Consider the following 113442-nt stretch of genomic DNA (forward strand, 5'->3'; position numbering starts at 1 on the left):
GGCCCGAGCCGACGAGACCCGTGACGCCCACGATCTCGCCCGGACGGACGGCGATCGAGACGCCGTGCAGCCGTTCGGGGACCGTCAGGCCATCGATCGCGAGGACCGGTTCGGCGACGGCGTCGGCGACGATCCGTTCCCGGTCGCCGAACTCCTCGACGCTCCGCCCCACCATGAGCTGGACGATGGCGTCGAGGGTCGCGTCGGGATCGGCGAGGTCGAGGGCACCGACGCGTTCACCGTTCCGGAGGACCACGACGCGGGACGCGATGTCGCGCACCTCCTGCAGGTAGTGGGAGATGTAGATGACGGCGACGCCCTGGCTCTGCAGGGTCCGGACGATGCGGAACAGCCGCTCCACGTCGCCGGCGGCGAGCGGTGCGGTGGGTTCGTCGAGCACGAGGACCCGTGGTCGCGTGATCGTCGCGATCGCGAGCTGCAGGAGTTGCTGCTCGGCGACGCTCAGCTCGTCGACGAGGGTCTTGCCCGGCACGTCCAGCCCGACGAGGTCGAGCAGCTCCCGCTCGGCGCGCCGGTCGAGCTGCCGGCCGGTGAGGAACGCGGAGCGCGAGCCGAGGAACAGCTGCTCCGCGACCGTGAGGCGACCGGCCAGGTGGCGGTCCTGGTGGATGACGCGGACACCGAGGCGTTCGGCGTCGCCCGGGTTGCGGATGACGACCGGTTCACCGTCGATCTCGATGGTGCCCTCGCTCGCCGTGTAGAGGCCGGTGAGGATCTTGATGAGCGTCGACTTGCCCGCGCCGTTCTCGCCCACGAGCGCGACGACCTTGCCGGGGTGCACCTCGAGGTCGACGTCGTCCAGCACCCGGACGCCGCCGAAGTCCTTCGCGATGCCACGCATACTCACGGCGGGAGCCGAGGCTTCGGTCGTGGCTGCACCGGGCCGACCGCCCAGCGAGCGCTGGGCGGTCGACTCGTCGATCGAGGTGTCGTGCGTCATTCCAGGCCGAGTCGCTTGCGCTCGTCGGCGACGTTCGCCTTGTCGATGAACACGGCGTCGAGGTAGGTGCTCAGCGGCACCTCGTCCTGCTTGCCGCCGAGGTACAGGGCGACGTTGTTCGCGCTCGTCGTCCCGAACAGGGTCGGCTGCTGCGCGACCGTGAACTGGTACACCGAGTTGGGGTCCTGGATGAGGTCGAGCGCTCCGGGCTCGGCGTCGACGCCGTAGACCTTGATCTCGTCGCGGCCCGCCGCGTCGATGGCCTGGGAGGCACCGATCGCCGGGAGGTCCCAGCACGACCACACGGCCGAGATCTCGCCCTTGGGGTAGCGGGTGAGCGCATCGTTCGTCTTCTGCTTGGCGTCCTCGATGGTGCCCTCGTAGATGTCCTGCAGCTCGGGCTCGATGACCTCGATGTTCGGGTAGTTCTTCAGCACGAGCTTGAACTCGTCGTAGCGGATCTGGCAGGGGGTGACGTCGTAGAAGCCGTTGAAGACGAGCACCTTGCCCTTCCCGCCGATGTCCTCGGCGAGGGTGCGGGCGAGGGTGGAGCCGATCTGCCAGTTGTCGGAACCGATGTTGTTCACCGAGTTCTCGCTGGCGTGGTCGATCGTGAAGACCGGGATGTCGGCGTCCTTCGCCTGCTGCAGCGCCGGGGCGAGCGTGGTCGCGTCGCCGAGGATGACGACGATCGCGTCAACCTTCTGTGAGACGAGGTTCTCGACGTTGGCCAGGTGCTTGTCGTCCTGTGCGTCGGCCTGGGTGGCGACGACCTTGGCGCCGAGCTCCTCCAGGCGGTCCTGCACACCCTGGTAGGTGAGGCGGCCGAAGTCGCGGACGACGTCCTTGGCGGCGACGCCGACGGTCTTGCCCTTGAGCGAGGGGACGTCCACGTCTGAGGCGGCCGAGCTGGCAGCGGCGCCGCTCGTCGACTCGCTGGACGAGGACTGCTTGAGCGAACAACCGGTGGCCAGGCCGGCCACGACGGCCAGGGTGACAAGAGACAGCGCGAGGCGCGATCGACGACGCATGGGGACTCCAGATGACGGTGGGGTGCGGGACGGTGCAGGGGGTGGTGGAGCGTGCCGGCGTCCGCTGTCGGTGCGGTCGGGGCGCACCGGGACGTCGGGTTGCAGCAACAGTAGGGAGTGATCGGACGGGCCGCGAGAGGGCGCTCAACCTGACGTAACACAAGGTGCCCGGTGTCGCCGGTGCGTGGAGCCTGGTCGGGGTGCGGCCCGTGGAAACGTCGGATGTATCATGGCGCGAGGCGGTGTTCCACGTGACCGTCTCGCTCGAGCAGGGGGTCGCATGGCAGTCACGGACGAGGCGATCGCGCGGATCCAGGCGATGATCGTCGCCGGCGACCTCACACCCGGCCAGCGCCTCCCTCCGGAGAAGGAGCTCAGCGAGACCCTGGGGCTCTCCCGCAGTTCCCTCCGCGAGGCGGTGAAGGCGCTGGAGCTCATCCGCGTGCTCGACGTCCGTCGCGGCGACGGCACCTACGTCACGACGCTGGAGCCGAGCCTGCTGCACGAGGCGATGTCGTTCGTCATCGACATGCACGCCGACGCCTCCCTCATCGAGATGTTCGAGGTGCGCCGCATCCTCGAACCCTCCGCGTCGGTGATGGCGATCCAGCACCTCGACGACGAGCGGATCGCCGAGCTGCGCAGCATGGTCGATGAGGTCGACGAGTCCACGACGGTCGAGGACCTCGTCGCGCACGACCTGCAGTTCCACGCCCGCGTGATCGAGCTGAGTGGTAACGCCTACCTCGCGAGTCTGCTCGCCGCGCTCGGCAGCAAGACGGTCCGGGCCCGCATCTGGCGCGGGCTCACCGAGGAGAAGGCCGTCGCCCGCACCCTGCAGGAGCACCACGCGATCGTCGACGCCCTCGAGAAGCGCGACACCGAACTCACCCGCGCGCTGGTCACGGTCCATGTCTCCGGTGTCGAAAGCTGGCTCCGCCGTTCGATGTAACCCCTCCCCCTGCCCGCGAACTGTCACTTGCTGCTAGTCCTGGCCGCTCCAACTAGCCGTTGGTGACAGTTCGCGGGCAGGTAGCGTGAGGGGATGGACGGCACGATCGACACCCGAGCGCTCATCGACCCCATCGACCGTGACGCCATGGCGAAAGCGCCCTCGTACCATCGCGCGCCGTCCGCCCGGCTGTTCATCGGCCTGATCGCGGGGATCGTCGTGGTCGCCGTCGGCGGGTTCGTCCTGTTGGGAACGCTGCCCACGCCCTCACGAGGCGGCTCCGGCCCGACGCCGCTGCTCGGGATCGGACTCCTCGCGGCCGCCGCCGTCGCGGTGGTCGCGGTCCTCTCCTGGCGGACGAGGCGCATCAAGCGCTTCCGCCTCTCCCAGTTCGCCGCGGCCAACGGGATGACCTACACCGCAGACCTCAGCTACCCTCCGTTCCCCGGCATGATCTTCGGGATCGGATCGTCGCGGCAGTCGACCGACGTGCTGCGGGCGAACCGTCCCCGCCCCGTGGAGTTCGGCAACTACCGGTACACGGTCCGTCACGGGAAGCGTTCGACGACGCACCACTGGGGGTATGTCGCGGTGAAGCTCGACGTCCCCCTGCCGAACATCGTGCTCGACGCGATCGGCAACAACGGGTTCGGCTCGAACCTCCCAGCGGCGTTCCAGCGGGCCCAGCGACTGTCCCTGGAAGGCGACTTCGACCGGCACTTCACGCTCTACTGCCCCGACGGCTACGAACGCGACGCCCTGTACCTGTTCACGCCGGACATCATGGCGCGGTTCATCGACCACGCCGCCGAGCTCGACGTCGAGATCATCGACGACTGGCTGTTCCTCTACACGAAACGGGAGGTATCGACCCTCGATCCCGACACCTGGGCCTGGCTGTTCAGCGTCATCGACGCCCTGATGACGAAGTTGGACCAGTGGGCTCGGTGGCGGGACGACCGCTTGCAGCCGCAGACGTCCGGAGCTCCGGAGCACCCGCTGGCACCCGGCGCTCAGACCGCCTCCCCCGCGGTCGGACTGCTCACCCCGCCGCCGGGTGTCGCTCCGTCCGGCCGCAGGTTGCGCCGATCCGGGACGTGGATCCCCGTCGCATTCGTCGTCGGAACACTGATCGTCTGGATCGTCACACGCATGAACTGACCCTCCCCTGCCCGCGAACTGTCACTTGCTGCCAGTCCGGGCCGCCCCAACTAGCGGTTGGTGACAGTTCGCGGGCAGGGGTGGGTGTTGGGAACGTCTGGTGATCGGGAGACGAGGACGGAACAGGCCGGTTGATGGGATGGCCAGGTGACCGACACCGGTCGCCCGTCAGAAAGGACCACCCATGCGCCGCCCCACAGCCATCGGCTTCGCCGTCCCCGTCCTCGCCCTCATGCTGGGGCTCACCGCCTGCTCCGGATCCGCGGAAGCACCGTCGGGTGGTGGATCGCCGTCGACCGCCGACTCCTACGCCGAGGCGTTCGACGACTACACCATCTCCCTCGCCGGCTGCCTGCGCGACCAGGGGTTCGATGTCCCGGACCCGGAACCCGGCACCGCGATCACCATCGACGGTGGCGAGGCGATGAACACGGCCTACGACGCCTGCGCCGAGGAACTCGGCCCACCGCCCGCGAACCCCGATCAGCCCAGCAAGGCCGAGATCTCCGACGAGCTCCGGCTCCGCGCCCAATGCCTGCGCGACCAGGGGTTCGACGTCCCGGACCCGGATGCGAACGGGGTGTGGGACCTGCCGGAGGACCTGTTCGATGAGGCCAGGGCTTGCGCCGTGCAGTGACCTCCGCACCAGACGGAACGGCCGACCGATCCTGTGATCGGTCGGCCGTTCCGGCGTTCCGTGTCCTGTCGTTCCGCGGTCAGACTCCGGCCGGGTCGGGGTCGTGAGCCGGCAACAGCACCGTCACTTCGAGTCCACCCGCCGGCAGCGGGGCGAGCCGCAGCGACCCGCCGTGCAGCTCCACGATGCGGGCCCCCAGGGTCAGCCCGAGACCGTTCCCCCGATCAGGACCGGCAGCCCGCGCCATCCGGGCGTCCCGCCGGTCGAACGGCTCCACGAACCGCGCCACCTCAGCCTCGTCGAGCAGCGGCCCCGAGTTGCTGACCACGACGACGGCGCGTCCCGGCGTCTGCGGGTCGGGTCCGACCCACACCGAGACCCAACCGTCCGCGCCGCTGTTGTAGCGCACGGCGTTCGACAGCAGGTTCGTCAACAGTTGCTGGAGGAGCACGCGGTTGCCGCGCACGGATGCGCTCCGGAGCGTCGACGAGATCGTGACCCCGGCGTCCGCGGCCTCCGGCGAGATGAGCTGCGACGCGTCGCGAGCCACCGCCGCCAGGTCGACGGGCGAGGTCACGAGCGGGCGGCGATCGAGCTGGTTCAGCTGCAGGAGCGCCTCGACGATCGCGATCCCCCGCTCGTTCGTCTCGTGCAGCCGTCGCAACGCGCGGTCGACGTCGCGGCCCTCCGGGTCGGCCTGGGCGACCTCGATGAGCATCTTCATCGTCGCGAGCGGTGTCCGCAGTTCGTGCGAGGCGTTGGCCGCGAACCGCTTCTGCGTCAGGAACGACTGCTCGAGGCGTGCCAGCATGTCGTCGAAGCGGTCGGCGAGCTCGCGGAACTCGTCGCGGCGACCGGTCATCGCGATGCGGTGGTCGAGCGAGCCCTCCGCCGCCGCGCGCACGGCCGCGTTGAGGTCCCGCAGCGGCCGCAGGACCCGTCCGGCGACGATCCAGCCGACGCCGGTCCCGATCACGGCCATACCGATGAGTGCGAGCATCGAGTAGTTGATGAGCGAATCGCGGATCTCGCCGCGGGTGATGGCGGAGATCTGTCGACTGTCGGCGGCGGGCGCGAGCGGATAGCTGGGGAACCGCCAGATGATGACGTTGATGACGATGAGCGCGATCAGGCCCGTCACGACGGTGAAGGCCGCGTAGGTCGCGGTGAGTTTGACGCGGGCGGTCATCCACGTCGGCCGGGCGTCGTCACCGTCGGCCGGAGCGGCGGTCATGCGCCCACCTCGTCGTCCTCGTCGTCGGCGTCCGCGCCGCTCGTCTCAGCGGGAGCCTCACCTGGCGGCAGGACCCGGTAGCCGACGGCCGGCACGGTGTGGATGATCCACGGCTCGCCGAGCACCTTCCGGAGTGTGGACATCGTCACCCGCACGGCGTTCGTGAACGGGTCGGCGTGCTCGTCCCAGGCGCGCTCGAGGAGCTCTTCGGCACTCACGACGCCACCCTTGGCCGCGAGCAGGATCTCCAGCACCGCGAACTGCTTCTTCGCCAGACGCACGTACCGGCCGTTGCGGTACACCTCGCGGCGGAACGGGTCGAGCCGCACACCGGCGTACTCGAGGACGGGTGGGAGCGACGCTTTGGGTCGACGCGCCAGTGAACGGAGCCGGAGGACGAGCTCGCGCAGCTCGAACGGCTTGGTCAGGTAGTCGTCGGCGCCGATCTCGAAGCCGCTCTCCTTGTCGTCGAGGTCGGCGGCCGCGGTGAGCATGAGCACCCGGCAGGGCAGTTCCTGGGCGATGATCCAGCGACAGACGTCGTCGCCGTGCGTGCCAGGGAGGTCGCGGTCGAGCACCACGACGTCGTAGGCGTTGACGGCGAGCCGCTCGAGCGCGGTGTCGCCGTCGAACACGAGGTCGGCGGCGAGCCCCTCGTGCTGCAGGCCCTCGAGGATGCTCTCGGCGAGGTACTGCTCGTCCTCGGCGATCAGGACACGCATGGGACCTCCGGTGTTCGGGACGGACGACGCGTCGATGGCGTCGCTCCAGCGCCCGCGATGGGCGTCGTGTCGATCGTAGGCGGCGCGGTGTTTCGGAACCGTCTGGTGATCGTCCGACGCCCGCGCAACCGTCGCCGAGCTGGACTGGGGCCTGGTCGTCGCGTGCCGAACACCGACGACCGACCGAGGAGGAACCATGCAGCACGGCATCCAGCACCAGCACCACCGGCTACCAGGCCGACGGAGCACGGTCGCCCGCAAAGGCTCCAACCGAGCCGTCGTCATCCTCGCCGCCACGGCCGTCGCCCTCACCGCCGCGATCGCCCTGGTCGCGTGCACGGGCGTCGCGCCGACCATCACCCGCGGGATCACCGCACTGGCCGAGCGACCGTCCGGAGACGGGAGTGCCGGAACCACGACCACGACGGATGGCGCGTTCGGATCCGACGACGGCGTGTTGGAGGAGAACCGGTACTCGGCCTACGACACCGATCTCCCGGCCATCGCGAACCTCGATGCGGACCTTCTGGAGGCCGTCCAGCAGGCGACCGACGCAGCGGCGGAAGACGACATCGCGCTGTACGTGAGCTCCGGCTGGCGGAGCACGGCGTACCAGCAGCACCTGCTCGACGAGGCGATCCTCCAGTACGGCAGCGAGGCGGCCGCCCGGCGGTACGTGGCCACGCCCGACGGGTCCTCGCACACGCGCGGGGCGGCAGTCGACATCGGTGCGACGGACGCCGACTACTGGCTCATCGAGCACGGCGCCGACTACGGCCTCTGCCAGACCTACGCGAACGAGATCTGGCACTTCGAGTTGGCCACCGTCCCCGGCGGCGAGTGCCCGGAGCTTCTCCCCGACGCCGGATGAGGTCGGTGCCGCGACCAGCTGCTCCCACCGGGCGTCCCGGTCCTATCCGGCGACCGGTGCCAGCCGACTGACGAACTCGTCCACGCGCAGGCGGATGTCCCGGAACGCTTCGTCGAACGCCTCGTCGGTCGCAGGCGCGGCAGGGTCGGGGATCGACCAGTGCAGGTCATCCAGCCCGCCGAGCTCCTCGTGCGCCCGGTTGCACACGGTGATGACGAAGTCGCCGTGCCGGAGGACCTCCGCCGTCGCGCGTGGAACGCTCGGGCGGATCCGGACGCCATGGCGTGCCGCCGCCCGGACGGCGCCCGGGTTGACCTCGCTCGCCGGCCGGCTGCCCGCGGATGCGACGGGGACATCGCTGCGGTCCTGCCAGAGCGCCTCCGCCATCTGCGACCGCGCCGAGTTCGCCGTGCAGACGAAGACGACCCGCGCCGGGGCGCTGATCGGTTCGGGCGCGAGGCGGTCGAACGCCCCCGGGACGAGCCGCACGTAGTTGCGGCGTCCATCGGACTCGGATCGCGACCGCGAGAGGATCCCCGCTCGCTGGAGGACGCTCAGGTGATGGGAGACGAGGTTCGACCCCATCCCGAGGGCGAGCTGGATCTCGGTCGGTGAGAGGTCACCGAGCGCCAGAAGGTCCACGATGCGCAGCCGCGCCGGTTCCGCGAGCGCGGCGAACTTGGACGCCCTTACCGCCAGCGACTCCACCGACACAACCCCCGTTGACTCAACCGTGATTGACTCAATAATAGGCTGAGTCGTCCGTGAACACCCCTTGAGCGATCCGCTCGAACTCACGGTCGTCGAGAAGAGGAGCTACTCATGGGTCTCGGAACCGGAATCGCCCTGATCGTCATCGGCGCCATCCTCGCCTTCGCCGTGAACGTCGACGTCCCCGCTGTGGACCTCACGCTCATCGGGTACATCCTCATGGCCGCCGGCGCCGTGGTGTTCCTCATCTCGCTCGTCCTCGTGCTCCGCCGCCGACAGGTCTCCTCGACCACGCGCTCCGCAGTGGACCCCGGTAGCGGCGAACGCGTCACCCGCCGCAGCACGACCGACAACGACGGCCCCGTCCTCTGACGACCGGACCGGCCACACCACCCATGACCGAACCCGCTACCGCGCCGTCCCAGAGCGGCGAACTGCTGGACGGTCGGTATCGACTCGAGCGACCGATCGGTGCCGGCGGGATGGCGACCGTCCATCTGGCGACCGACGAGGTGCTCGGGCGCAAGGTGGCGGTCAAGCTGTTCCGCCCGGGAACGACCGATGCGACCGACGGTGCCAGGACCGCCTCGGAGACGCGTCTGCTCGCGTCGTTGAACCACCCGGCCCTCGTCACCCTGTTCGACGCCAGGGTCGTGGCCGGTGACGGCTCCTACCTCGTCATGGAGCACGTCGACGGCCCGACGCTGTCCCAACGCATCGCTCGGTCGCCGCTTCCGTCGTCCGAGGTCGCCGCGATGGCCGTCGACCTCGCGGAGGCGCTCCACACGGTGCACGCGGCGCGGGTCGTCCATCGAGACATCAAGCCGTCCAACGTGCTGCTGCGACCGACGATCCTGCCCCACCAGGAGTACCGCGCGAAGCTCGCCGACTTCGGCATCGCCTACCTCATCGACAGCACCCGCATGACCGCGCCGGGCTCACTGATGGGCACGGTCGCCTACCTCAGTCCTGAGCTCGTCCGTGGTGCGGATCCGGCCCCTCCGGCCGACGTGTACGCCCTCGGACTCGTCCTCCTCGAAGCCCTGACCGGTCGCCGCGCCTACCCGCAGACCACCACGCACGAGTCGCTCATGGCGCGCCTGAACGCGTCGCCGACGATCCCCGGCGAGCTCGGCTACCAGTGGAAGTCACTGCTCACCTCGATGACCGCCGCCGATCCGGCGCAGCGCCCCACCGCCCTCGACGTCGCGACGACCGTCCGCGCGATGGACCCCGTGCTCGACCCGGCGGATGCGACCGTGGCGACCTCGGCACCTGCGATGACGACGACCGCCGACCCGGCACCGACGGCCGCGACCGAGCCGCTCGTCTCGACGACGCCGTTCGCGCCGATGACAGGCGCGCGCGCCGAGACCGGCCCGACCGCGGTGCTCGACGGCACTCGCCGCTCGGAGCGACGTCTCGACGGTGGTGCACGGCGACAGGTCGCAGCGCACCAGCCGCGGCGCCTTCGACGCTGGCTGATCCTCGCAGCCGTGCTGCTGGTGATCGCGGTCGCTGTCGTCTGGTTCATCGTGTCCCAGGCACAGCCGCCTGCCCCGACGCTGCCCACCCTGCCCGAACCGTTGTCGACGCATCTGGACGAACTCCTGCGGAAGGTGACGCCATGAGGAACTCCTGGAACCGAGGGCTCCGGCTGTTCGCAGCACCGTTGGTCGTCGTCGCCCTCCTGAGTGGCTGCGCCGGACCGGCTGCAGACCTCGACGCGAACACCGGCCGCGACCTGCAGAGTCGTGTACTCGTGGTCGCGAACGCAGCCGCCGACGGCGACACTGCGGGCGCGCTCGCGGCTCTCGACGCGCTCGAGGCGCAGATGGCCGCTGCTGAGGCGGCTGGGACCGTTTCGGCGACCCGAGCCGCGGACATCCGTGCGGCGATCGCGCTCGTCCGCGCCGACCTCTCCCCCGCGGTCGAGACCCCGACGCCGACCCCGGAACCCAGTTCGGTCGCGCCGGCCGAACCCGCTGCACCGGTCGAAGACGACGGAGACGGGGACGATTCCGGGAACAACGGGAACAACGGCAACAACGGCAAGAACAAGGACAAGAAGGACAAATGAAGCGACGAGGAAGCACCGACTCCGCCCCCGACGACGGATCGTTCGAGCCCGGGGACGAAGAGACGGCGAAGCGAACCCGTACGGCGGAGGACGGGGTCTCGACCGTCCAGCACAGCATCATCGTCGACCTCCCCATCGCCGCCGTCTACAAGCAGTGGGTCGACTTCGAGTCGTACCCGGAGTTCTTGCCGGCCGTACGCGAGGTGAAGCTGACCGGCGAGGTCTACAGTCGCTGGACCGTCGCGATCAGCAAGCTCTCGCGGCAGTTCCTCGTCGAGATCCTGGAGCAGCTCCCCGAGGAGCGTCTGGTCTGGCGCACCATCGAGGGCGACGTCTGGTTCAGTGGCGACGCCACCTTCGACGCGATCGACAAGCAGCAGACCCGCGTGGACGTCACTGTGCACTGGAAGCCGGTGTCCGCGGTGGAGCGGACCGCTGCGGCGCTCGGGCTCGCCGGACGGGTCGTCCGTGGGGCGCTCGAGGCGTTCAAGACCTACATCGAGTCGACCGGCGGCCCCTCGGGTCACTCCCGCATCAAGGTCGTCTCGCCGAAGGGCTGAGTCCGCCCGACAGCACGACGCCGGCCGCGAGACCTCTGTCTCGCGGCCGGCGTCATGCCGTCTTGCCCGTTACCGCTCGCGCTCCTCGGGTGTCGCGGTCGACGATGCCGCACTGTCGGCGTTGTTCGCCTGACCCGTCTCAGTGCTGCTGTTCACGGAGGTGAGAACCTTGCCGCGCGCTGCGGCCTCGAGCGACTCCGCCTCGTCCCCACCGACCGCCTCGCCGCGGGCGACGAGCCCGGCGACGTCGGACAGCGGGATCTGCTTGAGGAACAACGACAGCAGGAAGGCCGCGCCGATGAACGGCAGCAGGTACCAGAACACCGGGGCGAGAGCGTCGGCATAGGCGGTCACGACACCGTCGCGAATGCCCGGCGGAAGCTGGCTGAGCGTCTGCGGGTCGATCGTCGCCGCCGCATTGGAAGCGTCCCCCGCGCTGGCACCCGAACTCGCGAACACGTCCTTCAGGTTGGCCGTGAGGCGCGTGGTGAAGATCGTGCCGAACACGGCGACACCGAGCGACGCACCGACCTCGCGGAAGTAGTTGTTCGTGCTGGTCGCGGTTCCGACCATCGACGCGTCCACCGAGTTCTGGGCGACGAGCACGACGACCTGCATGATCAGGCCGAGACCGGCGCCGAAGAAGAACAGGAAGACGCAGATCAGCCAGATCGGGGTGTCCGCCGTGAGCGTCGTGAACGCGACCATCGAGGCGGCGGTGACGAGCGTGCCGATGACCGGGAACATCCGGTAGCGACCGGTCCTGGTGATCAGGTTCCCCGAGACGATCGAGGTACCGATGAGGCCGACCATCATCGGGATCATGAGGAGACCCGATGCGGCTGCCGAGGTGCCGGACGACATCTGGAGGAACGTCGGCACGAAGCCGATCGCCGAGAACATGCCGAGCCCGAGGGTGAGGCCGATCGCGGTCGCGTTGATGAACGTCCGGTTCTTGAAGAGCGACAGCGGGATGATCGGGTCCTTGGCGCGCGCCTCGGTGATGACGAAGAGCAGCGCGGCGAGCAGCATGCCGATGCCGAACATCCAGGTCTCGATGGCACCCCAACCGTGCGCAGCGTCGCCACCGAAGTCGGTGAAGAAGATGAGGCAGGTGGTGAACGCCGAGAGGAAGATCACGCCGAGGAGGTCGATCGGCGCGGTCGCCTTCTTGTTCGGCAGCTTCAGCGTGAAGAACGCGATCGCGAAGGCGGCGATGCCGACCGGGATGTTGATGTAGAACGCCCACTGCCAGGTGAGGTGGTCGACGAAGAAGCCACCGAGGAGCGGGCCACCGACGGCGGAGAGACCGAAGACGGCGCCGAGCGGGCCGAGGTACTTGCCGCGCTCGGAGGCGGGCACGATGTCGGCGATGATCGCCTGCGACAGGATCATGAGGCCACCGCCACCGAGGCCCTGGACGGCTCGCCAGACGATGAGCTGCGTGAAGTCACCCGCGAACGCACAGCCGACGGAGGCGATCGTGAACAGGGCGATCGCGACGAGGAAGAGGCGACGACGACCGAGGACGTCACCGAACTTGCCGTAGACCGGCATGACGATCGTGGTCGCCAGGAGGTAGGCGGTGGTGAGCCAGACCTGGTGGTCGACGCCGCCCAGCTGTCCGACGATCGTCGGCATGGCGGTGGAGACGATCGTCTGGTCGAGGCTGGAGAGCAGCATGCCCGCGATGAGGGCGGCGAAGATGATCCAGATGCGGCGCTTGGTGAGCAGCATCGGGCCCTCGGTGGGTGCGGCGGTGGCGGCGGTCACTGGAGGTCCTTTCGGGGAGTGGGGTTCGTGTGGGGATGCTGAGGCGCGGCGGCGGTGGGTCCGGCGTCGGCGGATTCGGGGTCGTCGGGCTCGAGGATGGTGCGATACGTCGCGAGGCAGTCGCGGATGGAGCCGACGATGTCGAACTCCCCGCCCTGGCCGATGTCGGCGACGCCGCTGCCGAAGACGCGCGCCATCGTCGTCTTGATCGCCATCCCGAAGAGGTCGGCGCAGGCGCGGGCACGCGGGTCGTCTGCCGGGACGCCTTCCCGCACGGCGATGAGCTCGACGAGCAGTTGCTCGCGCTCACGGTTGAGGCCCATGAACCGGACCAGCAACTTCGGTTCGCGCTCGAGGGCGGCGTGGAAGTCGACGTGCTCGGCGAGACCGAACCCGGACCGCTCCGCGTGGCCGGCCGCGATGAGCATGAAGTCGTCGAGCACGGCGCGCCACCCCCGCGAGCCGAGGGCGAGGAACTCGGTGGCGAACCGCTCGGTCTCCTCGGTCTCGTCGATGCCGAGGACGGCGTCCTCCTTGCTCGGGAAGTAGTTGAAGAAGGTGCGACGCGAGACACCGACCTCCTCGCAGAGTTCCTCGATCGTGAAGCCGTTGAGCCCCTGTGCGGCCGTGAGCCGACGTGACACGGTCGTCAGGCGCGCGGCGGTGGCGGCCATCCGGTCGGACAGTCGATTCGTCGAAGTTGCACTCTGCATCACGAAGTGCAGTATTGCACTCTCCGAGCCGGGGTGCAACTTACGGCACGAGCCACCCAGTCGGGCCTCACTAGAGTGAACGCATGGACCCTCGTCAGGCACGAACCCGCAGTGCCCTTCGCGACGCGATCCACACCCTCGCGGCGGCGAAGCGCATCGATCAGGTGACCGTTGCGGAGGTGTCCCGGGTGGCGGGGATCACCCGCGACACCTTCTACCGTCACGCCGCGACGCCCGTCCACCTGCTCGCCGACGTGCTCGGTGAGGAACTGGACGAGACACTCCAGGCGCACGCCGATCTGCCGGCGCACAGCGACTCGACGCTGAGCGTCTTCGACGAGTCCGAGCGCGACCTCCTGCGTCACGTCGCCGAGCACGCGACGATCTACCGCAACGCCATGCACCCCCGGCTCATCGGACCCCTGCGTGACGCGCTCACCGAGCGGATCGAGCAGGCGCTCGCGCACCACCTCGACCGGCACCCGCACATCGCCCCACCTCGCGAGGACGGCATCACGCCCGAGCGACACGTGCGGATGCTCGTGGCCTACGCCGGCGCCGGCACCGTCGCGGCGATCGAGGAGTGGCTCCGGTCTGGCGACCTCGACGACATCGACGCGGCGGCCCGCACCGTCATCGCGGCCTCCCCCGCCTGGTGGCTCGGCCGCGCCTGACCTCGGCGCCTGGGCCTGGGCCTGACGCCAGCGCGGGGCGCTGACGCGAGCGCGGGTCCCTCACGTGAGCGCGCCCCTCCGGAGACCCGCGCTCACCTACCCTGGGGTGCGCTCACGCCAGCGCACCGCGCTGGCACAACGGCCTCATGCGCGACATATGTCGGTGTAGGCATATCTGCACTGTGGATAACCCGGGCGACCTCTTCGACCGCCCGTAGCGTCGAAGGATGTCAACGATCTCCTCATCTCGAACCTTCTCCACAGTCGCACTAGCGGTGGGACTCCTCGCGCTCACCGCATGCACGGAAGTCGAACCGGCTCCCCCTCCGAGCAGCACTCCGCCGGTCTTCGAGAACGAGGAACAGGCCCTGGCTGCGGTGACGGAGACGGTCGGTTCCTTTGTCACCGTCGTGAACACAATTGGCGCCGAAGGCGGACAAAACCCAGAACGGCTCGACCACCTTCTCGCGCCCGATCTGAAGGAAGCAGAGACCGCAGGATTCGTAGACATGGCCGCGAAGGGCTGGAGAACCACAGGCGAAGCCACCCTTCGGCGCGTCGAGCTCGCTCAGTGGTGGCCTCGGCCCGACGCTGTCGGTGTGATCGCGGTTGCTCAAGCGTGCATCGACTACACCGGCGTCGATGTTCTGGACTCCGGCGGAACCTCAGTCGTCAATCCAGAGCGAGATCAACTCCGCTCAACAGAGCTTCAGCTCACCGCAGCGGACGGGGACGTGCTGATTTCCACGAAGAAGCCTGTCCCGGAAAGCGAGATCTGCTCATGACCAGAAGGCTCGCTACGGTACTCGCACTGATCGCCGTTGTATCACTCACTGCTCCGGTCACGTCGGCGTCTGCAAACAGCTGCACTGAGGTGGACTACATGAATGGCGCTTGTATCGGCAACGGCTCGGTCGACATCGGGGGCACGATCGAGCAACCCGGATCGGGCACCGGCGGTGGGTCCGGTGGCGGAACGGGCGGAGGCGGTGGTGGCGGCGGCTCGGCCGAGCTTCCTCCCGGCGTGACCGACGGGCCCAACGGTGAACGGACCGTCTGCAGCCTCATGCGGCCGGACGAGTGTTACACCTTCACCCCCGGCGACCTCGGCACCGACCTCGAAGCAGCACCGGCGGCCCCCGTCACGATCCGCGACGTCACAAGCTTCGCCCCCGCCGCACCCACCGTCACCACCGAACCCACCGCCTGGGGCGTCCGCGGGCTTCACACCAACGTCATCGCCGGTGCTTCCGGCCACACCCGCACCGGCACCCCCTTGGGCCAGGTCGCGGAGGTGAACTTCATCCCCGTCGGATTCACCTTCGACTACAGCGACGGCGACACGACCACCACCCGAACCGGCGGATCCACGTGGGCGTCGCTCGGACTCGGGGAGTTCTCCAAGACCCCGACCAGCCACCGCTACACGACGGTCGGGACCAAGGCCATCACCGTCGAGGTCGAGTACGCCGCCGAGTACCGCATCGGCGACAGCGGCTGGCTTCCCGTCGTCGGAACCCTCTCGATCCCGACCGAAGAACCCCACACGGTCCAGATCGTCCGCAACTCGACCGTGGGCGTCGACAAACCCTGCCGCCCCGGCATACCAGCCATCGGCTGCTGAACCCGCGACCGAAACCGTGCTCGAGGTCGGTCCCGATCAGATGAGCCCCTCGCGACCGCCCGACACCCAGTTCGGGTCGGCGGCCCGCGGACCGCTCACCTGGTCGGCGTAGGTGTCGATCTCGGCTCGGATCTCATCCGTCAGCTCAACCTGGAACGCCTCGAGGTTCGCGTGCAGGTGCGCGACGCTCCGGGTGCCGGGGATCGAGACGACCCGTGCGCCGAGCTGTTGTCCTCGGTCGTGCACCCAGGCGAGCGCGAGCGCCTCCGCGGTCGTCCCGATGCGGTGAGCGAGGGTGCGGAAGCGGGCCGCCAGTTCGAGGTTCGCCGCGAGGTGCTCGGGCTGGAAGCGCGGGAAGTTCGCTCGCGTCCCCCCGAGCGGCACCGTCTCGGCCGTGAAGTCCTCGGTGAACAGTCCGCGCGACAGCGGCGAGAACGCGACGACCGTCACGCCGAGCTCCGCCGCCGTCGGGACGACGTAGCTCTCGATGTCGCGGCTCACGATGCTCCACTCGGACTGGATCGCGGCGATCGGGTGCACGCCGTGCGCGCGGCGGAGTTCGTCGCCCGTCGCCTCGGACAGACCGATGCGGAGGACCTTGCCCGCGGTGACCAGTTCCGCGAGCGCCCCCACCGTCTCCTCGATCGGGATGTCGGGGTCGACGCGGTGCTGGTAGTAGAGGTCGAGGTGGTCGGTGCCGAGGCGGGTGAGCGTCCCGTCGATCTGCTCGTGGAGGTGGGCGCGGTCGCCACGGATCCCTCGTTTGCCGATGCCGCCGCCGGTGACGATGCCCACCTTGGACGCCAAGAAGACGTCGTCGCGGCGCCCGGTCAGGTACCGGCCGAGGAGTTCCTCGCTCCGACCGTCGCCGTAGACGTTCGCGGTGTCGATGAGGTTCACCCCACTCGCCTGGGTGGCGTCGAGGATCGTGGTCACATCGGCGTCGGCGATCGCCCCATAGGTGCCGGCGATGGACATCGCGCCGTACCCGATGGCGCCGACCTGCGCGGCGGTGTCGCCGACCCCGATCGTGGTCGAGGGCAGCGCGGTCGTGGTCGGCTCCGTGGCCAGGGGTGCTTCGCTCATGGATTCACCGTACGGCGTCAGGACAGGTTGGACGTCCGGTTCGTCACGCGGTGCAACGTCAGACGCGCGAGCCGGCGCGGGCGGCGAGTGCCTGCAAGAGCGCGGCGGGTTCCTCGGGGTCGTCGACCGTGATCGCGAACTGCTTGCCCGAGGTGCTCGTGACGACGAGTCCGGGGCCGGAGCGCAGCACGACGGCCGAGCGGCCGGGCATGATCCGGTAGCCCCAGCCGCCCCAGTCCATCGGGCGGATGTCGGTGGCCTCGACGACGTCGACCTGGTCGAGGGGGATGCGCTTCATCGGGATGCCGAAGAGCGATACGACGCGGAGGCCGCGCCAGTCGACGCTCACGCGGAGCCGGATGAACGAGGCGCAGAGGAGGGTCGCGAGGGCGAGGAGCGACAGACCGAACATCGCGACGCCCGACTCGCCGCCCAGCAGGATCGGCGTGTAGGCGACGGCGCCGATCGCGACGAGGGCGAGGGTGAGCCAGAGGAACAGCAGGGCCGTGACGCTCCGGCTCCAGGCACCGACCTCGGTCTCGCCGAGGTCCATCGGCGCCGGTCGTGCAGCTGCACCGGCGAGCAGCGGCTGAGCCGGCAGGATCACGGCGGGGATCACGCCCCAGAGCGAACACGCGGCGAGCGGGACGATCCACCAACCGAGGACGGCACCGTCGACCGATCCCGCCTGCACCGTGAGCCAGGTGGGGATGATCCACACGGACGCGGCCGACCCGGCGGCGATGCCGATGAAGAGGATGATCATGCGCTTGGTGCGCATGTCCGGCTTCGGCAGGGCGAGCAGGATGATGGCTGCGATCGCGGCGACGGACGCGATGATCAGCGTCACGAGGAAGACGCCCGCGGCGGGCAGGGAGTCGTCCGGTGCCGCGGTGCCCGACCAGTGCGAGGCGACGTCGACGGGGATCGCATCGCCCCAGACGAGCCGGGTGAGTGCGATCGCGATCGCCGGGACGGCCATGGCGAGGCCGGCGAGCAGGATCCGTCCGCGCGCAGGTGCTGCCGGTGGCGGCGTGGTGGTGGTGTCGTGCATGTGCTCCCCCTGAGCTGCTGAGGTGGTCTGATCGTCGGCGTCGACCGACGTGGTCGCGAGGTGGGCGCCGGAGCCCGTCAGGTGCGTTCGATCATCCGGCTGAGGTCCGTCGGCGAGATCCCGAACTTGCGCGCCTCGGTGACGAGCTGGGCGACGAGTTCGTTGACCCGGACGAGGCCCGGTGCTGCATCCTCGTTCACCCACGCACCGCGGCCCTGTCGCATCCCGATGAGTCCGTCGTCGCGGAGCTCTCCGTAGGCGCGGAGGACCGTGTGCATGTTGATCTGCAGTGCGCGGGCGAGGTCGCGGGCAGGCGGGAGGCGCTCCCCCGGCGCCAGCGCGCCCGTCGCGATGCCGGAGCGCACCTGCACCGCGATCTGCTCGGCGAGCGAGACCGCGGAGGTGGGATCGACGCGGAACAACATGTTTGCAATGGTACTAGAACAATGCCGCCCGTGCCCACGACATCTGTGGGGTTGAGGTCCGGCGCGGTGCGCTGACGCGAGTGTGCGCCACTCGGCGCGGGCGCACCCCACAACCGCGAGCGCGCCCCTCCAGAGACCAGCGCTCACGTCGGAGGCTCGCGCTCACGTCAGCGCACCGCGCTGGCCCAAGCCGCAGCAGAGGAAGGAGGACCGGTCAGAGCTCGACGACGTGCACGGCGATGTCCGCGGCCGCGAGGCGCTCGAGCTCGTCGGGGTCGGCGGAGGAGTCGGTCACGAGGTCGTGGATCTGCCCCAACTCGGCCATGCGCGCGAGCGTGACCCGCCCGACCTTCGAGCCGTCGGCGACCACGATCACCCGCTGCGCGTGCCGCACCATCGCCAGGTTCGTCCGCGCTTCCCGCTCGTCGTGCGTCGTCGCACCGCCCTGCGCACTGATGCCGTCGGTCCCGAGGATCGCGGTACCCACGTTGATCGCACTGAAGGTGTTCTCGGCGAGCGCCCCCACCGCCTCGAAGGACGAGGAGCGCACCAGGCCTCCCGTCATGATCACCTGCAGGTTCGGCCGGGAGGCGATCTCAGTCGCCGTGGTGAGCGAGTTCGTCACGATCGTCAGTTCCGCCCGGTTACTCAACTCCTTGGCGACCGCCGCCGTGGTGGTGCCACCGCTCAGGGCGATCGCGTACGGTCCCGCGGGGATCATCTCCGCCGCGCGTAAGGCGATCCGACGCTTGGCCTCACGGAACTGCGTGTCGCGGAACCGCACGGGCACTTCGTCGCGCGACTCCACCGCCCGAGCGCCACCGTGCGTCCGGAGGACGAGGCCCAGGTCGTCGAGGTCGGCGAGGTCACGACGGATCGTCGGGGCCGAGACGTCGAGCCGGGCCGTGAGGTCGTCGATCGAGACGACGGCGTCCTCCGCCGCGAGGAGCGCGAGGATGGCGCGCATCCGCTGACTGCGTTTCCCGGACGGAGCGTGTCGCGAGAGCTCGGCTGCGGTCGGTCCTCCCACGGCGAACCCTTCCCCGTCGCCGACGGCTCTGCTCAGCGAAAGTGATCATTTCAATCGATTTCCGATCAAGTTCTTGCTCGGTTCGATCACTGTAGTCGATGATCACTCCATGACACGAGTGACTTTCATCGGGGCGGGCAGCGTCGTCTTCACCCGCCAACTCATCGCCGACCTCCTCCGCTACCGCGACCTCGCCGGCCTCGAGATCGTCCTGCACGACATCGACCCCGAACGCCTCTCGGTGGCCGAGGGCACCGCCCGCCACGTCGACGAGCGCCTCGACGGCCGGGCGACGATCTCGGCGGAGTCCGACCGTCGTCGCGCCCTCGCCGGCGCGGACTTCGTGATCAACATGGTCCAGGTCGGCGGCATCCGCGCGACCGTCTCCGACCTCGAGATCCCAGCGGCCCGCGGTCTCCTGCAGACCATCGGCGACACCACTGGCGTCGGCGGCGTCTTCCGCGCTCTGCGCACCTTCCCGTTGCTCTCGGCGCTGACCGCCGACATGCGGGAGATCTGCCCCGACGCCCACCTCCTGAACTACACCAACCCGATGGCGATGAACATCTGGTGGGCGTCGGTCGTCGCCCCCGACATCAGCGCGATCGGCCTCTGCCACAGCGTGTTCTGGACGGTGAACGACCTCTGCGAGCTCGTCGGTGTGCCGATCGAGGGCACGAGCTACCGCGCAGCCGGCGTCAACCACCAGTCGTGGTTGCTCGAGTGGAGCCACGAGGGCCGCGACCTCTACCCGGCCCTGCGCGACCGCATCCGCGAGGACCCGGAGCTCAGCCGCCGCGTTCGCGTCGAGATGTTCCGCCGCATCGGCTACTACCCGACCGAGACGAGTGAGCACTCCTCCGAGTACCTGTCGTGGTTCCTCCGCTCCCCCGAGCAGGTCGAGCGTTTCCGCCTCCAGCCACTCGAGTACCTCGGCATCAGCGAGGAGAACGTCGCGGAGTTCGAGGCGACGAAGGCCGCCCTCGCGGCCGGGACCCCCCTGACGCTCGAGGACGAGGCGAGCGAGTACGCGCCGCAGCTCATCCACTCGCTCGTGACCGACACCCCGCGACTCATCCACGGGAACGTCGTCAACCGCGGCCTCATCGACAACCTGCCGCAGGGCGCCGTCGTCGAGGTCCCCGTCCAGGTCGACCGGAACGGCATCGCCCCGCAGCCCATGGGCGCCCTGCCTGTGCAGTGTGCCGCGCTCAACCGTCCGTACGTCTCCGTCGCGGAGCTCACGATCGAGGCGGCCCGCACCGGCAACCCGACGCTCATCCGGCAGGCGGTCCTCATGGACCCGAACGCCTCGTCCACCCTCACGCCCGAGCAGATCTGGGAGCTGTGCAACGACCTCGTCGCCGCGCACGGCGAGCTGCTGCCGGAGCCGCTGCGGGAGATCATCCCCGCCGACCGCATCTGACCGACCCGAAGCACCGCCGAACCGAATCCTTCCCGAACGATCGACACAGGAGACGACCACCGATGTTCCCACCCCGTTCCACGATCCACGCTTCCACCTCCCCGCACGCCCGCCGCGCACGTCGCCTCATCACCGCGACCGCCGTCCTCGCCGTCGGAGCGCTCGCGCTCTCCGGGTGCGCCGGCGGATCCTCCGGTGCCACGACGCTCGACAAGGACGCGAAGGTGAAACTCACCTTCTGGACCGGGCAGGCCGACGCCGCCCAACAGATCCTCACCGGTCTCGTCGACGACTTCGAGAAGCTGCACCCCAACGTGACCATCGACGTGTCCTCTGGCGCGCCATCCACGGAGGACCTCCTGCAGAAGCTCTCCGCGAGCTTCGCGGGCGGCAACTATCCCGACGTCTCGTACGCCTTCGGATCCTGGGCAAGCCGACTCGAGGCGTCCGGCCGTACCCTCGACATCACCGACCAGGTGGCCGAGCCAGACGTGAAGTGGGACGAGTTCTCCGAGGCGGCCCGCAAGACGGTGCAGCCGACCGGTGAGAAGACGATCGGCTTCCCCGCCGTGGTCGACAACATCTCCCTCCTCTACAACACGACCGTGTTCGATGCGGCCGGCGTCGACTACCCCACGGCCGACTGGACCTGGGACGACTTCCGCGAGGCGTCGAAGCAGCTCACCGACCCGGCGACGAACACCTACGGCTACGCCTACTCGGTGTCGGGCAGCGAGGAGACGACCTGGCAGTTCTGGCCGCACCTCTGGCAGAACGGTGGATCGATCATCTCCGACGACGCCAAGACGGCCGAGTTCGCCTCGGATGCGGGCGTCGACGCACTGACCTTCCTCCGCGACATGGCGGTCGAGGACAAGAGCGTCTACCTCGACCAGACCGACACGAAGTTCGGCGACCTCTTCGCCAGCGACCGCATCGGCATGATCACCTCCGGTCCGTGGCAGCTGTCGACGCTGCAGACGAAGGGCACGAAGTACGGCGTCACCGTCCTCCCCGGCACCGACGGCGACCACCAGACCGTCTCCGGCCCCGACGTCTGGGCGCTGTTCGACCACAAAGATAAGAACCGCGAGTACTGGGCGTACGAGTTCACGAAGTGGCTCACGGACTCGGAGCAGGACCTCAAGTGGAACGTCGCCTACGGCAACCTCCCGCTGCGCTCGAGCGAGATCGACACCCCCGAGTTCCAGGCGCAGGTGGCTCAGCTGCCCGGCCTCGACGTGATGGCCGAGAACGGCGTCAACGCCAAGCAGGCCCGTCCGACGGTGCCCGGCTACGTCGGCCTCTCGGAGGCCATCGGCAAGGCGATCTCCTCGGTGCTGCAGGGCCAGGGCGATCCGAAGCAAGCGCTCGAGGACGCCGCGAAGACCGCCGACGACGCTCTGGCGGAGGACTGATGTCCACGGTCGCCGGACGCGACACACGTCCATCGACGGAGCCGAAGCCGGAGCGTGCCGAGCGCGCTCCGGCCCGGCCCCGCCGTTCCGGACGACGGTTCCGCGACAGTCTCACCGGCTGGGGCTTCGTCGCCCCGGCGATGCTCATCGTGCTGGGCCTGTCGATCTTCCCCGCGATCTGGGCGTTCTTCCTGTCGCTCCAGAAGTGGGACGGGTTCAGCGAGCCGGAGCAGGTCGGGCTGGAGAACTACGCCAGCATGATCGGCAACGACGAGCTGCAGGCGGCCGTCGTCCACACGGTCGTCTACACACTGCTGTTCGTCCCGGCGTCACTCGGACTCGGACTCTTCCTCGCCGTCGCGCTCAACCGCCGGATCCGCTTCATCGGCGTCTACCGCACGGCGATCTTCGTCCCCTTCGTCGCCTCCGCAGCCGCGACCGGCATCCTCACGACCTACCTCTTCAACCCGCAGTTCGGGCTCCTCAACACCGTGTTCCGGTTCCTCGGACTCCCGGCGCAGGGCTGGCTCGAAGACCAGGGGCAGGCGATGGTCGTCATCACGATCATGTCGCTCTGGGGGCAGGCAGCCTTCACGACCGTCATCTACCTGGCGGCCCTGCAGGACATCCCCGCCGAACTGCTCGAGGCGGCACGGATCGACGGCGCGAACGCCTGGCAGTCGTTCTGGCGCATCACCTTCCCGCAGCTCGGGCCGGTCACCGTGTTCGTCGCCATCTGGCAGTTCATCCAGGCGATCCAGCTGTTCGACCTCGTGTACACGACCACCAGAGGCGGCCCGCTCGGCGCCACCCAGACGATCGTGTTCTACCTCTGGGACGCGGCGTTCAAGCAGTTGCAGTTCGGGTACGGCTCCGCGGTCGCCTACGGGCTGTTCGTGGTGACACTCATCGCCACGATCGGTGTCGTCCTGTACTCCCGCCGTTCCAACGTGGAGGCATTCTGATGACCGTCCTGACCACCCCACCACGCGGCGACGCCGCCACCGGCAAGCCGTCCGTGACCGCTCCACCCGCCGAACGACGCACGCGTCGGCGGTTCAGCCCCTGGCACCTCGTGCTCGCCCCGATCGCGATCATCTTCGCGATCCCGTTCGTGCAGATGTTCATCACCTCGGTGACGCCGGAGTCGGAGATCAACACCTATCCGCCCCGCATCCTCCCCTCGCACATCACCTTCGACGGGTTCGCGAAGCTCTTCTCCGAGTCGAACATCCTGCTCTGGCTCGGCAACACGGTCATCGTGTCGACGGTCGCGGTCCTGTCCCATCTCGTGCTCTGCTCGCTCGCCGGCTACGGGTTCGCGCGGTTGAAGTTCCGCGGGAAGACGATGGGCTTCCTCATGATCGTCGCGACGATCATGATCCCGACGCAGCTGCTCATGATCCCGACCTACATCCTGTTCTCTCGGATCGGGCTCATCGACAGCCTCGGGGCGGCGATCGTGCCGTGGCTGGCGTCCGCGTTCGGCATCTTCCTCATGCGGCAGTTCTTCCTGTCACTCCCGGCGGAGCTCGAGGAGGCCGCACTCATCGACGGCTGCACCCGCCTGCAGGTGTTCTTCCGGGTGATCCTGCCGCTCGCGAAGCCCGCGCTGGCGACACTCGCGATCTTCACCCTGCTGGGCTCGTGGAACGACCTCGTCTGGCCGCTCATCGCGATCAACAACGACCAGGCCTTCACCCTGCAGCTCGGCATCACGAACTTCCAGGGCGCGCGCCGCACCGACTGGGCGCTCCTCATGGCCGGCAACGTCGTCGCCACGCTCCCGCTGATCGTGTTCTTCCTCTTCGCCCAGAAGCAGTTCGTGGCGACCATGACCTTCTCAGGCCTCAAGGGGTAGGCACCGATCCCGGCGTGGCAGGATCACGTCCATCGCCGCGCGCGCGTCACACGCTCGACCAACATCGATACCTCGCAACTCCCCCTCATCACCTCGACCCACCCCAGGAGCAACCCGTGTCCATCACCACCATCGTCGGTTCGGAAGCCACCGTCCGCGAGATCACCCAGCAGCCCGACGTCTGGCTCGAGGCGTCGACGGGGATCGCCGCCCGCCGCGAGGAGATCGCCGCGTTCCTCGCACCGCTCCTGGCACGACCCGAGCTGCGTGTCGTCCTGACCGGGGCGGGGACCTCGGCCTTCATCGGCGAGATCGCGGCACCGGCCCTGACCCGGACGCTCCGTCGCCGGATCGACGCCGTCGCGACCACCGACATCGTCTCCAACCCGCGGGAGTCGTTCGCCGAGGACGTCCCGCTGCTCCTCGTGTCATTCGCCCGCTCCGGCAACAGCCCGGAGAGCGTGGCCGCGACGGAACTCGCCGACCAGTCGCTCGCCGAGGTGCACCACCTGGTGATCACGTGCGACGAGACCGGCGAGCTGTACCGACGCCACCATGACCGCGCCTCGTCGCTCACCGTCCTCATGCCGCTGCGGTCGAACGACGAGGGCTTCGCGATGACGTCGAGCTTCAGCTCGATGCTGCTCTCGGTCCTCCTCATCCTCGGCGGCACTGACGACGCCGCGGTGCAGGCGCTCGCGGCCGGAGCCACGACGATCCTCGACCAGCGCGAGGTGGACATCCGCGCACTGGCCAACGAGGGGTGCGAACGCGTCGTCTACATCGGCAGCGGCCCGCTCACCGGTCTGGCCCGCGAGTCGGCGCTCAAGCTGCTCGAACTGACCGCCGGACGGATCGTCACCTACTACGACTCGGCGCTCGGATTCCGTCACGGACCGAAGGCGGTCGTCGACGAAAGCACGCTCGTCGTCGTCTACCTGTCGTCCGACCGGTACACGCGGCGGTACGACCTCGACATCGTCACCGAACTGCGCGCGACGCTGTCGCCGGAGCGCGTGATCGCGATCTCCTCGGAGCCGGTCGCCGACGCCACGGCGTACGACTGGGTGCTGCCCGAGCTCGCCGGCCTCGACGACGCGCAGCTCGCGATCGGCTACGTGCTCGTCGCGCAGCTGCTCGGCCTGTCGTACTCGCTCCAGCTCGGTGCGACCCCGGACAACCCGTTCCCCAGCGGCACAGTGAACCGCGTCGTGCAGGGCGTCCGGATCCACGAGTTCGACGGCGTCGACGCTCGGAGTGTCGCCGCTCAGCTGCAGGAGCAGTAGTCGTGGCGCGGTACCTCGGCGTCGACGGTGGCGGGTCGAAGACGGCCTTCGTGTTGCTCGACGACGCCGGACGGGTGCTCGCGGAAGCGAGGACGGCGAGCTGCTACTACTTCGACGAGGGGATCGAGCTGGTCGGTCGCATCCTCACCGAGGGCGTCTCGGAGGTGTGCCGGCAGGCGGGTGTCACGACCGCCGACATCGATCAGGCCTTCTTCGGTCTGCCCGGGTACGGCGAGGTGAGTTCCGACATCGCCCACCTCGATGCGCTACCGCGCGACGTGCTCGGTCATGACCGGTTCTCCTGCGACAACGACATGGTGTGTGGGTGGGCCGGATCGCTCGGCGCCGCCGACGGCATCAACGTCATCAGCGGAACGGGCTCCATGACGTACGGCGAGCGCCGTGGCCGCGGGCACCGGGTCGGCGGGTGGAGCGAACTGTTCGGCGACGAAGGGTCGGCGTACTGGATCGCCGCCCGAGGCTTGAACGCCTTCACGCGGATGAGCGATGGTCGCCTGCCGCGCGGTCCTCTCGTCGACCTCGTGCGGGCGAGGGTCGGGATCACGAGCGACCTCGATGTGATCGACGTCGTCATGAACCGCTGGAAGGGTCAGCGTGGCCGGATCGCGGATCTCGCGAAGACGGTCGTCGCTGCTGCCCAGCAGGGCGACGAGGTCGCGGGGCGGATCCTGGCCGACGCGAGCGGGGAGCTGGCGGAGATCGTCGAGGCGACCCGCGTGGAGCTCGGTTTCAGCGGCGACGAGGTCGTTCCGGTGTCGTACTCGGGCGGGGTGTTCTCCGCTGAGCCGGTGCGGTCGGGTTTCGAGCAGGCCATCGCGGCGCTGCCCGCCCGGTACGAACTCCGGACCCCGCTCTTGGGTCCGGCGATCGGCGCCGCGCTGCACGCCGCGAAGCGCGCCGGGTCACCGCTCTCGCCCCAGGCGCTCGAGGTGCTGCGCTCCCGGTAGCCCGCTCCTCCGCCCGCCGTCGCCTTGGGCCGGCGCGGTGCGCTGACGCGACCGCGGGCCTGACGCGTGAGCGCGTGTCTCCGGAGGGTCGCGCTCACGCGCGCGGGGCGCGGTCACGCCGGTTGCGCAGCGGGCAGGCCGGTTGCGCAGCGGTCACGCCGGGTACACCACCCTCGCGTCAGCGCACCGCGCCGGCAGCTTCCCGGAGTAGGGCACTTGACCCTCACGCCGCGTGAGGCTTTAGCGTCATCACCATGACGATCACGATCCTCGACACCGCCAGCGGCATGCGTGCCGTCCTCGACGCGCCGGAAGCCGAACGACCCGCGCGACTCCGCGCCATGCTCGAGCCCGTCGCCGACATGTACCGGTACTTCCCGGGCGAGGTCGACCTGCTCGCCATGCACTCGATGGGCTCGGGGTTCCCGATCGATCGGAGCCGGGATCGGGTCGTCGACGCCCTCGACCGACTCGTCGCGGCGGACGCGTGGGGACGGATCTCACGGGCGCTCCACGCGGCGGTCGCCACCCAGCTCGACGCGGTACCGGCGCTTGTCGTGCCCGACATCACCGTCCTGCTCATCCTCGGCGACCCCGACGACACCTACTTCATGGAGTCGATCCGCGGGTTCATCGGCAACGGCAGCGCGACCGGGTTCATCTCGCTCATCCTCTGGCCGACGGAGGAGAACCTCGCGCGCCTCGAGGCGGCCGCCGTCCACGAGCTCAATCACAACCTGCGATACGCGCCGGGTGGGGTGGTGTGGGATCCGGCGACCGTCGTGGTCGGTGAGCAGGTGGTGTCGGAAGGGCTCGCGGACGCGTTCGCCCGGCAGCTGCACGGACCGTCCGGCTACACGCCGATCGGTGTCGCGCATCTCGACGACGACGCGGTGTTCGACCGGGTCGTCGAGGGTCTGGACGTCGGCGGGATGCAGCACTTCGTCTCGTGGGTGCACGGTGACGAAGCCGCGCTGCGATACGGGGGCGAGCCGGTCGGTCTGCCGATGGGTGCCGGGTATGCAGCGGGCAACCGTCTCGTCGACGCCTACCTGTCGGCGACGGGGACGACCGCCGCCGAGGCGCTGCACGTTCCGAGCGCGACGATCATCGAGGTGGCACTCCGCGAGCTGGGCTGAGGCGGCTCCCCCTCACTCCCAGACGGCGGTGTCGGGGTCCACGCCGTGGCTGCGCGCGTTCGCGTCGATGACCAGTGAGAGCCACGCAGCGAGGCCGGGTTCGATCCGGTCGTAGGTGTCGGCCATGCCGGGCTCCGTGAGGGCGAGGCGACCGATGATCACGTGCATGGACGGCGTGCAGTGGAAGTACTCGCTGAGGGCGGCGCGATGCCGTTCGGCGAGGGCGTTCGCCGTCTCGCTTCCGGCGACGACGCCGGCCCGCTTGGCCTCGGCGAGTTCGTCGACGAGGTCGCGCATCGGCCCGACCAGCGCCCGCCAGTCGTCCGGCGTGCGGGTCGCGGACCGTTCCGCGTACTCGGCCCATTGCGCGGAGTCGCCCCAGCGGGCGCGGGCCGTCTCGGCCATCGTGGGGTTCCAGTCGTCGCCGAACACCGCCTGGCGCTGCTCCTCGGGGACGAGCACGCCGACCTCGTCGGCTTCGAGCAGGCGGTCGACGGATCGGGCGACGGCTTCGAGTCGTTTGATGGTGTCGTCGAGTTCGTGCCGACGCTGCGTGAGCTCCGCCCGTCGTTCGGCGGCCGGCGCGGTGAGCAGGGTGGGGATGCGAGCGAGCGGGACCCCGAGGTCACGCAGGAGGACGACCCGGCGGAGGCGGGCGATGTCGACGGGCAGGTACGAGCGGTAGCCGCTGTTCGTCCTCCCCGAGGGTGTCGCGACGCCGATCTCGTCCCAGTGGTGCAGCGTCCGCACACTGACCCCGATCTCGGCGGCCGCCCGACCGACGGTCACGCCACCCTCGGCCCTCCTGCGCTCGTCCATCCACCCAGCATCGCACCCGGCCTCGACCTGCGTCCTCTGCCGGCTGCCAGCGCGGTGCGCTGACGCGAGTGCTCCCGACCCAGCGTGGGCGCACCCCTCCGGAGACCCGCGCCCACGCGCCAGACCCGCGGTCAGCCCCAGCGCACCGCGCTGGCAACACGCCACCGCACACGCGGCGGGGCGACAGGTGACGCGAACGGCCCCGGGAGCAGTGTGCTCCCGGGGCCGTCGGACCTTCAGTCGGTCATGCCGCCCGACGACGCGCACGCATCGCGACGAGGACTCCACCGAGGAGGACCAGCAGGACCCCCGCACCGATCGTGCCGAACGGCAGCTCGGCACCGGTGGTCGCGAGCGCCCCACCCGACGCCGAACCGTCGACGCTCGTCCCGTCGGCCGCGACGATCCGCACCTCGGTCCAACCGATGAGCGAGCCGTCCGCCGCGTAGACCGCGACGCGGTGGTCGCCCAGCGTCGCGTCGGCCGGGATGGTCGCCAGCAGGTCACCAGCGGCGTTCGTCGTGCCGGCGGCGATGCGCGCGGGCGTCGAGTACAGCCACACCTCGACGGCCGTCGCGGCGAATCGGTCCTCGAGGCCGACCGTCACAGTCTCCCCCCGACGGACCGTGTCGGCGAGCGTGATCGCACCGCGGTTGCCCTCGGTGAGGCTCGTCCCGGGCAGTGGCGTGACGCCACCGGTCGGCGGGGTCACGGGCGGCGTGGTCGTGCCGGGCAGCGACCCGAGACGCAGGGCCTCGGAAGCGTAGCCGTCGGCGAACCAGTACACGGGACGCTTGCCGTCGACCGACAGCGAGGCCGGCGCGGTCGCGAAGCCCTCGTTGTTGAGGTTGGGCAGGCCCGCCGGACGCTCGACCTGAGCGATCCCCGGCTGCTCGGTTCCGTTCAACGTGATCTGCGCACCGGTACCCGCGCAGCCGTCGTCGCACACGGCCCACAGCACGCCGAGCGTCGTGTCGTAGTCGAGCGCCATGACCGCCGGGAGGCCCGGGTCGATCGTCGAGATCAGCGTGGCCGAGCCGTCGGCGTTCAGTGCGAACGCGTACACGTCGCCGGTGTCCTCGACGCCGACGAAGAACAGTCCGTCACCGTGGCCCGCGTAGTCCGCCGGGTCGTACGTCGCCTTCGTGTTGTCGTCGAAAAGCTTGCCGGCGAGGTCGCCGTCGGCCACCCACTCGACGGCCTCGACACCGAGGTTCGCGCCGACCGTCGGCAGCAGGGCCGTGAGGTCCCACTCCTGGGAGGCGACGACGTCGGGGCCGGGCGCGTTCGGGTCGACCTTGAGCACGGCGTTGAGCGTCGTGCCCTTCACGCTGTTGTCGCGCTCGACACCGACGTAGACGGAACCTGCGCCGTCGACGGTGATGCCCTCGGTGTCGGGGCCGGCTGCGGAGGGGTTCGACGCGTCCTTCTGGAAGCGGGCGCGCTTGCCGTTCTCCCAACCGTCGACGAACGAGACCGAACCGTCTGCGGCGATCGCGAGCTTCCAGAACGAGCCGGTGCCGTTGTCGACGGCCCAGAGGAACGCGCCGTCGGCGGTGACCTGAGTGTCGAGGCCTGAGCTGTCCTCGAGGAACATCGGCGTGGTGTCGAGCACCGTCACGTCGGGCGAACCGGGCCACGGACCGACCGGGATCTCACCGGCGCAGACGTTGGCCGTGCCCTTGGTGGCCTCGGCCGTCGCAGCGAAGGCGCCGGTCGCGTCGGGGCAGCGTCCCCAGGTGTTCGCCGGGTGTCCCTCGCCCCAGGTGGTCGAGTCGAGCAGTGCGTCGCCCTCGAAGAGGCGGACCGTGTCGCCGCCGCCGAGCCCGAAGCCGAGGGCTGCGCGCTCGATGACGAGGTAGCCGCCGGCCGCGATGCTCGTGCCCGTGGGGATGGCGTAGGCGTGGGTGTCGTCGTCGTCCTTCACGACGATGCCGGAGACGTCGAGCGCGGCGGTCGTCGGGTTGACGAGCTCGATCCAGTCGTCGGGCGAACCGCCGTCGGACTCGACCTCGTTGATGCGCACCGGGTTGCCGCAGGCGTTGCGCAGGCCCTTGGTGGAGACGGCGGTGTCGACGAACTCGCCCGTGCCGTCGGGGCAGCGCGCGAAGACGCCGTCCGCGTGGGCCGCGTAGGTGTACTCGGCGACCGTCGCGCCGGCGGCGTTCCGCACGGTGGTGGTGTCGCCGTTGCCGAGCCCGAACGCGAAGTTCACATTCTGGTCGAAGACGAAGTAGGCGCCGGGCTCGAGGATCGTCCCCGCGGGCAGCGGGGTCGTGTCAGCGGCGTGGCCCACCGGGTCGTTGTCCATGAGCGTCCAGCCGGAGATGTCCAGCGCGGTCGCCTCGAGGTTGACGATCTCGACCCAGTCGGTCGTGTCCTTGTCCGACTCGACCTCGTTGATCGCGACGTTCGGGAGGACGCAGTCGTTCGCTGCGCCCTTCGTGATGTTCGCGAGGACGAACGCGCCTTCGCCGTCAGGGCAGCGGGCGAGCGTGGCCGCGAGGGAATCGCCGCCGATCATCGCGTGGCCGCTCCAGGTGCCCGAGCGGTCGATGAGCGTGCCGGTCGCGTCGAAGAGCCGGATCTCGTCGGCGCTGCCGATGCCGATCGGATCGCGGAAGGCCGCTTCCACCCCGCCGACGATGCCGACGGTCGACTCCTCGACGACGAGGAACTCGCCCGCCGCGATGGAGGTGCCGGGAAGGAACTGCCAGCGGTGGTCGTCCGAGTTGTCGCGGATCTCGTAGCCGGAGATGTCGAGCGCCTCGGTGCCGGGGTTGAAGAACTCGACCCAGTCGGCGGGCTGCGAGTCGATCTCGTTGATGCGGATCTCGCCGGGCAAGTCGGGCACCTCGGGGGCTGTGAAGACGTTCGCGGCGCCCTTCGTCGACTCGGTGGTCTCGGCCCAGCCGGCGCGGTCGGCGGTGACGCCGTAGGTGTTCGCGGCGTGACCGGTCCACGAGTACTCGTCGGCGAGCGCCGCGGTCGGGTCGAACAGGCGGACCGAGTCCTCCTTGCCGAGGCCGAAACCGAGCTGATCCTCCTCGACGACGAGGAACGCGCCTGGCTCGACGACGGTGCCGGCGGGGAACGCGTAGTTGCTGTCGTCCTTGTTGTCCTTCACGACCCAGCCGTCGAGCGTGACGGCGGTCGTTGCGGTGTTGGTGAACTCGATCCAGTCGCCGGGGACTCCACCGGAGGACTCGACCTCGTTGATCTGGAGCCCCGGCGCTGGGGCGGCGATGGCGGCGGCGGGCGTCGCGATGAGGGCGGTTGCACCGATGGCGCACACGGCGGTCATCGTCAACACGCGGTTGAGGCGGGGCATGGGTCTCCAGGGCACGAAGGGACGGGGATCTGCACCCATCCCATCGGCATGGGGTTGCCGGGCGGAGGAGCGGCGGTGACCGGGAGGTGAACGGCGGGTGGCTTCCCAGGCTGGGTGTGGGTTCGCGCTCGGGCACGTGCCGCTGGGTGGGGCACGTGCCCGCACTCGGGGCACGCCGTGATCGGCGTGCCGCGCGCGATACGCAGTGCCCTGTGCCACCCACAGGATGACGCCCACCCACGAGTGATCACGCCCGTTCACGGCCACTCGCCACATACAATGTGGACGACCGAATTGGGGAGAAAATGGCACGACGGCGTGGGTTCTTGGCGGAGATGCAGCACCAGACGAGGCTCGCGGAGCAGCGACAACGCAACGCAGTCCGACAACACAACGCGTACGTCCGCCAGGTGGAACAAGCGCAACGCGCGGCCGAACGAGCGCAGCTCGCCGCAGCTCGTGCGTCAGAGGCCGATCGCAAGCGCCTGGAGAAGGAAGCGGCAGCCGCGCACGTCGCCGCGATGCAGGCCGAGGTGGATCAACGGAATGCTGATCTGCGCGATCAGTACGCAGAGATCGACGGGCTGCTCAGCGCCACACTGGATGTCGATGATTTCGTCGATCTGGAGGCCTTACGCGTCCGAGTTGAACACCCACCGTTCCCTCGAGTCGATCTGCGAGTCCCCACTGCCGCTCCCACCCCGATCCCCGATCCCCCGCTGCCGGTCAAGTACGCCGCCCAGGAGCCGACCGGGATGTTCGGCAAGAAGCGCAAGCTCGCTGAGGCACAAGCCGCTGTGGAAGCACGCTATGCAGCCGACTATTACGCCTGGCAGGCGGCGGTCGCTGCACTTCCGCAACAGCGTGCGGCACAACAGGCGGCATACGAGTCTGCGGAGCAGAAACGTCGTGGACGGCTCGCATTCGAAGAATCCAAGTACACGCAGGAGTGTGAAGCACGCGAGACTGCCGCAGCCCAGCGGAATGCCGAGCTGGACCAGCTCATCACCGGTCTCGGCTACGGCACAGTAGAAGCCGTCCAGGAGTATGTCGGCATCGTCATGGCGAACTCGGTCTACCCGGAATGGTTCACGGTCGACACCAACGCGACGTTCGAACCATCGACAGCCGAACTCAGTCTTCGGGTGACCATCCCTGGGCCGGACCAGATCCCGACGACCAAGGGCTATCGGTACGTCAAGGCGTCAGATGAGATCACTGCGTCGCCGCTGGCGGCGAAGGATGTGAAGGATCGATACGCGGCAATCGTTCACAACGTCGCACTGCGGAGCGTCCACGAAGTCTTCGAAGCCGATCGGCGCGCCCTCATTCACAATGTGTCGCTCGAGTTGGGCACCGAGACGATCAACCCGGCGACCGGGCGCGAGACCTACGTGCAGTTCCTCGCCCTGGCCGTCTCTCGCGACGAGTTCCTGAAGCTGGATCTTGCCGCGGTCGTTCCGTCCGCAACCCTGGAGCACCTTCGCGCAGTCGTGTCGAAGAACCCGCACGGGCTCGTCGCGGTCGACGGCAGCGGGGTTCGCCGAGCATGACGGACAACGGATCGATGATCTTCAACCCGCCGCCGGGATGGCCGAAGCCTCCCACCGGGTGGAAGCCACCCGCGAGTTGGACGCCAGATCCGAGCTGGCCACCTGCCCCATCCGGTTGGGCACTGTGGATCGATCCGAACGAAGGACGCGAAGCCGAAGCACCAGCCGCGGCGGCGCCGACGACCGTCAACACACCGCAGACGCCGGACACCGTGACGGATGCAGGAACCTCCGCGCGCATTCAGGAACTCGAGCGTGAGAACACAGCCCTGCGCCAGAAGTTGGCCATCGGGCATACCGACGACCTTGTGGAACTCGACGACGCACGAGTCTTGCAGTCGGTGGGCATCTACCGTTTCCACCATCCCCTCGAAACCGCTGCCGCTTACCAATTGCGGCTCCAAGCGATCGAGGCTCGCATCGCCTCGCTCGTTCGGGACGACCGCGCGATCGAGAAGTCCGAACTCTTCACGTTCAACAACTCCCTTGCTCAGGGCAAGCGCATGACATCGGACCTCGCCAAGCTCATGTTGCGTGCCTACAACTCCGAAGCCGACAACGCACTCCGGACACTTCGTGCGGGAAACGTCGTGACCGCGAAGAAGCGTCTCGAGTCGTCTCGCACGGCGATCGCGAAGCTTGGCGCGCTGATGGAGATGCGGATCAGCGACGAGTTCCATCGACTTCGAGAGAAAGAGATCGAGCTGACCGCTGATTGGCTCATGAAGAAGCAGGTCGAGCGAGAGGAAGCCAAGGAGGAGCGGGCACGGATCAAGGAAGAGCAACGTGTTCAGAAAGAACTCGACGATGAGCGAGCGCGTCTGGACAAAGAGCGCGCTCACCTGGTCAACACGCTCGCTGCCCTCCAGAACCAAGGGCAAACCGATGAGGACCTCCTCCGTCGTTTGGGGGCTATCGACGAGGCGATCGCTGATAACGACTTCCGGGCCGCGAACATCCGTGCCGGCTACATCTACGTCATCTCAAACGAGGGAGCGTTCGGTCCTGATGTCGTGAAGATCGGCCTCACTCGTCGACTGACGCCGACCGACAGAATCTCCGAGCTCAGTGGAGCTTCGGTGCCGTTCAGGTTCGACACCCACACCCTGTTCTTCTCCGAGGATGCAGTCACCCTGGAGAACGAGCTGCACAAGCATTTTGCGGACCGGGCTCTGAATCAGGCCAATCCTCGGAAGGAGTTCTTCTTCGCCAGCCCCGCAGAGGTGCGGGACGTTCTCCTGCAGAAGGTCGGCAACATCCTCGAGTTCTCCGACAGTGCCGAAGCGACGGAGTATCGGCAGTCCCTCGGCCGTTGGCCACAGAGAGCCCAATCCCGGAACGAGATCATCGGCGGCTGAAGCCAGCTGAACGTCGACCATCAGAAATCCGAAGAGGGCTCGCGCGGTCTCCGCTTGCGTTGTCACGACCAGGACTACGCTCACCCCATGACCGACGATGCGACCACCGACACCGCTCCGCGCGCAGACCTCACCGGCTGGGTGCGGACCCCGTTCACCGGCGGCGGCGTTACGCACGACCGCTTCGAAAAAGGGTCCGGGCCGGGCGTCGTCCTCATCCCCGAGCTGCCCGGACTCACGCCCGAGGTCCTCGGGCTCGCGGAGCACCTCGTCGCGGAGGGCTTCACCGTCGCGATCCCGTCACCGTTCGGGACGCCCGGACACGAGGGGACCCTCGGCTACACGCTCGCGAGCGTCAGCAAGGTCTGCGTCTCCGCCGAGTTCAAGGCGTTCGCGACCGGCGCCCACCGACCGGTCGCCGACCACGTCCGGGCACTGGCCGCCGACCTCGCGGCCCGCACGCCGGGTCCTGGCGTCGGAGTCATCGGCATGTGCTTCACCGGCGGATTCGCGCTCGCGGCGGCCGTCGACGAGCACGTCCTCGCCTCCGTCATGAGCCAGCCGTCGACACCGTTCCCTGTCAGCCGGGCCCGCCGCATCGATCCCGGGATGTCCGCCGCCGAGTTCGATGCCGTCGCAGCCCGTGCGGCTCAGGGCTCGGTCTGCGCACTCGGCCTCCGCTTCAGCGAGGATCGGGCCGTCCCGCGGGAGCGCTTCGCCACCATCGCCGCAAAGCTCGGCGACGCGTTCGAAGTCATCGAACTCGACTCCTCCCCCGGCAACGCAGCCGGCTTCGCGAAGACCGCCCACTCGGTCCTCACCGGCGAGGTCCGCGAGCGCGACGGCCACCCGGCGTTCGAGGCCCGGAAGCGCGTGGTCGCCTTCCTCCGCGAACGACTCGCGACACCGTCCGCGTCGGCCTGACCTTCCCAGCCGGCCGTCACGCTGCGATCATCGACTCCATGACCTCGACGCGACACGACCGCGCGACACCGAACCTGCCGTCTCGCAACTTCGACGCGACGGAGACGTTCTACTCGGCGTTCGGGTTCGAGCGCACGTTCCGAGACGAGGGCTGGTTGATCCTCGTCCGCGGTGGTCTACAGCTCGAGTTCTTCCCCGCACCCGACCTCGACCCGGCATCGAGTAACTTCATGTGCTGCCTGCGTGTGGCCGACGTCGACGAACTCTACGACGCCATCCGACGTTCAGGAGTCCCCGAGGCGACCGTCGGCGCGCCTCGCCTGCATCCGGTCCGGATGCAGGATTGGGGACTCCGGGCCGGATTCCTCATCGACCCGGACGGCACGCAACTCACCCTCATCGAGCAACGCGACTGATCCGCGACGGCGCGGCATCCGCGGGTCGCTGCTCGGAACCGCCTAGAAGAAGGTGATCCCGTGCGGCGCGCGCGGCGTCTGGAGCATCGATCGAAGCAGGAGCGGCGCAGCAGGGTCGGCCGCCTGCAGCACACCGGCTGCGGCGAGCGACACCGGCGAGACCGCGCCGAGCAGGAGCGAACCGAGGTCGGCGACGTCGAGCGCGAGGTCGGCGCCGGCAGCGTCGGTCTCGTCGCTCAGCTTCGTAGCCGTGCCGTGACCACCGGTCACCTCGAGGCGGAACGTGCCCGCCGCGTAGCCGAGCGCGTCGGTCACGGCGATCGTCAACGAGCCGTCGACCGCGAACGGACGCGACGCGAGGACGGCCGGGAGGTCGAGGACGCGCAGCCACACGTGGTCCTCTTCGTGCTCGATGTCGTAGGCGCGATTGTCGCCGAGGGCCGAGACGATCGGGTCGTCGAGGCGGGCGCGGTTGTACTTCACGACGTCGTTGAGGTCGATGGAGAGCAGGAACTCCCACAGCGACAGGTAAGCCGCGTCGGTCGCGTAGACGAGGTCGATGATCTCGATGCCGGTCTGTCCGCCGGGCTGTTCGACCATGCGCCACGTGACGTAGCCGTCGACCTCCTCGCCGTCGGCGGGACGGTGCACGGCGGCGCGGGTGTCCTTCGCCGGTTCGCCGTCGCGACCCAGCGTGCCGAGGACCAGCGGCCACGATCCGGTGTTGCGGACCATGGACCCGATCGAGCGCTCGTCGAAGCGGTCGAACACCTGACGTGCGACGCCGTCGACCAGGTACTCGGGCGTGACGACGGACACGATGCCGCTCGTCGGCGCGAGGAACGGCAGTGCCTTCGCGCGCTTCACGACGACGTTGCGCTCACGGATCGCGGAGCCGAATCCGAACCGACGGTAGATCGTGCCCTCGCTGGCGGTGAGGGCCGCGATCGCATAGCCGTCGGCGACGCCGCGCTCGAGAGCCTGCGTCATCATGCGGCGCAGGATGCCGCGGCGTCGTTCGGTCGGGCGGACCGTGACGTCGGAGATCGCCTGCGTGTTGATGCTGGTGCCGTCGCCCCAGCTGAGCGCCTTCGGGAACCAGGAGAAGGTGCCCGCGGGCCAGGTCTCGTCGACCGAACCGGGCTGCGGCTTGCGGACGTAGGCGCCGAGCAGCACCGCTTCGTCGGCGATGAGTTCGTTCACCTTGCGCTTGCGCGCCTCCGGCTTGGGGGTGGACTCGTGGAAGCCGAATCCGATGGCGTCGAGGGCCGCGAGGCTCTCCGGGGTCGGTTCACCGTCGGCCCCGTTCGCGAACGGGAACTCACGGAGCTCGTAACGGGCGTCGAAATCTTTGCTGTTGGCCACGACTCCAGCCTAACGACCCGGCCTGACACGCCCCCGGGAAGCGCGATGGGATCGTGACGTCACGGCAGGGTGATCGACACCTCGACCGTGTACTCGTCGGCGGTCTGGCCGAGCACCCGCTGCCGCAGCTCCGTGGTCGGCATCGTGATGCCGCGCTCCGCGATCGCGTCGAACAGGGCGACCACCGCGGGGTGGGTCGATCCCTCGGGGAGCTCGACGCCCGGTTCGGATCGCCAGACCGCGGCGAGCTCGGTCCGCTCGGGCAGCACGTCGACCGTGGTCTCGTCACCACCCCACGTCGGTTCGAGCTGCGACGAGGTCGGCCAGCAGCAGACGATCTCGACCGCCCCCTGCTCGCCCGGTCGGAGCGCGGTCCAGAACGTGCCCGTCGGGCCGACCCCGGCCTCCTGCAGGGCGACGTAGAGCTGCGAGAACTGCTCGTTCGCGTCGTCGTCCGTCACGGCGTCCTCGTCGCCGCGCGGCACGGTGAGCACCCGTCCGACATAGGGCTGGGGTGGGAGCGCGCGTTCGACGATCTCGACCGGTGCCGCGAGCGACGCGACGACCGAGCGGGCCTGCGCGAACGCGCGGTCCTCCTGCTCGCGCTGCTCCAGGACCAGGCGGTGGTGCACGTCGATCGCGGTCGACGGTTCGGCGCCGGCGACGGAGACGCCCACCGCGGCGAGGGGCACGCCGGCATCGCGGAGGGCCTTCACGATCACGCCCGAACGCACCTGCTCCTCGCCGTAGCGGCGGTAGCCGGAGTCGGGATCGACGTCGGCCGGAACCAGGACGCCCTTCTCGTCGTAGTGGCGGAGCGCCTTCACGCTCAACCCGGTCATGCCTGCGAACTCTCCGATGTGCAACATGCTTCAAGCATCACGCCTCCCCCTACGGGAGAGTCAAACCGCTGACATCGGCGTCCAAACCGCACCCCGAAGGTTCCTTAGTGAAGGATAAGCGCCTAAACTTCACTAACGGCTGTCGTAACTGCAACTTCGGCCGGGAAACAGGAGGGGACGATGACGACCGCTGTCACGTATGAACAGCGGCCCTGGCGGTCGCGTATCGCTCCCGACGCGTTGCCGAAGCGCGAGCGGCTGCTCCTCGCACAGCCATACGACGCCGCGGTCCCGCCGCCGATCGCGGACCTCGACATCCGCTTGTCGGATGGTCTCGTGGAGCTGCTGGGCGAAGCGCAGGAACGGATCATCCGTTTCGACAGCGAGGTCGGTCACGTCACCGCGCCCTTCTCGTCGATCCTGCTGCGGAGCGAATCGGCGTCGAGCTCGCAGATCGAGAACCTGACGAGCAGCGCGAAGGCGATCGCCGAGGCCGAGTTGGACGAGCGCGACACCGGGAACGCACCGCTCATCGTCGCCAATGTCCGAGCTCTCGAGGCAGCACTCGCGGCATCGGACGAGCTCTCCAACACGACGATCATCGCCATGCAGGAGCAGCTCCTCGGCACATCGGCACCGGAGATCACCGGCCGATATCGCGACGAGCAGGTCTGGATCGGGGGCGGCAATTTCGGTCCGCATGAAGCAGACTTCGTTCCGCCGCACCATGACCGTGTCGCAGCGGCGATGGACGACTTCATCGCCTACTCCCTCCGACCGGCACCGCTTCCGCTCGCTGCGATCGCCGTCGCTCACGCGCAATTCGAGACCATCCACCCGTTCCCTGACGGCAACGGGCGCACCGGTCGAGCGCTGGTGCAGGCCGCCCTCCGGCGAGTCGGACTGACCAGCGGGGTCACTGTGCCCATCTCAGCCGGCATCCTGCAGCAGCGCGACGACTACTTCGCTGCACTCACCAGCTATCGGCAGGGCGACGTCGAGCCGATCGTCCGCGTCTTCGCCGACGGTGCGTTCCTCGCGATCGCCAATGGACGGACGTTGGTGGAGGAGATCGAGACCATCCGGGCCGCATGGCAGCAGGCCTTGCGCGACATCCGCGCCGATTCGGCCGCGCATCGCATCACGGCACTGGCACTGGAACATCCGGTGATGAACAGTCGGCTCGTGCGCGAACATCTCGACGCCTCAGATCGCACGGTCTTCAACACCCTCAACACCCTCGTCGACCGTGGCATCCTCACGGTCGGCTCGTCGCGACAGCGGAACCGTCTCTGGACTGCGCCTCCCGTTCTGGCAGCGCTCGACGGGTTCGCTGCGCGCAGCATGCGGCGCGGCTGATGGCGCTCCCACGGAGCGCCTGCGGTTCCGGCGCATGACACCGGCGGACCTCGACGAGATGGCGAAGCTCCTCGGCGACCGCGCAGTCATGGAGTTCTATCCGGCGCCGAAGACCCGCAAGCAGGCCGCGGCGTGGATCACCTGGAACCAGGACAACTACACGTCCTACGGCCCCGGACTGTGGATCATCGAGACCCACGACGGCGACTTCGTCGGTGACTGCGGCCTGACCTGGCAGCGGGTCAACGGCGAGCTGAAGCTCGAGGTCGGGTACCACGTGAGCCTCGCCTGGCAGGGTCGAGGATTCGCGACCGAGGCCGCCGCCGCCAGTCGGGACTTCGCCCAGGAGCACACGGACTCATCAGAGCTCGTCGCGATCGTCCACCCCGAAAACCGTGCATCGTCGCGTGTGGCGGAGAAGATCGGCATGCAACGCGTGGACGACGACCTCGGGGCAGACGGGTCGGTGCGGCACGTGCTGAGCATGCGACTTCGATCGACGGCCGCCCTCAGCGACGCCGATCACCTCACTGAGTAACCGCCGCACCTACCCCCGCGCCGCCACGAACGCCGCGACGCAGTCCTCGATGTCCTGCTCGCTGTGGGCGGCACTGATCTGCACCCGGATGCGGGCCTCGCCGCGGGGCACCACCGGGAAGCTGAACGGAATCACGTAGATGCCCTGCTCGAGCATCCGCGCCGCTACCTGCACCGCCTGCTGCTCGTCGTCGAACATCACCGGGATGATCGGGTGCGAGCCTTCCAGCAGCCGGAAGCCCTCCTCGGTCATGCGGGCACGGAACAGGTCCGCCTTGCGGAAGAGTCCCTCGCGCAACTCGTCGCCCTCCGCCGCAAGCTCCACAGCCCGACGCGCTCCAGCGACCAGCGACGGCGCCAGGCTGTTCGAGAACAGGTACGGCCGGCCCGACTGCCGCAGCACGTCGACGATCTCCTGCTTCGCACTCACGTACCCGCCGGACGCACCACCGAGCGCCTTGCCGAGCGTGCCGGTGAGGATGTCGACGCGGTCCTGCACGCCGAACAACTCCGGCGTTCCGCGACCACCCGGGCCGACGAAGCCGACGGCGTGCGAGTCGTCGACGAGGACGAGCGCGCCGTAGCGGTCGGCGAGGTCGCAGATCTCGTCCAAGGGTGCGTAGAAGCCGTCCATCGAGAACACGCCATCGGTGACGATCACAGTGCGACGTGCGTCGGCCGCGTTCATGAGCTGCTGCTCGAGGTCGGCCATGTTGCGGTTGCGATAGCGCAGGCGGCGGGCCTTGCTCAGACGGATGCCGTCGATGAGCGACGCGTGGTTGAGCGCATCGGAGATGATCGCGTCGTGTTCACCGAACAGCGCCCCGAAGACGGCTCCGTTCGCGTCGAAGCAGGAGGAGAACAGGATGGTGTCCTCCGTGCCGAGGAACGCGCTCAACTCCTGCTCGAGGTCGCGGTGGATCCGCTGCGTGCCGCAGATGAAGCGGACACTCGCGAGCCCGTAGCCCCACTCGTCGAGCGCCAGCTTGGCGGCGTCGACGATCGAGGGCTCGTTGGCGAGGCCGAGGTAGTTGTTGGCGCAGAAGTTCCGCACCTCCCGACCGTCGATCGTCACGCGACTGCCCTGGCGGGACGTGATCGCGAACTCGCGCTTCGTGAGGTCGTCGGCCTCGATGCGGTCGAGCTGGTCGCGCAGCTGCGTCTTGATGGTGCCGTACATGTCGTCTCCTCGGGGTCGAGTGGGCGGTTGAGCTGAGTGTGGCGGCCGCTCAGGCGGCGGTCGCGGCGTGGGCGGCGACGGGTGCCTGTTCGTCGATGACGCCGGTGATGACGACGTCGCGGGTGTCGGTCCAGTCGATGAGCACCTTGCCGGCCGCTCCCCCGCGCGCGGTGTCGAACGCGTCCTGCCAGGAGGCGAGCGGGAAGCGGGCGGTCACCAGCGATTCGAGGGCGTTGCGGAGCTCGGGGCTGTGGTCGACCATCGCGCTCGCGTGGTGCCAGGTGTCGAACATCTCGCGCCCGTAGATGCCCTTGATGGTGATCATGCGGGTGATGACCTTGGTCCAATCGATCTCGATGTTGGTCGACGGGAGACCGAGGAGCGCGACCTTGCCGCCGGTGTTGAGGTTCTCGATGAGCTCACTCGCCGCTGCGGCCTGTCCGGACATCTCGAGGCCGATGTCGAAGCCCTCCAGCATGCCGAGCTCGGCCTGGGCGTCGGCGACCCGCTCCTTCGAGACGTCGACCACGCGGTCCGCCCCGACGGCGAGGGCCTTCTCGAGGCGGTCGGCGACGACGTCGGTCGCGACGATGTTGCGCGCCCCGGCGACCCGGCAGACGGCGATGGCCATGAGCCCGATGGGTCCGCAGCCGGTGATGAGGACGTCTTCGCCGAGGATCGGGAAGCTGAGGGCCGTGTGGACGGCGTTGCCGAGGGGATCGAAGAGGGCGCCGAGGTCGGGCGTGACCTGGTCGCCGTGGACCCACACGTTGGTGGCTGGCAGGACGACGTACTCGGCGAAGGCGCCGTCGAGGTTGACGCCGAGGCCGCGGGTGTGACGGCAGAGGTGGCGGCGGCCGGAGCGGCAGTTGCGGCACGTGCCACAGACGAGGTGGCCCTCGCCGGAGACCGCCGCGCCGACGGGTATCCCCTCGACGCGGCTGCCGACCTCGACGACCTCGCCGGAGAACTCATGGCCGGGCACGAGCGGGGCGTCGACCGCGCCGGCCGCCCACGGGTCCCACGACTCGATGTGGAGGTCGGTGCCGCAGATGCCGGTGCGATGGACGCGGATGAGGACGTCGTCGGATCCCATGGCCGGCATCGCGCGCTCGACGAGTTCGAAACCGGCGGTGTCGGGTCGTTTCCAGAGGGCGAGCAACGGCGTTCCTTCCTGCGGGAGCGGCGGCGGCCGGTGGTGCCGGCTGTCGCGGACGGGCGTCGTTGCGCTGTCCTGTTGACCAACGTAGTCAGATCGATCCGTCATGAATATTGAGGGTTTCCACGTGACCAGTTAGCTTGAGCTGATGAATCTCTCTCAGATGCGGATCATGCGCGAACTGGCCGAGCGCGGCACGATCGCAGCGGTCGCGCGACACCTGCATGTCACGGCGCCGGCGATCTCGCAGCAGCTGGCCGCTTTGCATCGCGAGCTGGGCGTCGCGTTGACGTATCGAGTGGGGCGCGAGATCCGCCTGACCGAGGCGGGCATGGCGCTGGCCGAGATGGCGGGGACGGTGCACACGCTGATCGACCGCGCGGCCGAGACGGTGCGCGAGTACGGCGGCGACACGGGTGCGCGGGTGCGGGTGGCGGCGTTCCAGAGTGCCGGGCAGGCGTTGCTGCCGGGGTTGCTGGAGGACGCTGAGGGTGGCCCGTCGCTGGTGTTCGGGGAGCACGATGTCGCGCAACCCGAGTTCGCCGAGCTCGTCGACCAGTACGACCTCGTCATCGCGCACCGGATGGACCATGACGAGCCGTGGCCGTCGGAACAGCTGTCGGTGACGACGCTGTTGAGCGAGCCGTTCGATGTGGCGATGTCGGTGGACCACCCGCTCGCTGGCCGGTCGTCGGTGTCGGCGGTCGAGCTCGCGGACGAGTCGTGGATCGCCGCTCATGCGGGCTTCGCGCCGGATGTCGCGCTCGGGGTGGTCGAGGCGACGGCGGGGGTGCGGTTCCATCGCGCGCATCGGGTGAACGACTACCACCTGGCCGCGTCGCTCATCGTGGGCGGGGAGCTGCTGGCGTTGTTCCCCCGGTACACGGCGCCGCGGGCCGACCCGCGGTTGGTGCTCGTGCCGCTCGAGGACGTGCGGATCGCCCGCAACATCGACGTGCTCGCGCGTCCGCACGCGCTCGCGCGGGTCGCGGTGGCGGGGACGCTGGAGCGACTGCAGGACGGAGCTGATGCGCTGCAGCGGGAGCGTCCGTCGGCGCCGGCCGGTCCCGGGCTGCATCACGTCGAGGTGTGGCTCGCGGACGTGGAAGCGGAGCGGGCGGGCTGGGCCTGGCTGCTGTCTGGTGTCGGGTTCTCCCAGGAGAGCGAATGGCCGGGCGGCGAGTCCTGGGAGGCCGGCGACACCTACGTCACGCTGACGGCGTCGCCGAACCTCAGTGCGGAGTCGCACGATCGGCGCCGTCCGGGCGTGAACCATCTCGCGTTCCGCGGCGGCACGCGGGAGGCTGTCGACGCGATCATGGCGGCGGGCCCCGAGCACGGCTGGCGGCCGCTGTATCAGGATCGCTATCCGCACGCCGGTGGCGAGCAGCACTACGCGGGCTGGCTCGAGAACGAGGCGGGCTTCAAGGTCGAGGTGGTCGCGGATCCCTTGGTGGGCTCAATACGCGCTTAGCCTGCAACAGCCCTGGACCATGACTAGATTCCATGGTGGAAACTGGGCACCTCCTGCCAGAATGCCTGAATGTGGATTACGTTCTGGCCCGACATTCTCGTTGCAGCAGTCGGGGCCGCTCTGGCTGTTTTCGCAGCTTATGCGACGTATCTGTTGAACGCTCGAAGGATCGAAACTCAGGCACTCAATAACCTCATCGAGGAGCTACACCTGCGACGAGCCCTCGACCCAAGCGTAGAACCTTACGTCGTTCCCAATGCGGCAGAGCGGCAAGACTTTGACCAGGTAAGCCGAAGTGTGGTGAGCATACGCCGCGAGCTTCGGACGGCGCGAGAAGCAGTGCGCAGCAGTCGCGATATTCGCCTGACCTTGGTCGAGATGTCGAAGGGCTGCAACCTGTATCTCGAACGAGCTGAGCAAAGTCCCGATTCCTACCTCCTTTCGTTGGTGAAACTACAGCGCCAACTCGAAGGAGGGGTGCGAACAATCACGATCCTGCGGCCCGGGGTCGATTACCTCGCCCCTGGAACTGGAGCGCTCGATCTCGACTGAGTTCTGGGGCACCGGCGTCCGGTGTTCGCCGAACAGCGCCCAAGCCCAAGACTGACGCACAACTCGGGCGCGTGACCCATTCTGGGACTGATGACCCCCGCCCCTCCCCCGCCAGACTGTGCTTGGCCCGGTTCGCGGGTCCGTCACCTGCTCCGTCGATCGCTTCGATGTCACCATCGGTTCACGCCGGGTCCCAATCCAAGGATCATCTGCCATGCCTGGTTCCCTGCACGTCCACGTCATGGACGGAACTCATCTCAACGTCCGAGTGGTATCGGATCAAGGAGCGACGCTCTCACTCATCGGTGAGCTGACAGACCTGGAACCGACCGTTGAAAGCGGCGGTGTTCTCGAGTCGAACCCTGCGCTACTCAGAAACATGTGGGCGCACGCCAAGACCTGGTACACAGCTCGTGCGACCTCGAATGTCGATGCGCTGAGTGTGGCCGATCCTGATGAGCAGAAGGCGGCCATCAAGTTCATCGAACGTGCACGCAAGATGGCACATAAGCGTGCAGATGACTACGGGAAGACCGCGCAATGGATCGCCGACGTCGCGGATGATGTGTCACTCCTCGACGTGGAGCATGGATGGTGCTCATCCTGTTTCACGCAGAGCGAGCATCGGAAGTCGAACCGTCCTGTCGGCCAACTTCCCGTGTACGTCTGTCAGGCCTGCGGATCTCCCACGCTGCCCTGCGTCGCACTCGGCTGCGACAACCTCGCTGTCCGCGACCGCGGAGCCATCCGCATTCCGCAATTCTGTGCCGAGCATCGCCACGACATTCCGGGCTTCGAGAAGGCCGATGGTCCGTTCGGGGATCTGCACGATTACGAGGACTTCCTCCGATACGAAGAACCCGACCTCGACAAAGCATCCAAGATCACGATCGGCGCCGCGCTCGCTTTGGGCGTCGCAGTGCCGCTCACCCTGCTCGCTGCACCTGCGATCGGCGGCGCGATCGGTTCGCTCGGGCTCTTCGGCGGTCTATCGGGCGCCGCGGCTTCTGCTCATGGCCTTGCACTTCTCGGCGGTGGGAGCCTGGCAGCCGGGGGGCTCGGTATGGCGGGCGGCACTGCAGTCGTGACTGCGGTGGGTGCCGCGGTCGGCGGCGCGCTCGGAGCATCGGTTTCCAACGCATACGTTCGAGAGGACAAGTCCTTCCGCATCGACCTGCTTCGCCCCGGGAACGGAGGCGTGCCTGTCGTCGTGGCGAACGGATTCCTGACGGATGGAGAGGGCGAGAAGTGGGGAGGTTGGAAAGCGATCGTCAGCGAGCGCTATCCCGACTCGCCCGTGTACCGAGTCCGGTGGGGTTCCAAGGAGCTCCGAGATGTCGGTGTGTTCGGAGCGGGCATCGCGGGCAAGGCCGGCGGGGTAGCCGCGGCACAGGCTGCCGCCGCGGTCGCAACGAAGATCGGTGGAAAGCTCATGGGCGGGCTGATCGGACCGGCGTTGATCGCCACCGACCTCGCGAAGAATCCATGGCATGTAGCGAAGAGTCGGGCGGACAAGACCGGCGTTATCGTCGGTGATCTCCTTGCGCGCACGAACGCGGAATCGTACGTGCTCATCGGTCACAGCCTGGGGGCGCGGGTCATGGTCGTCGCCGCACAAACGCTTGGCACGAAGCCTGGCGGCCCGAGGATTCAATCTGCCCACCTCCTCGGAGCAGCGATCGGTGCCGAGAGCAACTGGGACGGACTGACTGCCGCGGTGGACGAAGTCGTCTTTGGATACCATTCCCGCAACGACGCCGTGTTGAAGTACGTGTACAGGACAGCCCAATTCGGAGAGACAGCGGCAGGACTCACGGGCTTCGCTCCCGCATCGAGCAAGTTGCAGAATGTCGACGTGACGGACCAGGTCGCTACGCATTCCGACTATCAGGGAGCTGTTCGACTCCTGTGAGGCGGAGTCGTTCGGTCAAGGCGTTTTGATCGTTCAGACTCTGAACGACCGAAGCAGCCCAGACTCAAACAGTCTGAGCAACGATGGTCTCGCCGTTCCGCGCCAACCTCCCCGACGCCAGTCCGAACTCGAGGGCCTCGTCGAGGCGGGCTCCGATCGCGGCGGTGACGCGCTTGCCGCCGAAGATGGCGAGGGTCTCGCGTCGGAGTTCGTCGGGCGAGAGGCCGGCCGACTCCTCCGCGGCGATCGCCATCGCGTTCGCGATCTCCGCCAGGGAGATGTGCTCGATCGCTCGGGCCGCTTCGGCCGAGGACTGCCGCGCACCACGCCAGGTGAGTGGGTCGATCGACGTCGGCCAGGCGAACGGTTCGTCTGAGCGACCCAGCAACTCGGCCGGGACTTTGTCGAGGATCGACTTCGCCCGCGAACCCACCACCCGGTCCAGACCGAACGCACCCGCGACCAGCTTCGCCAGACGCGTCACGTGGATCGGCCCCTCGGCCTCCACCACCGCACGGATCGCGCCCTGCACCGCGACGACCGACTGCCGCCCGGGCAAGCGGTCGAGCACTTCGATCCCACCCAGCATGGGTGCGTCCCAGGGCTGGTACTCCGACAGTTCTGGGTGCCGATCGGACGCGACCGCCTCCGGGGCTGTCTCGACCGCAGCCGCCGAACCGACCTTGCGGTCACGGAACTCCGACAGGGTCTCCAACGACGCCAGCCGCTCCGACCACTCCCGCACTCGGGCACTGCGAACGGGTGCGGGCGCATCCGAATCATCGGGAGCGACATCGGCATCATCGGCAACCGACGCATCAGTCGCCTCCGACTTCGCACCAGCCGACACCACCGGCGCCGCACTCCCCGCAGCAGCCCGCTCAGCCGCAGCCTCCACCGCCGCGACCAACCGGTCCAGCACCTCCTCGCGGTGGTGCAACCACTCCGGCAGCCACACGCGCTCGACGCCCGGCCACCGCATCAAGCCGCTCAGCACCTCGACCGGCAGCCCGTCACGGTCCGCGACCGTCCGACGCTCACGCCATGACGCCCCGTCGAGGAGCACCGCCACCAACGGTCGGTCCGGCTCCGCTTCCGTAGCGATGCTGATGTCGACCCGGAAGTCCGACAAGCCGACATCCGTCCGCACGGCGTGCCCGGCGTATCGGAGCTCGTCGGCGATCTCGTCGCGGTGACGGTCGATGATCGCCTGACGACGTCCGTCCTCGCCCGCGGCCTCACTCCCCCGCTGCGCCAGCTCCAGGTACGCCTTCAGGTGCTTGATGCCGATCGACGAGGTCTGTTCCGCCCGCAGCTCCGACGAGTCGAAGCTCGCGAACAACACCACCTGTCGCCGCGCCCGCGTCACCGCGACGTTCAACCGTCGCTCTCCGCCAGCGCGCGTGAGCGGACCGAAGTTCAACGGGATCACGCCTTTCTCGTTCGCGCTGAACGCGATCGAGAACAGGATCGTGTCGCGCTCGTCGCCCTGCACGTTCTCCAGGTTCTTGACGAAGAGCCCGTCCTGCTCGTCCAGCGCCAGCGCGATCCGCGGGTCGGCACTGTCACGCAGCAGATCCTCGATCAACGTCCGCTGCTGCGCGTTGAAGGTGATGACCCCGAGCGACGGCGTCTCCTCCGGAGAGGCCTCGAAGCGACGCGAGATCTCCTCGACGATCGCCCGTGCCTCCACCGGGTTGGTCCGCAACGACTTGCCGCGGCCGCCCCGCTCGAACTGCCCGTCGAGCCGCACGAACGCCAGCCCGTGACCCGCCACGCCACCGTCGCCCGCGCCCGCGAACGGCGCCGGGAACGACGACAACTGGCTGTCGTAGTAGTGATGGTTCGAGAAGGCGATGAGCGACTCGTCCTGGCTGCGGTAGTGCCACGACAGCCACTTGCTCGGCACCCGCGCCTGCACGCACTCGGACAGGATCGACTCCTCGTCCTGCAGCACCTCGCTCGTGTAGTCGGCGTCGTCGTCGATCGTCGCGCCGGCCTCGGCGAACGTCGTCGGCGGCATCTGCTTGCTGTCGCCCACGACGACGACCGAGCGCGAACGCCCCATCGCCCCGATCGCGTCGGCGACGCGGATCTGCGACGCCTCGTCGAACACGACGATGTCGAACAGCTCGGCAGCGGCCGGGAAGAACCGCGCGACCGACTCCGGGCTCGCGAGCGTGCACGGCATGATCTGCGTGATGAGCTCGCCGAAGTTCTCGAGCAGCGCACGGACGCTCATGCCGCCGCGCTGGCGGTCGATCTGGCGACGCAGACCACCGACCTGACCGCTCTCCGACTGCGAACTGAACGTCCGCAAGCCGAGCACCGACGCCGGGATCGCCCGAGGCAGCTCCTCACGCACGGCCTTCACACTCGTGGTGAAGCGGGTGACACTGCGGTTGTGGGCGGTGGCGTCGAAGGCGTCGAGCGTGGTGGTGCGCTCGCGCTCGTCGATGGACGCCTGCGCGAGGCCCTTCTCGAAGGCGAGCGTCGCGTCCTCGGTCTCGATGCGACCGGCGAGGATCGCAGCGCGAACGTCGTCGAGCCCATGGGTGCGGAGTGGTTCGATGACCCGGACGAGGTCGAGCCAGCGTTCGAGGACGACGGGCTCGGCGGCGTCGAGACGGCGGGCGTCTCGCGTCGACCACCAGGCCTGCAGGAAGCCCTCGCCACCCGACCACGCCGACAGGCGCTCGGTGCTGACGGACGCGATGCGCAGGAAGTCGCTCCAGGTGCTCGCGAGCGTCGTCAGCGCCTGGGCGGCCTGCTGCGAGGGCTGGGTCGTGGCGTAGTGATCGCGGACGGCCGTGATGAACGCGTCGTCGGGCGTGCCCGGCAGGCGGAAGCCCTCCGACAGCCAGCGGTACCAGCCGAGGAGTTCACGCACGGGCTGGGTCGGCTCGACCAGCGGGTTCCAGCGGTCGCCGACGAGCGGGAGCGCGGTGGATCGGAGCGTGCTGCGCAGCTGGACGAGACGGTCCTGCGCCGCCTTCGCCTCGGTGAGCTGCGGCACCAGTTGCTTGACCTTGAACGAGGTCGCGTCGACGGCCAGCACGTCACTCAGCTGGGCGAGCGCGGCCCGCAGTCGCTTCTTGCGACCGAAGAAGCTCGACGCCGCGGCCTGCTCGGCGGCGTGGAGGGGGCCGGCGATGTCGCGGTCGAGGATGGCGGGCGAGAAGGTCGAGCGCCACTCGGCCTGGGCGTCGCGGAGCTGTTCGGCGGCGGCGAGGGCGTCGTCGAGCCGAGTGAAGTCCTCGGGCCTGGTTCCCGCCATGAGCGCGCCGATCGGCAGGCGCGGCGCGGCGACCGCAGTCGACCAGAGGCCGAGGAGGTCGGGGCGCGACGCGAGGCGCAGGGCGTCCATCGAGAGGCCTGCGTCGAGCGTCGCTGCAAGGGCCGCGTCCAGCGCGCGGGCGGCCTGCTGCACGGTCGCGGCGTCCAGCCCGGGAGCGGACGGGCCGTCGAGGAACGCCCACGGGTGCGTCGTGTTCGGGCGCGCGAGGTCGGAGCGCTCGGGGAGGTCGCGGAACACCTGCCGCAGCTGCTCGAATGCTTCGGGCGTGCCGGCGGCGACGAGCTGCTCGGGGATCGCCATCGGGACGAGGTCATGATCCATCGCGAGCAGGCGACTCCGCGCGGAGTAGAGGGAGAAGCCGGCGGCGTTGACCTCGTGGAGGCGGTCGGCGTAGCGGGTGAGGGTGCGGAGGCCGGACTCGGACAGCTCACGGTTGGTGCTCAGCGCGTCGATGTCGGCCTTCGTGCGGAGGTCGAGGCCGGTCTTGATCTGCGCGCGGACGACGTTCGGCCGCGCGCCATTGTCGTGGAGGTCGAGCGAGAACGCACCGAGTCCGACGTCTTCAAGTCGCTGCTTCACGACGTTGAGCGCCGCACGCTTCTCGGCGACGAACAAGACCTTCTTACCCTCGGCGAGCGAGCGGGCGAGCAGGTTGGTGATGGTCTGCGACTTGCCGGTACCGGGAGGGCCTTCGAGCACGAAGGTGCGGCCGGCGACCGCTTCGGCGACGGCGTCGAGCTGCGAGGAGTCGGCGGCGACCGGGCAGTCGAGGCCGAGGCGGTCGAGGTCGGTGTCGGTCTGCGCGGGCGTGGGGTCGGCGTAGGCCTCGAGCGGCGAGTTGATGAGGTGGTCGACGAGGCTGTTGGAGGCGAGCGTCTCCCAGTTCTCGTCGAGGTCCTTCCACAGCCGGTACTTCGCGAACTGGAGGATCGACAGCGACGCCGTCTCCTCCACGCGGAACGGGAGGCCGGCGTCGAGGATCGCCTGGCGCACGGCGGTGAACGCGGCCGGGAGGTCGATGCCGGAGCCGTCCTCGACGGGGTTGGCGAGTCCGGGGATCTCCAGGCCGAAGCTCAGGCGCAGCTTCTCGAGCAGGCAGTAGTTGGGCGTGGAGGAGCCCGACTCGTCGAGGGTGAGGCGGTAGGAAGAGCCGCGGCTCGTCGTCGTGAGCGTGACGGGCACGAGCACGAGAGGTGAGCGGAGGTCGCGGTCGCCGAAGCGCCAGCTCAGCATGCCGAACGCGAGGTAGAGGTTGTTGGCGCCGGTCTCCTCGACGATCGTCTTGGCCTTGTAGGCGAGGGCGCGGAGCTTCGTCGGGTAAGCGGCCTCGGTGACGTCGATGAAGGCGCTCTTCTTGTCCTCGAGGAAGGTGATGCGGTCGCTCTCGTCGAGGTCGCGGCCGAAGCGGATGCCGCGCTGCTGGTCGATCGTCGCGACGCTGTCGGAGGCGACGAGGGTGAGCGGGGTGCCGTGGTTGATGCTGTCCTCGAGGCGGCCGAGGGCGGGGCCGGGGACGGCGAGCTCGAAGCCCGAACGGTCGGTGTAGTTGATGAGCTTGTTGCGGAGGCTGAGGTCGAGGAGGGCGTTCTTCCAGGTGGAGACGCGCTTGGGGACGTCGGGGCCGTGGCCGGCGGCGGTCGATTCGGCGGTGGCCGGGGCGTCCTGCGTGAGGGCGCGGGCTTCGGGTGCGTGGTAGAGGGTGACGACGGGTTCGCCCTCGGCGTTGATGCGGCGGCTGGGCAGCGGGTAGACCTTGCGGAGGCGGGCCTGGACGACATCGGTGATGCCGATGAAGTCGTCGAGCGGGCCAGCGAGGTGTTCGGTGTGGGGCCGGCGGGAGGCGTCCGCGAAGGTGGCGGAGGTGCCGGTGAGCATGGTGGTCTCGACGACGCCGATGCGGCCGAGTTCGAGGGAGTTGACGGCTTCGGAGACGTCGGTGCTGGCGACGACGTCGAGGGTGGTCTGGACGCGCCAGTAGCCGAGGAAGATGTGGTCCTTGAGCAGCCAGAGGAGCGGGTGGATGCCAATGGCTTCGAGGACTGACGCGAGCAGGATGGTGGTGTCGAGGCAGGTACCGAGGTGGCTGGTGACGACTTCCTCGGGGGTCCGGACCTTCTGGCCGCTCTGGCCCCAGCTGGCGGGCGGTTCGGCGTAGCGGATGTCGCGGGCGCGGGCGGCGTCCCAGACGGCGGCGACGATGGCGTCGATGCGGGCGGGGTCGTCGAGTTGGTAGGTGGCGAGGGAGCTGTTGCCGGTCTGCTTGTCGAGGAGGTCGGAGACCTCGAGCATGAGCTCGCTGACGACGAGGGCGTTGGGCTGCACGTGCGCGGCGAGGAGCTCGAGGCCGAGCTGCACGGGGGCAGCGATCCACTGGTTGGACGCGAGCACGGTGACGGGGCTCTCGACCGTGCCGAGCTGGGTGCCGGCGGCGTCGCGGACCGTGACGCGGATGACGCCGGGGCGCTGTTCTTCGACGAGGAGCATGCGGCGGGGGTCGAGGAGGACCTCGGGGCTGCGGAGGAGGGTGGCGCGGTCTTCGCCGAGGTCGGCGAGGAGCACCTTGGTGTCGGCGAGGGCGCCGTCGGCGGTGACGACGTCGATCTCGACGGACGCCGCCCGGCGTTCCCCGCCGTGGTTCTCGAGGACGATCTCGTCGATCACCGCGATGCTGCAGTGCGCCATCGCGTAGCTGAGCGTCGGCGTCGCGCTGACGCGGATGGAGACGGATGAGGGGGCGGCGTCTGTTGCAGACAATGAGCCTGCAGCGCTCTGCTCGTCCGCACCATCGGTCCCTGAGCCTGTCGAAGGGCCCATCTCGCCAACGCTCCCCGTCTCGGCCAACGCAACTCCACCGGTCCCTGAGCCCGCCCCCTCGGTCCCTGAGCCTGTCGAAGGGCTCAACACCCGCCCCTTCAACTCCCCTACAACCGCAGCCTGCTCCGCCGCCCCAACGCTCTCCAACAACAACTGCATCGAATCCAACGCCCGATACGCAGACTGCTCCGTGAACCCCGCGTTATGCGCCCAGGCGTTCCGAACTTCCCGAAGCTCACTCGCATACCCGCGAGCACTCCGCGACAACACGCGGTCGAACGGGTACCCCAGCTCACCGATCCGCTCCGTCATCGCCCGAAGCATGAGCGAAACGTCGGTCGCCGAGTACCGCCCGTGCCCGCCCCCGGCTGCGCGGTCCTTCTCCTCGATAATCCGAGTCCACTCGACACCGGGCACCGCCTCGGTGAACGCACCCTCGACGATGCGGCGAAGCCCCAACCCAAGCTGCTCGAGCCCCTGGCCGACGGCGGAGTTGAGTTCAGAAGCGTCCACGTGTGGGCCTTCATCGGGGTGGTGCGATTGATCGGGCGATGGCCAGCTCCGTTGAGAAGTCACCGCGGAACCGAACTACCGCCCCATTGACCCAGCAAGTCTGCCGCTCGTGTCTGAACGGACCCAAACCAGCATCGACGATGGCCGCGTCTCGCACACCGACCGATACAAGATGAACGCCGGTCAGCTCACACGACCGCGGAACTTCTCCATGTACGCATTGCGGCCGTGCTCACTCTGGCCGGTGAATCCCTTGAATGCACCGAGCTTGTAGGACGTGATCCCCGCGGCCGATGTCACCCGCTCGAGCTCAAAATCCTGCTCGAGGACCGCGAGTCTCCGCTCCACAGAAGCATGGCTGAACTCACTCAAGGCTGCGATGAGTTTGTCGACGCTGAGATAGTCGTTCGCATTTGCGAGCGCTCGATACACAGGATCGTGAACGTCCGCGGAGAGCTCCGGCAGTTCGCCAGCGACCCCTTCATGGTTCAGCGCAGCATAGATCGAGCGGCCCATCGCTTCGGCGACCGGTGGAGGGAACGCGTTGCCGATCTGTCGGTACTGAGAGGTTTTACGACCGGCGAAAAGCCACTCGTCCGAGTCCTTCCATCCCTGAATCCTGGCGACCATCGGAATCGTGAGGCGGGGAAGCTTCTCCGAGGGCGGAGGCGCATCAGGCCCTGGCGCTGCATCGGCGACACCCTTGCCATCGACGCCGAGAAGTTCCCAAGCTCGCTTCGCACGCGTCGGTCCGAGATCTGCGCCACCGTGCTTCTTGCTACCGCCGACAAGGGTTGGGCCGATGCCATTCGCAAGCTCGACCCATTCATCCACGTGCGGCCAGCCATTTGCGGCCATGAGGTCTCGCAGCGTTTCTCCCACAGTCACTGTGCGCGGCTCGGGCTCTGGCCAACGGAAGTAGGCAGCGTCTTCGGGCCGCAGAGCGACTAGCACGAATCGTGGGCGGAGCTGCGGAACCCCGTAGTCAGCGGCATGCAAGAGACGCCAGTCTGCGACATAGCCCTGCTGTGCAAGCCGGTCAAGGATGCGCTGGCGGTACCCGGAAAAGCGTGCCGCCGCCAGACCCCGAACGTTCTCGAGCATCAAAGCCCGAGGACGCATTACTTCGACCTGCTCCACCGCCCAGGCGAACAGGTCACGCTCATCCGACGAGCCGAGCTGCTTACCTGCAGCGGAGAAAGGCGGGCAAGGGACTCCACCCGCGAGAAGGTCGACGCCATGGTAGTCAACGGGATTCCACACTCCCAGATCGGCCACGTCCCCAACGGCCACAGTGCCACCCGTATTCTGACGCAATGTGGTAGCGGCCGTCTCGTCGAGCTCCACCGAAAAAGCATGATCAAAGCCGGCGTTTCGAAGACCCAGTGCCTGACCACCCGCGCCAGCACAGATTTCCACGACCCGCAAGCTGCTCATGCCGCCACTCCCACCCGATCAAAACCTCAGAGTCTGCCCTGGTGCGCGACACCCTGCGTCACCCAGCAAAAGGATACAGCGCAGACCCGTCGCGCTCGTTCCAAACAATCGCACGGGCAGCCACGCGCAAGCGCCATGAGACGTCGGCCGAACGCAACTCCCCCGGGCCCGACGCCAGGACGGGGAACCACCACAAACTGGGCGCTCAACCGGCTATGGTCGGGAGAGATCTACTCGATTCTGTGAATATTGATCACAAGTTGCACCGACGGCAGGTACCCACTGCCGCCCACGACGAGCACCGCGGCTCACTGGCATCTACCTCGGAGGAAGAATGGCCGAAGTTTCCGAACTCGATATCACGCCTGACCCAAAGGTACTTTTGGCCCTCACGCAAACGCCACTACGTCCCGTAGATGCACTCTGCGAGCTTATAGATAACGGGATCGACGCCTTCAGCGCCGCCCGCAACGAGGGCAACCCAATAGCTCATCAGATTATCGAAGTCCTTCTACCAACCGCTGCGGCGATCAAACGAGGTGAGGGTAGTATCCGTGTCTTCGATCGCGGAGCGGGGCTTGATCGCGCAGGGCTCGAAAACACCCTCAGAGCCGGCTTCAGCGGCAAGAACAGATTCGATACGCTCGGGCTATTCGGCATGGGCTTCAATATCGCGACTGGCAAGCTAGGACGGCGAACCGTTGTGACAACTGCCCGCGTAGCTGACAACTACGCGCTTCGCGTGACCTTGGACCTCCCAAGCATAGTTAGCTCTCGCTCATTTAACGTACCCGTGGAGACAATACCCAAGCCGCCGAACTTCGAGCATGGGACAATTGTAGAGGTGGACCGCTGGTGGCCCGAGGGTGATGCCAATCACGGATTCGCGGCGCAGCTAGCATCCGCAAACCGGGCTAACATACGACAGCAATTGGGGCGACGCTACGCAAGCATTCTGCGCAGTAATGAGCAGAATACAATTCGCATCATACTGAATAGTGACGCTCTGCGTGCCTTTGAGCATTGCATCTGGTCTGCTGAGCGCTTTGTCGAACGCAGAGGCTGGGGGAACATCCCAGCTCGCTACGACTTCAACGAGTCGATCTATTCCCAGAAGCGATGCATCGCCGATGGCTCAATCGTTCCCGCAGAGGCCGCAGCCTGTCTAGAATGCGGAGCACAAGAGTTTCGAACGGTAGAAGAGCGAATCAGGGGCTGGGTAGGGATTCAACGCTTCGACGACAATAATAAATTCGGCATCGACCTCGTGCGAAATGGACGGACTATTCGCGTAGCCGAGAAAGATGCATTCTTCAGCTACGTCGATAGCGTGGGAGAAACTGTAAAGGAATATCCCACGGACCAACAGACAGGCCGAATCGTAGGCGAGGTGCACCTGGACCACATCCCGGTAGATTTCCAGAAACAGGACTTTCAGCGCACCACTGAAGAGTGGACTCGCGCTATCGCCTACCTACGCGGAGGCTCACTCCTTCCTAGCAACTGGGACTCGCTTCAGGAGAACGTCTCGCCCGTCTCAAAACTATTCCAAGGCTTCCGTAAGGTTCGGACTCCGGGTCCCGCTGACGCCTACATGGGCCGTTGGGATGACGCGACAGGAAAACCTGTTCGTATTTCCCGTCAGACCGAGGAGGAATATTATGCGAAGTTCCTGGCGCACGAAGAGGGCTACTACGACGACAAAAAGTGGTGGGATCTTGTAGAGTCCGCATCCACTCCCCCCGTTCTTCATCTGCCCGAGTGCCAAGCCTGCGGGTATCAGAATCTGCCGACTGCCGAAGTCTGCGAAGGATGTGACGTTCTCCTGCGGGCAAAGAGGTGCATTGCCTGCGGAGTCGATATTCCAATAAGCGCACTCTCGTGCCCATCTTGTGCGGAGTCTCAAGTTCCCGAAGTGCTTGACCCCTGGCGTTGTCAAGTCTGCGGTGCCACTAACGACACCGATTCAGAGTCGTGCACGGTGTGCGGATACACCCACGGGACACCCGATCCAATGTCACTGGATTCGCTGATAACAAGTAGCACCCTGCGGGATAGCTATTCTTTCGCGTCGCGGGTGTTTGAGATGTCGGATGGGCGCCAAACGGAACCGCTGACCGTGATCGGATATCAGGCGCCGGAGCTGCGTCCGACATGGTCTGGAGATGCCGTCCCGACCGTTGCGTTCAGATCCCCGGGCAAGATCCAAATTTTTGTGCACGATGGCCATCCAGCGTTTAACCACCTCGGCGTGCGACCACAGGACCTTATCGCGACGGAAGCTGCCCACTACCTGTGGTCCCTGAGGAGCGACCTCACTGGCCGCAGGGGTCACTCGGTACCGACAATCGCAGCTAAGATCGTTGACTCGGTGTGGTCGGACGAATTTTCTGTCACTCCAGACTCGACCGTCGAGGGGATACGGGCCCTCCTAGAGAGAATCAACGAAAAGCTACAGTTCATGGAGGACATTGGAGATTTCTACAGCGAACTGGACGAGTACGAGCAACGAACTCTAGCGGACCGGTTGATAAGCGCGGGTCGACTCGGTGAGCTGGGGGAACTGATTAGTACTGGCGGATACATAAGATTCGCAGGTCCAACCGTGCTCGCCAAGCATTTCAAACGCCAAAGTGATCTCTGGTTCGGAACAATATGGGACGAGGTTCTGCCGACGGAATCCGCCGTCGGCGCGGCAGCAGCGGCCACTGTTCGAGAGCAACGCGTAGGGATCTATCTGCGCTGCCTTGAGGACTGCGCCGCGTACGCTCGTTTCGTGTACAGCGACCCGCTCGTAGTCGCTCACGCTGAAGCATCTCGCGACTTTCTCGAGGCTCACGTTCTATGACCCAGTTCCTCAGCGACTGGGCCCTCGCCACGACATCCTGGCAAGCCTACGAACGCGTCCTCACTCGCCTACTGCCGCTTCTGGGCTATGAGCACGTGGCTCTGATCGGCGAATCTGGTGATGGCGGCGCTGACGTGCTTGCTACGAAGGCTGGCAAACGATGGCTCTTCCAAGTGAAACGGTACGCTCAGGCGGTAGGGGCGGACGTGATTGAGCGCACGATCGCCGCAGCCCGGACGTATGACGCCGACGTACCGGTTGTCGTCAGCCGCAAGGGCTTCACTCAGGCCGCCCACGAACAACGCCAGTCTTTAGCATCACAGGGGCTGAACGTACAGTTGTGGGACGATTCGACGCTACGACGGCGATTCGGCCTGGCCTCTTCCTCGCCGCCTGTCGAACTTTCGACAGCTCAGATCCGTCCATATCAACAGGATGCCTGTAGCCGCGTGGTAGCGAACGTTGAGCGAAGCGACTCGCTCTCATCGCTCGTCGTCCTAGCGACTGGGCTAGGCAAAACTTTCGTTGCTGGAGAAGTGGTACGTCGTCTATCGATCCTGCGCGACACGCTGCGTGTCCTCGTGCTTGCTCATACAAACGAGCTCGTTTATCAGCTCGAGCGCTCCCTCTGGCCCTTCCTGCGGTCCGATCAGGCGACAGCGATTGTGAACGGATTGGAACGGCCGGCGTGGTCCGACCTGCACCGATTCGACATCACGGTGGCTAGTCGGGATACGATGGCGAATGCCGCCGCCGCCGATATCCACCTCCCACACTTCGATGTAGTGATAGTAGATGAGTGCCACCACTTGGAGTCGCCTAGCTATGACGCGCTCCTGGGATACCTCGAGGTTGGGCAGTTAGGCGGACCTCACCTCGTCGGTCTCACGGCTACCCCCTGGCGGCCCGGAGGCTCAAACTTAGAGCGGTGGTTCGATGGACCGGTGGTGAGCTTAGATCTTGTTGCGGGATTGAAGTCCGGATTCCTGGCGAACGTTGACTACCGCGTCTACACCGACAACGTGGACTGGGATGCACTGCGCGCACTAAAGGGAGATCGCTTTTCACCGCGTGCAATCAACCGGACTCTGTTCATTGACGAATGGGATGACGCCGTGGTTAGGCGCGCACAGGAGACATGGGAGGCGATCGATCGGCCTCGTGGGATCGTCTTTTGTGGAACCGTCTCCCACGCCGATCGCATGGCCGAACGCATCAACAGTCTAGGCTTCACCACTGCACGGGCCTTATATTCTCGCGGTTCTAGCGGGCGTACAATGGGTCCTGTCGAGAGAAACCGTGTGCTTTGGGACTTCGCAGATGGTCGAATTGGCATCATCTGCGCAGTCGACGTGCTCAATGAGGGCATAGACGTACCAGATGTCAACCTGATTGTCTTCCAGCGCGTGACACACAGCAGAAGGATCTTTGTCCAACAGCTGGGTCGAGGACTGAGATTGGCTCCGGGTAAGTCATCTGTCATCGTCCTGGACTTTGTTTCTGACGTACGACGCTTTGCAGCCGGACTCGAGCTGAAAACCGCGTTGGATGAAGATGGCCCACGTCCCGGCAAAGAGGTCCGAGTTCGACTCAAGAGCACTGTTCAATTTCTTCGTGCTGAACAGCACGATACAGACTCCGAAGCTTTCCTTCGCGCCTGGCTCGGCGACCTCGATGCTGTCGAGAGAGCCGGAGAGGATGCAAGCGTTCTCAGATATCCACCTGAAATCTCCAAACGAGGTGCTGCGCACGATGGTTGAATCTTGGAATAGTGAACGATTTAATGCAACTGAAGCGACGAGGGTATTGCTCGACTTGCTAGAGGATCCTTCGGCGGAAACAGATCGGCTGATCCAAGGATACCTAGATGCGAAGCGATGTCTCGCGGTGGCCTTCCTTACGCTTGCAGCTTCGTCCACGGACGACACAGTATTCGATGCATGGTCAGCGCGGCTTGATCACACTATGGAGGCCATTTATCCCCAGATCCCTGAAAAGTACAGGCTGGTTCGTGGCTACAGCAAAGCGCATCGCCGATTGTTCGGGTATCTGTTCGTTCGCCAGAACCTGTATGTGTCTGTCGACGAGCTCCGATTGCTGACTGGAGACGCAGTGCACACCGAGCGAAGACTTCGCGAGCTTCGCGATCTAGGTATCGTGATTGACATGAGCGAGAGCGATGGTCACCGTGGCTGTCGACTCTCGCTGCCGGACTCTTTGACAGCAGTGGCAAGATCGTGGATTGTGCGCCAGGTCGGCGCCGACAAATCTCTCGATGAGGAGAAGCGGCGACAGCTGTTACTCGAGCTGTGAAGCCGACCTATATTGATTCCAGAACGTCAGCTAGATCGTCATCTCGGCGTATTCGTAGCTCTGCCACGATCGCAGCCACCTCGGTAGTTGGGCTCAGGCCAATAGACAATGCTAGAGCACTCCACGGCGACGATACTCCGTCATGACTTGGCAAGCCCACGCTTGCCAAAATCTCGTCGATAGGGGTAAGCGCGTCGCGTCGACGACCCACCGTGAAGCTTCCATCATCGGAGAACGTCAGGAAGACCTCGTCGTCAAGATGGTCGCCTCCAACCAAACGCCGGATACTCCCGAGCGTGGGCTGCGGTCCCTTCCAGCTGACCAGCTGGTCGCCGCTATCGGTAACGAAGACTCTTGACGCTCCACGTTCGACCCCCAGCGCCCGGGCCAGCCCGGCAGGGAGAGTAGTGCCACTCCCCCGGAGATGGTCTGCCGTGAGGACCACCCTCAGTATCCACACGTCCAATCCTCGATGGAGCTTTGGGGTGCGCCATATACTCCTACCTGCGCTCTGGATCTCATCGCTTTTCAAGAGTCGAGTCATGCCACGCTCAGTCTTAAATGGGTGCGCACTCGCGTAAGAGGCCACGCTTCTGGGATTCACGTTGTGTCCCACGCTCAGGTTGTGCGTTAGCTCTGACAGAGAAACACATCCGCCAGCGCGTTCGATTTCAGCTTCGATCATATTCCGAATAGAACGGTATTCGGGTAGCCCCCAACCACGAAGCGCCCATGATCCACGATTCGATCTCGCAAACCGGTCATCCGCAGTGAGAACATTTTTAGTCGCGGTTACGGTTCGTTCAATTCCCAATCGCTTGTGTATCTCTTCCGACGACAGCGGTTCACCAGCAGCTTCGAGGACGATTGCTACTCTTTCCGAGATACCAGCAGTTTCCCTGATAAGATAGCCTTCGAAATTGACGTATCCACAGTATGTTAACCAGTCCTGCAGCCACTCCGAACCTGCAGCGCCTAGATACCCTCCGATGGATTCAGTCACCGATTCCACACGAGTGGCGGCGTGGTCAATCTGCGAGTCCACAATTGCGCGCGTGTTGACAACATTTTCCGAGACCGATGGCCGTCCGAACCATCCGTCTTGCGATGTGTAGGCGCCGTTGAGACGCTGGAGAATGCGCCAGGCTGTGCGGTCGATTTCCTTGATCTCCCGGAGAATCACCGGGAACTCAGCGAACAAGACCGACCCCGGAAGTATCGAGCCGATGCTATCTCGGATAGCCTGGCTCAGCTCGGTCAACCTGAAGTCAGAGTCTATCTCGATTGCAACTTCTCTCAACGCCCGTTCTTCCATCTGTTGAACGCGCTGTCGAGATACTCCGAGGATCTCACCGAGCTCCCGCAGGCCCAGCGGTTTCGTCGCGAAACTTCGATTGCGCAGTATCAGGAGATCTCGGGCAGGCCGACTGGCAAAGATGTGCCCTAACTTCTCCTCGAGGATTCTGTCTCCGGCGTCCGCCACCTCGCGGGCAGAAAGAGCGAGAATTCTGCTACGAGCTGCTTCGATGCGCGCTGGCTCAGAACTGACACCTTCCAGTCTTCCCAGTATTCGATCAGGCTGTCCGATAGATGTGTACCACTCCGCAACCTCCAGCACTGCCGCCTCGAGCTGTCCTCGCCAGGCAGCTGGGGCTTCGCTCACTTCGTACTCCGACGCGGGTCCAGACTGTCCTGCTACCCGTAATACCTCTTTAATCAGAGTCAGCACGGATCCTCGGCCAATCTGTGGCCAGTCCAATACCTGCGCGACCGAGATGTGTGCCACGGACTTCAAGTCGGTCTGGCTCCGCCGCTTCAATGTATTGAGCATTCGAGCTCCTAGTGGCAGCTCAATGAGGTTCATTTCGCTTGCGCATCCCGCCGCAAGTTCTCCAAGCGTAAGCACCGATCGTCTCGCTACTAAGTCTTCAGCTAGAACGTTAACTGCAACATCGAGTTGGCTATTTTCCAACCCTTCGAGTGTCCTCACCAAGGTGGTAGAGATGCCCTGCGTCTGAAGCCAGGGATACCTCGAGGGCCAGGATCTATTCACGCAATCTCCGCGGTAGATATCGATACCAGTGTCAACAACCGCAGTTTGCGTTCTCTCACTGGACCGGATGTTGTCAGCGTAGCTCTTGCTCCCCACGGTCCGCATCCAACAACGCATCAGCCGACTCCGCCGCCTCAACGAAGGCGGCCCACCCATCGCTCCTTCGCGACCGCGGCCTCGTCATCTGTGAGCAACCGCCACGTCCGGAAGGTGCCCGACCACTTGACCGACGTCGTTCCGAGTCTCGTTAAACGACGCTCCCCACCGCGAGACGACGACGCCGGGAGGGCGGAGATCGCAGTCTTATCGAGAAAAGGCGTGCAATTGCGCCGCGGTGCAAGCACAGGCGGCACCTGGTGATTGGTCGCGATCTCGTTGATCACACCATCCCGACCTACTTATGCGACTCTTGAACGCCACAGGGTCCAATGGGCATGGACAGTTCCTGGCATCATGACATACCGACTTCGCGTCGCGTCCCCGAGCCCTCCGCACACTCCGCCGTTTATGTGGGCTGGACGCCCTCGCTCTCCGGGTCCATACCCAGAAGGTAGCTGCCACACCACACGTCGGCGTGTGTCACCTCGCAGCTAGCTAGCATCGGATGCAGTGTGGAGTTTGACCCGCGGTCCGGGGCGCCAGTCCGCAGGCTACGTTGCGGCCGACCTCGACAACATACCTCGTGCCAGGTACGCCCTTAGGGCGGGATCGCTCACGTACACGTACGTCCCCCGGATGCCGCGCGTCAGCAACACCGTGTAGATGTTCGTGACGTACCGCAGGAGATCGTCGTCCGAGTAAGTCAGGCCCAGAGCCGGGTTGTTCTCCTTGCCCTTCTTGTCGAAGTAGGACTCTCGATGGAAGACGATGCGGTTCGTCTCAGCGTCGTAGCGCAGGTCTGGCCCGATGATCACCCCTGCGTAGTTCAGGTCGTATCCCTGAACGGTGTGGATCGAGCCGACCTCCTCGAGCGCCTTCGGCGACGCGATCCAGTCGGTCTGCGTGCCGTTCCAGCGCATGGAGACATCGTCGATCACAATGTCGTACGCGTCCTTGTCGTTCTTCGTCTTCCACTCCCAGGCGTAGCCCGCGACCATTCGCGCTAGCCCGAACTCGGCGTCCCGCTTGCGGATCTCCTCCCGCATCTCAGCGAGGTCGTCGAACAACCTGAGGTCGTACTCGCCGAAGTCCGGCGCCAACTCGATCTCTACCTGATTTCCGAGGATGTTCCGGACGTAGTCCACGTAGCCCGACCCCGCGCGCACGCGCATCTGCGAGGCGAGGCCGGCGTATCGATCAGCAGCCTGCGCACTGGCGACCAGCTGGTGCAGGTGCTCAGCGGGAACGTCTGCCGGACGGACACTCTGTCCGGCGTCGAGCAGGAAGATCTGGTGCGCGCTCTTCGCGATGATCCAGTCGAGCTGCGTCTTCGACTTGTCGTCCGCGCCGAACAACTTGGTCGTGATTTCGCGGAACTGCTTGTTCTGTGCCGCGGATGGTTGGTTCGCACGCCGATTGAGCCGGTGCGCCTCATCGACGACGAGGAGATCGAATTCCTCGTCGGATGCCCCGACATCGAACGCGGTCATCACCATGTCCGGGTGCAGGCCAGGCGTCTTGCGGAACACCTGCTTGATCGAAGCGCGCAATGACTGCTGCGGGACGACGATTCCGACCTTGAAACCCTGCAGCAGCTCACGGTGATGCTCGGTGAAGAACGACGAGAAGAGCGTGTCATCGTCAGGTTCGTCGAGGGCCGCTGATCCTCGGATGTCAGCGATCAGTTTCAGCAGGTAGATCGCGACGACCGTCTTGCCGGTGCCGGGATCGCCTTGAACGACGGTCGTACTTCGTTGCGACCGGGTGAGGTCTTCGAAGAGCCCCTCGAGCACGCCTTCGACAGCGATGGTCTGATCAGGTGTGAGCGCTTTGAACGGCGACAGCTTGAAGAGGTCGCTGTTTTCGATCTCGGGAAGGGATCGGGTGAAGACACCATCCGCCCTGAGTCGATCGAAGACGTCCTCGAAGGACTCGCGATAGCGGTCGCGATCGAAATAGTTGGCGTCGACGATGCCGTCGTTACGATTGAGCACCTGGTAGGCGCCGTCCCCGGCGAGCATGCGGATCAGAAAGGATTCGAGATCGAGACAGACCGACTTGTTGAAGGTCTCATCCACGATCACCCGGAGGCCGGTGAGATGTTCCTTCGCTGGGGACTCGAAGTGCTGACGCATACGGGCAGCGACGTTGAGCGACTCACCGACATAGACATCACGCTCGGCGGCGACTCCGACCCGCCTCCGTCGCGAGGCCGAAGGAACCTTGGACGATCCGACCCGCCCATCCAACAGATACACGACAGGCCAATCGCTGAACCGCCGATCACCCGCCGCCCAGAGCTTTACCTCGGTCGACGTGAAGTCGAGACTCGTGATCTCAAAGTTCGTCATACTTCGCAGACCGCCCCCGCGCTTTCTCAACCGGGTACTTCTCCCGCGTCCGTGCGAGCTTGTCGCGGACGATGGTCTCTGCATCGAGACCGAGCCGATCCGTCAACAGCAAGCAGTAGGTGAGCACATCGGCCAATTCGTCGCGCACGCGACCGGTGTCGGCATCCGGCCCCCACTGGAAGCACTCGAGGAGTTCGGCTGCCTCGATGGAGATGCTCTTCGCAAGATTCTCCGGCGTGTGGAACTGCGCCCAATCGCGCTCGGCCACGAAGTCGGCGAGCTCGTCGCGCAAGCCGCTTCTTTCCATCCCCGTAATCTATCAGCCATCGCACCGATCCGAGCCAGGGGTCACCCTACGCGAGCAGATGTCTGTTGACCCACATCGCGAAGCAGCCGCAAGTGTCTCCATACGAGTCCTCAACCTCTATCCTCTCTTGCTCCACTTTCGGTAAATGGCATCTGCCCGCCAGGCCCATATGCCGGCACAGCCGAGCTTGGATGACTCAACCTCTTACTCCGCCTCCTGCATCCAGATCTGTTTTGCAAAAATTGACGACAAAGGACCATTGAGGTCACTATATTGAATGCCATAGCCACATTCACACATTATCCAGAGGCATGATGTCCCCGACTTCGCATTTACTCCCCGAGCACAATTCCGCCTGCGAGCGAGCGCGCCTGTCGACGTGCAACTGCTTCTGTCACGGTGCCGGACACCAGCTCGATCTACTCAAGCGCGCTGTCTCATGCACTGTTAGCGGAGACAATAATCTCGCCCAGCTCCTGTCAGATCTGCAGGGGGTGTACGGCGGATTCCATGCTGATGTCAGAGATGGCGTTACGGCAACGCGCCGCAAAGTGCCGGATGGCCTAGCTGGTATCGGTCTTGATGGTGGGCGGGGCGCGAGTTGGGAAGAGACGTTGATGCTAGACGAGGCTCTACATTCCACCTTCGTCGAGATATCTCGCGCCAGCACGTCCCTCACCAACCTCGAACGGTCTGCACGGAAGGCGTTCGTCGAGCAGCTAGCGGAGGGCGCTCTCAGGATCGTCGGACGAGATGTCGATGCGCACAACATCAACGATGGGCACCTCTGGTGCAGCATCTTGGCTGAGTACATCTCGTCTCCGCATACTCCTCCAACAACTACGCCGCAAGCTTCCCCCTTCGGCAGAATCTGCTATCCCCGGGCACGGCAAGTCAGAGTACCAATGGACCTCGCAAGCGTGCGAGCGGACGGGTTTGCGCATGTCAGTGCCACCGTCGTCGCCCAGACTTCGCTAGTTGGGCTAGACGATATTCTTCGTTTGATGGGAGCCGCCTCTTGTCCAGACCTGTGGCACCACCCTGCTGCGGTCCGCTACGCGTTGGGGCCCTTTGTGAAAGCAGTCAGCTGGCCCCCTGCGGGCACGACATCCATTGCCAAACGACCGCGATTCAAGATATTGAAGACCAGGTGGAAAAATCGCGGTAACTGGTAGCGCTACTAAGTCATCGTGTCGATGACGATTCAGAGATTCGTTTCTCAGCAGTAGCTTTCACTGTCTACCATCGCGCACAGGTGCCGTTTCCTTCCTCGTAGAGGAGAGGAGCCGGTCTGGAGATGCCTTTCGATCCTCGTCCGCGGAGCAAGAAGGGGATGGACAATTCGAGCCGCTAGCTGAACGTCCGATTTGGCTCGTGTGCGCGCCGGTCCCAACGCTGCACCAGCTAGCTTTCCGAAGTGTCAGAACGGGTAGGTCAAGAGACACTCGACGCGAAGGTCCCGTCCGCTCGCTCCACATCCAGCAACGCATCCACCGATCCCACCTCGGCAACGAGCGCATACCATCCACGGTCCCCCGAGACCGCAGCCTCGCGGTCAGTGAGCAGCCGCAGCGTTCGCACGTGCCCGACCACCTGGCCAGCCTCGTTCCGGATCTCGTCGAACGATGCTCCCCAGCGCGACGGCGTCACCAGGAGTGCAGAGATTTCCGTCCCGTTGAGGAACGGGGTCCCGTTGCGCCACGGCGCGAGCACCGGCGGCACCCGGCGGTTCGTCGCGATCTCGTTGATGACGATGCGCAGCGCGACCATCGCGGCACCCTGCTGACCGTCGATGACCTCCACAGCAAGCTCGATCCGCTCGCCGGAGTCGGTCGCGAGCCGTGACACCCCGGAGGTGAGGATCGTCACCGGCCCGTTCTCAGGGCGCTTCTCGATCACCATCACCGACCCACCGATGCGGTCCTTGAACACCACCGGGTCCAAGCCGAGGGCGTCGAAGATGTGGAGCGGGAAGGCGTCTTCGCCCGGGACGAGAGGGACATCGCTACTCATGCGGCGAGCCTAGCCAAGCGGGTGCTCGGCGAGCCAGAGGGCAGGCACCGAAATCGACGGGTCGAACACGAGCCAACGCGCCCTACGGCATCACCGGCAGTGCCCCCGAGGCGTGCTTGCTCAACGTCTTGACCGACTCCTCGAAGACCGCGCGGTTCTCCGCCGGCAGGACGGACAGCATCAGGCGCTCGATGTTCCGAGCATGCAGACCGGCGGCCTCGACGACCGCCCGCTCGCCCTCCGCCGTCAACTCGATGAGCTGCACCCGGCCGTCCTCGGCCGAGGCCCGGCGACTCACCAGCCCCTGCTCGACGGCGCGATGCACGAGCCGCGTCGCCCCACCGGACGTCACGACCTTCGCCTGTGCGATGTCCCGCACCGACAGCCCGCCGACACCCGCCCGGCCAACGATCAGCAACAGCTCGAACAGCGAATGGCTGAGACCGGTCTGCTCTTCGAGCTCCTTGCCCAGCAGGTACTCGAGCCCGTTCGCCGCACCCAACAGACGACCGAACACCAGGATGCGCGCATCACTCGCCGCGTCCTTCGCCGAAGCGAACTCGTTCTCAGTCGTCACGTCTCCACAGTAGACGCCGGGGGCAGGCCGCCGATCGGTCGGGAGATCTTCGTCCAAAGATCAGGAATAGCTGACGAGTCAGCTTTTGTTGCACTCTCATGTACGCCGCACCGCGGCATCGACTCGGGCGCACCGAGCCTCGTCCAACCGAAGGATCCACCACCATGACGCTCAATTTCGACGTCTTCGACCTCGACTTCCCCGCCGGTTCGAAGAACAAGTCCGCCGTCCTCGTGACCGGCGAAACCGAGGCGCTCCTCGTCGACGCCGGCTTCACCCGCGCCGACGGCCACCGCCTCGTCGCAGCCATCCTCGACTCCGGCAAAACGCTCACCGCGGTGTTCGTCAGCCACGCCGACCCCGACTTCACCTTCGGCCTCGAGGTCGTCGCAGACGCCTTCCCCGACGCAGCGCTCGTCGCCACCCCCATCGTCATCGAGCACATCAACGCGTCGTTCGACGGCAAGCTGACCGCCTGGGCCTCCCTCGGCGCGAACCTGCCGACGCGACTCGTCCCCCTCACCCCGCTCAGCGGCGACGCACTCGTCGTCGACGGCCAGCGCCTCGAACTCAAGGGCGCTTCAGCCGCCCTCCCGGACCGCCAGTACCTCTGGAACGCGGAGCACCGCGCCATCCTCGGTGGCGTCCTCCTCTTCCAGCAGGAGCACGTGTGGACCGCAGACACGGCGACGCCGGAACTCCGCGCAGCCTGGATCGAGCTCCTCGACGAGATGCAGGCCCTCGACCCGCAGCTCGTGATCGCCGGCCACCGCCTCCCCGACACCGCGAACGATGCGACCGCCATCGACTACACGCGCTCGTACCTGCAGGCGTTCGAGACGATCGTCGCGGCGTCCGCCGATGGTGCTGCCGCGACGCAGGCGCTCGTCGAGCAGTACCCGTCCTCGGGCATGCTCATCGCCGCCCAGATCGGCCCGAAGGTCGCGAAGGGTGAGATGACATGGGGCTGAACGGGACCACCACGACCGAGCCGTCCTCGGCACCACGCGACGTCGTGCGGAGGCAGTACCTCGCCTCCGCCGCCGGCGACCTCGACGCGCTGCGCGCGACCCTCGCCCCCGATGTCGAGTGGACCGAGATGGCCGGCTTCCCGCTCGCCGGCATGTACCGGACGCCGGAGGGCGTCACGAGCAACGTGATGGAACGACTCGGTGCGGACTGGGCCGACTGGACCGCGCACGATGACACCTACGTGGTCGACGGCGAGAACGTCGTGGTGCTCGCGCGGTACACGGCGACGCATCGCGGCACGGGCAAGGAGCTGAACGCCCGGGTGGCCCACCACTTCGTCGTCCGCGGCGGGCTCATCGTGCGCTTCGAGCAGTTCGTCGACACGGCACTCGTCCGCGACGCGAGCCGGTAGCGACTGGTGCCGCCAGTGAAGGGGCGGGCCGACATGCCCGGCCCCTTCACTGTCGGCCTGGACCACGAACCGAAGACGGCAGTGATCCGGAGCGTCGACCTCGGTACGGTGGAACCAACGCAGCAGAGAGGCACCACGCGCATGTCCACTTCGAACCAGCCGCCCGCCCAGAACCAGCCCTACCCGCTGCCGGTGCCCGGACCGGCCCCGGTGAAGACCGGCAAGCGTGGCAATGGACTCGGCATCGCCGCCCTCATCGTCGGTGGGTTCGCGCTCATCGGGGCGTTCATCCCGATCCTGAACTACGTCGCCGGGTTCGTCGGACTCGTCGGCCTCGTGCTCGGCATCATCGCGCTGTGCCTGAAGAACCGGAAGAAGGGCTTCGCCGTCGCCGGCACGATCGTCTCGGCCATCGCGATCGTCCTGAGCATCATCCTCGCGATCGCGTACACGGCCGGGTTCGCCGGACTCATCGGCGACGCGGTCAAGACCGCCGAGGCGAAGTCCTCCGAGGCCGCCAACAAGGAGATCTCCGTCGTCTACGAGGTCAACGGCACCGCGACCGACGCCTCAATCACCTACTCCACGTACTCGGCCGGCAGCAGCAGCACCGAGCAGTCCTCCGGTCAGGCGCTCCCCTTCATCAAAGAGCTGACCGTCAAGGCCGGCCAGCAGTACGACTTCGCCTCCTACTCCCTCCAAGCGCAGAACGGCGCGGAGGACACCGGGTCCGTCAGCTGCAAGATCACCGTCGACGGCGACGTGGTCGCCGAGCAGACCTCGACGGGGGCGTATGCGACGGTGTCGTGCTCCGCGTCGGGTGCCGATGGGGTGACGGAGAACAAATAGGGTCATCGGCCGGCGGTTGCTCCCGACTACGCGAACGACAAGTCAGAGCCGCCTCCGGCTCCTAAGTGGCGCGCGAGGTCAGAGCTAGCTCAGCGTTTAGAGGACTCGTTCTGCGAGCGGCCGCTGTCCGGAGTCTTCACAACAATCGCCCGAACCGTTGACGCGCTTGGCGCCCGAACGGCCGTTGTCGCCGAGCGCACTACAGCGGCGTCTCGGATGGCTGAGCCGCGGACACCGGACAGGTAGGTTCCACTACTAGGCAAGTTCTGCATGACCTGATCCTCCGAGCACGGGATTCAGTTTGGTGTCGAAGTAGTGCTTGCGCCGCACCCATCTGAACCCCTCGTGTTTTGTAATAGTAGCAATCTCGATCGGGCCTCCCACCGTCGGAGGCCCCGGAGTGAAGCGAACGAACTGAATCGTTGAGTAGACGAGGAACTCTGCCAGGTCAATCGCGTCCTGGATCGGCATGGGTGCCGCGATGAGCTGAGCGTTTAGCTCAGGTTGGACCGCCGCTCCGAGCTGGATGGCATCATCGATGTTCGCCACCGCTCCAGTGTTGAGCAAGGCTTGCGGGAAGGCGATGCTCGTGCCGTTGAGGATCCGAGCAATCGCATCTGGCTGTCCCCACCACTGAGCCCCCGTCGTCCCGGCGGTAAGAACCTCAGTAAGCGCGGGCTGGCCGTCAACGCTCACGTTCATTACGTACGCTGTCGGCTCGTCAGCTTCAGCTGAATATCCTGCCACGAGGAACCCGAGCTCTCCAGGATTGACGCCGTCTGCCTCCACGAGCGGTTGGTACTTCTCCCCATGGAGGTAGTCCCGCATAGATTCGGCGACACTCTCAATCCGATAGGCGTCAGGATCGAGTTGCCACCCCTCAGTTGCGCTTGACCCGCCTTGAAATCTTCGTCGCGCATCCTTAGCCAGGGTGGCGATTGAAGAGGGACCTATATTCCCCAGACCCCAAGTCATCGCGCCGATTGGAAGGGATTTATGGAGATTGAAGATCTTGTTTGCATTGTTGTATGTGTTCACAACACTCTGCTGACCATCTGGAAGACCCACGGTGAGCGTACTGGCGCTGTCGGCGGCAAGAACTAGCCCATCGTTGACTTTTATGAGCAACGCGACCGTCATTCAAACATCATCACATGGATAACGAGAAATGAGACAGTGACTCGCCGTCAATTCGCAACCGATGCGTGACCCTTTCGACGATCGCAGCCCGTCTCGCGTTACGTCGTCAAACAGATACCTACACCCACCAGGTGGATTGACACAGGAGATGCTCCAAGTTGTAGATCGAACACTTAGAGCAACCGAGTCCGTACCGTGCGCAAGCGGATCGAGGGATGCGACTCATCACGACTCGTGGCGTGGAGATAAGTAGTTGCATCCTCCGTCCAGGTGCAGAGCGTCGCTGAGGACAACGGGTCAGTCAGCTGTGAAATCACCGTCGATGGCGCGGCGGTCGCGGAGCAGACGTCGACAGGTGCGTGTGCGACGCTGTCGTGCTCCGCGTCGGATGCCGACGGAGTGACGGAGAAAATAGCGACCGGCAACATCGGCCCACTCTCGCTCGACCGATACTCGAAAAGCCTGCAAGACTTTTGAGGGTCCATGGTGGGCCGACACACGTCGATGCACCGCGGTTTTCAAGCGCCCCGGCAAGCCCGAGAGCAGATTGCTACAGGCCGGAAGCCGCTCGTTCCAACGCCCCCAATACCGACTAGGAGGAGCCCCTTGACGAGGGCTAGTTGTGCAGTTCCACCAACGTTGCACCCGCTTTTCCCGCGTCTTTTACGGCATCGCCGGTTTTTATACCCTTCACAACTTTCCCACCGCTCGTCCGCCCAGTCGTAAGCAACACGTACTTCGGCTTCGTCACAACGTATAGGTCGCCCCGGTTGCTAATGTGCGATCCATGGTGTGGGGCTACAAGGACACACATCGGTGGGACTAGAGACGCTGCCGACATCTGCCGCTGAAACTCCCGCCATGGAGACACTGCTCCGAGTGGAAGGTCACCGGTGTGCAACCAACCATGCGTACACTGCAAGCGCACATCATCCACGTTGTTCGCGATGCTGCAGCCTCCTAACCCGGTAACCGCACCAGCACCCGCACCCCCGTAGAGCGCCATCGAAGACCAGTTCGTAACCTCCCTCGAGGACACCCCCGGGACCAGCTCCGCCGCAGTCCGCATGGCTCCACGAATCGCACCCCGGTGCGACCTGAGCAGATCCTCATGGGTCCTCACATCATCAGGATCGAAGGGAGTGTTTGCGCGAACCTCATCATGGAACTTGTCGATGGCGGCGATTGGAGGAGTGAGTTTGAGGGGTATGAGCTTCCAACCACCGGCTGATGTACAGGGCAGGGGCGCGCCGGTCGTCATCTGAGGTCGACCGGGGCTACCCGCACCGTCCGTCGAACCACTTTGATTGTCCCCAACGACCCGCACGACCTCCTTGACGCCGTGATCCCGGAGATAGGTGTCCGCCTCAGCATCGGAGTCCGCCAGCCGTGCCACGGCCGTTCCGTTCTGCCGGTGCGAGCTGCGCGTTTGTGTCAAGAGCTTCTCCACAGGGGAGAGCCAAGGAAGAACGACGGTTTCCACGTGCACACCGTCGGCTTTCAGCGAATCCAAGAGTTCCGTGATCCCATTCACATGATCCTGATCGATGTGGGATATGAAAACGTAGTCCACTCTCCTAATTAAACGGTCCCGCAGTTCGGCCACGAAGGCCAGGATGGCGGTGCGCAGGGTCGCCTTGGAGGGATGGGCTCCAACATCGTAAACGTAGGTGAGGAAGCCGCTCGCACTTTCCACAATTGTTGAATGGAATCCGCCATGACCGACTCGATATTGAAACCGATCAGCCGACATAATGCTACCGCCAGTGTGTGTGGACAAAGATGACCTCCGTGTAGCCGGGCATGATCACGGATTGGTGCATCTGTCGTCTGATCTGATGATCAGCACTCAGTCAAACAATCCATTCTTTCGCTCCTCGGAGCCTAGCGCCCACTACTAGTTTCGCCTATCAAAACTTACAATCGTGCACCTTGAGGATTGATGAGGTTAGCCCGACGCTAGTGGGCAAACACGTATCACTGGCGCGCTCGGGAACGTTGCCCACGAGATCGATGTCCATCGCGGGGCCAAGATACCGAGCCCGCGACGAGTCCGAGGAACACTATTGAGACCGTGAGAAGCCCACCGGATCTCTGATTCCACCAGACGACAACTTCTCGGCCAGAACCTAGGCGGACTGCCCTTGTATAAGTCGGTCCAGAAGCACTACGAGGGCGAGTTACGTCTGCAGCTCAGCCGCACGAGGAGCGCTTCCAGGCGCGAGGTCCGGCTCACCTAAATCATGCGGCCAATCGACGAGCTCCCGCGCTGGAGGAGTCTGGGGATCGGAGAGCATTGTCGCACTCACATCGAGAGGCGGCGCACGAGCTCCTCGACGGTCGCGAACTTGATCGACTCGACACCCTCTTCGTCGTCCTCGTCGGGCTCGACCTCGACGGCCTCGAACGCGAGGTCGGCATCGAGCTGCACGAGCACCGAGCTGTCGGGGAACTGCTTCGGCGCGTCGAACGAGAGCAGGACGGCGTCGATGAAGACGATCACCGAGCGCAGCACGAGGTCGTCACGCAGGTCGGTGGTCTCGATGACCTCGTCCGACTCGACGGCCTCCTCGATCTCCGACGCCACGCGGTCGAGCAGCACCTTCCACTCAGCCGTCGGCGTTGACAGCACCCGCTGCGCCAAGTCGGCGAGCGCCGCCGGCTCCGGCTCGCCCTCCTGCTCCTCGGGCTCGGGGTCGACGTTGAGCATGACCTCGGCGTCGATCGCGCCGAAGCGGGCGAGCCCGTAGACGAAGGTGTCTTCGATCTCCGGAGAGGCGACGAGGCCCCGACGCGTGAGTTCTTCGGCCAGGGCAGTCAGCGATGCAGTCATGCGCGCCAGGCTATCGCGACCGGGTGAACGGAGGCGGAACGTGCCGTCGCGCTGAGTTGCCCGGATGTGTCGGAAAGCGGGCGAGATTGGAACAGTTCCGGGCGACTCAACACAGGTGGCGACGCCCGCGCACGTTGAGTCGCCTGGAAAGGTGAAGTTCGCCCCCTCTGCGATGCGGCGATCAGTGTTCTCGGAGTCCGGCGAGCAGGAGTTCGACGGCTGCGCGCGCCTCGGACGCCCAGAAGGGGCGATCGATCGTAGAGGAGATGCCGTGGAGCACGATCATGACCGCCCCGACAGGCGTGCCGGGGCGGATGGCGCCATCGGCGGCCGCTCGGTCCAGGAGGTCGGCGACGGCACGTTCGACTGCGATGCCACCGTCGGCCAGTACTGCAGGGTCTGTCGTCGCTGCCAGGGCGCGGGCGAGACCGGTGTGGGCGAGCACGTACTCGACGAACCCGCGGAGGAACACGTCGAGGTTCACCCCCGGAGACCGCGCGGGGTCGTTGGCCTGGTCGCAGAGTGCGGCGACCTCGCCCTCGTACACTGCGGCGGCCAGCGCGTCACGGGTGGGGAAGTGTCTATAGAGGGTTCCAACCCCCACGCCGGCGCGCGCCGCGAAGTCGTCGAAGCGCACTTGCTCGTCCCGGTCGAACACATCACGCGCAGCGGCCACGATCGCGTCCCGGTTGCGGCGGGCGTCCGCTCTCAGTGCTCGGATCTCGGCCATGGCGACACCTTTCGTTGACAATTGGAGATCGTCTCCATATATACTCACAAATGGAGACAAGCTCCATTTTACGGAAGAGGCACCAATTGCGCATCTTGATGTTCGGCCGAGGGGTGATCGCGACGCTGTACGGTCGGGTGTTTCAGGCGGCCGGCCACGACGTCGAGTTCTACGTGCGTCCGGGGCGCGCCGCGGAGTACGGCGACGAGGTGCAGCTGGACTGGATCGATGCGCGCCGGAAACCGTTCGGCCGGCGGATTCGTGAGTCGTTCCGGACGCCGTTTCGGGAGGCGCTCGACCCGGCAGATGGATTCGACCTGATCGTGCTGAGCGTCGGACACCATCGCCTCGCGGAGGCGACCGCGTTTTTGGCTCCCCGCATCGGAGACGCGACAGTGTTGGTGTTCGGCAATGTCTGGGAGGAGCCACTGACCGCAGTCGCGCCGCTCCCGGCCGAGCAAGTCGTGTTCGGGTTCCCTGGTAGCGGCGGTGGCTTCGGGGACGACGGGGTGCTGAGTGGCGCAATGCTGCCCTCGGTCATCATCGGTGCGCCGGATGTCTCGCCCAACCGGAGGGAGGAGGAAGTCCTCCAAGTCTTCCGGCGAGCTGGCCTCGCTGTTCGGCGGGAAAAGGACATCCGAGGGTGGCTGTGGTTGCACTTCATCGCCGACGCCGGCATGTTCGATCAGGCGATCCGGAGCGGGTCGCTGGCGAACATGACGGGCGACCGGCGAGCATTCCGCGACGCTTTCCTGACGACCCGTGAACTGCTGCCCGTTCTTGAGGCTCGAGGCGTCGACCTCCGATTGCACCGCAACGCGACGCTGCCGTTTCGGCTGCCTGGCCTGATCGCTACGGCCTCCGCATGGGCGACGAGGCTGATTCCGATGGCCAGGCGGAGCCTCGCAGCACACACGGATCCGCACACACCGGAAGCCTCAGCGGTCCTCGAAGACACGCTGCGCGAGACGCGCCGTCTGAATATCAGCACCCCTCGCCTCGAACGCTAGCAACCTGAACTTCTCCCGACGGGCGCAGCTGTCAGCGGCACACGCCATGATCGCCGTATGCCCTTCGCAGACGAGCTCCTAGGTACCGCGGTCGCCCGCACCCTCACACGCTCGCTCCAGGAGGCCGCGCCGGGCAACCCGTTCGACGCCACGGCTCAGGCAGCCGAGCGACTCGACGGCCTCGCCCTCCGCGAGCGCGCCGACCTCCTGCGCGACGCCCTACTCGAGGACGTCCCGGGCGACTACGCGACACTCGCCGGCATCATCCGCACCGCCCAGGCCACGAACCCCGCGTTCACCGGCTGGCTGATCTGGCCGGTGACGAGCGCCGTCGCGGCCTGTGCTGTCGACGAGGGCACCCCGGACGCCTTCGACGACGCCATGCGGCTCCTCGCCGAACTCACCGAACGCCTCTCCGCCGAATTCGCCATCCGCACCCTGCTCCGCCACGACCTCGACCGCGCACTCGCGATCGTCCTCGACTCGACCACTTCCGACAACGAACACGTCCGTCGGCTCGCGAGCGAGGGCACCCGCCCCTACCTGCCGTGGGCCGTTCGTGTGCGGGAGATCGTCGCGAACCCTGGGGTGACCGTGCCGATCCTCGACGCCCTCTACCGCGACCCGAGCGAGTACGTGCGCCGCTCCGTCGCCAACCACCTCAACGACCTCAGCCGCGACGACCCCGACCTCGTCGTCGCAACTGCCGGCCGCTGGCTCGCCGACCCCGACGCCAACACCCCGGCGCTCGTCCGCCATGCACTGCGCACCCTTGTGAAGCGCGGCAACCCGGGCGCCCTCGCGGCACTCGGCTTCGGCGCGGCGACGACGGAGGTCGAGGGCTTCGCGGTCGACAGCGCCCACATTCCGTTCGGCGGAACAGTCCGATTCGTCGCGACCGTCCGCAACACGGGCGCCGAGACGGCCCGCCTGGCGATCGACTACGTCGTGTACCACCAGAAAGCGAACGGCTCGCAGACGACGAAGACGTTCAAGCTGACGACGACCGAGCTGGCCCCCGGCGAGCACATCCTCCTCACCCGGGAGCACTCGTTCCGCGCGATCACCACCCGCCGCTACCACCCGGGTGCGCACGGGATCGCGCTGCAGGTGAACGGGATCGCGACGGAGCCGCTGGCGTTCGAGCTCCTGCCGCCGGTGGAGTGAGGCGAGCGTCACCGCTGCCGAGCTCCGGTCCCTGAGCCTGTCGAAGGGTGCACTTCGACAAGCTCAGTGACCGGAAAAAGAGCTCGGCGACCGGAAGGGAGCTCAGGGACCGGAAAAGGAGCTCGGCGACCGGGTACGGCGCTCGACCGAACGTGAAGGACGCTCGACCGAGGGACGACGTTCGGCGAACCGCCGTGCTGGCCCGAACCTGAACGGCGGCTCCGGATCCACGCCAGGCAGGAATGCAGGACCCCGCCGGAACCGTTCCCGTGAACATGACAACCATCGGAATCATCGGTTCAGGAAACATCGGCTCTCAGCTCGCACGCCTCACGGTGGCGCTGGGTCACGACGTCATCGTGTCCAACTCGCGCGGCCCGGAGACGCTCACCGACCTCGTCTCGGAGCTCGGCGAGCACGCCACGGCCGGCACCGCCCTCGACGCGGCCGAGCGTGGCGACATCGTGATCGTCACCATCCCGCTGCACGCGATCGACACCGTCCCCGTCGCGCCGCTCGCGGGCAAGGTCGTCATCGACACGAACAACTACTACCCCGAGCGCGACGGCCACATCGCCGAGCTCGACGAGGAGACCACCACCACGGCCGAGATGCTGCAGGCGCACCTCCCGGAATCGAAGGTCGTGAAGGCGTTCAACCACATCTACGCCGCCGACCTCACCACCAAGGGCAAGCCGTCCGGCACCCCGAACCGCCGGGCCCTCGTCATCGCCGGTGACGACGCCGACGCGAAGGCCACCGTCGCCGCACTCATCGACTCCTTCGGGTTCGAGCCCCTCGACATCGGCGCGCTCTCCGAGGGATGGCGCATCCAGCGCGACACCCCCGGCTACGGTCCGGACGTCGACGCCGACAAGCTGCGCGAACTCGTCGCCGAGGCCAAGCGCTACCGCGACATGTAAGTCACGCCGCATCGCGAATCGCCCCGAGTGGTCGTCCAGGAGGTCCTGGAGCGACCACTCGGGGCGATTCGTCGTTCAGCGGCCCGGTGGGTCTGCCCGCCACTCGAGGAGCAGTGGCGCATCCTCGAACCCGGCGCGGCGGTAGACCGGCGCACCCGCGTCGTTCGAGCTGACGGAGACCCGGCCGATGTCGCGAGCGCGGGCGGCGTCGAGGAGTCCGTCGACGAGACGGCCGGCGATACCGCGACCGCGGAACTCCGGGCGGACGAAGACACTCTGGACGTCGCCCGTCAGCCGGCGGAGTGCCCCGATGTTGGGTGCGCGGGAGAACACGACGAGCCAGGCCATGCCGACGAGCTGATCGTCGACCTCGGCGACCAGGCACACCCGGGAGTCGGGGTCGACCGCGATCCACGAGACGAGGTCATGTGCGAACAGCGCCCGTTCCCAGTCGGCGAGCGGGGCGGCGGGCGGCGACATCATGAGCTTCAGCTCAGCGAGCCCGGTGGCGTCGGCCGGCGTGGCGACGCGGATCACGACCTCGGGTTCCATGGGTCGAGTGTCGCATGGGCCGACGGGTCCTGCGTAGGCTGCCCGCATGTACCCGCGAAGCTCGCCCACCCCCGCGGTTCGACGCGCACTGCGGGTCGCCATCGCTGTCGCGGCGATCGCCGCGCTCAGCTCGTGTGCGCAGACCAACGCCCCGGTCGACGTCGGTGGACCGGCCACCCGCGCCATCTGGAAGCACAAGGATCCGCTGATGAGAGCCCTGGCCGACGCGCGTGCGACCGATCATGACGTGTTTCTCACCGAGCTCCGCAGCACCGACGGCAGCTTCCCCAGTGTCTACTGGAATGGCGACGCTGACCCGGCATCGCTCGGGCTGGAGGACGGAGGGGCGGTCGTCTACAACCTGGTCGACGCCGGAGACGAGGCCAGTTTCCACGGGATCATCGCCACCGGCACCGAAGTCGACCCGGCCGTGTACACCTGCTTCCAGGCGACAGTGCGGTTCGAGCGAGGAGTGGTCGTCGGCTGGAGTTCCGACCATGAGGCGGGGCAACCCGACGAACACTGTGCGGCGGAGATCGTCGATGTCCTCAGCGAGGATGCGCAGGCGGCGCCATTCTCGGCATTTGCCGGGTGATTGTCGGCTGCGCCGTGGAGCGGCATTCCGACAGGCTCAGGGACCCAGCGCCGCGAAGCGGTCCAGCGCCGCACGCAGCACGGCGCTCTCCTCGGCGCCGCCGTGGGCCTCGGTCTCGACGATCGTCAGCTCGCTCGCCGGCCACAGCTGATGGAGGCGCCAGGCGGTCACGGCCGGACCACTGATGTCACGTCGGCCGTGCACCAGCGCGCCGGGGATGTGCGCGATGCGGTCCATCCGCGACAGCACCGCCCGGTCGCCGGTGAGAAAGCCGTCGTGGCTCCAGTAGTCGGTGACGAGCGTCGCGAACGCCTCGCGCACGGTCGCGTCGGCGAACAGCTGGCCGACGCGTTCGGGGTGATCGAGTGACACGTGCGCACTCTCCCAGCGGTCCCAGGCGGTCGCGGCGTGTGTGCGGTCCGTCGCGTCGCCCTCCCGGAGACGACGCGCGTAGGCCTCGACGACCCGCTCACCCTCCCGCCGGCCGCTGTCACTTTCGAATCGCGCCCATTCCTCGGGGAAGACGCGGCCGACGCCCTCGGTGATCCAGTCGACCTCGTCACGACTCGTGGTGGTCACCGCGACGAGCGCCAGCGCGATCACCCGATCGGGATGTTCCTGCGCGTAGGCGAGCGCGAGGGTCGTGCCCCACGAGACCCCCGCCACGACCCAGCGCTCCACACCCGAGGCGACTCGCACCGCCTCGATGTCGGCGATCAGACGCTGGGTCGTGTGGTCGTCGAGCTGGTCGCGGGCGTCCACGATGTTCGGCAGGCTGCGGCCGCTCCCCCGCTGGTCGATCCCGATGAGGCGGTACCGCGACAGGTCGAAGTGCGAGCGATACCAGCCGGAGCCGAGCGAACCGCCTGGGCCGCCGTGCAGCCAGAGCGCGGGAACACCGTCGGGGGTGCCGGACTCTTCGACGAAGATCGACGCACCGCCCTCCACGTCGACGAAACCGGTGGTGTGCGGGTCGGCTTGCTCCTCGGTCATCCGTGCCACGCTACACAGCTCGGGTCCTGCGTGCAGGCCCTTCGACAGGCTCAGGGACCGGGAGAGGTACGCCGCCCTTCGACAGGCTCAGGGACCGGGAGAGGTACGCCGCCCTTCGACAAGCTCAGGGACCGGGGAGAGATGCGCCGCCCTTCGACAAGCTCAGGGACCGGGGAGAGGCGCGCCGCCCTTCCACAAGCTCAGGGACCGGCAAGGCGTGCATGCCCTTCGACAAGCTCAGGGACCGAGAAGTGGGGCCGTCCGTAGACTGGGCGCCCATGGGGGAAACGAGCGCAGCGACGTCAGGGTCCAAGCAGGTGTGGATCGTCGCCGGAGCGCTCCTGGTCGGGTCGGTGCTCCTCGGCCCACTCGTCCAGATCGGGTCGTTCCTCGGGCCGACCGGTGGCATCCTCGCGACGTTCTTGTCCGTCTTCTCGATCGCCCTGTTCGCGATCGGCTCGGACCGTTCCAGCAGCGTGACCGCGAGGCGCCCGCTCGGCACAGGCGCCCTCATCGCGCTCGGCATCTGGATGACGATCAGCTCGTTCGTCCGCGGTTTGGCGACGATCCCGGCCGCCATCGAGACCTTCCTCAGCTTCGGCTACATCGACCTGCTCGTCCAGTTCGTGCTCGCGGCCATCGCGACGACGCAGATCGCGCGCGCCGGAACCGTGCCCCGCCCGTGGAACCTCGCGCCGCTGTGGGTCGTGACGGTGACAGCAGCATCGTGGGTCGTCCAGCAGATCATCGTCGTGGCGGCGGGTTCGAACGTGTCCCTCTTCGTCCCGATCATCGTCATCCTCGACGGGTGGGTCCGTGTCGTCGGTCCCGTCTTCCTCGGGATCGTCGCCATCGCCCTCGCCAGCCGCGAGTCGGCCGTCGCTGCTTCCATCCGGGAGCAGGAGTCGTAGGCTGTCGGGAATCGACATCGGGGACGTCACATGCATCGACGCATCGCAGCAGGACTCATCGCACTCACACTCGCCGCCGGGCTGAGCGCCTGCTCCGGCGGAGTGACGAGCTATGCCGACCTCGAGCGCGACCAGGCCGACAAGGATCGGCTCCCGGCGAGCACCATCGGAGCCGGCAGCGACGACCCGCTCACGATCGACGCCGACACGACCCGACTCGTCGCCGTCCAAGGCGACACGGAGATCTTCCTCGCGTCGGCGACGGAGCAGGGTCAGTCCCGGATCTGCATCATCGTCTTCGCGGAGACCGAACCGTTCCGGGCCTGCGGCAGCGGTGACCGCGTCAGTATGAGCGACAGCGTCAACGAATACACGGTGCTCTCCGACGCCGTCGTCGACACCGCGCTCGACCCCGCCGAGGACTGGACGAAGATCAGCGAGAACGTCTTCACCCGCCCGGTCCAACCGACGACGAGCGACACGCAGTAGCGGAACATCGGACGCGAGCTATCTGGGCAGAAGCTCGATCTCCGCGAGTGCTCGAGAGAGACTCGGACTCACCGCGGCCGCCTCTGTGGGGCGCCAGACGGTCGAGGCATACTCATTCAACTGCGAAACATACAACGGGCCTGCAGCGCCTCCCGCTGCAGTCATGTCGCGCTTCACATTGCGCGAACGGGATTGGGCACACAGTGCGAGGAGAACGCGCTTGGCGTGCGGCGAGGACTCCGGATCCTGCGGAATGCGGTTGACCGGAACATGGAAGAACGTCGAGAAGGACTCGCGGTCAGCCATGAGCCACGCTTCTGTCATCGAGTGCGCAATCCGAAGGCTGAAACCTGGCTGCCAGTCCACGATTCCCGAGGTGAGCCGCGATCGAAGCAGGACCGGACACTCCGCATCGGAGTCGCGAAACACCACCCAAGGAAACTGAGCTGCTGCGCGGTTATAGTTTGGGATCTTCGGATCCAGCTTGCTCTTGCCTCCCGCGACGATGATCCTTCCGACCTGCTGGCCTGCCGCCAAGACCACGGCTCTCGCCGCTTCGCGATCCGATTCCCCCTCGACCACGACATTGATCATCTGCGTTTTCGTCCGACCGCGATCAGCCCGGAGAGGTCCTGCGGGGCGATCAAGCCGTCGACGATCTCAGAAGCTGGTAGCTCCGCCGCGAGTTCGCCGGCGACCTCCTCGATGTCAGAAAGGATATGTGCCACCGTCCCATCGTCTGTCACACGGAGCACCAGCACCTCGGCGGGACGCACACCCTCATCATTCAAGAGTTCAGGAGCATGCGTGGAGAGGATCACCTGGAGTGCGCGATCTCGCTGAGCTGTCGCGAGAACGGTCGGCAGCGTTCGAACGATTGCAGAGTTGAGAGAAAGCTCGGGCTCCTCCAAGAGTAGGACGCCGCCGTTCGCTGGTGCGCTCACAAGCGTCCAGAGCAGCCCGACAAGTCGAAGTGTGCCATCCGAGAAATCGACCTCACTCTGGCGAGCGGGTGTCTCGCGCCAGTTCTGGTAGCCGGCAATCAGGTGCGGCATCCCAGACTTGTCCACCTCGAGTCGGAGGGATTGGAACTCAGGGACGGCCGAGCGGAGAGCTGTCTCCATTCGACGGAACCACGCCTGGCGGGTCTTCACCGGGACAGCGTTCATCTGAGCGATGAAGTTGGACCCGAATGGGTCGTTGGCACCGGCACCGATACGAGACGGGTCGCGAATGATCTGCGGGACGAGATGGAAGTACTGAACCTTGGCGAAGTAGTCCGCGAGAACACGGAACTTCTGGTTGGCGGCAATCTGCTCAAGGTGGGTCTGCGTCAGCCGGACCGCGTCGCCCTCATCCGACTCATCTGGTCGGTTGAGGAGGACGGTTCCATTGTGTTCCACCACTTCCTCGTCGACGATAGGCCGGTTGAAGCCGCCTTTCTCGCCGCGGATGGCGATTCGGTAGCGCCAGGTGTCGCTTCCATCGGCAAGCTGGAGGTCGATGATCAGGCGGCCCTTTTGGTGGTTGCGGGCGAACAGGCTCCTCACCTTGCTCAGTCCGCCGCGACTCTCGATCGCAGATGCCAGGCCGCCGCCCGAGGAGGCGATATCGCCCAAGAAGCGGAAGAGATCGAGCAGATTCGACTTGCCTGACGCATTGGGTCCGACGACGAAAAGACGATTCTCGAGCGGCACGTCGAGCGTCTTGAAGTTTCTCCAGTTGCTCGCGGTCAGATGCGTGATGTGCATGCCGCCTCCGTCCAATGGTCGCGCTCGGGCCTGAAGCCCCAATGATACGGACTGGGTTCTCGCCAGCGTGGCTGGGGTTCGCGCATCGAGGCCGGCTAACGCGCTCACAACCCATCCAATCGTTCATGCGGAATGCAACCGACGCGGCCACCTTCGTCCGACAGGTGCGGCCTGACTTCTCAGACGACACACATCGGTGAAATATATGCAGATCAGTGTAGCGCCCAACGTTCGCACCTGACCACCATGCAGAACGCATCCAAAGACAGCGTCGCTGTAGCGAGACCTAGGAGACGAGTCGCTCGCGCAGGCGTTCGCCGGACGGGGCAGTGTCCCGCCGGGTCGGGCTGATCGTCGCCCAGACCTCGTCGAGGGAGAGGCCGAGCACCTCGGCGATGGCGGCGATCGTCGAGAACGCCGGCGTCGCGACCCGGCCCGACTCGATCTTCCGCAGCGTCTCCGGCGAGAGGCCGGCATCGAGCGCGATGTCGAGCATCGAACGCTCACCTCTGGCCTCGCGCAGGAGCGCACCGAGGCGCTGACCGCGTTCGACATCGGTGGGGGTGAGCGGAAGGCGGACCATGCGCCCAGTGTAGTACGGGATAGTTTGACCGGTATAGTTATTGGTCGAGCGCCGTTCGCGGCACGAACACCACCGCACCACGAACGCAGCACGCCGATGGAAGGGCCCCGCATGATCGAGATCTTCACCCCCACCGAGGTCGCGAAGGCGCGTCGCACCGGCGAGCTCGTCGCGAACATCCTCCACACGCTCAAGCACCGCGTGACGGTCGGCACCAACCTCCTCGAGATCGACCGCTGGGCCAAAGCGATGATCCTCGAGGCCGGCGCCGTCTCCTGCTACGTCGACTACGCACCCTCCTTCGGTCGCGGACCCTTCGGCCACTACATCTGCACCGCCGTCAACGACGCCGTCCTCCACGGCCTCCCCCGCGACTACACGCTGGCCGACGGCGACCTTCTCACCCTCGACCTCGCCGTCCTCCTCGACGGGATCGCCGCCGACTCGGCCATCAGCTTCGTCGTCGGCACGGCGACCCCCGAGGACCTCGCGCTCATCGAGACCACCCAGGAGGCCCTCGCCGCCGGGATCGCCGCCGCCAAGCCGGGTGCGAAGATCGGCGACATCTCCTTCGCGATCGGCACCGTGCTGCGTGGCGCCGGCTACCCGGTCAACATGGAGTTCGGTGGCCACGGCATCGGCACGACGATGCACCAGGACCCGCACGTCTCGAACGACGGTCGCGCCGGCCGCGGCTACAAGCTGCGCCCGGGCCTCCTCCTCGCGATCGAGCCGTGGGTCATGGCCGACACCGACAAGCTCGTCACCGACGCCGACGGCTGGACCCTCCGCAGCGTGACCGGCAGCCGCACCGCCCACAGTGAGCACACCATCGCGATCACCGAGGACGGCGCCGAGATCATGACGCTGCCGACCGTCACGTTCTAAACGCCTGAAGGCCTGTCGAGCACACTCGACCGGCCCGGCACACCGTGTTTAGGCTGGTGAGATGACCGACGATCGCCGCACGGCCCTCCGGGGCCGGTACCTGAGCCTCGGACTCGGCGAACTGTTCGCCGCCCTCGTGTTCATCTGGGTCGCGTTCGTCTCGGCGCTCCCGTTGCTCGAACAGTCGACCGATGCGCTCGCGTTCTGGTCGGCCCTCGTACCGCTGCTGGTGATCCTCGTGCAGGCCGGCGTCTACTGGCTGCTCGCCCGGCGGTGGGTCAAGCAGGGCACCATGCCTCCTGGACTAGCCGCCACCTACCGCGGTTTCCGCGTGCTCGACGCGGTCCTGCTGCTCGCGGGACTCGTCGGCATCATCGTCTGGTTCCCTGTCCACCCCTTCGCGGCCATCGGCATCCCGTTCGTCTGGCTCCTGGGTGTCATCGAGTACGTGAACTACTTCGTCGTCCGGCTCGCCTACCCACCGTCCATGTGGTTCCAGCGGATCGGCGAATGGCGCACGCCTCGCCTCATCCAGGACGTCTGGGCGGCTCACCGGAGCTGACGCTCAGCGAGCGGCGCTGAGCCCGTCGATCCACTGCGCGAACGTCTGCACGCCGCGCTGCGCATCTGGCCCGGCGAGGGTCGTGCCGTCGCGCATCGCCTTGCCGAAGCCGCCGGGCAGCGGGATCTGCGCGACCGGGCCGCGGATGCCCGTGGCCGCAGTGTAGGCCTTGACCATCGCGGTCATCCGCAGTTCCTCGGGGCCCGCGAGATCGGCCGGGCGCCCCTGCGGCTCGCCCTCCGCCAGCTCCACCAGGCGCTCGGCGACTTCGCGCGCGGCGATCGGCTGCGAGGTCATCGTCGGCACCATCGTGACCGGCCCGAAGCGGAACCGCTCGACCATCTGCTGCGCGAACTCGTGGAACTGCGTCGCCCGGAGGATCGTCCACGGGATGCGCCCAGTGCTGACGAGTTCGTCCTGCAGCGCCTTGCCCGCGTAGTAGCCGAAGGGCGCCTTGTCGCTTCCGACGATCGACAGCGCGACGTGGTGGGGCACGCCTGCGGCGCCCTCGGCCTCGAGCAGGTTGCGGGTGACCGCCCCGAAGAACTGGCGCGACTGCTGGGCGGACTGCGTGGCCGTCGAGGTCACATCGATGACGACGTCCGCGGCCTCCAGCTGCTGCGCGAGCCCGGCTCCGGTGGCGAGGTCGACGCCGGTCGCACGCGACAGCACGACCACCCGGTGTCCGCGCTCCTGGGCCACCGCGACAACGTGTCGCCCGACCATCCCGCTGCCTCCTGCGACGACGATCTTCATGCGACACTCCCCTCTGCTCGACGGATGTCACTCTATCGGCGGGAGGAAGCAGCCGTTCTCGACCGTGATCCGCAGCACGTCGGCATCGGGTCGGAGCTCCCGTTCGAAGATGATGGCGTCGTCGCGGAGCTGCGTCGACAGCTCCAGCTCGCCGTACGAGGGCACGATCAGCTCCGACCGGAACTCGTCCGAGTCGGCCGCGAGTTCGAGCGGCGGCGCGTACCCGTTGATGAGGTCGACGAGCACGGCGCGACTCGTTCCGACCGGCAGCTCGACCTCGACGACCATGCGCGCCAGCTTCGTGGCCCGACCGGACGGCGCCAGGCTGCTGCAGGGCGCCTCCGAGGCCTGGGGTGAGAACGCGAACGGCTGCCCACCCGTCGCCGTGTTGACCATCTGCCCGAGGAGGTCTGCAGCCACGGCGAACACCTCGTCTCGGGTGGGAAGTTCGTCGTCACGCTGGGGAGCGCTCGGGTCGATCGTCGGCGCCTCGGGCACCGTCGAAGCACGATCAATCCGCGGCTCCCCGACCTGACCCGTGCAGGCGACGATCACCAGCGCGAACACACTCAGCTGGGCGACCACTGCGACGACGATCGCCATGATCGAGCGCCGCCCGAGCGACCTGGAACGGCGCCCTGGCGGCGCCTCCGCGCGCGCATCGGTGGTCATTGCGTCCGGGATCGTGTCCACGCATACTCCTGTCTGGCCGTGTGTCGCGACGATGGCCGTCGCGATGCTGCAGCGACGGTATCGATCGGGAGCCGGTCGACGGCTCGACAGTTGGTGGGCATGACGCGGCGAGCGCGGATCGGGCGCCTGTGGAGCGGCGTCAAGCGTGTGCGCCGCCGACGAGTTGCAGGCACGTCTACCACGGTGTATAACAAATCTGCACTTCGAGATACAGATCCGGATCCGGCCGATCAGCCGCTCCCGAAGCGCGCCTCCCGCCCGAACCCGACCAGGAACCACCCGACTCCGATGACGACCCTGCAGCACCCCGCCACCACCGGCTCCACCCGCACCCCACGCCCGCAGCTCGCGGCACTTCCCCGCACCCTGCGCCGCAGTATCCCGGCCGAGCAACGCCAGCTGTTCCGCACCCTCGCGGCCACCATCGGCGGCTTCTGCCTGTTCACCGGCCTCGTCGGTGCGGCCATCACCGGCTGGATGGTGCTGCTCGGCCTTCCGGCCGCGGCGATCCTCCTCGGCGCAACCGCTCCCTGATCGATCGGCCGAGCTATCTCACCTTGGCGGGTAGCCCTTAGAAGTGCGTCCGCAGGAAGGGCGCCTGCTCCGTCGCGAAGGCGAGGTCGAGCGCTCGTACCGCCTCCGACGACCCGGTGATGAGCCCTGCTTCGGCGAGCGCCGACACGCGCGGGCCGCCGAGGAGGACGGCCGACAGCTCGTTGATGGTGAGGCGCACAGCGTCGTCGTCGGTCGATTCCGGCACGTCGCCGATGCGTTCCGCGACCGCGGCACCGTGCTCGTCGATGCGGAACGCGAACCGACCGCCGGCGAGTCCGAGGGCGTCCTCGACATCGAGCAGGTGCTCGCGAGGATCGGACGCCGCAGGGACGGTGAACCGGCGCGCGCCGAGCACGGTCGGCACGTCGACGATCCGGAGCCAGAGCGAGTCGGCTCGCGCGGTGGTCTTGACGGCGCGACGGTCGACGAGTCGCCACTGGATGGCTTCGACCGTCGGAGCCTGGTGGAAGGTGACCTTCGTGGTGAGGCTGATCCCGGTCAGGTGCCGCCAGAGCGCGTAGCGGGCCTCCGGGGTGGTGGCGACGAGGTCGTCGACGACGATCGTGCCCCACTCCTCGCCGACGCGGTAGAGCGCGTATCCCTGCGGCTCGCCGTCGGCGTCGTCGTAGCGGAGGGCGAGCGTGTCACCCTCACCGTGGCTGAAGTGGCGGATGGTCACCTCACGGAGGGCCTGCTTCCACCAGGCGACCCCGCGGTCGATGTCGCCGGTGCCGCGGGAGCGCTCGAACAGCCCGGGCGCGACGGTGGCGAGCGAGCGCGGGTCGAGCGTGTGGACGCGGCCGGCGGGCGGCGCACCCCGCCAAGCGACGCGCTTGGGGTCGACCTCGTGCGTGAACTCCCAGGTCGCCGGGGCGAAGCCGTAGCGACCGTAGATGGTCGCCTCGCTCGCGGTAAGCGCGACGACTGCGGCACCGGTGGCCTTCGCGTGGTGGAGTCGGTTCTCCATCAGTGACCGGGCGATCCCTCGACGTTCGTGGGAGGTCGAGACGGTCACCTCGGTGATGGCCAGGGCGCGGACGGTGCCGCCGGGGATCGACAGTGCGGTCGGGAAGGAACCGAGCGTGCCGACGGGGACGAGCGGTTCGGCCGCGGTGTCGTCGTAGACCCCGAGGATCGAGCTGCCGACGAGGAGCTGACGCCGCTCGGCACGCACCGCCACGTCGGTATCGGGCTTCGAAAGGAAGCCGCGCGACGCTGCACCCCACCAGAGGTCGAGGGCGGCGTGGTCCGTGTGGTCGAGCTCGACGGTGCGCAGGTTCATGCGACAAGCCTATTGGGGTGGCCGGAACGCAGGAGATCGGCGCGAGAGCAGGACGGGCGGGCGCGAAGCGTCCTGCTGTCGGGCGGATGTCCTGCTGCCGCGCCGCGAGGCGCGCGGCTCAGGCGACGTAGACCTTGCGGAGGGTCTCGCGGACCGTCCAGGTGGTGCGGGCGCCGGCGGCGAGCCGGCCGATGGAGCCGGCACGGAGCTCCAGCGACGGGGTGCCGTCGGCGAAGTCGACCGTCGCCTCACCGGAGAGGACCACGAACACCTCGTCGATCTCGGTGTCCTGCACGACGCCGACACCCAGCTCCCAGACGCCCACCTCGGTGTCACCGACGGCCGTGAGGGACACGATCCCGCTCCGCGGCGACCCCGAGACGACGTCCTCGGGCGCGAGCGGGTTGTCGGCGAGCGCCACGTCGGCACCCTGGAGCACCGCATTCGGAGCGAGCAGGTGGTCGGTCATGAGGTACCTCTCTGAGCAAGAAGGAGACGAGCGGGGTCGGCGCAGCCCGACGACCTACCCGACGCCCCAGCCGTAGGCGAGCTTGTGGGCTTCGAGCACGAAGAAGGTCTCGGTCGACCGCACCCCGGGCGTCGGCTGCAGGGTGTCGAGCAGGAAGGTCTTGTAGTGGTCCATGTCACGGCACACGGCCTCGACCATCACGTCGAAGCCGCCGCTCGTGAGCACCACGTAGCTCGTCTCCGCGTGCTTCGACAGCTCCTGGCACACCCCGCGCGCCATCCCCGGCTCGCAGCGGATGCCGATGAGCGCCAGGTGGTCGAAGCCGATCGACAGCGGGTTCGCGATGCCGACGATCTGCAGGATCCCGGTGTCCTCGAGTCGCTGGATCCGGTAGCGGACGGACGACGCCGGCAGCCCGGTCTCGGTGGCGATCTCCGAGAACGCCTTCCGTCCATCCTGCTGCAGGATCGCGATCAGCCGACGGTCGATGTCGTCAAGGTCGTTCATGTGGCTCCTCCGGCAGCGGGCGGATGGTCATCTGGCAAGCGTAGCGAGGGAAGCCGTGCGGCCCGGGTGCGGAGTCCGCCCCACCCGAGCCACGAGCCCCGACCGACCGACCGACCCGAACACGGGCGGTCGACCGGGGCGACGCCGATCGAGCGGACCGAGGGAGGTCGCTGATCGGCGGATCGGTCCGACTAGCGGACGTGGATCGCGCCGGTGCGGAGGTCGGTCATGTCGTGCAGCGTGTACATGCCACCGATCCGACCCCAGCCGGTGCCCTTGCCGCCCGCGCCACCGAAGGGCATGTTGATGTCCCACCAGCCGTTGGAGTCGTTGACGATGACCTGACCGGTCTCGAGCTCCTCCATGAAGCGGTAGGCCTTCGACAGGCTCTCGGTGAACACCGCGGACTGCAGGCCGAGCGCGTCGGCGTTGGCGATGCGGAGGATGTCGTCGTCGTCCTTGGCCGTGAGGATGGGGAGGACAGGACCGAACGATTCCTCGCGTGACAGCAGGCTGTCCTCGGAGACGCCGTCGACGATCGTGAAGTCGTAGTAGAGGTCCGTCGGGTGGCCGGTTGCACGACCGCCGCCGAGCAGGATGTCGAAGCCGAGCGCGCGGGCCTCGTCGAGGTGGCGGTCCATCTTCGCGGCGACGCCCTCGTTGTTGAGCGGGCCGAGGTTGATCCCCTCGTCGAAGGGGTTGCCGAGTCGCACGGTGGCTTTCGCGTAGGCGAGGGCGGCCTCGACGAAGGCGTCGTGGACGTTGTGGTGGACGATGAGCCGCTCGGTCGCGCAGCAGACCTGCCCGCCGCTGTAGAAGGCGGAGTCGACGGCGGCCTTCGCGGCGCGTTCGATGTTCGCGTCCTCGAGGACGACGATCGGACCGTTGCCGGAGCACTCCATGAGCGAGCGATTGAGGCCTGCGGTGCGGACGATCTTCGCCCCGGTGGCGGACGAGCCAATGAAGCCGATCGCGTCGATGCCGTCGTGGGAGACGAGCTCGGAACCGAACGCGCCGTCGCCGGGGAGGACGCTGACGAGCCCGGCCGGGACGCCCGCCTCGACGAGGCAGTCCATCGCCGCGAGGACCGCGAGGGGCGTGTTGCTCGGCGGCTTGACGATGCAGGCGTTGCCGGTCGCGAGGCCCGGGGCGACGAACTCGCTGAACATGAGGAGCGGGAAGTTCCAGGGCGTGATGATGCCCCAGACGCCGACCGGTGCGCGCCAGGTGAACATGCGCTTGTCGATGTCGCTCGACGGCAGCGTCTCACCGTAGAGACGGAGGGCGTCCTCGGCGTGGAGGTGGAAGAGCTGTGCGGCCTCGGCGATGTCGGCGATCGACTCGGCGAGCGGCTTGCCCTGCTCCAGCGTCTGCAGGCGGGCGAGCTCCTCGACGCGGGCGTTGATCGCGTCGCCGACCCGGTGGCAGATCTCGGCACGCTTGAACACGCCGAGCTTGCGCCACTCCCGCTGCGCCTCGTGCGCACGTCGCACCGCCTCGTCGAGTTCGGCGGTGCCGGCGACGGGGATCGACGCGATGACGTCACCGGTGACGGGGCTGATCACCTCCGAGCGCTCCGAGCTGGTTCCGTCGGTGAACTCGCCGGCGATGAAGAGCTGGGTGCGAGTGGGTGTCGGCAACGTGGTCATTCCGGACCTCCTGGTGTCGTGGCTGGGCCGACGACGCCGAACAGCGTCGTGCGGATGTCGTCGGGAGAATGTGGGATCAGCCTAGGACCTTGCGATTCCTCGAACAAGCAGTATTGTTTCGTCAAAGTTACGATTACAACAACGAGACCGACGCGATCTTGTCGTCACAACAATTCTTCGGCACATTGAGTGCACCAGCAGCGAGACAGCGACGTCCCGTCCCCCACGAATCGAGAAGAGCCCATGTCGACCGAACACGTCACCAGCACCGACGAGACCACGCACCTGCCGAAACGGATGCGCTGGTTCGACGGCTTCGCCATGGCGATGACCATGCCAGCCGCGCTCATCGCCACCCTCGGCGCCTCCATCACCGGCCTCGGCGGCTGGGGGGCCGCCGTCCTGTGGGCGATCTCCATGATCCTCGCCATGGGCGTCAACTGGATCTACACCGAGCTCGCCACCATGTTCCCGAACTCCTCCGGCGGCATCGCGCACTACGCGGCCGAAGCGTGGAAGTCCCGCGCCCCCTGGGTCGCACCGATCACCGGCGTCGGCTACTGGCTCCCCTGGGGCACCAACCTCGCCACCTACGGTGCGGTCACCGGGGCACTCATCCAGGCGCAGTGGTTCCCGAACGAGGAATGGGTGATCCAGCTCGGCCCGATCTCCATCACCTTCCCGATCCTCATCGGCCTCGGCGTCATCGGGGTGATGTACCTCATCAACGTCATCGGCGTCCGCGTCACCATGGCGTTCGTCTACATCACGGCCGGCATCCTGCTCATCCCGCTGTTCGTGTTCATCGTCTTCCCGCTCTTCAGCGCCGACTGGGCACCGCTCGACCTCACCTGGAAGCTCGAGGGCATCGAGGGCCTGCACACCGCGATCGTCTGGCTGTACATCATGGCGTGGACCACCTTCGGCATCGAGGTCTGCGCGACCTTCGCCCCGGAGTACCGCGACTCGGTGAAGGACACGACCAAGGCGATCAAGGCCTCCGTCCTCTTCTGCCTCGGCGTCTTCTTCGTCATCCCGCTGACCCTCGGCGGCTACGCGGGTGAAGCGGCGATCGCCGACAACCCGGCGACCTTCTTCGTCGCGAGCTTCGCCTCGCTCGTCGGTGGCGCCGCGGACGTCATGGTGCTCTGCCTCATCGCCTCGCTGCTGCTCATCATGACCACCTCGGTGGCCGACGCCTCCCGTGTGCTGTTCAACATGGGCAAGGAGCGCGTCACCGTCCCGTCCCTGGGTGTCCTCAACCGTCGCGGTGTGCCGTTCCGCTCGCTCAACGTGATGCTCGTCATGAACGTCGTGATCCTGGTGGTGCTGCAGAACCCGCTCGCGATCATCGTGACCGGCAACCTCGGCTACATCCTCACGCACTTCTTCGCCGTCTCCGGCTTCTTCCTGCTGCGCAAGGACCGCCCCGACGCCGCCCGCCCGATCCGCCTGCCGCGCTTCTTCGTGCCGCTGTCGGTCGTACTGTCGGTGCTCCTCGCGATCGTCCTCATCGTCGGCGCGACCGGGTTCTCCACCACGGGCTACGGCGGGTTCCTCGAGCTCGGCATCGCGCTCGGACTGCTCGCACTGGGCGTCGTGATCTGGCTGTTCGTGCAGCGGAGCACCAAGCGCGACGCGGGCCTCGGGAGCGGCGGGGCATCCGCCGGAACCCCACGTGCCGAGACCGAACGCACCGACGCCGCCCGCACCGACTGACCGCGCACCACGCGACCGCACCGAACCACGCACCACAGGGGACCCACCATGAGAACCATCTACGAACTGGCCGAAGAGCTCGCCGACACCGCACGCCTGCGGGACCAGCTGGACTCGGCCGAACCGGAGCCGTACTGGCTCGACGACCCGGCACGGCCCGCTCCACTCCCCCGCCTCGAGGCGGACGTCGAGACGGACCTGGCGATCGTCGGTGGTGGGTACTCGGGCCTGTGGACCGCACTGCTCGCGAAGGAGCGCGACCCGGACCGCCGGGTCGTGCTCCTCGAGGGCCGGCGCATCGCGTGGGCCGCGTCCGGTCGCAACGGCGGGTTCTGCGAGCCGAGCCTCACCCACGGATCGTCGAACGGCAAGAGCCGCCTGCCGCACGAGTTCGACCGCCTGGAGGAGCTGGGCCGCGAGAACCTGCGCGAGATCGGCGAGACCATCGGCCGGTACGACATGGACTGCGACTGGGAGGAGACGGGCCTGCTGCAGGCGGCGACAGCCCCACACCACGTCGACTGGTTGCGGGAGAGCGCCGAGGAGCACGGCGCCCGGTTCCTCGACCGCGAGGCGATGCAGGCGGAGGTCCACTCGCCGATCTTCCAGGCCGGCCTGTTCGAGCCCACCGGAGCGGCGCTCGTCAACCCGGCCAAGCTGGCGTGGGAGCTGCGACGTGTCTGCCTCGACCTGGGTGTGGAGATCCACGAGTACACGCACGTCCGCTCGATCCGGTCGGACGCGACGTCGGTCACCCTGACGACGACGCACGGTTCGGTCGTCGCGAAGCACGTCGCCCTCGGCACCAACGTCTTCAAGGCACTCATCCCGAGTGCCCGGAAGTACACGGTGCCGGTCTACGACTACGCCCTGATGACGAACCCGCTCTCCGCCGAACAGCTCGAGAGCCTGGGCTGGAAGGGCCGTCAGGGCATCTCCGACCTCGACAACCGCTTCCACTACTCGCGACTCACGACCGACGCGAACGGGTCGACCCGCATCCTCTACGGCGGCTACGACGCGGTCTACAACTACGGCGGGCGCGTCGAGCCGCGGTTCGACCAGCGCGAGGAGTCCTTCCTCAAGCTCGCCGCCCACTTCGCCCACACCTACCCGCAGCTCGCCGACCTCGGCTTCTCACACAAGTGGGGCGGCGCGATCGACACCTGCGGGCGGTTCTTCTCCTTCTTCGAGACCGCGCACGGCGGCAAGGTCGCGCACGCGGCCGGGTTCACCGGCCTCGGCGTCGGGGCGACGCGGTACGGCGCGAACGTCATGCTCGACCTCCTCGCCGGCACGCCGACCGAGCGCACGACGATGGACTTCGTCCAGAAGAAGCCGACGCCGTTCCCGCCCGACCCGCTCGCGTTCATCGGTGCGCGCATCTCACTGTCGGAGATGGCCCGAGCCGACCGTAACGAGGGCAAACGCGGGCTCTGGCTCCGCACGATGGACGCCGTCGGGCTGGGCTTCGACTCCTGAGCCGGGTTTCGACGCAGGAGCCGCAGTCCAACCCATGACAGGCGGAGCGTGGTTCGATACGGTGCAGGTGGTGGTCCCGCTCCCGTCGAACCCGCACAGCTCGCATCGGCCGGCAACGGACACCGCACCGCACCAGCAGCACCTCAGACAAAGGAGCACACCAGTGAGCGACTACGCCGTCGTCAACCCCGCGACCGGAGAGACTCTCCGCGACTACCCGACGATCACGGACGAGGAGCTGCAGCAGGCGATCACCGCCGCGTCCGCCGCCCACGAGGAGTGGTCGCGTCGCGCTCCCGTCGCCGACCGCGCTGCGCTCGTCGCCCGCGTCGCCGCCCTCCACACGGAGCGCCGTGAGCAGCTGGCCGAGATCGCCGTCCGCGAGATGGGCAAGACGTACGAGCAGGCGCTCGGTGAGGTCGACTTCGCCGCAGCGATCTACCAGTACTACGCCGACAACGGCGAGGCCTTCTCCGCCGATGAACCGATCGAGTTGTCCGACGGCACCGGCTCCGCGTTCATCCGTCGTGCGTCGCTCGGCGTGCTGCTCGGCATCATGCCGTGGAACTTCCCGTACTACCAGGTGGCGCGGTTCGTCGGCCCGAACGTCGTCAACGGCAACACGATCCTCCTCAAGCACGCACCGCAGTGCCCCGAGTCGGCGCTGGCGATCGCGCAGATCTTCGACGACGCCGAAGCCGAGCTGGGCGCCCACGATTCCGTGTACGTGAACATCTTCGCCACGAACGACCAGATCGCGACGGTCATCGCCGACCCGCGCGTGCAGGGCGTCTCGGTCACCGGTTCGGAGCGCGCCGGTTCCGCCGTCGCCGAGCTGGCCGGCAAGCACCTCAAGAAGGTCGTGCTCGAGCTCGGTGGGTCCGACCCGTTCATCCTGCTGTCGACCGACGACCTCGACGCCGCCGTCCAGGACGCCGTCAACGCCCGCATCGATAACAACGGGCAGTCGTGCAACGCCGCCAAGCGGTTCATCATCATCGACGAGCTGTTCGACGAATTCGCCGCGAAGTTCACCGAGGTCTTCACCGCGAACGCGCCGGCCGACCCGATGGCGGAGAGCACGCAGCTCGGCCCGCTGTCGTCGGCCGCCGCGACCGAGCGACTCGGCGAGCAGCTCGGCCGCGCGAAGGCGCAGGGCGCGACGATCCTGGCATCGGGCGAGCCGAATGGGAACTTCTTCCCGCCGGCCGTCCTCACCGACGTGACGCCTGAGATGGACGCGTTCCACGAGGAGTTCTTCGGGCCCGTCGCGTCGCTGTACCGGGTCGCGTCGGAGGAGGAGGCCGTGCGCCTCGCGAACGACACCCCGTTCGGCCTCGGCTCCTACGTGTACACGACCGACCAGGAGCAGGCGCTGCGGGTCGCGGACGGGATCGACGCCGGCATGGTGTGGATCAACCTCGTCCTCGGCGACGCGGCGGAGCTGCCCTTCGGCGGCGTGAAGCGCTCCGGCACCGGCCGCGAGATGGGCAAGCCCGCGATGGACGAGTTCGTCAACAAGAAGCTCATCCGCATCGCGTAGGCACCTCGGCCCCGGTCACTGAGCTCGCGCCATCGGTCACTGACGCCCCATCCAGTCACTGACGCCCCATCCAGTCACTGACGCCCCTACCCGGCCACTGACGCCCCCACCCGGTCACTGAGCCTGTCGAAGTGCGGTCCCGCCCGGCGTCGACCGCCCTTCGACAAGCTCAGGGACCGGGATGGGGTGCGCGCGAGGACCGGGACACGGTGCACCCGCTCACCGCGCTCCTCACCCGCGGAACGCGTTCCGGTCACTGAGCTTGTCGAAGTGCGGTCCCGTCGTGCGGTCGCTGCCCTTCGACAAGCTCAGGGACCGAGAGGGGTGCGACTCAGGGACCGGACCGGGATGGTTCAGCTCAGGGACCGGGATGGCTGGGTGCGGCTTGGGGACCGGAACCCCCGCTGGGGTTCGTCGGCAAGCGGCGGTCACCCCAAGCCGAGGACCTTCTCCGCTCCCTGAGCCTGTCGAAGGGCCCACGGTGGCACCTCGACAAGCTCGGTGACCGGGGTGGGCTCGGTGACCGGGGTGCGCTCAGCGACCGGGGGCCGAAGGATCTTCAGCCGTCGGTGAGCTGGAGGGCGCTCCAGAGCTCGGCGCGGTCGCCGAAGCGCGAGAGGTCGAGGTCGAGCAACGATTCCAGCGTGGTGATGCGCGCCCGGAGGGTCTGCCGGTGGATCCCGAGGCGGCCGGCCGCCTGATCGGTCACGCAGTTCGCCTCCAACCACACCCGGGCCGTTTCCACATGGACCGCCCGAGCCTCGGCTCCGAGCCCGCCCAACGGCTCCAGCAGCCGATTCGCCAGCACCGATCCGCCCGAGGCGCTCAGCAGCCCGAGCAACCCCTGCTCGGCGAGTGCCTCGTACCGCACGAGCCGCGGGGTCTCCCCGGCCGACGCCCGAGCCCGCTCGGCCTCGGACAGCCCGTCCCGCAACCCCTCCCAGCTCGTCCTCGCCGACACCCCGCCGGACAGCCCGTGGCGGCCGACGACGGCGTCCCAGAGTCCGGTGTCCGCGTCGCTCGACACGATGACGATCCGCTCGTCTTGCTCAGCGAAGAACAGCTTGCCGCCGTGCGCCGCGGCCTGCACGTCGAGTTCCGAGAGGAAGCCCAGCTCACCCTCGGGGATGTCGACCACGGCGACGCGGATCGGGTCGGGCGGCAGCGGCCCCCAGAGCCGCTGGGCGGTGCGCTCGGCGACGGCGCGGTCCCCGGAGAGCAGCAGCTCGAGGAGCCCCGACCGCAGTTGCCGGCGTGCGAGATCGAGGGCGCTGTGCTGCTCGAGGGCGATGCTCGCGAGGCCGATGACGCTGGAGACGAGGTCGTGCTCGGCGTGGTCGAGCGGCACGCTGGAGCCGACCGCGAGGATGCCTCTCAACTCACCCCGGCGACCGAGCGTCAGCAGCGTCGCGCCCTCGGCTCCGTCCGCGAGGTGCAGGCCGGCCCGCGACCCGCGGCGCAGCACCTCGGCGACGGCGGCCTCCACGCCCTCCGGCACCGGCTCGCGCGTCCTCGTGGTGACCCGGTTGCCGAGCGCGTCGTACAGCGCGACCCAGCAGCCGAGCTGCTGCCCCAGCTCCGCGAGGATCGCCGTCAGGCCGTCGGGTCGGAGCGCCGCCCTCGCGACCGCACGCTGGGCGGCGAGCGACCATTCGAGCGACGCCACGCGCGCGGCTGCGACCGCGTCGGCGACGAACCGGATGATGCCGATGAACGGGGTCCGCTCCCCCACCTCGAGCAGGGTGAACCCGTGACGCTCGCACGCGTCGACGAGCCGCTGCGGGATGTCGGCGTGGATGATCCCGGTGGCGAACCCGAGCGCGAGCACGCCCCGGGCGGAGAGGCGGCGAACGTACTCGTCGGCGCGGCGGTCGGCGAGCTCGTCGCTCATCTCGCCGGCGAACTGCATGCCGTCGGTGAGGAGCAGCTGGCCGGGTTCCAGCCAGGGTGTCGGGTCGCCGAGGTCCGAGCTGTGCACCCAGGCGATGTCGCGATCGAGGACGTCGGCGTCACCCGCGACGACGAGGCCGAGCTTGAAGACCGGCTCAGCCATGAGCGTGCGCAGGGACACGTTCGAGGACGCACGGCCGACCTCGCCAGCGATCACTGAAGTGGTGGACATGTGCCGAAGCTATCACTGATCCCGCCATGTACATCGGCCGCATCGATTGCCAGGCTGCAGGAGTGATCAATGACTTCCTCTCCGGCCTCGACAACGCCGGCGTCCGCGACGCCGACACCCAGCGCGTCCTGCACTCCTGGTCCGCCCAGAGCACGCTCAAGCCACTCCCCATTGCGGGTGGGCTCGGCAGTACCGTGTGGGACCACGACGGACGCCACTACCTCGACTTCTCCAGCCAGCTCGTCAACGTGAACCTCGGGTACCAGCACCCGAAGGTGGTCGCGGCGATCCAGGAGCAGGCGGCGCAGCTCACCACGATCGCGCCCGCTGCGGCGAACGCGACCCGTGCCGAGGCGGCTCGTCTCATCCTCGACCGCGCCCCTGAAGGCTTCGAGAAGGTCTTCTTCACCAACGGCGGCGCCGACGCGAACGAGAACGCGATCCGCATGGCACGCATCGCCACCGGCCGCGACAAGGTCATCTCGACCTACCGCTCTTACCACGGCAACACGGGCGCGGCCATCGTCGCGACGGGCGACTGGCGCCGCATCCCCAACGAGTACGCCCGCGGCCACGTGCACGTGTTCGGCCCGTACCTCTACCGCACCGAGTTCTGGGCGACGACGCCGGAGGAGGAGTCGGAGCGCGCCCTCCGCCACCTCGAGCGCACCGTCCAGGCGGAAGGCCCCGGCTCGATCGCCGCGATCCTCCTCGAGACCGTGCCAGGCACCGCCGGCATCCTGACCCCGCCGCCCGGCTACCTCGCGGGTGTCCGCGCGATCGCCGACCGCTACGGCATCATGCTCATCCTCGACGAGGTCATGGCCGGCTTCGCCCGCACCGGCGAGTGGTTCGCGTTCGACGCGTTCGACGTGCGCCCCGACCTCATCACCTTCGCGAAGGGCGTCAACTCCGGCTACGTGCCGCTCGGTGGCGTCATCGTCTCGGAGCACATCGCTCGCGTCTTCGACGAGCAGGTGTTCCCCGGTGGGCTCACGTACTCCGGCCACCCGCTCGCCGCCGCGAGTGTCGTCGCGACGCTCACCGCGATGGCCGAGGAGGGCGTCGTCGAACACGCCAAGGCGATCGGCGCCGACCACATCGGGCCCGCGCTCCGCTCCCTCGCCGAGCGCCACGAGCTCATCGGTGAGGTCCGCGGCAGCGGCGTGTTCTGGGCGGTCGAGCTCGTCGAGGACCGCGACACCCGCGCACCGCTCGATGCGGCGGCGATGGGTCGGTTCAAGTCGTCCCTGCTCGAGGCCGGCCTCCTGCCGTTCATCAGCGAGAACCGCATCCACGTCGTCCCGCCTGCCGTCGTGACCGCCGACGAGGTCGCCTCAGGCATCGCGATCATCGACGCCGCCCTCGGCGAGCTGCGCGCATGAGCGGCGACCCGGACTCGTTCTGGGACTCGGTGTCGGGACTCCCGGCACCCGTTCCGGCTCGACCAGCACCCAGCACCCCTGCACCCCACGACGCCCAGGAGCACTCCGCATGACCACCACCGCCACGAGCACCACCCCCACCACCGACGCCGGTTCGCTGCCGGTCGTCCCGCACTGGATCGATGGAGCCGAAGCCCCGTCCACCTCGGGTCGCACCGCCCCGGTCTACGACCCCGCACTCGGTGTCGCGACGAAGCACGTCGCGCTCGCGAACCAGTCGGAGATCGACCGCGCCGTCGCATCCGCCGCCGCGGCCTTCCCCGCCTGGCGCGACCTCCCGCTCGCGAAGCGTCAGCAGATCGTGTTCAAGTTCCGTGAGCTGCTCGAGGCGAAGAAGGGTGAGCTGGCGGAGATCATCACCGCGGAGCACGGCAAGGTCGTCTCCGACGCGCTCGGCGAGATCACGCGTGGGCAGGAGGTCGTGGAGTTCGCGACCGGCCTCGCGCACCACCTGAAGGGTGAGTTCTCCGAGCAGGTCTCCACCGGTGTGGACGTGTACTCCACGAAGCAGCCGCTCGGGGTCGTTGGGATCATCTCGCCGTTCAACTTCCCCGCGATGGTGCCGATGTGGTTCTTCCCGATCGCGATCGCGGCCGGGAACACGGTCGTGCTGAAACCGAGTGAGAAGGACCCGTCCGCGGCGATCTGGCTCGCGAAGCTCTGGAAGGAAGCAGGCCTCCCCGACGGCGTGTTCACGGTGTTGAACGGTGACAAGGAGGCCGTCGACGGGCTCCTCACCCACCCCGACGTCCGCGCGATCTCCTTCGTGGGTTCCACCCCGATCGCGAAGTACGTCTACGAGACCGGCACCGCACACGGCAAGCGCGTCCAGGCGCTCGGCGGGGCGAAGAACCACATGCTCGTGCTGCCCGACGCCGACCTCGACCTCGTCGCCGACTCCGCCATCAACGCCGGCTTCGGCTCCGCGGGCGAGCGCTGCATGGCGATCTCGGTCGTCGTCGCGGTCGAGCCAGTCGCGGACGAGCTCATCGCCAAGATCGCCGAACGTGCGGCGACCCTGCGGATCGGTGACGGACGCCGGAACTGCGACATGGGCCCGCTGGTGACGAAGGTGCACCGCGACAAGGTCGCGTCCTACCTCGACTTCGCCGAACAGGACGGCGCCACGATCGTCGTCGACGGCCGCAACACGCCCATCGACGGCGACCCGAACGGGTTCTGGCTCGGCCCGACCCTCATCGACAACGTCCCGACGACGTCGAAGGTGTACACGGAGGAGATCTTCGGACCCGTCCTCGCGGTCGTCCGCGTCGCCTCCTACGAAGAGGGCGTCGCGCTGATCAACGGTGGTGCGTTCGGCAACGGGACGGCGATCTTCACCAACGACGGCGGTGCCGCCCGACGGTTCCAGAACGAGATCCAGGTCGGGATGATCGGCATCAACGTGCCGATCCCCGTGCCGGTCGCGACGTTCTCCTTCGGCGGGTGGAAGGACTCCCTGTTCGGCGACACCAAGGCCCACGGCGCGGAGGGCGTCCGGTTCTTCACCCAGCAGAAGGCCATCACCTCCCGCTGGCTCGACCCCTCCCACGGCGGCATCAACCTCGGCTTCCCCCAGAACTGAGGTTCCCGGCCCCTCGGCAGCGCTCCCCCGCGAGCCTGCCGAGGGGCCGCGTGCTTCCGAGGCCCCTTCGACAAGCGGTCCCTGAGCCTGTCGAAAGGCCATGCCTCCCCAGCTGCCCTTCGACACGCGGTTCCTGAGCCTGTCGAAGGGCGGGACCGGACGTTCGGTCCGAGATCTCCGTGCGGCGGACGCTTGGGCCCTTGCCACGGGTCGGACTCAGCCGCGACAATGGCCCCGCCGACCACGACCGACGAGGGGCGCCACCGATGGCCATCGAACCGACCGAACTCGATCACCGCTTCACCGCGCCGATCGGCGTCGACGTGAAGGGCGACGTCTGGTCCTGCGTCGAGATGCCCGGCTCGGCCGAGTTCTTCGGCACCGGCAAATCCGTCCGCGTCGACGCGGCCGTCGACGGTGTCGAGCTCCCGAACGTCGGGCTCATGCCGACCGGCTCCGGTGGTCACATGCTGTCCATCAGCGCGAAGCTGCGGAAGCGTCTCGGTAAGGACATCGGCGACACCGTCGACGTCCATCTCACCCGCCGCCTGAGCTGACGACAGGAGATCCGCGCGGCAGCAGGAGATCCTGAGGGAGGACCTCCTGCTGTCGGGCGGATCTCCTGTGCTCAGCCGCCCGTGACCCGGCGGATGAGGTCCTGGATGAACGGCACCACGTCCGATGCCTGGTCGACGCCCGCGAAGGCGACCGCCAGCAGCGGCCACAGCGACACGAGGAGCGCCGAGATCACCGCCGCGACGGCCAGCACCCAGGAGAGTGCGCCGTTGCGGCTGCGGACGCACCCGAGCAGGAACAGCAGCGCGAGGACGTACCCGATGAGGAGCGCGACCACGATGCCACCGACCGGGACGTTGAGCGCACCGACCGTCGCGCCGTCGGCCGCACCGATGAGCCCGAGGATCGGGATCAGCACCCCGACGACGATCAGGACGAGGAGGACGACTCCCGTGATCGCGGCCGCCCACACTGCACGCGGACGCGGACGGACGCCGTACGACGTGGTCCGACTGAAGAGCGGCATGTCACTGCTCCTTCGTCGGCGCCGCAGCTTGGGCGGCCTCGGCGGGAGCGTCCGCCACCTCGTCGACGTCAGCGACCTTCGGCGCAGGCTGGTCGTGCGTGTCATCGTCGGCGGGCTCGAGCGCGCTCGGGGTTCCGTCGACGGGCTCCGCGGCGCCGCCGTTCTGCTCGGGGTCCGAAACAAGGTCGGCATCCGGGCTGGTGGTGGCCGGCACTTCCGCTGGAACGTCGTGGATCGCGTCAGCCGCCCCGACGGGCTCGGCGCCGGCGAGGTTCGAGTCGCCGTGCGTCACCTCGTCAGCGACGGTCGCGAGCGAGTCGGCCGCGGTGGCCAGCTGGCGGGCGGCTTCGGCGAGTTCCTCCGACACGTCGTCGGAGGATTCCGACACCACCTCATCGATCGGTTCACCGGCGACGTCGCCGTCGGCCGTGAGCTCGTCGTCGGCACCCGCGACCACGACCGGCTGCTCGTTCTCCAGCGACCGGCCGTCGTCGCCCTCGGACCGGCCGGTCCGCCGCTCCACCGCGTCGCCAGCGGCGTCGGCCAGGTCGGCCGCTCCGGCTCGCGCCGAGTCCACCGCGTCCGATGCAGCAGCCTTCGCCGTGCCGAGGGCATCCCCGGCGGCCTCCGCCGCATTGCCGATCGTGGCACCCGCCGCGGACGTCGCATTGCCGATGGCGGCCTTCGCGTCGTCGATCGCCTCGCCCGGATCGGGCTCGATCGGGTCGAACGGCCCGTGGATGTCGGTGACCGTGATGTCGATGTCGACCGGTCCCGGGTGGCGGGCTTCCAGCGCCGCCGCGACGTCGGCCCGGACGGTGTCCGCGACCTCGTCGATGCTGGCCGGGTACTCGGCAACCAGTGAGACCTCGACGTTCAGCACGTCGTCGTCGGCCAGGACGTTGACGCCGGGGACGGCGGTGCGACCGAGCAGCCGGGTGCGGGCGCTGTCGATGGCGCGGGCCGTCGGGGAACCGAGGGCGTGCACGCCGGGGACCGTCTCGGCCGTCGAGGCGATGACCTGGGCGAGCTCGTCGGCCTCCTGCTCACGTCTCCGGCCGGAGTCGAGCTCGACCACCGGAGCGTCCGCGGGTTCCGGCGAAGCCACCGGCTCCGACACGGTCACCGTCACCGTCGGCGTCTCGTCGGAGACCGAGTCGGTCACAGCCGGTCCACCGGCCGCTGATCCAGGGACCGTCGTGTCCGCCGCAGCGACCGATCCAGGAGCAGACGCGGTCCGGCCCGCGTGCTCGCCGTCGTGCGACTCGATGCGGCGGACCTCGTCATCGGGATGCGCGGGCACGAGCACCGTCGGGTGCTCCGCCCGGACCTCGGCCGGGGTGGGGATGTGGTGCTGGTCCGGGTGCTTCGTGTCGTCGCTCATGCGATCCTCCTCGCACCGCGTCGGCGGTGCATCGGTCCTACTGCTGTCGATTCGGGTGCCGCGGCGGCACCGCGGGGTGTCGGGTCAGACGACCCGGTTGGTGCTCGCGAGCCGCGTGCGCAGTCCGCTGACGATCTGGATGACCACCGGGGTGGACGTCCCGAGGACGCCGTCCCACTCGTGGATGGCCGCCTCGATGTCGCGCCGCAGCTGGACGGGCGAGGCGCCGCGACGAGCGTGTGCGGTGAGGCGCAGCGTGGACTGCTTGCGGATCCGGAAGCCGGTGACGTCGACGGAGACCACGTCGGGGTTGCGCCCGATCGCCTCCTCGAGGACCTGCTCGGCGACCTTCACGTCGAGCAGGACGCGACCACCGGTCGGGGTGTCCTTCGTCCGCTGCTCGTCGACCTGCAGCAGCGTTCCGGTGTGCCCGCGGCCCTGCCGGAACACGAACCAGAGGATGACGAGGATGAGCAGCAGGGCAACGACCGCCGCGACCCACAGGATCCACGGCTGGGCGTCGATGGTGTCGTTCGTCGGTCCGACGGCTCGCTCGGCGTTCTCGCTGATCGTGCGCTGCACGTCCGGCAGGAGCGCGCCCGCGGACAGGGCCGCACCGGCCGCGAGGACGACGAGTCCCACGACGAGGATGAAGAACCGGTTGAGGAATCGATTCGTGGAGTTCATCAGGCCACCGTTCCCTTGCTGCTCACGCGGACCTTGGCGCGGAGCGCCGGCCGGTAGTCGTAGGACGCGACCTCCGCGTCCACGGCCTGCTGGATCTCGCGCTGGTCGACGCGTCGGCCGCTCGTCGGCGTGACGTCGACGCGGGCGCTCCTGGCGCCGACGCTGACACTCACCTGCGAGGGGTCGATGTCACCGGCGTACGAGGCGACGCGGGCGAGCGACTGCGCGATCACGCGGTCGTCCACGACGGCCGCGGTGCGGTCGGCGATCGACCCGCGACGCCCTTGGCGGGCGGGGGCCAGCGACAGGACGATCAGCACGAGGCCGATGATCGCCGCGACCGCGCCGATGGCGACGAGCAGCGGGGCCGGTGCGGTCGCGGCAGTGAGCACCGCGGTGACGATGTCCTTCGGTGCGACGAGGAGCGCCGGCTGCCCGATCGCGGCCAGGACCGATTCGGTGCCGAGCCAGGCGAGCACGAGCGCGAGGATGATCGCGATCGTGATCGCAAGCGTCGACCGCGGCGAGTGGGTCTCGCGACGCACCGCGCGGCGGTACAGGGCTGGGGTGCTCACAACACCCTCCTTCGTTCTTCGAGCTTCGCGCCCGTGATGTGGAGGTCGACGCGTCCGATCGTCGACCCGGTCAGGTCCAGGCACCGCTCACGGATGCTGGTCTGTGCGCGTGCCAGGCGTTCGAGGACGGTTCCCGAGGTCCGGGATCCGGCGCCGAGCGGCGACACGTGGATGGGCGTGCTCGCGGTGACCGTGAGGGCCCCCTGGGCGTCGGAGAGCTCGACCGAGACCTCCGACGCCCGCACACCGAGTTCCTCCGCGGTGACGGCAGACACGACGCGACGCACGGCGCGGGAGCTGATCGTGTTGCGACCATGCACGGCCTGTTCGGCCGTCACCGCCGCGGTCACGACGACCGCCGCCCGCGGAGCGCGTCGGCGACACCGCGCAGGTCGAGCTTGCCCTCGAGCACGCGTCCGATGCCGAATCCGATCAGCATGAACAGCGCGACGAGGATCATGCTCCAGAACTCGAATGCGACGGCAGCCAGTGCCAGGACGGCACCGACGAGGATGCCGCGATCGGTCGTGGTCACTGGACGCGGCTCTCGTCAGCGTCGTTGTCGTCGTCCGACGGGATGTGGACGTCGGAGACGGTGACGTTGACCTCGGTGACGTCCATACCCACGACGTTCGAGATCGCGTCGGTGACGCTGCGACGGACGTCGTCCGCGACGCGCTGGAGGTCGACGGGGTACTCGGCGACGATCACGATGTCAGCGGCGACCTGCTTCTCGCCGACCTCGACCGAGACGCCCTGACCGCGGTCCTGGGCGTTGATGGCGTTGCGGATGGCGCCGATGGCGCGAGCTGCTCCGCCGCCGAGGTCGTGCACGCCGGGGACCTCGCGGGCTGCGATGCCGGCGACCTTCTGGACGACGCCGTCGGCGATGACGTTCTTGCCCGTGGAGGCGGTGGCTGCGTGGTTGGCGGTGTCGGTGGTGTTCGACATGGTGTTGCTCCTTCGGTGGCTGGTACTGCGGTTTCGCGTTCCGGGTGTCCGGTCGCGGTGCCCGTGTTCCGGGCGACATCTATGAGACTGCGCGTCACGCCCGATCCTCACGGTCGATCTCGTTTTCGTCGCGAAGCACTCAGTTTCTGGATATTCGCGACTCGTCGATCAGGCGCGGAGGGTCTGGCTCGGGCCCTCGCCGAAGCGGTTCCGGTAGGCGGAGGCGAAGCGGCCGAGGTGGACGAACCCCCACCGCTTCGCGACCTCGCCGACCGTGGTCTCCTGCGGCGAGCTGTCGGCGAGCTCGCGCCGGGTGCGGTCGAGGCGGATGTCGCGCAGGTAGGCGGTGGGCGACATGCCGAGCTCGCGACGGCAGTGGAGCTGCAGCGTCCTCGTGTGCAGCCCGGCCGCCTTCGCCGCGTCGGCGGGCGTGATGGGCTCCGCCGCGTGGTGGTGCAGGTATTCGACCGCGAGGCGGGTGCGCGCCATCGAGGGCTCGCGGAGCGGCTCCGGCAGGTCGACCACCGCCCACGGTGCGAGCTGCAGCAGCGCGAGGGCGAGCGGTCGCTGGGCGTTCATGCGGAGCAGCGGAGGGGCCGTCTCGTCGGTGAGTACCGGGGTGGAGGCGTTCAGCGCCACGCGCCAGCGCTCGATCGCCTCGGGTGTCGGCGTCGCCTCGAGGTCGAAGGACACCGATTGACTCGGGCCGGCGTGGATCTCGGTCGCGATGTCCTCGAGGTACGGTGCGGAGAACAGCACGGAGTTCTGCCGATGCGGGGTGAGGTGCACCGTGTACGGCCGGTGGAACGGGAGGACGAACGGGTGTCGCGGGATCTCCATCCGTTGGCCGTCGCGACGCACGATCCAGCCGCCGCCGGTCGTGACCCACGAGACCACGTAGTCGGTGAGGCCCGGGGTGTCGCCGGTGACGTGCCCGGTCATCGTCGCGGTGCGGAGCGAGACGCGGTCGTCGCCGATCGACACCCACTGGAACGAGAACGGCTCGGAACCGCGGGTGACGGTGAAGCGGCTGCCGTCGTAGGCGCGCTCGTAGTTCTGCCGGGCGACCGCCGGGTCGTCGCCGCTGACCGTGACCCTGCGGATCGGAACCGTCGACGCCGTACTGCTCGCACTGCCGAGCAGCGGGCCGGTGTCGGAGTCGCTCTCCGGATCTGATTCGGATGCGAGGAAGGAGTGTTGCATGGTCGTCCTTGTGCGAGTGGGGGTCTCTTCGTCGCGGGACGGGCCCCATGGCCCCGTCGGTTTCCCGCGTCATTGAAGAGACGGACCGTAAGGAGGGAATCTCACGGTTCACTCAGCAGTTCGTCAGACAACGCCGTCCCGGATGCCTCGCAGCACGCGTTTCGGTGAAAACTCAGTAGTCGGGACCTCCTGGTGAGGAGATGAATCCGTCCCCGGCGCCCGGTCCCTGAGCCTGTCGACGGGCAGCCGAAAGCGCCCGTTCCGTCGTCCTGAAGCTCTCCAGACGACGCAACGGGCGCTCTCAGTGATGTCGCAGTGCCGCCTACGCTGCGTCCAGATACCCGTTCGGGTTGAGGACGAACTTCTGCGCAGCCCCCGCATCGAACTCGGCGTACCCGCGCGGGGCGTCCTCGAGGGTGATCGCGGTGGCATTGACGTTCTTCGCGATGTGCACCTTGTCGTGCAGGATCGCCATCATCAGACCGTGGTTGTACTTCATGACCGGGCACTGACCGGTGGTGAACGACAGTGACTTTGCCCAGCCGGTACCGAGGCTCAGCGACAACGCACCCTTCTTCGCGGCCTCGTCGATACCACCCGGGTCACCCGTCACGTAGAGCCCGGGGATGCCGAGCGCACCGCCGGCCGCCGTGATGTCCATGAGCGAGTTGAGCACGGTCGCCGGGGCTTCGTGACCCGCGTCGCCGCCGTGACCACGAGCCTCGAAGCCGACGGCGTCGACCGCGCAGTCAACCTCCGGGACACCGAGGATCTGTTCGATCTGCTCCGCCGGCTCGCCCTTGGTGAGGTCGACGGTCTCGCAACCGAAGCTCCGCGCCTGCGCCAGCCGGTCGGCGTTCATGTCGCCGACGATGACAGCGGCAGCGCCGAGGAGCATGGCCCCGGTCGCTGCAGCGAGGCCGACGGGACCCGCACCTGCCACGTAGACGGTGGAGCCGACACCGACGCCCGCCGTCACCGCACCGTGGAAGCCGGTCGGGAAGATGTCGGAGAGCATCGTGAGGTCCATGATCTTCTCGAGCGCCTGGTCGCGGTCCGGGAACTTCAGGAGGTTCCAGTCGGCGTAGGGCACGAGCACGTACTCGGCCTGACCGCCAACCCAGCCACCCATGTCGACGTAGCCGTAGGCACTGCCCGGGCGGTCGGGGTTCACGTTGAGGCAGATGCCGGTCTTGCGCTCCTTGCAGTTGCGACAGCGACCGCAGGCGATGTTGAAGGGCACCGAGACGATGTCGCCGACCTTGATGAACTCGACGTCCGGTCCGACCTCGACGACTTCACCGGTGATCTCGTGTCCGAGGACGAGGTTCGGCGGTGCCGTGGTGCGGCCGCGGACCATGTGCTGGTCGGAGCCACAGATGTTGGTCGCGACGGTCTTGAGGATGGCGCCGTGGGGGACTTTCCGGCCGACGTTGGCCGGGTTCACCCCCGGTCCGTCCTTGAGTTCGAAGGTGGGGTAGTCGATGTCGATGACCTCGACGACACCCGCTGCTTTGTAGGCGACAGCTCTGTTACCTGACACGTGATCCTCCTTGATCGCGGGCGCCCGTTGTGGGGCACCCTGTGTCTGCTCGACCCTATCCCGCCCCTGCCGCGAGCGGCAGTCCCCCGGTCCCGCAGAACACCTCCGCCGGTCCCTGAGAACACCTCCGCCGGTCCCTGAGAACACCTCCGCCGGTCCCTGAGAACACCTCCGCCGGTCCCTGAGCTTGTCGAAGGGCACCCCTGTGGAGAGCGCCGTCGGTCGTCCGCACACCTTGTCTAGGCTGCCCGGAGGCCGTTGTCCGAAGCTGCGGTCTCACATGTACAGACGGAGGCTCAAAACGTACACTTGCGACATGTCCCGGATCAACGTCACCGAAGCTCGAGCGAAGTTCTCCGAGCTCATCGCGCGATCCCACACCGAAGCCGTCTTCGTGGAGCGTCGCGGGCGCGCGGAGGCCGTCATCATCAGTCCCGAACAGTACGACCGGATGATGGAGGCGCTCGAAGACGCCGAGGACGCCCGTGCCTTCGACGCGGCGATGGCCGAGGAGGGCGACAGCATCCCGTGGGCGCAGGCGAAGGCCGACCTCGGCTGGGAATGAGTCGATACGACATCGAGCTGCGGCCGGCCGCGATCAAGGCGCTCCGCAAGATCGACCATCAGGACCAACGACGCATCCGGGCCGCGATCGCTCTGCTCGGGGAGAACCCACGCCCGCCGAGCGCCACGGCGTTGCAGGGGCGCCCCGGCTTCCGAGTCAGGGTGGGCAACTATCGGATCGTGTACACGATCGATGACGGTGTGCTCCTCGTGGTCGTCATCACGCTCGGCCATCGGAGCGACATCTACCGGGGCTGACGTCCGGCGACTTCGTGTCGGCGCCCACCTCAACGCTCCTGAACTGCCCGCGGGGGCATATCCCGCTCACGATCCGGATCGGCGTGTGCTGCGACGAAGCGAACACCGGACAACCGCATCGTTCCGATCAGCAACCAGCAACGGGCCGACAAGCTACCGTCACCAGTGTCTAGAGGGACCGGACGAGAAAGATGTTAGCCCTACGCCCGAAAGTTGACTTCCGCCGCCACGACATCCCCCGCGGCCTCTAGACCCGTTGCTTCGGCAGTCGAAATGGGTCCAACGCGCCATACGGCCGGTCGATGTTCCGCCTGGTTTGACGCAACCAGTAGGCAGACCAAAGCAAACATCTTCGGCCCAGATGGCGCCAAGACGAGACGCCGACGGGGCGCGGCCGCAAAAACCAGGGAATCCACGGCAAGATACGTCTCGGCTATCGATCGAATATCGTATACAACAGGTGTTGTATGAACATCATCGAGCGTCAGCTGGTTGACCTGACGAGCAGCGAGCTGAAAGCGTGCATCATCGCTTGAAGCAATGAATGCCCATACCTCGTCGGGCTCCAATAGTTCAGTCAACCCCATGATTCGGTGGGGCTCCAGTCCAAGACCGGCGACCAATCCGATTGGAAGGGATGACGGTCGGAGATCCCCTCGAAAAACATCCGATACTGGACCCGCACTCAGGCTGAGGTGATCTACCGCGGCGCGGGCACTCGCCTCGTACGCCGCAGGTGCATAAACAAATTGCACATCGGCTTGGCCACTCACTGCTTGAAGCCTGTCCACGACTGAAGCGATGGTCGAACGACGCATACTGCTAATGTCCACACGTATCCTGGCACCGATCGCCGCAGCCGCGACGATCGCTTCGAGAGCGCCTTCTTCGCTTTGCAGCGCGGCGTCGGACGACTGCACTGCGGACAAATTGTTATCATACTCGCCGACCCCAGGCGAATGATAGTCAATGACGATGTGACTGTCAGCACGTGCACTCACGCGTGTAACGTATTGCGAACGACCCTCGTATCCGCACACTGTAACAAGGAAGTCAAATCTCTCGGATCTGGAGAAGATGACATCACTCACCTTCATACATACTCCACTCAAGGGGAAGAACCGGACCAGATTGCTGCGGCTGCGGGCGCGTGCGGGGATGCGTCGTCTGGAGAACGCTACTCAGACTGACATCCTTACCTAGGCGCAATGGCAATTCCTTTCCATCGCGCACTGATAGCAGGTGAGTGAGACGGAAGCGCTCATTCGTGAACGAAGAAAGCACTGCCGGGCTATTGCGACTTCGGAGGTGGACAATAGCTCCTGCGTAAAGGCAGAGCAACAGTGCGCGTCGCACTTCCTCAGGTGTGCCCTGATCAACCACGAAACTGTTAGGCGCATCTGCGGTGAACGGCCCAAGATTTCGATCTCGAAGGTAGCGAGAGACCGTATCCACCAACAAGAGCGGCGGCATGGCCTCACCAGTGCCCTGCCTCGTAGGTAGCACCCGCAACAGAGCCTCAAAGCGGTCAGCCACGCCCGTCAACGAGTCGATCTGAAAGCCAGCCGAAACGCTCTGACTCTTTGAATCGTAGCGCTCGAGCATTTGCGCGAAGGCACTCTTAATCCAGCGCGGGTTACCTTCGAGTATTGTCACTGCTGCAGTAGAACCAGTGAATGGTTCATACGACTTCTTTCGGCTACGCTTTACCGGTTGCCCATCGCGAAAATTGAGTAATGCATCGCGATAGACTAATAACGGAGAAATCTTACGAATGGTCGCTGACCTCTCGAAATAAGACATCGAACCCGCATCATTCAGGTTTACTTGGCGTCGATGGAGCCATTGCCTCAGCTCTGGATCCCGGTTTGCCATAGCACGCACCAGGCCGATCCCACTCCGCTCGTTCGCAGGACGGTCCCGGGGAGAAGGCGCTCGGTCGTCGAGGACCGCCGCAAGTTCGCGGCTCGGCAATCCGCGGGACTTCAGCGATGATTGCCACAGCCCGTTGGTGAACGCCTTCAGTTCACGCACCGGGCGGCCTGACAGGTAGATCGTGTCAAAGTCGTTGCCGGGCGAGGGAAGAGCATCTTCCCCGTAAATTTCCATGAAACGGTCGAATGGACTCATGGAGATTTTGAGAGTCAGTGACGGCGGGCCTCCCCGAACAAACTTGGTCACCATGGAATGAACCTCGGCAGGCGCGAGCTCCATCTCATCAAGTAGTAGGGCCCACCGGTGACCCCGTTGCCCGACCTCGCGGTTGAAAGCGTCTAGTGCTGGAATCAATAATCGCAGAGAGTCCGGTGCCGCCAACGCATGATCACGAAGATCTTCGCGCGCCAAGCGGAGAAGAATCATTTCTAGGGCGGATTGAAGCCCTTTGAAGCCTCCATGCACGTCCCGCAGTCCCCAAATGTGCGCGAAATGATTCGTAAGGACTGCCTCTGCGGTCAACGACAGTGCTGCTGGCAGGTGAATCCCGGCCTCTTCTGACATTCTGTACGTCATAGTGTCTATGGCAGCCAGAAGTAGCTGCCCAGCAAACGCCACGCGCACGTTTCCAGAGGAGGATTGGCTTGCCCAGAGCTCGTCGGCGGGTACGAAGATCGAGGTGTAATCAATCCTGAGTCGAGCCGCTGCCGCCTCGGGGCCACGCCAAGCCTCGAGCGTCTCGCCTGTTAGCATTCGGAGCAAAGTAGTCTTGCCGCTGCCGCGTGGGCCAATGACGTAGATATGGTCGTTGCTACTTAGGCGCTCGAACTCCGCCGGCACCACGAAACTGTCGGCTACTTGACCAGCTGTCATCCGCTTGGCATTGAAGGCATCCAGTCCGTTAGACATGCGTTTCACTCTTTCGCCCTACTACCTGCACTTGATTGTCGACACCGCGTAATGCTTGCAGGCCCCGCTCGGCCATATGAAACTCGAGAGCTTCCTCATCTGCCGGCATGAGGAATGGCAAATCTCCCAGGTGGCTAACCAGGTGCGCATAAGGCAGGAACGATCCCGGCGCAGTCGGGACTAACGCGTCGACCTGGGCTGCGAGATGCGCTGGATCAGCGTTACTACCAAACCCTGCTCGGGCGGGCAGCCCCGACCCCTTACGTTCCGAACGGTACCATCCCACTCCAACACCCCAACTGTAGCTTTCTACCGACCCCACGAGCGTCGACCCTTCTTCGGGTGCACGACTCCCGAGTTCTAGAACATGGAACTGGTTTCGCGCGACAGTATCGACGGGACTCCAGATCTTCGCTCCCAGGCTTCCCGCGCACAGCACGATCGGTCCGTTCGAGGAGACAGTAGTTGCACGAACGAGTTGCGGAATATGCTTATGCCCGTGAAGCACTAGCCACCTGCCCGACGAGTGAGAATTTGTGAACAACTCAATGAGCTCACCACCACGGCGCATGGGGCCGTATGTGTCCTGAAGATGCGAAGCAAGCTGATGTTCAAGCGGATGGTGGTGAACCATAGCGATGTTAATCTTCGGTTCTGCCCCGGCGAGATAGGCTCGCAGCTCATCTTCTACGCTCGGGAGAAGCCCCCCTCGTTCGATTTGATGGAAATACGCGACGCCTTCAGGTGATCTTATATCGGCAGGGTATGGCGGAAAGTCTGCGGTGGAGTTCAGCACAAGAATGCGGTGGTCTGCCTCTTCAATGACGCACCAACCCCTTTGCCAATACGTCCGATCGATGGCATCGTCGCCTGTCGGAAAGCTCGGGAGCAGATCGCGCAGCATTCTCCACCGATCTGGACTCGGACTGTGGGTCACGACGTCGTGGTTACCCGCCGTCGCGATCAGCCGAGCTTCTAGTAGCGCTGCGATGCCATGTGACTGGCGCCATCCGTACTGAAGCCCCTCGGCATTGGCCTTGTTCGCGGTGTCGCCGGGAAGGAGCAAGTAGTCCGCCGTCAAAGACAGTTCGGTGATCAGATGCTGCAGGTCTACCATCGGGTACTGGCCACGCTGCGTCTGCGTCGGTTCGAGGTAGATTCGAGTGTCGCCGTTCTCAAGCTCGTCAGCATGAATGTCGGACATGATCGCGAAGCGGATCTTTGGCACGGTCCCCCTCTAAACTCGAGCCGCGATGACGGCCTCTCTGATGAGAACATAGTGGACAGCGGCCATCGCAGTGCTCAAGACAGGGTGCGGGCACGCATGTCCAGTTCTGAGAGCGGAGACTACTTGCCCGTCCGATACATGGGAACGAAGCGCCACATGGTCGACTTCGTGCGCGAGACCATTCTGGCGCTCGAGCCCTCAGGTCCCGTCGTTGATCTTTTTGCTGGCATGGGAACAGTGGCGGCCAGCCTGTCTGAACACGCCCCCATCGTTGCGAACGACGCTCTTGGGTTCGTCGCATGCCTCTCGAGAGCCCGCTTTCTCGGCGAAGGCCGGTCTACGACGGCCGCGGAAGCGGTGGCCCGACTCCGCGAGGCCTACGACGGTCACGTTCACTGGCTCAACGGCGCTAACGTCGAGCGTCTACTTGCGGAGCAGGCCGCCTTCGCCTCTTCGGACTCTCTCCTCGCGGACCACATGCGTCGGGCCGCCCACGTCGCGGTTTCAAGCGCTTCTCGCCGCGAGGCACGGTCCGCCGGCGCTGCTAGCGGCCGCGAGTTCTATCGTCTAACTAGCCTGTATTTCTCGTCGGGCTACTTCACTTACCAACAGGCGAACGCGCTTGATGCGTTGCGGGCCGCCATCGACGACGATGGCGTGACCGCAGAACGAGACTGGCTACTCAGTGCATGGCTCGGCGCCGCCTCGGCTGTCATGAACGCGCCAGGTCACACAGCGCAGTTCTTGTTTCCCCGTTCCCACGCCGCTGCCGAGCGGGTTCGTCGCGCTGCAAGACTCGACGTCTGGGAACTCTTCGCCCGGGCGCTAGCCGACAACACACAGGTGGGTTCAGCTGCGTGGCGCGCGAAGAACCGTGTCACATCTTCAGATGCATTGACTCTCTTGACCTCCAACGATCTGGCGCATGCATCGGTCTTGTACGCAGATCCGCCATACACGCGGGACCAGTACTCGCGGTTCTATCACGTCTACGAGACCATGTACCGCTACGACTTTCCCGACGCTCGAGGACAGGGTCGGAACCGATCCGATGGATTTATCACCAATTTCTCGCAGAAGTCAGGCGTTGATAACGCATTCCGCGCCTTATTTCGGGGAGCGAGACGCTTACGCATCCCCTTAATTGTCAGCTATCCCGAAAATGGCCTTTTAACGGCCACCGGCTCTGGAGTTG

At 66.9% G+C, this 113442-nt stretch carries 103 protein-coding genes and 2 pseudogenes (2 of these 105 cut by a window edge); 52 read left to right on the plus strand and 53 right to left on the minus strand.

Annotated features, from left to right (window positions below; translation table 11 throughout):
* Both ACLIME_RS11255 and ACLIME_RS11260 read right to left on the minus strand, forming a co-directional pair.
* Positions 1 to 961: the 5' portion of a sugar ABC transporter ATP-binding protein gene (locus tag ACLIME_RS11255; RefSeq protein WP_411556955.1), read on the minus strand. It extends 683 nt beyond the left edge of the window; 961 of the gene's 1644 nt are visible here — the first part of the coding sequence; it begins with the start codon at positions 959 to 961; the stop codon falls past the left edge of the window.
* Positions 958 to 1992, minus strand: a complete 1035-nt coding sequence (locus tag ACLIME_RS11260; RefSeq protein ID WP_411556956.1) for a sugar ABC transporter substrate-binding protein — start codon at positions 1990 to 1992, stop codon at positions 958 to 960. The genes ACLIME_RS11255 and ACLIME_RS11260 overlap by 4 nt, the downstream gene beginning before the upstream one ends.
* 280 nt (positions 1993 to 2272) lie before the next feature.
* Here ACLIME_RS11260 and ACLIME_RS11265 point away from each other — a divergent pair, with 280 nt between their 5' ends.
* The 3 genes from ACLIME_RS11265 to ACLIME_RS11275 all read left to right on the plus strand — a co-directional run bounded on the left by ACLIME_RS11265 (position 2273) and on the right by ACLIME_RS11275 (position 4742).
* Positions 2273 to 2944 carry a FadR/GntR family transcriptional regulator gene (locus ACLIME_RS11265; protein ID WP_064295672.1) on the plus strand — a complete coding sequence of 224 codons (672 nt, stop codon included), beginning with the start codon at positions 2273 to 2275 and terminating at the stop codon, positions 2942 to 2944.
* A 93-nt stretch (positions 2945 to 3037) separates the two neighbouring features.
* Positions 3038 to 4105 carry a hypothetical protein gene (locus tag ACLIME_RS11270; RefSeq protein ID WP_411556957.1) on the plus strand — a complete coding sequence of 356 codons (1068 nt, stop codon included), beginning with the start codon at positions 3038 to 3040 and terminating at the stop codon, positions 4103 to 4105.
* Between the two features lie 184 nt (positions 4106 to 4289).
* On the plus strand, positions 4290 to 4742 hold the full coding sequence (locus tag ACLIME_RS11275) for a hypothetical protein (RefSeq protein ID WP_411556958.1): 453 nt from the start codon (positions 4290 to 4292) through the stop codon (positions 4740 to 4742).
* A 79-nt stretch (positions 4743 to 4821) separates the two neighbouring features.
* On the opposite strand, the gene ACLIME_RS11280 is transcribed toward ACLIME_RS11275, so the two are convergent.
* Both ACLIME_RS11280 and ACLIME_RS11285 read right to left on the minus strand, forming a co-directional pair.
* On the minus strand, positions 4822 to 5976 hold the full coding sequence (locus ACLIME_RS11280) for a sensor histidine kinase (RefSeq protein ID WP_411556959.1): 1155 nt from the start codon (positions 5974 to 5976) through the stop codon (positions 4822 to 4824).
* Positions 5973 to 6698 carry a response regulator transcription factor gene (locus tag ACLIME_RS11285; protein ID WP_085513911.1) on the minus strand — a complete coding sequence of 242 codons (726 nt, stop codon included), beginning with the start codon at positions 6696 to 6698 and terminating at the stop codon, positions 5973 to 5975. The genes ACLIME_RS11280 and ACLIME_RS11285 overlap by 4 nt, the downstream gene beginning before the upstream one ends.
* 196 nt (positions 6699 to 6894) lie before the next feature.
* Here ACLIME_RS11285 and ACLIME_RS11290 point away from each other — a divergent pair, with 196 nt between their 5' ends.
* Complete coding sequence (locus ACLIME_RS11290; RefSeq protein ID WP_411556960.1) at positions 6895 to 7569, plus strand: M15 family metallopeptidase; 675 nt, start codon at positions 6895 to 6897, stop codon at positions 7567 to 7569.
* Positions 7570 to 7611: 42 nt separating this feature from the next.
* Here the strand turns inward: ACLIME_RS11290 and ACLIME_RS11295 are convergent, their stop codons facing one another.
* Positions 7612 to 8277, minus strand: coding sequence for a metalloregulator ArsR/SmtB family transcription factor (locus ACLIME_RS11295; RefSeq protein ID WP_342450882.1), 666 nt, complete (start codon positions 8275 to 8277; stop codon positions 7612 to 7614).
* Between the two features lie 114 nt (positions 8278 to 8391).
* Here ACLIME_RS11295 and ACLIME_RS11300 point away from each other — a divergent pair, with 114 nt between their 5' ends.
* Genes ACLIME_RS11300 through ACLIME_RS11315 form a run of 4 tightly spaced genes read left to right on the plus strand, consistent with a single transcriptional unit; the run spans position 8392 to position 10920 of the window.
* Entirely contained in the window at positions 8392 to 8652 is a 261-nt protein-coding gene (locus ACLIME_RS11300) for a DUF6458 family protein (protein WP_064295666.1), read from the plus strand.
* 23 nt (positions 8653 to 8675) lie between these two features.
* Complete coding sequence (locus tag ACLIME_RS11305; RefSeq protein WP_411556961.1) at positions 8676 to 9911, plus strand: serine/threonine-protein kinase; 1236 nt, start codon at positions 8676 to 8678, stop codon at positions 9909 to 9911.
* A complete protein-coding gene (locus tag ACLIME_RS11310) occupies positions 9908 to 10360 on the plus strand; it encodes a hypothetical protein (protein ID WP_411556962.1) in 453 nt (150 codons plus the stop codon). The genes ACLIME_RS11305 and ACLIME_RS11310 overlap by 4 nt, the downstream gene beginning before the upstream one ends.
* Positions 10357 to 10920: an SRPBCC family protein gene (locus tag ACLIME_RS11315; RefSeq protein ID WP_124767451.1), complete on the plus strand. Its 564-nt coding sequence runs from the start codon at positions 10357 to 10359 to the stop codon at positions 10918 to 10920. Before ACLIME_RS11310 ends, ACLIME_RS11315 begins: the two co-directional genes overlap by 4 nt.
* A 69-nt stretch (positions 10921 to 10989) precedes the next feature.
* Here ACLIME_RS11315 and ACLIME_RS11320 read toward each other — a convergent pair whose 3' ends face one another.
* Positions 10990 to 12657, minus strand: coding sequence for an MDR family MFS transporter (locus ACLIME_RS11320; protein WP_411558793.1), 1668 nt, complete (start codon positions 12655 to 12657; stop codon positions 10990 to 10992).
* A gap of 32 nt (positions 12658 to 12689) precedes the next feature.
* Entirely contained in the window at positions 12690 to 13406 is a 717-nt protein-coding gene (locus ACLIME_RS11325) for a TetR/AcrR family transcriptional regulator (RefSeq protein WP_411556963.1), read from the minus strand.
* 83 nt (positions 13407 to 13489) lie between these two features.
* Between ACLIME_RS11325 and ACLIME_RS11330 the strand changes: the two genes are divergently transcribed.
* From ACLIME_RS11330 to ACLIME_RS11340, 3 genes are all read left to right on the plus strand, one after another.
* Entirely contained in the window at positions 13490 to 14080 is a 591-nt protein-coding gene (locus ACLIME_RS11330; RefSeq protein WP_079706583.1) for a TetR/AcrR family transcriptional regulator, read from the plus strand.
* A gap of 227 nt (positions 14081 to 14307) precedes the next feature.
* On the plus strand, positions 14308 to 14865 hold the full coding sequence (locus tag ACLIME_RS11335; RefSeq protein ID WP_411556964.1) for a hypothetical protein: 558 nt from the start codon (positions 14308 to 14310) through the stop codon (positions 14863 to 14865).
* An 89-nt stretch (positions 14866 to 14954) separates the two neighbouring features.
* On the plus strand, positions 14955 to 15704 hold the full coding sequence (locus ACLIME_RS11340; protein ID WP_411556965.1) for a hypothetical protein: 750 nt from the start codon (positions 14955 to 14957) through the stop codon (positions 15702 to 15704).
* A 36-nt stretch (positions 15705 to 15740) separates the two neighbouring features.
* Here the strand turns inward: ACLIME_RS11340 and ACLIME_RS11345 are convergent, their stop codons facing one another.
* From ACLIME_RS11345 to ACLIME_RS11360, 4 genes are all read right to left on the minus strand, one after another.
* Positions 15741 to 16790 carry an aldo/keto reductase gene (locus ACLIME_RS11345; RefSeq protein ID WP_411556966.1) on the minus strand — a complete coding sequence of 350 codons (1050 nt, stop codon included), beginning with the start codon at positions 16788 to 16790 and terminating at the stop codon, positions 15741 to 15743.
* Between the two features lie 58 nt (positions 16791 to 16848).
* Entirely contained in the window at positions 16849 to 17844 is a 996-nt protein-coding gene (locus tag ACLIME_RS11350) for a hypothetical protein (RefSeq protein ID WP_411556967.1), read from the minus strand.
* A 77-nt stretch (positions 17845 to 17921) separates the two neighbouring features.
* Positions 17922 to 18269, minus strand: coding sequence for a GntR family transcriptional regulator (locus tag ACLIME_RS11355; RefSeq protein ID WP_137244023.1), 348 nt, complete (start codon positions 18267 to 18269; stop codon positions 17922 to 17924).
* 214 nt (positions 18270 to 18483) lie between these two features.
* Entirely contained in the window at positions 18484 to 19299 is an 816-nt protein-coding gene (locus ACLIME_RS11360) for a DeoR/GlpR family DNA-binding transcription regulator (RefSeq protein ID WP_411556968.1), read from the minus strand.
* Positions 19300 to 19408: 109 nt separating this feature from the next.
* Here ACLIME_RS11360 and ACLIME_RS11365 point away from each other — a divergent pair, with 109 nt between their 5' ends.
* The 7 genes from ACLIME_RS11365 to ACLIME_RS11395 all read left to right on the plus strand — a co-directional run bounded on the left by ACLIME_RS11365 (position 19409) and on the right by ACLIME_RS11395 (position 27397).
* Positions 19409 to 20725 (plus strand): alpha-glucosidase/alpha-galactosidase, encoded by a 1317-nt coding sequence (locus ACLIME_RS11365; RefSeq protein ID WP_411556969.1) that lies wholly within the window; start codon positions 19409 to 19411, stop codon positions 20723 to 20725.
* A 62-nt stretch (positions 20726 to 20787) separates the two neighbouring features.
* Complete coding sequence (locus ACLIME_RS11370; protein ID WP_079706575.1) at positions 20788 to 22143, plus strand: ABC transporter substrate-binding protein; 1356 nt, start codon at positions 20788 to 20790, stop codon at positions 22141 to 22143.
* Positions 22143 to 23108: a carbohydrate ABC transporter permease gene (locus ACLIME_RS11375; RefSeq protein WP_124767461.1), complete on the plus strand. Its 966-nt coding sequence runs from the start codon at positions 22143 to 22145 to the stop codon at positions 23106 to 23108. Before ACLIME_RS11370 ends, ACLIME_RS11375 begins: the two co-directional genes overlap by 1 nt.
* The gene (locus tag ACLIME_RS11380) at positions 23108 to 24004 is read left to right on the plus strand and encodes a carbohydrate ABC transporter permease (protein ID WP_079003358.1); all 897 of its coding nucleotides are present in this window, start codon (positions 23108 to 23110) and stop codon (positions 24002 to 24004) included. Before ACLIME_RS11375 ends, ACLIME_RS11380 begins: the two co-directional genes overlap by 1 nt.
* Positions 24005 to 24120: 116 nt before the next feature.
* The gene (locus ACLIME_RS11385; RefSeq protein WP_411556970.1) at positions 24121 to 25290 is read left to right on the plus strand and encodes an SIS domain-containing protein; all 1170 of its coding nucleotides are present in this window, start codon (positions 24121 to 24123) and stop codon (positions 25288 to 25290) included.
* 2 nt (positions 25291 to 25292) lie between these two features.
* A complete protein-coding gene (locus tag ACLIME_RS11390; protein ID WP_411556971.1) occupies positions 25293 to 26258 on the plus strand; it encodes an N-acetylglucosamine kinase in 966 nt (321 codons plus the stop codon).
* A 254-nt stretch (positions 26259 to 26512) separates the two neighbouring features.
* Complete coding sequence (locus ACLIME_RS11395) at positions 26513 to 27397, plus strand: DUF2268 domain-containing protein (protein WP_411556972.1); 885 nt, start codon at positions 26513 to 26515, stop codon at positions 27395 to 27397.
* Positions 27398 to 27409: 12 nt separating this feature from the next.
* On the opposite strand, the gene ACLIME_RS11400 is transcribed toward ACLIME_RS11395, so the two are convergent.
* Together ACLIME_RS11400 and ACLIME_RS11405 are read right to left on the minus strand one after the other, a co-directional pair.
* The gene (locus ACLIME_RS11400; protein WP_411556973.1) at positions 27410 to 28216 is read right to left on the minus strand and encodes a MerR family transcriptional regulator; all 807 of its coding nucleotides are present in this window, start codon (positions 28214 to 28216) and stop codon (positions 27410 to 27412) included.
* 244 nt (positions 28217 to 28460) lie between these two features.
* A complete protein-coding gene (locus ACLIME_RS11405; protein WP_411556974.1) occupies positions 28461 to 31547 on the minus strand; it encodes a lamin tail domain-containing protein in 3087 nt (1028 codons plus the stop codon).
* 335 nt (positions 31548 to 31882) lie between these two features.
* Here ACLIME_RS11405 and ACLIME_RS11410 point away from each other — a divergent pair, with 335 nt between their 5' ends.
* From ACLIME_RS11410 to ACLIME_RS11425, 4 genes are all read left to right on the plus strand, one after another.
* Complete coding sequence (locus ACLIME_RS11410) at positions 31883 to 33100, plus strand: hypothetical protein (protein ID WP_411556975.1); 1218 nt, start codon at positions 31883 to 31885, stop codon at positions 33098 to 33100.
* Positions 33097 to 34458: a DUF4041 domain-containing protein gene (locus tag ACLIME_RS11415; protein WP_411556976.1), complete on the plus strand. Its 1362-nt coding sequence runs from the start codon at positions 33097 to 33099 to the stop codon at positions 34456 to 34458. The genes ACLIME_RS11410 and ACLIME_RS11415 overlap by 4 nt, the downstream gene beginning before the upstream one ends.
* Before the next feature lie 87 nt (positions 34459 to 34545).
* On the plus strand, positions 34546 to 35382 hold the full coding sequence (locus tag ACLIME_RS11420) for a dienelactone hydrolase family protein (RefSeq protein WP_411556977.1): 837 nt from the start codon (positions 34546 to 34548) through the stop codon (positions 35380 to 35382).
* A 38-nt stretch (positions 35383 to 35420) separates the two neighbouring features.
* Positions 35421 to 35798, plus strand: coding sequence for a bleomycin resistance protein (locus tag ACLIME_RS11425; RefSeq protein WP_411556978.1), 378 nt, complete (start codon positions 35421 to 35423; stop codon positions 35796 to 35798).
* A 42-nt stretch (positions 35799 to 35840) separates the two neighbouring features.
* On the opposite strand, the gene ACLIME_RS11430 is transcribed toward ACLIME_RS11425, so the two are convergent.
* Together ACLIME_RS11430 and ACLIME_RS11435 are read right to left on the minus strand one after the other, a co-directional pair.
* Positions 35841 to 37163, minus strand: a complete 1323-nt coding sequence (locus ACLIME_RS11430; protein ID WP_192006064.1) for a GNAT family N-acetyltransferase — start codon at positions 37161 to 37163, stop codon at positions 35841 to 35843.
* Between the two features lie 59 nt (positions 37164 to 37222).
* Complete coding sequence (locus ACLIME_RS11435) at positions 37223 to 38032, minus strand: MerR family DNA-binding transcriptional regulator (RefSeq protein ID WP_411556979.1); 810 nt, start codon at positions 38030 to 38032, stop codon at positions 37223 to 37225.
* Positions 38033 to 38185: 153 nt separating this feature from the next.
* On the opposite strand from ACLIME_RS11435, the gene ACLIME_RS11440 reads away from it, so the two are divergent.
* Both ACLIME_RS11440 and ACLIME_RS11445 read left to right on the plus strand, forming a co-directional pair.
* Complete coding sequence (locus ACLIME_RS11440) at positions 38186 to 39364, plus strand: Fic family protein (RefSeq protein ID WP_411556980.1); 1179 nt, start codon at positions 38186 to 38188, stop codon at positions 39362 to 39364.
* Between the two features lie 34 nt (positions 39365 to 39398).
* The gene (locus tag ACLIME_RS11445) at positions 39399 to 39902 is read left to right on the plus strand and encodes a GNAT family N-acetyltransferase (protein ID WP_411556981.1); all 504 of its coding nucleotides are present in this window, start codon (positions 39399 to 39401) and stop codon (positions 39900 to 39902) included.
* A gap of 9 nt (positions 39903 to 39911) precedes the next feature.
* Here the strand turns inward: ACLIME_RS11445 and ACLIME_RS11450 are convergent, their stop codons facing one another.
* Positions 39912 to 41081 carry a glycine C-acetyltransferase gene (locus ACLIME_RS11450; protein ID WP_411556982.1) on the minus strand — a complete coding sequence of 390 codons (1170 nt, stop codon included), beginning with the start codon at positions 41079 to 41081 and terminating at the stop codon, positions 39912 to 39914.
* A gap of 49 nt (positions 41082 to 41130) precedes the next feature.
* Complete coding sequence (gene tdh / locus ACLIME_RS11455; RefSeq protein WP_086474787.1) at positions 41131 to 42243, minus strand: L-threonine 3-dehydrogenase; 1113 nt, start codon at positions 42241 to 42243, stop codon at positions 41131 to 41133.
* Positions 42244 to 42412: 169 nt separating this feature from the next.
* On the opposite strand from tdh, the pseudogene ACLIME_RS11460 reads away from it, so the two are divergent.
* From ACLIME_RS11460 to ACLIME_RS11475, 4 genes and pseudogenes are all read left to right on the plus strand, one after another.
* Positions 42413 to 43201, plus strand: a pseudogene (locus ACLIME_RS11460) (LysR family transcriptional regulator); the annotation flags it as partial.
* 72 nt (positions 43202 to 43273) lie between these two features.
* The gene (locus ACLIME_RS11465; protein WP_411558794.1) at positions 43274 to 43714 is read left to right on the plus strand and encodes a VOC family protein; all 441 of its coding nucleotides are present in this window, start codon (positions 43274 to 43276) and stop codon (positions 43712 to 43714) included.
* 69 nt (positions 43715 to 43783) lie between these two features.
* Positions 43784 to 44266, plus strand: a complete 483-nt coding sequence (locus ACLIME_RS11470) for a hypothetical protein (protein ID WP_411556983.1) — start codon at positions 43784 to 43786, stop codon at positions 44264 to 44266.
* A 214-nt stretch (positions 44267 to 44480) separates the two neighbouring features.
* Positions 44481 to 46178, plus strand: a complete 1698-nt coding sequence (locus tag ACLIME_RS11475; RefSeq protein ID WP_411556984.1) for a DUF726 domain-containing protein — start codon at positions 44481 to 44483, stop codon at positions 46176 to 46178.
* Between the two features lie 64 nt (positions 46179 to 46242).
* Here ACLIME_RS11475 and ACLIME_RS11480 read toward each other — a convergent pair whose 3' ends face one another.
* From ACLIME_RS11480 to ACLIME_RS11490, 3 genes and pseudogenes are all read right to left on the minus strand, one after another.
* On the minus strand, positions 46243 to 52230 hold the full coding sequence (locus tag ACLIME_RS11480; protein ID WP_411558795.1) for a DUF3320 domain-containing protein: 5988 nt from the start codon (positions 52228 to 52230) through the stop codon (positions 46243 to 46245).
* 252 nt (positions 52231 to 52482) lie between these two features.
* Positions 52483 to 52866, minus strand: a pseudogene (locus ACLIME_RS11485) (Swt1 family HEPN domain-containing protein); the annotation flags it as partial.
* 120 nt (positions 52867 to 52986) lie between these two features.
* Positions 52987 to 54240 (minus strand): DNA cytosine methyltransferase, encoded by a 1254-nt coding sequence (locus ACLIME_RS11490; protein WP_411556985.1) that lies wholly within the window; start codon positions 54238 to 54240, stop codon positions 52987 to 52989.
* A 334-nt stretch (positions 54241 to 54574) separates the two neighbouring features.
* Between ACLIME_RS11490 and ACLIME_RS11495 the strand changes: the two genes are divergently transcribed.
* Genes ACLIME_RS11495 through ACLIME_RS11505 form a run of 3 tightly spaced genes read left to right on the plus strand, consistent with a single transcriptional unit; the run spans position 54575 to position 59401 of the window.
* On the plus strand, positions 54575 to 57088 hold the full coding sequence (locus tag ACLIME_RS11495) for an ATP-binding protein (protein ID WP_411556986.1): 2514 nt from the start codon (positions 54575 to 54577) through the stop codon (positions 57086 to 57088).
* The gene (locus ACLIME_RS11500) at positions 57085 to 58848 is read left to right on the plus strand and encodes a DEAD/DEAH box helicase family protein (RefSeq protein WP_411556987.1); all 1764 of its coding nucleotides are present in this window, start codon (positions 57085 to 57087) and stop codon (positions 58846 to 58848) included. The genes ACLIME_RS11495 and ACLIME_RS11500 overlap by 4 nt, the downstream gene beginning before the upstream one ends.
* The gene (locus ACLIME_RS11505; RefSeq protein ID WP_411556988.1) at positions 58787 to 59401 is read left to right on the plus strand and encodes a hypothetical protein; all 615 of its coding nucleotides are present in this window, start codon (positions 58787 to 58789) and stop codon (positions 59399 to 59401) included. The genes ACLIME_RS11500 and ACLIME_RS11505 overlap by 62 nt, the downstream gene beginning before the upstream one ends.
* 7 nt (positions 59402 to 59408) lie before the next feature.
* On the opposite strand, the gene ACLIME_RS11510 is transcribed toward ACLIME_RS11505, so the two are convergent.
* The 5 genes from ACLIME_RS11510 to ACLIME_RS11530 form a co-directional block, all read right to left on the minus strand.
* Positions 59409 to 61550, minus strand: a complete 2142-nt coding sequence (locus ACLIME_RS11510) for a sigma factor-like helix-turn-helix DNA-binding protein (RefSeq protein ID WP_411556989.1) — start codon at positions 61548 to 61550, stop codon at positions 59409 to 59411.
* A gap of 554 nt (positions 61551 to 62104) precedes the next feature.
* Positions 62105 to 63904, minus strand: coding sequence for a DNA/RNA helicase domain-containing protein (locus ACLIME_RS11515; RefSeq protein ID WP_411556990.1), 1800 nt, complete (start codon positions 63902 to 63904; stop codon positions 62105 to 62107).
* Positions 63891 to 64211, minus strand: coding sequence for a nucleotide pyrophosphohydrolase (locus tag ACLIME_RS11520; protein WP_411556991.1), 321 nt, complete (start codon positions 64209 to 64211; stop codon positions 63891 to 63893). Before ACLIME_RS11520 ends, ACLIME_RS11515 begins: the two co-directional genes overlap by 14 nt.
* A gap of 1434 nt (positions 64212 to 65645) precedes the next feature.
* A complete protein-coding gene (locus ACLIME_RS11525; protein WP_411556992.1) occupies positions 65646 to 66224 on the minus strand; it encodes a suppressor of fused domain protein in 579 nt (192 codons plus the stop codon).
* Between the two features lie 82 nt (positions 66225 to 66306).
* Positions 66307 to 66801 carry a MarR family winged helix-turn-helix transcriptional regulator gene (locus tag ACLIME_RS11530; RefSeq protein WP_086474768.1) on the minus strand — a complete coding sequence of 165 codons (495 nt, stop codon included), beginning with the start codon at positions 66799 to 66801 and terminating at the stop codon, positions 66307 to 66309.
* A gap of 164 nt (positions 66802 to 66965) precedes the next feature.
* Between ACLIME_RS11530 and ACLIME_RS11535 the strand changes: the two genes are divergently transcribed.
* The 3 genes from ACLIME_RS11535 (at position 66966) to ACLIME_RS11545 (ending at position 69034) form a co-directional block, all read left to right on the plus strand.
* Positions 66966 to 67772 carry an MBL fold metallo-hydrolase gene (locus tag ACLIME_RS11535; protein ID WP_411556993.1) on the plus strand — a complete coding sequence of 269 codons (807 nt, stop codon included), beginning with the start codon at positions 66966 to 66968 and terminating at the stop codon, positions 67770 to 67772.
* Entirely contained in the window at positions 67763 to 68185 is a 423-nt protein-coding gene (locus tag ACLIME_RS11540) for a nuclear transport factor 2 family protein (RefSeq protein ID WP_411556994.1), read from the plus strand. Before ACLIME_RS11535 ends, ACLIME_RS11540 begins: the two co-directional genes overlap by 10 nt.
* Positions 68186 to 68326: 141 nt before the next feature.
* Positions 68327 to 69034, plus strand: a complete 708-nt coding sequence (locus ACLIME_RS11545; protein ID WP_192019797.1) for an MmpS family transport accessory protein — start codon at positions 68327 to 68329, stop codon at positions 69032 to 69034.
* A gap of 255 nt (positions 69035 to 69289) precedes the next feature.
* On the opposite strand, the gene ACLIME_RS11550 is transcribed toward ACLIME_RS11545, so the two are convergent.
* From ACLIME_RS11550 to ACLIME_RS11565, 4 genes are all read right to left on the minus strand, one after another.
* Positions 69290 to 70174 carry a hypothetical protein gene (locus tag ACLIME_RS11550; protein ID WP_192019824.1) on the minus strand — a complete coding sequence of 295 codons (885 nt, stop codon included), beginning with the start codon at positions 70172 to 70174 and terminating at the stop codon, positions 69290 to 69292.
* A gap of 616 nt (positions 70175 to 70790) precedes the next feature.
* Positions 70791 to 71927 carry an MBL fold metallo-hydrolase gene (locus ACLIME_RS11555; RefSeq protein WP_244631916.1) on the minus strand — a complete coding sequence of 379 codons (1137 nt, stop codon included), beginning with the start codon at positions 71925 to 71927 and terminating at the stop codon, positions 70791 to 70793.
* A gap of 552 nt (positions 71928 to 72479) precedes the next feature.
* Positions 72480 to 73007: a cytochrome C5 gene (locus tag ACLIME_RS11560; RefSeq protein ID WP_192019795.1), complete on the minus strand. Its 528-nt coding sequence runs from the start codon at positions 73005 to 73007 to the stop codon at positions 72480 to 72482.
* 181 nt (positions 73008 to 73188) lie between these two features.
* Positions 73189 to 73737, minus strand: a complete 549-nt coding sequence (locus ACLIME_RS11565) for a TetR/AcrR family transcriptional regulator (RefSeq protein ID WP_411556995.1) — start codon at positions 73735 to 73737, stop codon at positions 73189 to 73191.
* Positions 73738 to 73823: 86 nt separating this feature from the next.
* Here ACLIME_RS11565 and ACLIME_RS11570 point away from each other — a divergent pair, with 86 nt between their 5' ends.
* The 3 genes from ACLIME_RS11570 to ACLIME_RS11580 all read left to right on the plus strand — a co-directional run bounded on the left by ACLIME_RS11570 (position 73824) and on the right by ACLIME_RS11580 (position 76837).
* Positions 73824 to 74747 carry a ketopantoate reductase family protein gene (locus ACLIME_RS11570; RefSeq protein ID WP_411556996.1) on the plus strand — a complete coding sequence of 308 codons (924 nt, stop codon included), beginning with the start codon at positions 73824 to 73826 and terminating at the stop codon, positions 74745 to 74747.
* A gap of 57 nt (positions 74748 to 74804) precedes the next feature.
* Positions 74805 to 75914: a DNA alkylation repair protein gene (locus ACLIME_RS11575; RefSeq protein ID WP_411556997.1), complete on the plus strand. Its 1110-nt coding sequence runs from the start codon at positions 74805 to 74807 to the stop codon at positions 75912 to 75914.
* A gap of 275 nt (positions 75915 to 76189) precedes the next feature.
* Positions 76190 to 76837, plus strand: coding sequence for an NADPH-dependent F420 reductase (locus ACLIME_RS11580; RefSeq protein WP_411556998.1), 648 nt, complete (start codon positions 76190 to 76192; stop codon positions 76835 to 76837).
* A gap of 75 nt (positions 76838 to 76912) precedes the next feature.
* On the opposite strand, the gene ACLIME_RS11585 is transcribed toward ACLIME_RS11580, so the two are convergent.
* A complete protein-coding gene (locus ACLIME_RS11585; protein WP_164486867.1) occupies positions 76913 to 77389 on the minus strand; it encodes a GNAT family N-acetyltransferase in 477 nt (158 codons plus the stop codon).
* Positions 77390 to 77597: 208 nt separating this feature from the next.
* On the opposite strand from ACLIME_RS11585, the gene ACLIME_RS11590 reads away from it, so the two are divergent.
* Complete coding sequence (locus ACLIME_RS11590) at positions 77598 to 77984, plus strand: hypothetical protein (protein ID WP_411556999.1); 387 nt, start codon at positions 77598 to 77600, stop codon at positions 77982 to 77984.
* 36 nt (positions 77985 to 78020) lie between these two features.
* On the opposite strand, the gene ACLIME_RS11595 is transcribed toward ACLIME_RS11590, so the two are convergent.
* On the minus strand, positions 78021 to 78977 hold the full coding sequence (locus tag ACLIME_RS11595; protein ID WP_411557000.1) for an alpha/beta fold hydrolase: 957 nt from the start codon (positions 78975 to 78977) through the stop codon (positions 78021 to 78023).
* A gap of 278 nt (positions 78978 to 79255) precedes the next feature.
* On the opposite strand from ACLIME_RS11595, the gene ACLIME_RS11600 reads away from it, so the two are divergent.
* Complete coding sequence (locus ACLIME_RS11600) at positions 79256 to 79888, plus strand: hypothetical protein (RefSeq protein WP_411557001.1); 633 nt, start codon at positions 79256 to 79258, stop codon at positions 79886 to 79888.
* A gap of 30 nt (positions 79889 to 79918) precedes the next feature.
* Positions 79919 to 80377 carry a hypothetical protein gene (locus ACLIME_RS11605; RefSeq protein ID WP_124767504.1) on the plus strand — a complete coding sequence of 153 codons (459 nt, stop codon included), beginning with the start codon at positions 79919 to 79921 and terminating at the stop codon, positions 80375 to 80377.
* 18 nt (positions 80378 to 80395) lie between these two features.
* Here ACLIME_RS11605 and ACLIME_RS11610 read toward each other — a convergent pair whose 3' ends face one another.
* The 3 genes from ACLIME_RS11610 to ACLIME_RS11620 form a co-directional block, all read right to left on the minus strand.
* Positions 80396 to 80971, minus strand: a complete 576-nt coding sequence (locus tag ACLIME_RS11610) for a hypothetical protein (protein ID WP_411557002.1) — start codon at positions 80969 to 80971, stop codon at positions 80396 to 80398.
* Positions 80968 to 82128 (minus strand): AAA family ATPase, encoded by a 1161-nt coding sequence (locus ACLIME_RS11615; RefSeq protein WP_411557003.1) that lies wholly within the window; start codon positions 82126 to 82128, stop codon positions 80968 to 80970. Before ACLIME_RS11615 ends, ACLIME_RS11610 begins: the two co-directional genes overlap by 4 nt.
* 286 nt (positions 82129 to 82414) lie before the next feature.
* Positions 82415 to 82711 (minus strand): helix-turn-helix domain-containing protein, encoded by a 297-nt coding sequence (locus ACLIME_RS11620; RefSeq protein ID WP_121292442.1) that lies wholly within the window; start codon positions 82709 to 82711, stop codon positions 82415 to 82417.
* A 111-nt stretch (positions 82712 to 82822) separates the two neighbouring features.
* On the opposite strand from ACLIME_RS11620, the gene map reads away from it, so the two are divergent.
* Together map and ACLIME_RS11630 are read left to right on the plus strand one after the other, a co-directional pair.
* Positions 82823 to 83599: a type I methionyl aminopeptidase gene (gene map, locus ACLIME_RS11625; RefSeq protein ID WP_079706538.1), complete on the plus strand. Its 777-nt coding sequence runs from the start codon at positions 82823 to 82825 to the stop codon at positions 83597 to 83599.
* A gap of 61 nt (positions 83600 to 83660) precedes the next feature.
* Positions 83661 to 84161, plus strand: coding sequence for a hypothetical protein (locus ACLIME_RS11630; RefSeq protein ID WP_411557004.1), 501 nt, complete (start codon positions 83661 to 83663; stop codon positions 84159 to 84161).
* A gap of 3 nt (positions 84162 to 84164) precedes the next feature.
* Here the strand turns inward: ACLIME_RS11630 and ACLIME_RS11635 are convergent, their stop codons facing one another.
* Positions 84165 to 84917 carry an SDR family oxidoreductase gene (locus ACLIME_RS11635; protein WP_411557005.1) on the minus strand — a complete coding sequence of 251 codons (753 nt, stop codon included), beginning with the start codon at positions 84915 to 84917 and terminating at the stop codon, positions 84165 to 84167.
* A gap of 27 nt (positions 84918 to 84944) precedes the next feature.
* A complete protein-coding gene (locus ACLIME_RS11640) occupies positions 84945 to 85589 on the minus strand; it encodes a hypothetical protein (RefSeq protein WP_411557006.1) in 645 nt (214 codons plus the stop codon).
* 309 nt (positions 85590 to 85898) lie between these two features.
* Between ACLIME_RS11640 and ACLIME_RS11645 the strand changes: the two genes are divergently transcribed.
* The gene (locus ACLIME_RS11645; protein WP_192006126.1) at positions 85899 to 86144 is read left to right on the plus strand and encodes a hypothetical protein; all 246 of its coding nucleotides are present in this window, start codon (positions 85899 to 85901) and stop codon (positions 86142 to 86144) included.
* Positions 86145 to 86181: 37 nt separating this feature from the next.
* Here ACLIME_RS11645 and ACLIME_RS11650 read toward each other — a convergent pair whose 3' ends face one another.
* The 4 genes from ACLIME_RS11650 to ACLIME_RS11665 all read right to left on the minus strand — a co-directional run bounded on the left by ACLIME_RS11650 (position 86182) and on the right by ACLIME_RS11665 (position 90072).
* On the minus strand, positions 86182 to 87447 hold the full coding sequence (locus ACLIME_RS11650) for a GNAT family N-acetyltransferase (RefSeq protein WP_411557007.1): 1266 nt from the start codon (positions 87445 to 87447) through the stop codon (positions 86182 to 86184).
* Positions 87448 to 87565: 118 nt separating this feature from the next.
* Positions 87566 to 87916, minus strand: a complete 351-nt coding sequence (locus tag ACLIME_RS11655; protein ID WP_124767512.1) for a cupin domain-containing protein — start codon at positions 87914 to 87916, stop codon at positions 87566 to 87568.
* 54 nt (positions 87917 to 87970) lie between these two features.
* Entirely contained in the window at positions 87971 to 88423 is a 453-nt protein-coding gene (locus ACLIME_RS11660) for an Lrp/AsnC family transcriptional regulator (protein WP_056013555.1), read from the minus strand.
* A gap of 191 nt (positions 88424 to 88614) precedes the next feature.
* Positions 88615 to 90072 (minus strand): aldehyde dehydrogenase family protein, encoded by a 1458-nt coding sequence (locus ACLIME_RS11665; protein ID WP_411557008.1) that lies wholly within the window; start codon positions 90070 to 90072, stop codon positions 88615 to 88617.
* A 243-nt stretch (positions 90073 to 90315) separates the two neighbouring features.
* Here ACLIME_RS11665 and ACLIME_RS11670 point away from each other — a divergent pair, with 243 nt between their 5' ends.
* From ACLIME_RS11670 to ACLIME_RS11680, 3 genes are all read left to right on the plus strand, one after another.
* The gene (locus ACLIME_RS11670; protein WP_411557009.1) at positions 90316 to 91791 is read left to right on the plus strand and encodes an APC family permease; all 1476 of its coding nucleotides are present in this window, start codon (positions 90316 to 90318) and stop codon (positions 91789 to 91791) included.
* A gap of 48 nt (positions 91792 to 91839) precedes the next feature.
* Positions 91840 to 93273 carry an NAD(P)/FAD-dependent oxidoreductase gene (locus ACLIME_RS11675; protein ID WP_411557010.1) on the plus strand — a complete coding sequence of 478 codons (1434 nt, stop codon included), beginning with the start codon at positions 91840 to 91842 and terminating at the stop codon, positions 93271 to 93273.
* A gap of 163 nt (positions 93274 to 93436) precedes the next feature.
* Entirely contained in the window at positions 93437 to 94816 is a 1380-nt protein-coding gene (locus ACLIME_RS11680) for an NAD-dependent succinate-semialdehyde dehydrogenase (RefSeq protein ID WP_411557011.1), read from the plus strand.
* 559 nt (positions 94817 to 95375) lie between these two features.
* Here ACLIME_RS11680 and ACLIME_RS11685 read toward each other — a convergent pair.
* A complete protein-coding gene (locus ACLIME_RS11685; RefSeq protein ID WP_411557012.1) occupies positions 95376 to 96938 on the minus strand; it encodes a PucR family transcriptional regulator ligand-binding domain-containing protein in 1563 nt (520 codons plus the stop codon).
* A 62-nt stretch (positions 96939 to 97000) separates the two neighbouring features.
* Here ACLIME_RS11685 and ACLIME_RS11690 point away from each other — a divergent pair, with 62 nt between their 5' ends.
* From ACLIME_RS11690 to ACLIME_RS11700, 3 genes are all read left to right on the plus strand, one after another.
* On the plus strand, positions 97001 to 98323 hold the full coding sequence (locus ACLIME_RS11690) for an aspartate aminotransferase family protein (protein ID WP_411557013.1): 1323 nt from the start codon (positions 97001 to 97003) through the stop codon (positions 98321 to 98323).
* A 109-nt stretch (positions 98324 to 98432) separates the two neighbouring features.
* Positions 98433 to 99968, plus strand: coding sequence for a CoA-acylating methylmalonate-semialdehyde dehydrogenase (locus tag ACLIME_RS11695; RefSeq protein ID WP_411557014.1), 1536 nt, complete (start codon positions 98433 to 98435; stop codon positions 99966 to 99968).
* 266 nt (positions 99969 to 100234) lie between these two features.
* Positions 100235 to 100525, plus strand: coding sequence for a DUF1905 domain-containing protein (locus tag ACLIME_RS11700; protein ID WP_411557015.1), 291 nt, complete (start codon positions 100235 to 100237; stop codon positions 100523 to 100525).
* A gap of 71 nt (positions 100526 to 100596) precedes the next feature.
* Here the strand turns inward: ACLIME_RS11700 and ACLIME_RS11705 are convergent, their stop codons facing one another.
* From ACLIME_RS11705 to fdhA, 9 genes are all read right to left on the minus strand, one after another.
* On the minus strand, positions 100597 to 101010 hold the full coding sequence (locus ACLIME_RS11705; RefSeq protein ID WP_159875964.1) for a hypothetical protein: 414 nt from the start codon (positions 101008 to 101010) through the stop codon (positions 100597 to 100599).
* 1 nt (position 101011) lies between these two features.
* Complete coding sequence (locus ACLIME_RS11710; protein ID WP_411557016.1) at positions 101012 to 102394, minus strand: Asp23/Gls24 family envelope stress response protein; 1383 nt, start codon at positions 102392 to 102394, stop codon at positions 101012 to 101014.
* 84 nt (positions 102395 to 102478) lie between these two features.
* Positions 102479 to 103081, minus strand: coding sequence for a hypothetical protein (locus ACLIME_RS11715; protein WP_411557017.1), 603 nt, complete (start codon positions 103079 to 103081; stop codon positions 102479 to 102481).
* The gene (locus ACLIME_RS11720) at positions 103081 to 103656 is read right to left on the minus strand and encodes a DUF6286 domain-containing protein (RefSeq protein ID WP_124767524.1); all 576 of its coding nucleotides are present in this window, start codon (positions 103654 to 103656) and stop codon (positions 103081 to 103083) included. The genes ACLIME_RS11715 and ACLIME_RS11720 overlap by 1 nt, the downstream gene beginning before the upstream one ends.
* On the minus strand, positions 103653 to 104006 hold the full coding sequence (locus ACLIME_RS11725; protein ID WP_064296820.1) for a hypothetical protein: 354 nt from the start codon (positions 104004 to 104006) through the stop codon (positions 103653 to 103655). Before ACLIME_RS11725 ends, ACLIME_RS11720 begins: the two co-directional genes overlap by 4 nt.
* Positions 104003 to 104191 carry a DUF2273 domain-containing protein gene (locus ACLIME_RS11730; RefSeq protein ID WP_411557018.1) on the minus strand — a complete coding sequence of 63 codons (189 nt, stop codon included), beginning with the start codon at positions 104189 to 104191 and terminating at the stop codon, positions 104003 to 104005. Before ACLIME_RS11730 ends, ACLIME_RS11725 begins: the two co-directional genes overlap by 4 nt.
* Positions 104188 to 104607 carry an Asp23/Gls24 family envelope stress response protein gene (locus tag ACLIME_RS11735; RefSeq protein ID WP_085513765.1) on the minus strand — a complete coding sequence of 140 codons (420 nt, stop codon included), beginning with the start codon at positions 104605 to 104607 and terminating at the stop codon, positions 104188 to 104190. The genes ACLIME_RS11730 and ACLIME_RS11735 overlap by 4 nt, the downstream gene beginning before the upstream one ends.
* 168 nt (positions 104608 to 104775) lie before the next feature.
* Positions 104776 to 105810 (minus strand): helix-turn-helix transcriptional regulator, encoded by a 1035-nt coding sequence (locus ACLIME_RS11740; RefSeq protein ID WP_411557019.1) that lies wholly within the window; start codon positions 105808 to 105810, stop codon positions 104776 to 104778.
* Positions 105811 to 106132: 322 nt separating this feature from the next.
* Positions 106133 to 107353 (minus strand): formaldehyde dehydrogenase, glutathione-independent, encoded by a 1221-nt coding sequence (fdhA, locus tag ACLIME_RS11745; RefSeq protein WP_079706515.1) that lies wholly within the window; start codon positions 107351 to 107353, stop codon positions 106133 to 106135.
* Between the two features lie 316 nt (positions 107354 to 107669).
* Between fdhA and ACLIME_RS11750 the strand changes: the two genes are divergently transcribed.
* Positions 107670 to 107918: a type II toxin-antitoxin system Phd/YefM family antitoxin gene (locus ACLIME_RS11750; RefSeq protein ID WP_064296825.1), complete on the plus strand. Its 249-nt coding sequence runs from the start codon at positions 107670 to 107672 to the stop codon at positions 107916 to 107918.
* Positions 107915 to 108175, plus strand: a complete 261-nt coding sequence (locus ACLIME_RS11755; RefSeq protein ID WP_411557020.1) for a type II toxin-antitoxin system RelE family toxin — start codon at positions 107915 to 107917, stop codon at positions 108173 to 108175. Before ACLIME_RS11750 ends, ACLIME_RS11755 begins: the two co-directional genes overlap by 4 nt.
* A gap of 200 nt (positions 108176 to 108375) precedes the next feature.
* On the opposite strand, the gene ACLIME_RS11760 is transcribed toward ACLIME_RS11755, so the two are convergent.
* From ACLIME_RS11760 to ACLIME_RS11770, 3 genes are all read right to left on the minus strand, one after another.
* Positions 108376 to 109176 (minus strand): hypothetical protein, encoded by an 801-nt coding sequence (locus ACLIME_RS11760; protein ID WP_411557021.1) that lies wholly within the window; start codon positions 109174 to 109176, stop codon positions 108376 to 108378.
* Between the two features lie 82 nt (positions 109177 to 109258).
* Positions 109259 to 111019: a hypothetical protein gene (locus ACLIME_RS11765; protein ID WP_411557022.1), complete on the minus strand. Its 1761-nt coding sequence runs from the start codon at positions 111017 to 111019 to the stop codon at positions 109259 to 109261.
* Positions 111012 to 112247 carry a metallophosphoesterase family protein gene (locus tag ACLIME_RS11770; RefSeq protein WP_411557023.1) on the minus strand — a complete coding sequence of 412 codons (1236 nt, stop codon included), beginning with the start codon at positions 112245 to 112247 and terminating at the stop codon, positions 111012 to 111014. Before ACLIME_RS11770 ends, ACLIME_RS11765 begins: the two co-directional genes overlap by 8 nt.
* A gap of 156 nt (positions 112248 to 112403) precedes the next feature.
* On the opposite strand from ACLIME_RS11770, the gene ACLIME_RS11775 reads away from it, so the two are divergent.
* Positions 112404 to 113442, plus strand: the 5' portion of a protein-coding gene (locus tag ACLIME_RS11775) for a DNA adenine methylase (RefSeq protein ID WP_411557024.1). It continues 131 nt past the right edge of the window; only the first 1039 of its 1170 coding nucleotides appear in the window; the start codon lies at positions 112404 to 112406; the stop codon falls past the right edge of the window.

Source organism: Plantibacter sp. MPB07 (assembly GCF_046619465.1).
GTDB classification, from domain to species: Bacteria; Actinomycetota; Actinomycetes; order Actinomycetales; family Microbacteriaceae; genus Plantibacter; species Plantibacter auratus.

What these genes read in the sequence shown, in the direction of transcription:
- ACLIME_RS11260 (WP_411556956.1), bottom strand. Translation starts at nt 1,992, where the DNA reads ATGCGTCGTCGATCGCGCCTCGCGCTGTCTCTTGTCACCCTGGCCGTC.
- ACLIME_RS11265 (WP_064295672.1), top strand. Translation starts at nt 2,273, where the DNA reads ATGGCAGTCACGGACGAGGCGATCGCGCGGATCCAGGCGATGATCGTC.
- ACLIME_RS11270 (WP_411556957.1), top strand. Translation starts at nt 3,038, where the DNA reads ATGGACGGCACGATCGACACCCGAGCGCTCATCGACCCCATCGACCGT.
- ACLIME_RS11275 (WP_411556958.1), top strand. Translation starts at nt 4,290, where the DNA reads ATGCGCCGCCCCACAGCCATCGGCTTCGCCGTCCCCGTCCTCGCCCTC.
- ACLIME_RS11280 (WP_411556959.1), bottom strand. Translation starts at nt 5,976, where the DNA reads ATGACCGCCGCTCCGGCCGACGGTGACGACGCCCGGCCGACGTGGATG.
- ACLIME_RS11285 (WP_085513911.1), bottom strand. Translation starts at nt 6,698, where the DNA reads ATGCGTGTCCTGATCGCCGAGGACGAGCAGTACCTCGCCGAGAGCATC.
- ACLIME_RS11290 (WP_411556960.1), top strand. Translation starts at nt 6,895, where the DNA reads ATGCAGCACGGCATCCAGCACCAGCACCACCGGCTACCAGGCCGACGG.
- ACLIME_RS11300 (WP_064295666.1), top strand. Translation starts at nt 8,392, where the DNA reads ATGGGTCTCGGAACCGGAATCGCCCTGATCGTCATCGGCGCCATCCTC.
- ACLIME_RS11305 (WP_411556961.1), top strand. Translation starts at nt 8,676, where the DNA reads ATGACCGAACCCGCTACCGCGCCGTCCCAGAGCGGCGAACTGCTGGAC.
- ACLIME_RS11310 (WP_411556962.1), top strand. Translation starts at nt 9,908, where the DNA reads ATGAGGAACTCCTGGAACCGAGGGCTCCGGCTGTTCGCAGCACCGTTG.
- ACLIME_RS11315 (WP_124767451.1), top strand. Translation starts at nt 10,357, where the DNA reads ATGAAGCGACGAGGAAGCACCGACTCCGCCCCCGACGACGGATCGTTC.
- ACLIME_RS11320 (WP_411558793.1), bottom strand. Translation starts at nt 12,657, where the DNA reads ATGCTGCTCACCAAGCGCCGCATCTGGATCATCTTCGCCGCCCTCATC.
- ACLIME_RS11325 (WP_411556963.1), bottom strand. Translation starts at nt 13,406, where the DNA reads ATGCAGAGTGCAACTTCGACGAATCGACTGTCCGACCGGATGGCCGCC.
- ACLIME_RS11330 (WP_079706583.1), top strand. Translation starts at nt 13,490, where the DNA reads ATGGACCCTCGTCAGGCACGAACCCGCAGTGCCCTTCGCGACGCGATC.
- ACLIME_RS11335 (WP_411556964.1), top strand. Translation starts at nt 14,308, where the DNA reads ATGTCAACGATCTCCTCATCTCGAACCTTCTCCACAGTCGCACTAGCG.
- ACLIME_RS11345 (WP_411556966.1), bottom strand. Translation starts at nt 16,790, where the DNA reads ATGAGCGAAGCACCCCTGGCCACGGAGCCGACCACGACCGCGCTGCCC.
- ACLIME_RS11350 (WP_411556967.1), bottom strand. Translation starts at nt 17,844, where the DNA reads ATGCACGACACCACCACCACGCCGCCACCGGCAGCACCTGCGCGCGGA.
- ACLIME_RS11355 (WP_137244023.1), bottom strand. Translation starts at nt 18,269, where the DNA reads ATGTTGTTCCGCGTCGATCCCACCTCCGCGGTCTCGCTCGCCGAGCAG.
- ACLIME_RS11365 (WP_411556969.1), top strand. Translation starts at nt 19,409, where the DNA reads ATGACACGAGTGACTTTCATCGGGGCGGGCAGCGTCGTCTTCACCCGC.
- ACLIME_RS11370 (WP_079706575.1), top strand. Translation starts at nt 20,788, where the DNA reads ATGTTCCCACCCCGTTCCACGATCCACGCTTCCACCTCCCCGCACGCC.
- ACLIME_RS11375 (WP_124767461.1), top strand. Translation starts at nt 22,143, where the DNA reads ATGTCCACGGTCGCCGGACGCGACACACGTCCATCGACGGAGCCGAAG.
- ACLIME_RS11380 (WP_079003358.1), top strand. Translation starts at nt 23,108, where the DNA reads ATGACCGTCCTGACCACCCCACCACGCGGCGACGCCGCCACCGGCAAG.
- ACLIME_RS11395 (WP_411556972.1), top strand. Translation starts at nt 26,513, where the DNA reads ATGACGATCACGATCCTCGACACCGCCAGCGGCATGCGTGCCGTCCTC.
- ACLIME_RS11400 (WP_411556973.1), bottom strand. Translation starts at nt 28,216, where the DNA reads ATGGACGAGCGCAGGAGGGCCGAGGGTGGCGTGACCGTCGGTCGGGCG.
- ACLIME_RS11405 (WP_411556974.1), bottom strand. Translation starts at nt 31,547, where the DNA reads ATGCCCCGCCTCAACCGCGTGTTGACGATGACCGCCGTGTGCGCCATC.
- ACLIME_RS11410 (WP_411556975.1), top strand. Translation starts at nt 31,883, where the DNA reads ATGCAGCACCAGACGAGGCTCGCGGAGCAGCGACAACGCAACGCAGTC.
- ACLIME_RS11415 (WP_411556976.1), top strand. Translation starts at nt 33,097, where the DNA reads ATGACGGACAACGGATCGATGATCTTCAACCCGCCGCCGGGATGGCCG.
- ACLIME_RS11420 (WP_411556977.1), top strand. Translation starts at nt 34,546, where the DNA reads ATGACCGACGATGCGACCACCGACACCGCTCCGCGCGCAGACCTCACC.
- ACLIME_RS11425 (WP_411556978.1), top strand. Translation starts at nt 35,421, where the DNA reads ATGACCTCGACGCGACACGACCGCGCGACACCGAACCTGCCGTCTCGC.
- ACLIME_RS11435 (WP_411556979.1), bottom strand. Translation starts at nt 38,032, where the DNA reads ATGTTGCACATCGGAGAGTTCGCAGGCATGACCGGGTTGAGCGTGAAG.
- ACLIME_RS11440 (WP_411556980.1), top strand. Translation starts at nt 38,186, where the DNA reads ATGACGACCGCTGTCACGTATGAACAGCGGCCCTGGCGGTCGCGTATC.
- ACLIME_RS11445 (WP_411556981.1), top strand. Translation starts at nt 39,399, where the DNA reads ATGACACCGGCGGACCTCGACGAGATGGCGAAGCTCCTCGGCGACCGC.
- ACLIME_RS11450 (WP_411556982.1), bottom strand. Translation starts at nt 41,081, where the DNA reads ATGTACGGCACCATCAAGACGCAGCTGCGCGACCAGCTCGACCGCATC.
- ACLIME_RS11470 (WP_411556983.1), top strand. Translation starts at nt 43,784, where the DNA reads ATGTGGATTACGTTCTGGCCCGACATTCTCGTTGCAGCAGTCGGGGCC.
- ACLIME_RS11475 (WP_411556984.1), top strand. Translation starts at nt 44,481, where the DNA reads ATGCCTGGTTCCCTGCACGTCCACGTCATGGACGGAACTCATCTCAAC.
- ACLIME_RS11490 (WP_411556985.1), bottom strand. Translation starts at nt 54,240, where the DNA reads ATGAGCAGCTTGCGGGTCGTGGAAATCTGTGCTGGCGCGGGTGGTCAG.
- ACLIME_RS11495 (WP_411556986.1), top strand. Translation starts at nt 54,575, where the DNA reads ATGGCCGAAGTTTCCGAACTCGATATCACGCCTGACCCAAAGGTACTT.
- ACLIME_RS11500 (WP_411556987.1), top strand. Translation starts at nt 57,085, where the DNA reads ATGACCCAGTTCCTCAGCGACTGGGCCCTCGCCACGACATCCTGGCAA.
- ACLIME_RS11505 (WP_411556988.1), top strand. Translation starts at nt 58,787, where the DNA reads ATGCAAGCGTTCTCAGATATCCACCTGAAATCTCCAAACGAGGTGCTG.
- ACLIME_RS11515 (WP_411556990.1), bottom strand. Translation starts at nt 63,904, where the DNA reads ATGACGAACTTTGAGATCACGAGTCTCGACTTCACGTCGACCGAGGTA.
- ACLIME_RS11520 (WP_411556991.1), bottom strand. Translation starts at nt 64,211, where the DNA reads ATGGAAAGAAGCGGCTTGCGCGACGAGCTCGCCGACTTCGTGGCCGAG.
- ACLIME_RS11525 (WP_411556992.1), bottom strand. Translation starts at nt 66,224, where the DNA reads ATGAGTAGCGATGTCCCTCTCGTCCCGGGCGAAGACGCCTTCCCGCTC.
- ACLIME_RS11535 (WP_411556993.1), top strand. Translation starts at nt 66,966, where the DNA reads ATGACGCTCAATTTCGACGTCTTCGACCTCGACTTCCCCGCCGGTTCG.
- ACLIME_RS11540 (WP_411556994.1), top strand. Translation starts at nt 67,763, where the DNA reads ATGGGGCTGAACGGGACCACCACGACCGAGCCGTCCTCGGCACCACGC.
- ACLIME_RS11545 (WP_192019797.1), top strand. Translation starts at nt 68,327, where the DNA reads ATGTCCACTTCGAACCAGCCGCCCGCCCAGAACCAGCCCTACCCGCTG.
- ACLIME_RS11550 (WP_192019824.1), bottom strand. Translation starts at nt 70,174, where the DNA reads ATGACGGTCGCGTTGCTCATAAAAGTCAACGATGGGCTAGTTCTTGCC.
- ACLIME_RS11555 (WP_244631916.1), bottom strand. Translation starts at nt 71,927, where the DNA reads ATGTCGGCTGATCGGTTTCAATATCGAGTCGGTCATGGCGGATTCCAT.
- ACLIME_RS11560 (WP_192019795.1), bottom strand. Translation starts at nt 73,007, where the DNA reads ATGACTGCATCGCTGACTGCCCTGGCCGAAGAACTCACGCGTCGGGGC.
- ACLIME_RS11565 (WP_411556995.1), bottom strand. Translation starts at nt 73,737, where the DNA reads ATGGCCGAGATCCGAGCACTGAGAGCGGACGCCCGCCGCAACCGGGAC.
- ACLIME_RS11575 (WP_411556997.1), top strand. Translation starts at nt 74,805, where the DNA reads ATGCCCTTCGCAGACGAGCTCCTAGGTACCGCGGTCGCCCGCACCCTC.
- ACLIME_RS11580 (WP_411556998.1), top strand. Translation starts at nt 76,190, where the DNA reads ATGACAACCATCGGAATCATCGGTTCAGGAAACATCGGCTCTCAGCTC.
- ACLIME_RS11585 (WP_164486867.1), bottom strand. Translation starts at nt 77,389, where the DNA reads ATGGAACCCGAGGTCGTGATCCGCGTCGCCACGCCGGCCGACGCCACC.
- ACLIME_RS11590 (WP_411556999.1), top strand. Translation starts at nt 77,598, where the DNA reads ATGAGAGCCCTGGCCGACGCGCGTGCGACCGATCATGACGTGTTTCTC.
- ACLIME_RS11595 (WP_411557000.1), bottom strand. Translation starts at nt 78,977, where the DNA reads ATGACCGAGGAGCAAGCCGACCCGCACACCACCGGTTTCGTCGACGTG.
- ACLIME_RS11600 (WP_411557001.1), top strand. Translation starts at nt 79,256, where the DNA reads ATGGGGGAAACGAGCGCAGCGACGTCAGGGTCCAAGCAGGTGTGGATC.
- ACLIME_RS11605 (WP_124767504.1), top strand. Translation starts at nt 79,919, where the DNA reads ATGCATCGACGCATCGCAGCAGGACTCATCGCACTCACACTCGCCGCC.
- ACLIME_RS11610 (WP_411557002.1), bottom strand. Translation starts at nt 80,971, where the DNA reads ATGATCAATGTCGTGGTCGAGGGGGAATCGGATCGCGAAGCGGCGAGA.
- ACLIME_RS11615 (WP_411557003.1), bottom strand. Translation starts at nt 82,128, where the DNA reads ATGCACATCACGCATCTGACCGCGAGCAACTGGAGAAACTTCAAGACG.
- ACLIME_RS11620 (WP_121292442.1), bottom strand. Translation starts at nt 82,711, where the DNA reads ATGGTCCGCCTTCCGCTCACCCCCACCGATGTCGAACGCGGTCAGCGC.
- map (WP_079706538.1), top strand. Translation starts at nt 82,823, where the DNA reads ATGATCGAGATCTTCACCCCCACCGAGGTCGCGAAGGCGCGTCGCACC.
- ACLIME_RS11630 (WP_411557004.1), top strand. Translation starts at nt 83,661, where the DNA reads ATGACCGACGATCGCCGCACGGCCCTCCGGGGCCGGTACCTGAGCCTC.
- ACLIME_RS11635 (WP_411557005.1), bottom strand. Translation starts at nt 84,917, where the DNA reads ATGAAGATCGTCGTCGCAGGAGGCAGCGGGATGGTCGGGCGACACGTT.
- ACLIME_RS11640 (WP_411557006.1), bottom strand. Translation starts at nt 85,589, where the DNA reads ATGACCACCGATGCGCGCGCGGAGGCGCCGCCAGGGCGCCGTTCCAGG.
- ACLIME_RS11645 (WP_192006126.1), top strand. Translation starts at nt 85,899, where the DNA reads ATGACGACCCTGCAGCACCCCGCCACCACCGGCTCCACCCGCACCCCA.
- ACLIME_RS11650 (WP_411557007.1), bottom strand. Translation starts at nt 87,447, where the DNA reads ATGAACCTGCGCACCGTCGAGCTCGACCACACGGACCACGCCGCCCTC.
- ACLIME_RS11655 (WP_124767512.1), bottom strand. Translation starts at nt 87,916, where the DNA reads ATGACCGACCACCTGCTCGCTCCGAATGCGGTGCTCCAGGGTGCCGAC.
- ACLIME_RS11660 (WP_056013555.1), bottom strand. Translation starts at nt 88,423, where the DNA reads ATGAACGACCTTGACGACATCGACCGTCGGCTGATCGCGATCCTGCAG.
- ACLIME_RS11665 (WP_411557008.1), bottom strand. Translation starts at nt 90,072, where the DNA reads ATGACCACGTTGCCGACACCCACTCGCACCCAGCTCTTCATCGCCGGC.
- ACLIME_RS11670 (WP_411557009.1), top strand. Translation starts at nt 90,316, where the DNA reads ATGTCGACCGAACACGTCACCAGCACCGACGAGACCACGCACCTGCCG.
- ACLIME_RS11675 (WP_411557010.1), top strand. Translation starts at nt 91,840, where the DNA reads ATGAGAACCATCTACGAACTGGCCGAAGAGCTCGCCGACACCGCACGC.
- ACLIME_RS11685 (WP_411557012.1), bottom strand. Translation starts at nt 96,938, where the DNA reads ATGTCCACCACTTCAGTGATCGCTGGCGAGGTCGGCCGTGCGTCCTCG.
- ACLIME_RS11695 (WP_411557014.1), top strand. Translation starts at nt 98,433, where the DNA reads ATGACCACCACCGCCACGAGCACCACCCCCACCACCGACGCCGGTTCG.
- ACLIME_RS11700 (WP_411557015.1), top strand. Translation starts at nt 100,235, where the DNA reads ATGGCCATCGAACCGACCGAACTCGATCACCGCTTCACCGCGCCGATC.
- ACLIME_RS11705 (WP_159875964.1), bottom strand. Translation starts at nt 101,010, where the DNA reads ATGCCGCTCTTCAGTCGGACCACGTCGTACGGCGTCCGTCCGCGTCCG.
- ACLIME_RS11710 (WP_411557016.1), bottom strand. Translation starts at nt 102,394, where the DNA reads ATGAGCGACGACACGAAGCACCCGGACCAGCACCACATCCCCACCCCG.
- ACLIME_RS11715 (WP_411557017.1), bottom strand. Translation starts at nt 103,081, where the DNA reads ATGAACTCCACGAATCGATTCCTCAACCGGTTCTTCATCCTCGTCGTG.
- ACLIME_RS11735 (WP_085513765.1), bottom strand. Translation starts at nt 104,607, where the DNA reads ATGTCGAACACCACCGACACCGCCAACCACGCAGCCACCGCCTCCACG.
- ACLIME_RS11740 (WP_411557019.1), bottom strand. Translation starts at nt 105,810, where the DNA reads ATGCAACACTCCTTCCTCGCATCCGAATCAGATCCGGAGAGCGACTCC.
- ACLIME_RS11750 (WP_064296825.1), top strand. Translation starts at nt 107,670, where the DNA reads ATGTCCCGGATCAACGTCACCGAAGCTCGAGCGAAGTTCTCCGAGCTC.
- ACLIME_RS11755 (WP_411557020.1), top strand. Translation starts at nt 107,915, where the DNA reads ATGAGTCGATACGACATCGAGCTGCGGCCGGCCGCGATCAAGGCGCTC.
- ACLIME_RS11765 (WP_411557022.1), bottom strand. Translation starts at nt 111,019, where the DNA reads ATGTCTAACGGACTGGATGCCTTCAATGCCAAGCGGATGACAGCTGGT.